Below are 114232 nucleotides of genomic sequence, written 5' to 3'. Positions count from 1 at the left end.
CCTCGAGGGAACCGACCTCGTGGGCGAGGCCGTGCGCGATGGCCGGATTGATCGTCAGCTTGGCCATGTAACGCAGCACACGCGCGTTGTCGTCGTCCGCGCCGTCGCCGTCCATCGGACCCAGCTCGGCCTTCATCTTCCCGGCCATCGCAAACGTGCGGCGTACGGTCTCACCCGCGCGCCCCATGCCCTGCGCATCCGAGGAAGTGATGCCGATCGCGCCCAGGTCGTGCAGCACGTCCTCGGCACCCATCGTCCCGGCCCGGATCCGGTCACGGGCCATGTGCGCATCACCCGGCAGATCCGTCTTCAGATCATGGACGGAGACGATCATCCCGTAGTGCTCGGCCACCGCATCCCGCCCAAAGGGCAGCGTGGGGTTGGTGGAGGAGCCGATGACGTTCGGGACGCCCGCCATCTTCAACACGTTCGGCACATGCCCACCACCACACCCCTCGATGTGGAAGGCGTGAATCGTCCGCCCTTCCAGGACCTTGAGGGTGTCCTCGACGGAGAGACACTCATTCAACCCGTCGCTGTGCAGGGCGACTTGAACGTCATGCTCCTCGGCCACCCGCAACGCCGTGTCCAACGCCCGCGTGTGCGCGCCCATGTCCTCGTGCACCTTGAAACCCGACGCACCGCCCTCCGCGAGCGCCTCGATCAGCGGCGCATCGTGCGAGGACGAACCCCGGCCCAGGAAACCGATGTTGACCGGCCACGCATCGAAGGCGTTGAACGCGTGCCGCAGCGCCCAGGGCGAGTTGACGCCCACCCCCCACACCGGCCCGAACTCCTGACCAATGATCGTCGTCACCCCGGAGGCAAGCGAGGCCTCCATGATCCGCGGCGACAACAGATGGACATGCGTGTCCACGGCACCGGCGGTGGCGATCAGCCCCTCACCGGACACGATCGACGTACCCGTACCCACCACGACATCGACCCCATCGAGCGTGTCCGGATTGCCGGCCCGCCCGATGGCATGGATCCGGCCCTCCCGGATCCCGATGGACACCTTGCGGATGCCCTGCACCGCATCGATGACGACGACATTGCTGATCACGACGTCGCAAGTCTCGCGAACCGCCGCACCCTTCAGGTGCAGCCCGTCACGGGCGGTCTTGCCAAAGCCCGCCAGGAACTCATCGCCGTACTGCTGCGCGTCAGACTCCACACGCACGATCAGACCCGAGTCACCAAGCCGGACCCGGTCGCCCGCGCGGGGCCCATGGGTGGAGGCGTACGCGTACGGATCGATGTTCTGTCCGGTCATCGGTCAGCTCCCAGGTAGCCGCAGGCCCTGGCCCTGCGCAGGGCCTCTTCCTTCGCGCCGGGCGCGTCGAGCGCGCCGTCCACCAGACCGGCGAAGCCGATCGCGACACGGTCGCCGCCGATCGGCACAAGCCCCACCTCGACGCTCTCCCCGGGCCCGAAACGCACGGAAGACCCGGCGGGCACCGCAAGGCGCATGCCGTACGCGACCGAGCGGTCGAAGTCGAGCCGGGGGTTCGCCTCGAAGAGGTGGAAGTGCGAGGTGACGGAGACGGGCACGGTGGCGGTGTTGTGCACGGTCAGCGTCACGTCGGGGGCGAGATCCGCGTGCTCGGGCCCGGGCAGCAGCGCGCCCGGCGCCTCGCTGCCGAGGCCCGCCCCGATCGGCCGGGACACGACGGCGAGCCGGGAGCCGTCGTCGAAGACGGCCTCCACATGCACCTCGGTGACCACGTCCGCCACGCCCGGCAGCACGTCGTCGGGCCCGAGGACCGCCCGCGCGTGTTCGATGGCCTCGGCGAGCCTGGCCCCGTCGCGGGCCGCCTCGCACACCGTGTCCGCGATCAGCGCGGTCGCCTCGGGGACGTTGAGCTTGAGGCCGCGCGCCTTGCGGGCCCTGGCGAGCTCGGCGGCCCCGAAGAGCAGCAGCCGGTCGCGTTCCGTGGGGGTAAGTCGCACGACACCACACCTCCGTCTTTAGAGCATCACTCTAACCATGAGATTCATTCCACGGAAACATTGACGGGCGAGCTTGACTCAGGTCACATAGAGCGGCACTCAAACAGTCGAACGGCGACCCTGTGTGCGCAGGCCGCCACCCTCGAGCGTCAGGGGCACCCTCATGCCGATAGAACAGCGCGGAGTAGACACCATCCCGGACGGGGAACGCACCAGCGGTCCCCGTGATCTCATCTCGATCCTGCTCGGCTCCAACCTCTGTCTCGGGGTGATCGTCTTCGGCTGGCTGCCGGTGTCGTTCGGCCTGGGCTGGTGGGCGTCGGTCACCTCGGTGGTGACGGGCACGGTGATCGGCACGGTCCTGACCGCGCCCCTCGCCCTCGTCTCGCTGCGTACGGGGACGAACCTCTCCACATCCTCCGGAGCCCAGTTCGGCGTACGCGGCCGCCTGGTCGGCTCGATCGTCGGCCTGCTCCTGGCCCTCGGCTACACCGCGCTGACCGTCTGGATCGGCGGCGACGTGATGGTGGGCGTGCTGCACCGCCTCATCGGCCTCCCGGCCGGCGGCCTCTCGTACGGGATCGTGTACGCGCTGCTCGGCGCCGCCACGGTGGCGGGCGCGGTCTACGGCTACCGGGTGCTGCTTCGTCTGTCCCGCATCCTCGCCGTGGGCATGACCGCGCTCCTGGTCCTCGGCGCCGTCGCGTACGCCCCCGACTTCACGACCTCGGCCCTGCCGACGGATGGGGTCTCCCCTGCTCATCAAGAGCTTGGGGAAGGCTATCTGCTCGGCTCGTTCTGGCCGACCTGGCTGCTCGCGATGGTGGCGGCGGGGCTTTCGGGCCCGATCGCCTTCATCACGCTCCTCGGCGACTACACCCGCTACATCTCCCCCGAGCGGCACACCTCGCGCTCGGTGCTGCGGGCGACGTGGATCGGTCTGCTCGCCGGGCTCCTGGTGCCGCAGCTCTTCGGTACGTTCACGGCGTACGCGGCGCGCGCGGCCCTCGACTACGCGGGCCCGCTGGTCTCCGCGTCCCCGACCTGGTACCTGATCCCGCTCCTCCTGGCCGCCTCGGCGGGATCGGTCGGCAACGCGGGCCTGATGCTGTACTCGATGGGCCTCGACCTGGACGCGATCCTGCCGAAGGCGTCCCGCGCACGGGCCACGTACACGGTCGCCGTCGTGGCCACGGCGTGCGTCTTCGTGGGCCACTACGCCTGGGAGGCGGCCGATGCGATGACGTCGTTCGTCCTGCTGCTCACCGCCATCGGCACGCCCTGGGCGGTGATCACCCTCATCGGCTTCGCCCGCTGCAAGGGCGCCTACGACGCGGACGCGCTGCAGGTCTTCAACCGCCGCTCCAAGGGCGGCGCCTACTGGTACAGCGCAGGCTGGAACATCCCGGCGACGGTGTCCTGGGTCCTGGGCGCGGTGGTCGGCCTGGCGGCCGTCTCCCTGCCGACGTACGAGGGCCCGCTGCTTTCCCTGACGGGCGGGGTGGACTGCAGCTTCCTGCTGTCGGGCCTTGTGGGCGGCCTGGCGTACCTAGCACTCGAACGCGGGCTGCCGAACGGGCCCCGAAGGGGCGCGGGGAACGGCGCGACAAGCCACGAAGCACCCGCAGACGAACCGCAGGCGGCAACGAAGGCTTGACTGCAAAGGCGGGGCCCGGCGACACATCGCCGGACCCCGCCTTCACGCACCGCTCAGCCCTCAGCCGAGGTCATGCATCCAGCCGTGCTGGTCCTTCGACGTGCCCCGCTGAACATCAAGCAACGCCTCACGCAGCTTCATCGTGACCTCGCCCGGCTGCCCACCGCTCTGCTCCCACTCCCCCGACCGGCACTTGACCGTCCCGACAGGAGTGATCACCGCGGCGGTGCCGCAGGCGAAGACCTCCGTCAGGGTGCCGTCCGAGGAGTCCGCCTGCCACTGGTCGATGGAGACCCGGGCCTCCTCCGACTCGTAGCCGAGGTCACGGGCGACCGTGAGGAGCGAGTCGCGGGTGATGCCGGCGAGCAGGGAGCCGGTCAGCGTGGGGGTGACGATCTTGTTTCCGTACACGAAGTACAGGTTCATGCCGCCGAGCTCTTCGACCCACTTGTGCTCGACCGCGTCGAGGTACGCGACCTGGTCGCACCCCTTCCCCGCCGCCTCGGCCTGCGCCAGCAGCGACGCCGCGTAGTTGCCGCCGGTCTTGGCGTCGCCCACGCCGCCGGGCACGGCGCGCACCCGGTCCTCGGAGAGCCAGATCGAGACGGGCTTGACCCCGCCGGGGAAGTACGCGCCCGCGGGCGACGCGATGACGATGAACATGTACTCGTTGGCGGGCTTCACGCCCAGGCCGACCTCGGTCGCGATCATGAACGGGCGCAGGTAGAGGGACTCCTCGCCGCCGTGCGCGGGCACCCAGCCCTTGTCCTGCTTGACCAGCGCGTCGCACGCCTCGATGAACGTCTCGACGGGCAGCTCCGGCATCGCGAGCCGGCGTGCGGAGGCCTGGAAGCGGCGGGCGTTGGCGTCGGGGCGGAAGGAGGCCACCGAGCCGTCGGGCTGGCGGTAGGCCTTGAGGCCCTCGAAGATCTCCTGGGCGTAGTGCAGGACGTTCGTCGCCGGGTCGAGGGCGAGCGGGCCGTACGGAACGAGCTGGCCGTCGTGCCAGCCGCGGCCCTCCGTCCACTTGATGGTCACCATGTGATCGGTGAAGTGGCGGCCGAACCCGGGGTTGGCCAGGATCGCCTCGCGCTGCGCTGTGGACAGCGGGGCCGAGGAGGGCTTGAGCTCGATGGTCGGCGTCGTCGTCATGAGTGCTTCGTCCTTCACGGTGTGATGGTGACGGACCGCGCTCACGTCTGTACTTCCGGTACTAGGACGTCCGAGCTTCCCTGCATTCCGCGGCCCCACGTTCGATTATCGCTCGCGGGAACCGGTGGAAGGAACAGCGTGATTGCGGCCCAGGGGTCGATGGTGGCACCCGGAGCCGCATACGAGAAGCCGCCGGGTGTCCGATGTGGACCCGGCGGCGTCTCGTCGATGGTGAGTGAGCTGCCGGGTCAGCCGGCTACTCGTACGGCGAGCGCGTCGCCGATCTGGTCCGTCGTGCGGGCCGAGTCGCCGCGCTCGGCCAGGTCGGCGGAGACGGCGGTCTCGATGCGGGCGGCCTCGTCCTCGTACCCGAGGTGGCGCAGGAGCAGCGCGACGGAGAGGACGGTGGCCGAGGGGTCGGCCTTGCCCTGGCCCGCGATGTCGGGGGCCGAGCCGTGCACGGGCTCGAACATCGAGGGGAACTCACGCGCGGGGTTGATGTTCCCGGACGCCGCGACACCGATGCCGCCGGAGACGGCCGCGGCGAGGTCGGTGATGATGTCGCCGAAGAGGTTGTCGGTGACGATCACGTCGAACCGCGAGGGGTCGGTGACGAGGAAGATCGTCGCCGCGTCCACGTGCAGATAGTCGGTGGTGACCTCGGGGAACTCCTTGGCCACCTTGTTGAAGACGTTCGTCCAGAGGTGACCCGCGTACGCGAGGACGTTGTTCTTGTGGACCAGCGTCAGCTTCTTGCGCGGGCGGGCCTGCGCGCGGGTGAAGGCGTCACGGACCACGCGCTCGACACCGAACGCGGTGTTCACGGAGACCTCGGTGGCGACCTCGTGCTCGGTGCCCTGGCGGATGGTGCCGCCGTTGCCCGTGTAGGGGCCCTCGGTTCCTTCGCGTACGACGATGAAGTCGATCTCCGGCTGCCCGGCGAGCGGGGTGGAGACGCCCGGAAGGAGCTTGGACGGCCGCAGATTGACGTGGTGGTCGAAGAGGAAGCGGAGCTTCAGCAGGAAGCCGCGCTCCAGGACGCCGGACGGGACCGAGGGGTCGCCGATCGCGCCGAGGAGGATCGCGTCGTACTGCTTGAGGGCTTCCACGTCGGCGTCGGTGAGGGTCTCACCGGTGGCGTGGTAGCGCTTGGCGCCGAAGTCGAACTCCTTGGTCTCCAGCTTCACATCCTGCGGGAGGACGGCATTGAGGACCTTGAGCCCCTGGGCCACGACTTCCTGGCCGATTCCATCACCGGGGATCACTGCGAGATTGATGCTGCGAGACATGACGGCAGCCTACGCTCCGTCCCAGGGGATGACACTCGCAGTCCGGCATGCGGACACTCCTGGTCACGCCACGGGGGCGCCATGACATGGACACCCTCTCTTCACCTTCAGGTCTGGCGGGAGTTGGAAGTTACTGGGAAGTTCCCTTGCCATGGACACCCCCAATGTCGGCATACCGGAGCAGCTCGCCTCCGAGATGAGCATGCCGGAGCAGCACGAGTACCTGCGCAAGAAGTTCTCCCGCCGCAAGGTCTTGGCGAGCTCTTTCGCCACGGCCGGCACGGTCGGCGGCATCGGCCTGCTCGCGGGCAGCTCGGGCAGCGCGTACGGCGAGGGCGCTTCGGCATCACGGCCGCTCGCCGCGCCGTCCGCGCCCGTCAAGGTCGACGGCAAGCTGGTGGCGCCGTTCGGCAGGCATCTCGCCTTCGGGGCCGACCCGAAGACCCAGATGCGTGTCTCCTGGCAGGTGCCCTTCGCCGTCAAGTCCCCTTATCTGCGGGTCGGGTTGAAGCCCTGGGAGCTGAGCCAGAAGGTCGCGGCGGAGGTGCGCGACCTTCACACCCCGTCCCTGTCGAAGAAGCTGCCCGCGGTCGAGCAGTACTACCTGCACGCGGCGCTCGACGGCCTGAAGCCCGGCACGACGTACTACTACGGCGTCGGGCACGACGGCTTCGACCCGGCATCGCCCGAGCGGATGGCGACGATCGGCGCCTTCCGCACGGCCCCGGCCACGGCGGAGAAGTTCGTCTTCACGGCCTTCGGCGACCAGGGCGTGAGCTATGACGCGCTCGCCAACGACCAGTTGATCCTGGGCCAGAACCCGTCGTTCCATCTGCACGCGGGCGACATCTGCTACGCGGACAGCACCGGCCACGGCAAGGAGTCCGACACGTACGACGCACGCGTGTGGGACACGTTCCTCGCGCAGACGGAGTCCGTGGCGAAGTCCGTCCCGTGGATGGTGACGACCGGCAACCACGACATGGAGGCCTGGTACTCACCGAACGGCTACGGCGGCCAGTCAGCCCGCTGGTCGCTCCCCGAGAACGGCTTCGACGCGAAGAACGCGCCGGGCGTCTACTCCTTCGCGTACGGCAATGTCGGCGTCGTCGCGCTCGACGCGAACGACGTCTCGTACGAGATCCCCGCCAACAAGGGCTACACGGACGGCAAGCAGACGGCCTGGCTGGACAAGCGCCTCGCCGCACTGCGCGCGGACGACTCCATCGACTTCATCGTGGTCTTCTTCCACCACTGCATGTACTCGACGGCGACCCACGCCTCGGACGGAGGGGTGCGCGACGCGTGGCTCGAGCTGTTCACCAAGCACCAGGTGGACCTGGTGATCAACGGCCACAACCACGTCTATGAGCGCACGGACGCGATCAAGGGCGGCGAGGTCGGCAAGCCCGTACCGGTCGGCGCGTCGACCGATCCGACGCGCGACGGCATCGTGTACGTCACCGCGGGCGGCGCGGGCAAGGACCTCTACAGCTTCGGCCTCGGGGTGAAGGACAGCTACGAGGGGAACGTCGACGACCGCGATTCGATCCTGTCGTTCCACTGGACGAAGCTGCGCCTCCCGGACCCGGACACGGTGGAGTGGTCACGGGTGCGGTACACCGGCTTCTCGTTCCTCGCGGTGGAGGTGACGGCCGGGGCGAGCCCGAAGCTGACGGTCTCCGCGCTCGCCGAGAGCGGGGAGCGCGTGGACCACTTCGAGGTGGTGCGCGGTAAGTAGCGGTTACGGGTGGCGCGACAGGTCAGTGACCCGTCGCGCCGCCGTTGTCCCTGCGGTCGAGGGCTCGCTGCAGGGCGGCGGCGGCGTTCCTGCGCTCGGACTCGTTCGTGCGGGAGGCGTGGCGGACTCGGCGTGCGGTCGTCTCGGCCATGGGAGATCCACTCCTTGAGGGAAGAGCAGGGTGATTTCGAGACGCCGGAAAGGGGCGGGGAGCGGTGGAGCGGCAGGGGTTGCCTGCATGGGGCTCCGGCTCACGACCGCCATTCGCTTGATCGAGCGAGACGTTCGGCTTCTACAAAGCTAAGTGAGGACGGAGCATCTGTCTCCACAATTACTCGGACTTCCTACTATCTGAGACGGGCCTCATGCGCGCACCGCTCTGAGCTCGCGGATCAGGGCGCGTACGGCGGTGGAAGAGGCCAGCTCAGGGGTGGTGACATAGCCCACGGAGCGGGTCGGGCGCTCCGTTCCGAGATCAGTGATCTCGATGGTGTCCGGTGCTCCGGTCAGGGAGAGCGCGGGCATGATCGCCATGCCGTGACCGTTGCTCACCATCGAGAGCACTGCTCCGTCGTCCTCGGTCAGGACGGTCGCCTTGGGGATCCAGTCCTGTCTGCGCCACCACTCCCGGGTGTAGGAGCCGCAGTTCTCGTGCCAGTCCACCAGCGGCAGCGAGCGCGGGGCAGGGTGGCCCGCCGGGTGCACGAGCGCGTAGGGCTCTTCGAGGAGTACGTCGCCGATGAGCCCCGCGGGCACGGGCGAGCTGCCGCCGATCGTCGCGATGCCCACGTCGGCGCGGCCATCGGCGACCTCGCCCGCAGTGCCCGCGCCCAGCTCGCGCACCACCCGGACCTCCGGCCGGATGCCGGGGTGGCGGGCGGTGAGGCGTTCCAGGGCTGCCGGGAGCAGATGCAGGGCGACGCTGCGGAAGGCGGCGATGCGCAGGGGTCCGTCGACCGTGCCCCGGTCGGCGCCGCGGGCCTCGGCCACCAGGGTGTCGAGCAGCCGCAGGACGCGGCGGGCGTGCGCGGCGGCCGCGGATCCGGCGGCGGTCGGTGTCGCGCCCTTGCGGCCCCGCTCGAAGAGCACCGCTCCGACCTTGCGTTCCGTGCCCCGGATGGAGTGCGAGACCGCGGACTGCGTCAGGCCGAGGGCCTGTGCCGCCGCGGAGAAGCCGCGCCGGTCGTCGACGGCGACGAGGATGCGGAGCTCGTGCGGGGCGAGGTCGGCGGTGGCGGCGGTCTTTCCAGCGGTTTCAGCGGCGTCCATCACGGCTCCCACCTGCTTCTATGAGGGCCCCTCATGGATCGGGCCGTTCCATGAGCGCAACCCTCTGCCCGGCCCCCGCATTCCTCCGTACGGTCACCGCCATGACCGACACCGCGCTCACCGTGCACCAGACCGCCCGCCCCCACGGCTTCCCCACCCCCGGCCACTTCGCCTTCGTCGAGTCCGCGCCGCCCGTGCCGGGCCCCGGCACCGCCCTGGTGGAGAACCTCTACTGGTCCGTCGACCCCTACCACCGCGAAATGATGGACGGCGACTTCGAGTTGAACGCCCCGCTGGAGGGCCGTGCCCTGGGCTGGGTCGTGGAGTCCCGCGACCCCGCGCTCCCCGAAGGGGAGATCGTCTTCCACCGGCAGGGCTGGCGCACCCACTCCGTCGTCACCCCCGAAGAGGCCCGCCGCGTCCCCCGCTTCGACGGCGTACCCCTCTCGGCGCACCTGAGCATCCTGGGCGGCACGGGCCTGACCGCGTACGTCGGGCTCACCCGCATCGCCCAACTCCGGGAGGGGCAGGACCTGTTCGTCTCGGCGGCGGCCGGCGGCGTGGGCACGGCCACCGGGCGGCTCGCCCGGCTGATGGGTGCGGGGAGGCTCGTCGGCAGCGCGGGGACGGCGGCGAAGGCGGCGTACCTCACCGAACACGTCGGCTACGACGAGGTCTTCGACTATCACGCGGGCCCGGCGGCCGAGCTGCTCGCGAAGGCGGCGCCCGACGGCATCGACCTCTATATGGACAACGTGGGCGGCGAGCACCTGGAGGCCGCGATCTCCTCGCTGCGCGAGTACGGGCGGATCGTACGGATCGGCACGATCGCGCAGTACAACGCGACGGGCGCGCCGTACGCGCTGCGCAATCTCCCCGACATCGTGGAGAAGAGCCTGCGCATGGAGGGGTTCCTGGTGCGCAACCACCGCGATGTGCAGGAGGAATTGAACGCGTTCGTGGTGCCGCATCTGCAGAGCGGGCGCATCGGGCTCGACGAGACCGTGGTCGAGGGCTTCGGCGGGATCGTGGACGCGTTCCTGGGGATGCTGCGGGGCGAGAACCTGGGCAAGATCATCGTCCGGGCGGTCGGCGCGGAGCTGTGACATCGCGGGGCCTGCACGGCAGCGGTCGGCGGACGGCGGACAGGACGGGCCAGGTCACTGGATCCGCAGCGGCTCGTGCGTGCCGTCCAGGACCGCGGCGACCACCTCGTCGAGGCCCAGGGCAGTGCCGCGCTCGAACGCCGCTTCGTAGCCCTGGTCTCCGAGGCCTTCGCGGGCCAGGGCGACGGCCGTGTCGTGCGGTGCGTTGAAGTACGCGGAGCCGAAGAGCGGCAGGCCAACGCGCTGCCAGATCCGCCGTGCCCCGCCCTGGAGGACGGCGGCCTGCTCGCAGTGGCCCGCGGAGGCCCGGAGCAGCGCGATGACCTCGATGGGCAGGACGATTCCGACGAGGTCGCGGAACTCGTAGTTGATCAGCAGGCACTCCCTGGCGAGGCGCGCCGCCTCGTCCGTGCGGCCGCCGGCCCAGGCGGCGAAGGCGAGCACATAGAGGGCGTACGCCTTGGCCCAGCGCTCGCCGTGTGCCTCGCAGGTGGCGCGGGCCTCCGCGCAGAGGCCGACGGCCGCTTCCAGATCTCCCTGGAAGGCGAGCGCCATGGCCAGTTCGATGCGCGCCATCATCACGTTGCTGTTGAGCTCGCCGAGTTCCGCGTAGCCGGTCACCGACGCCTTGAAGTACCGCTCGGCCACGGCGTGTTCGTCCCGGATCAGCGCGGCGCAGCCGAGGCGGTGCGTGGAGTACGCGTACGCCGTGTCGTCGTCGCTGCGCAGCGCGCCGGACCGGCAGTCGTCGAGCATGGCGGCCGCGGCCCGCGTGTCGCCCTGGAGGATGGCCACATAGCCGCCCACCCAGAGCGCCTTGAGCCGTGCGCGGCTGAGGTCGGGGGCCGCGGCGAGCGCGCGGTCGAGCCAGTAGCGGCCGTCGCCGAGGAGCCCGCAGCCGACCCAGTAGAACCAGAGCGTCCCGGCGAGGCGCGCCCCCGCCTGCCCGTGGCCCGGCGTCGACAGGGCGAAGTCGAGGGCGGCGAAGAGCTGGGTGTGCTCGCGCCGCGTCGCGTGGAAGACGGCGGCCTGGCCGGGCCCGAACCAGTCCGCCTCGCCCCGCTCGGCGAACTCCTGGCACCAGGCGAGGTGGCGGCCGCGCCCCGACAGCTCCTCGCCGAGCCGCCGCAGCCACTCGGCGCCGTACGCGCGCACGGTGTCGAGCTGCCGGAAGCGCTCGCCCTGGGGCCCCTGCTCCCGCACCAGCAGGGACTTGTCGACGAGACCGGCGAGCAGCCTGCCGATCCCGGCCCGCTCAAGGGCGTCGTCGGCGCACACCGCCTCGGCCGCCTCCTGGGTGAAGCTGCCCGCGAAGACGGAGAGGCGGGCCCACAGCAACCTCTCCGCGGGCGGGCAGAGTTCGTGGCTCCAGCCGATCGTCGTACGCAGTGTGCTGTGCCGGGTGGTGCGGCCCGGCGCGTCGGCGCACAGCTGGAAGCGGTCGTCGAGGCGGCCGAGGAGATCGCCGAGCCGTTCGTCGCCGAGGCGCCCGGCGGCGAGTTCGATGGCCAGGGGGATGCCGTCGAGGCGGGCGCAGATCCGCTCCGCCGTGGGCCTGTTGCGGGCGGTGAGCGCGAAGTCGGGGCGTACGGCGCGGGCGCGCTGCTCGAAGAGCCGCGCCGCGTCGGCCGCGACGGACATCGGCTCCACGGCGAAGACCTGCTCGCCCAGGATGCCGATGGGCTGCCTGCTGGTGGCGAGGATGTGCAGGCCGGGGGCCGCCTGCAGCAGCAGCGCGGCGAGTTCCGCGCAGGCATCGACGAGGTGTTCGCAGGTGTCGAGGACGAGCAGCAGACGCTTGTCGGCGAGGTGCTCGGCGAGGACGTCGCGCTGCGGCTTGGCCGTGTGGTCGGTGACGCGCAGCGCCGTGGCGACCGCGTGCACGAGGAGGGCGCCGTCCTGGAGGCCGGAGAGCTCGACGAACCAGACTCCGTCGGCGAAACGGTCCGCCACGTCGACGGCGGCGCGCAGTGCGGTGCGGGTCTTGCCGATGCCGCCGAGGCCGGTCACGGTCACCGTGCGGGAGTGGGTGCAGAGCTGGCGGAGCAGGGTGAGTTCGCGGCGGCGGCCGACGAAGGGGGTGTGCTCCGTAGGCAGATTGCCGGCCACGGTCGCCTCTTCTCTTGCTTTTCTTGCTTTTCTTGCTTTTCTTTGTCAGATCCGGAGCGACCGCGAAGTTTCTGAATGCGGTTGTTCGGAAGGGGATCGAATGTCTCCGAAATCGACCAGGAGGAGAGCGGCGTCGTCTATCTGCCGGCCCTTGGTGTGCCGCGTCAGATCGGCGGAGAGCGCGTCGAGGAATGCGCCGGGATCCTCGTCGTATAGAGCCACGGCCCGTTCTTCGAGCGGATAGAAGTCGCCCGCGTCGTCCCGCGCCTCGGTGACGCCGTCGGTGTAGAGCAGCAGCCGGTCACCCGCGACGAGCGGCACCGAACTGGACCGGCACCACTCGTCCTGCAGCCCGAAGAGGCCGAGCGGCGGCGAAGGCGGCAGGGCGTCCACGAACGTGGCGCGGCGGGCGCGGATCAGCAGGGGCGGCGGATGGCCGCAGCAGACAAGGTCCACGCTGCCGTCGCCGTCGGACGTGCCGAGCAGCAGGGCGGTGACGAAGTCCTCGCTGCTCTCCCGGTGCGCGAGGGCCGCGTCCATGCGCTGGGCGACCATGGGCAACCGGGCCTCGCACTGGGCGAGTTCACGGAAGGCGCCGAGGGCGTCCATGGCGGTGCCGACCGCCGGCATGCCCTTGCCCATGACGTCGCCCATGATCAGCCGTACGCCGAAGGGGGTGCTGACGACGTCGTAGATGTCCCCGCCGACCTGGGCCCCGGGCTGCGCGGCCACGTAGCGGACCTCGGTGCGCAGTCCGCCGACGCGGCTGGGGAGCGGCCGGAGCATCCCTTCTTGGAGGGTGCGCGCCACCACCCGCAGTGCGGTGATGGCGCGCGCCTGGCGGCACAGGACCACGGCCGCCGCAGCGGCAAGGAGAGTCAACGGTGCGAGACAGAGGGTGCCGAAAGGGCCGTCGGCGAGCCGCCACGCGATACCGGTGAAGGTGACCGCGGCGCCCGCGCACACCCATAGGCACCGAACATTTTCCCGAGGAATCTTCATGGCTGTGCCAGCTCTGTTCACCGGAGGCGTCTCCGGGATTTTAGGCCACTGCGCGGCGCGACAGAGGAGCCTTCGGCATATTCGAATGGCCCAGCATCACATGACCCTGAATTACACGCCCCCGCATCACATGCCGAGGCCGCCATCGACCGGAAGTCCCGCGCCGGTGATGAAACGGGCGGCGTCGGAGGCGAGGAAGACCACGGCGTCGGCGATGTCGGCGACCTCGCCGAGCCGCCCCAGCGGGGTCAGTCCGACGACGTGGCCGACGGCGGCCTCCGCGCTCGGCCAGAGCCCCATGGTCTCCATGTCCTGGGCGAGCTTCACCCCCATCTCCGTCGGTACGAGGCCGGGGTAGACGCAGTTGACCCGTACGCCGTAGCCGAGCTTGCCGGACTCCAGGGCGGCCACCCGGGTCAGCCGGTCGACCGCGGACTTCGTCGCGGAGTATCCGGCGATGCCGGGGAAGGGGATCGTGGCGGCCACCGACGAGACGTTGACGACCGCGCCGCCCCGGCCGGACGGGCCGCCGGGCCGCATCGCGCGGAAGGCGTGCTTGGTGCCGAGCGCGACGCCGAGGACGTTCACGTCGAGCATCCTGCGGACGTCCTGCGGGTCGAGGTCGACGACCAGGCCGGAGATCTCGATGCCGGCGTTGTTGACGACGATGTCCAGGCCGCCGAGCTCGTCCACGGCGTGGGCGACGGCCGACTCCCAGCTCGCGTCGTCGGTCACGTCGAGGGGTACGAACGCCGCGTTGCCGCCCGCCTTCTGCAGGATCTCGGCGGTGGCCAGGCCCGCGTCCTCCTGGATGTCGGCGACGACGACGGCCGCACCGGCGCGGGCCAGCGCCTCGGCCATCGCCGCGCCCAGCCCCTGCGCGCCCCCGCTCACCAGGGCCTTGCGCCCCTCCAAGTCGTATACGTTCACGGGAATCTCCTCCTGCGGGGCGGCTGCTGCGGCGGCGCCACGCACGTCCGCCCTGGGGCGGTTGCCTGACGCGCGGCACACGTTAGAAGGCCGCACCGTCCACCGGAGCCGCCCACCGCGACAACTCTCCGAAGGGAACGGGGAGTTGGTAAGATAGGCTCCTTTGCCGGTCGGCTCATTCCGGCGACAGAAGTCCCCGTCACTCACCCGGCGGAGGCCGCGGCGTCAGAGAATGTCGCCGTCGCGCCAGTCGAAGAGCAGCTCGTACGAGGGGTCCAGGTCGGCGCCCCAGAGCAACGGCGGTTCCTCGTCCGGCAGTTGAACGACACCACCCGGGCCGATGACCCCGACCGCACCCTTCCACTCCACCCAGCCGCGGGCCAGATAGAGCCGCGCGCCCTCGTCCGACGAGGAGAGCGCCCCGAGCGCGTACGCACCGTCGATGACCCGCTCCAGGGCGCCCATGACCTGCCCGCCGAGCCCCTGCCGCTGCATGGCGGGCCGGACGGCGACCGCCTCCACATAACCGACCCGCAGGGAACGGCCGTTGTGCAGAATCCGGCGCTGCACCACAGAACCGTGCGCGAGCAGTGCGCCCGCCTCGTCATGCACGAGGGCGTGGACGCCGCCGAGTCCGTGATCCCAGTCCTGATCACTGAAGTCGCCGTCGAAGGCCTCGTCGAGCAGGGCACGGGCGGCGCGCAGCTCGACCGCCGTCAGATCGCTGGTGTGGGCTGTACGCAGAGTGGTCACCTCACCACCGTACTCAGCCCGGATATGAGTACGCACACCGATTTCCCGGCGCCCGCCCGGCGGCAGAGTCGGTCCCATGAACGGCCTTTACGCTCTCAAGCCCTGGTACGCGGACCGGCTCTCCGGCGTGCGTGCCGCGCTCGTCCGCCGCGAGGTGTCGCCCGACACGCTCACGGCGGCGGGCGTGGTGTGCGCGGCGGGCGCCGCGGCCGCGCTCGCCTGGCTGCCCTTCGGCGTCTCGGCGCCGCTGGTCGCGGCACTGCTCGCGGCACGCCTGGCGTTCGCGAACCTGGACGGCGCACTGGCCCGCGACACGGGCCGCACGACGCGCAGGGGCGCGCTCCTGAACGAACTGGGCGACCGCGCGGCCGACTTGACCGTCCTGGCAGGCTTTCTGCCGCTTGCCCCGCTGTGGCTGGTGGCAACGGCGGGCCTGGCGGCGACGCTGCCGTCCTGGGTGTCCCTGGCGGGCGCAACAGCGGGCGCACCCCGCCTCAACGGCGGCCCGGTGGGCAAGACGGAACGCTGCGCACTGGTCGTGGTGGCGGCGGCGTCGGGCTGGGTCGTACCGGTACTCACGGTGATCGCAGCGGGCTCGGCACTCACGGCGGGGCTTCGACTGGCCCGGCTGTGGCGGGAGTTGGGGACTGCGCCGGAGATGGGGGGTGCGCGATGAGTGCCGCGTTCATCGCCGGCGAGGCCGCCGGGGGTTCGCGCGGTGCGGACGGATTCACCGTCGCGCCGCTGCCCTGGCGGGCGCCGGCCACGCAGGCGCGCAAGCCGATGACCGGCACGACCCAGGTCGGCTTCACCGCAGGCGAGGCCGGCCGGCGCGTCCTGCCCGTCGCCACCGAATCGCGGAGTGCGGACGGATTCACCGTCGCGCCGCTGCCCTCGCGGGCGCCGGCCACGCAGGCGCGTACGCCGATGACCTGCACGACCTACATCGGCTTCACCGCCGGTGAGCCCGCCCGACGCACCCTGCCCGCCGCCGTCGCAGCGCGCGGCGGCGCACGCTCGATGCTGCCGTCGCGAGCATGGGCCCGGCTGTCGCAGGAGTTGGGCGCCTCGTCTGAGATCGGAGGCGAGCGATGAGCGCCGCGTTCATCGCCGGCGAAGCTGCCGGGCGGGCGATGCCCGTTGTCGCCGGGGTGCTTGGTGCGGGTGGGGTCGCTGTTGCGGCCTTGCCCTCGCGGGTGCGGATGCGGGGTGAGTTGCGTAAGCGGTGGCGGACGTGGGCCGTGGCCGCGCCGCTGTTTCTCGGGGCGTTCTTCGTGGGGCGGGCGGGTGCGTTCGCGCTCGCTGCCGGGCTCGGGGTCATCGCCGTCGGGGAGTACGCGCGGATGGCGGGGCTGCCTCGGGGTGAGCGGCTGGTGCTCGGGGCGGCCGCCGTGGCGGTGCCGGGGGTCGCCTGGGCCGCGCCCGGCGCCCTTGACCTGCGGACGGCAGGGGTACTGCTCATCGCCGCCGCGGGGGTGGCCCTCTTCTCCGGAGACGCCTCGCAGGGCTTCACGCGCGCGTGCCGGACGGTTTTCGGGCTGTTGTGGATTCCGGTGTCGCTGAGCGGGCTCGTGCTGCTCGGCGATACGGCCGTGGCCGTGGGGGTCGCTGTGGCGTTCGGCGATGTGGGCGCTTGGTGTGGCGGTACGGCGCTCGGCCGCCGGGGGGTCCTGGCCCGCCCGCTCTCCCCCCTCTCCCCCAACAAGACCTGGGCGGGCGTCGCCGGTGCCGCCGCGGCGACGGCCGCCGCGCTGGCCGCGGTCGGCGCGTTCTCCGCGGTGCTGTGGGCCGCCGTGCTCGTCGGCTGCGTACTCGGGGATCTCCTGGAGTCGATGGTCAAGCGCGAGGCGGGCGTGAAGGACGCGGGGAGCTGGCTGCCGGGGTTCGGGGGCCTGCTCGACCGGATCGACTCGTTGCTGGTGGCCCTGTTGCTGACGATGGTGGTGACGCTATGAGGACCGTGAGCCGCAAGTGGGCACATTCAGCCCGTCCGGCGCTTGAGGACGAACGCGGCGGAGCCGGTGACCGACCGAGCCACGTGCCCGCCGCACCCAGGCCCGCGGCCAGACTCCGCCGGGCGCTCTGGTGGACCCTGCTCACCCTCACCGGAGGTGTCGAGCGGAAGGGTCACCTCCCGCCCGGCGGCTGCGTCGTCGTGGCGAACCACTCCTCCCACGCGGACACCGCCGCCCTGCTCGCTGCGCTGGACGCCCGCCACGCCCCGGCGATCGGCGCGGCCGCCGACTACTGGTTCGCCTCCCCCTGGCGCAGGCGCATCTGCAGCCGGCTTGCCGCGGGCTTCCCCGTACGCCGCACGGGAGGCGGCATGGACGACCTCCTCGCCAGGGCGGACGACCTCCGCGCGGGCCGGGCCGTGGTCCTCTTCCCGGAGGGAACCCGCGCGCGGGCGGGCGAGCTCGGCGCCTTCCACCGAGGCGCCGTGGTCCTCGCGGAGCACGCGCGCGTGCCGGTCGTGCCGGTCGCCATCGCGGGCACGGACCGTCTGCTGCCCAAGCACGGCAGGCTCCGCCCGGCCCTCGTACGGGTCGCCGTCGGTGATCCGCTGCCCGCGTCGGCCACCCCCGAGGAGGCCCGCGACGCGGTGGCGGCACTGCATCGCCGTACGACCGGAGAACCGCTCAGGGACTCCGCCGCGCGCAAGCGGACCGCGGCGGTCGTGGCCTCCCGATGGGGGCTGCCGCTCGCCTTCGCCTGGGCCTTCGCCGAGGCGCTGAGCTGGCCGCTGATGCCGGAGCTGTTCCTCGCGATCGCCTGCGTGGCCATGCCTCGCCGCGCCCTGAAGCTGTCGCTCACGGCCCTCGCCGGCAGCCTGGCGGGCGGCCTCCTCGCCCTCCAACTGGCCGCGTCCGGCGCACAGTTGCCGCAGCCGCTCACGACGGACCGGATGCGCGCCGAGGTGCGCGCCGAACTCGCCGTCGAGTCCGCCGCGGCCGTCCGGCACCAGCCCTGGAACGGCATCCCCTTCAAGGTGTACGCACATGAGGCGGGCCGCGCCGAGGTCGCCCCGTCCGACTGGCTCACCCACTCGGCCCTCTCGCGCGGCTCCCGCACCCTCACCGTGGGCCTGGCCTTCGGAGCCTTCGGCTTCCTCGTGCACCGGCTTCGGCGGTTCTACGGCCTGTACCTTGCGCTGCTCGGCACCGGATTCACGATCGGACTCTCCCTCATCGTGACGGGATGGAGCTGAACAGGCCGCTCTCCTACCCCAGTTGGTCTGCACCATGGCGCGGGCTACGGCCCACGCCGCAGAATCGGACCATGTCTGAGACCGAGCAGCAGCAAGCATGGACCCCCATCCACGGCGAGCCCTACCGCTCCGTGCCGTACCGCCCGGAGCGCATGCCGGAGGCCGAATCCCTCGCGCACGCCGCCGAGTTGCGGGCGCGGATGCGGGAGCGACGCACGGTGCGGCAGTTCGCGCCGGACCCCGTTCCCGCGCAGGTGGTGCGGGACGCCATCGCGTGCGCGGCGACGGCGCCGTCCGGCGCGCACCAGCAGCCGTGGACGTTCGCCCTCGTCCAGGACCCGGACATCCGCCGCCGCATCCGCGAGGCCGCCGAGCACGAGGAGCAGATCTCGTACGACGGACGGCTCGGCGACGAGTGGCTCGCCGCCCTGCGCCCGCTGGGCACGGACGAGGTGAAACCGCACCTCACGGACGCGCCCGCGCTGATCGTCGTCTTCCAGCAGCGCTACTGGCTCGGCGAGGACGGCACCAAGCACAAGCACTACTACGTCGACGAGTCGGTCGGCATCGCGGTCGGCATGCTGCTCTCCGCCCTGCACCTGTCGGGCCTGGCCGCGCTGATCCACACGCCGAGCCCGATGCGGTTCCTCTCGCAGGTGCTCGGCCGCCCGGAGAACGAGAAGGCGTTCGCGGTGATCCCCGTGGGCTATCCGGCGGAGGACTGCAGGGTCCCCGATCTCGTACGGAAATCCCTTGACCAGGTCCTAGTGGAGGTCTGAGCCAACCGAAGGCGCTAGGCCAACTGGCGTTCCAGGAACGGGTAGTCGGTGTACCCCTCGGCCCCGTTGGTGTAGAGGTGCGCCTCGTCGATCTCCTGGAGCGCCGCGCCCGCCGCGAACCGCTCCGGCAGGTCGGGGTTGGAGATGAACGCGCGCCCGTACGAGACGAGGTCGACGACCCCGGACGCGAGGACCGCCTCGCCCGCCTCCCGCGTGGTCGGGTCGCCGTTCTCGCCGACGTTGCCGATGAGCGTGCCGTGCCAGTGGGGGCGCAGGTCGGTGAGGGCCGGGTAGCGGTCGTTGTCGGTGAGGTGGAGGTAGGCGAGGCCGATGCCGTCGATCTCGTCGAGCAGCGCGCGGTAGACGGGGCCGGGGTCGGCCTCCGCCATGCCGAACTGCGGGTTGCCCGGGGAGAGCCGAAGCCCGAGCCGCTCGGCGCCGACCGCATCCGCGACGGCACGCACAACCTCGACGGCGAAACGGATGCGGTTGGCGACCGAGCCCCGGCCGTACGCGTCGTCCCGCAGATTGGTGTTGTCCGCGAGGAACTGGTGGATCAAGTAGCTGTTGGCGCCGTGCAGTTCGACCCCGTCGAAGCCCGCGGCGATGGCGTTGCGGGCGGCGTCCACGAAGTCCTGGACCGCCGTGCGGATGTCGTCGACGCTCATCTCGCGCGGGGCGACGTAGTCGGGCTTGCTTCCGTCGGGGCCGTGCGCATGGCCGGGCGGTATCACGGCCGACGGCGCGAGCGGCAGGTCCCCATCAATGCGGGCCAGCGGGTGGCCGTTGCGACCGCCGTGCATCAGCTGGGCGTAGATCCGGCCACCGGCGGCGTGCACGGCGTCGGTGACCCGCCGCCAGCCCTCGACGTGCGCGGCGGTCTGCAGCCCCGGATAGCGCCAGCCGCTCTGCCCCCGACTGCTGGGCCAGATGCCCTCGGTGACGATGAGGCCCGCGCTCGCGCGCTGGGCGTAGTGCTCGGCGACGACCGGCAGCGGAGTGCCGTCATCCGCGGCGCGGGCGCGGGTCATGGGGGCCATGACGATGCGGTTGGGGAGGTGGCCGATGCGGCCTGCGGAATAGGGGGCGAGAAGCGAGGTGTTCGTCATGCCGGAACGGTAAAAGCTGACACCGGTGTGAGATTCAAGCGGAGATTCGAGCGTGGAGGTTCTTCGGGCGTGGAGGTTCAGACGGCATGAGGATCGGCGAACTGGCGCAGCGTACCGCCGTGAGCGAACGGTCCCTGCGCTACTACGAGAAGCAGGGCCTGCTGTACGCGGACCGCACGCCGGGCGGCCACCGCGACTATCCCGAAGCGGCGGTCGACCGCGTGGTGCACATCCAGGAACTGTTCGCGGCGGGCCTGTGCAGCGCGAAGATCGTCCAGCTCCTGCCGTGCATGCGGGACAAGGACGGCGGCCCGTCGGAGACGGCGACGCCGTGGCTGGTCGACGAGCTGACCGAGGAGCGGGCCAGGATCGACCGCCAGGTGGCGGATCTGCTGCGGGCGCGGGAGGTACTGGACGAGGTGATCACGGCGGCGGCCGGGAGCCCGCGGGCGGGGTGACGCGCTGCGCGCCGTTCCACTGGTACGCGAGCCCCGTAGCACTCGGTTCACCATCCCGAGCAGTGGAAATCAGATACTCTGATTCCATGAGGACGATGACTGCGACAGAGGTCTCCCGGAACTTCGCATCCGTACTCGACAGCGCGGAACACGGCGAGACCATCGTGATCACCAGAGGCGGTCGCCGGCTGGCCATACTCGCTCCGGCGCCTGCCGGTAACGGCGCGGCGCTCAAGGATTTCCTGGCCGCCCATCCGGTCGACGACAGCTTCGCGGAGGACGTACTGGCCGCTCGCGAGATCACCACTGACGAGCTGGGGGCGACGTGGCCCGACGCCTGATCCTGGATACCGGCCTGCTCATCCGCTCCGAACGTGACGGCGGCGCTCTGGCCGGTCTCCTCAACGGGGACGACGACATCACCATCGCCGCCATCACCCTCGCCGAGTTGCAACTCGGCGTCGAGCTCGCCGACGACGCCCGGCGCACACGGCGGCAGGAGTTCGTCGACGGTGTACGCGCCCTGATCCCGATCGAGGACTACACAGCCGATGTGGCACGAGTGCACGCCCGCTTGCTCGCGCACGTACGGCGGGAGGGCAAACCCCGAGGGGCACACGACCTGATCATCGCGGCCACTGCGGCGACCACCGCAAGGGAACTCCTCACCACGGACGGCAAGGCTGCATTCGACGACTTGCCCGGTGTCCGGTCGACGACCCACTGATGCCGTGCCCGGGAGGCCCCGACCGGGCACGGCGCCCGCAAAGTGAATGAAGCCCCGCCGGCAACGGCACCCCGGCACGACATCTGCTGCCCGCCGGACACTTCGCTCTGGAGACGCACGCCGCGCAGATCGGCGCGCTGATCGACGACTTCCTCGCCCGGCGCCTCGCCGCCCCGATACGGTCGGGATCATGAACTTAGCCCCCTCCCGCATGACCCTCTCCCGCAGGACGCTCATCGGCGCCGCGGCCCTGACTCCCGTCTTCCTCTCCGTGCCCGGCACCGCGGGTGCGAGCGCCTTCCCCGACGTACGCAGGCAGCTGCGCGAGCTCGAGAAGGACTACCCCGGCCGCATCGGCGTGCACGCCCTGGACACCGGCAGCGGCGCGTCCATCGGCTACCGCGAGCACGAACGCTTCGCGATCGCCTCGACGTTCAAGGTGCTCGCCGCCGCGGAGATCCTGCGCAGGGCGCGGGACAAGGAGCCTGGTCTGCTCGACGCACTCGTCGAGTACACGCGTGAGGACCTCGTCACGGCATCGCCGAGGACCGAGCTGCACCTCGAAACCGGCATGACCGTACGGGAATTGTGCGACGCGACCATCACCTACAGCGACAACGCCGCCGCCAATCTGCTGATGCGGCGGATGGGCGGCCCGGCCGGCATCACCGCGTTCGCGCGGTCCCTCGGCGACTCCCGCACCCGGCTCGACCGGTGGGAGCCCGAGCTCAACACCAACATCCCCGGCGACCCGCGGGACACCACGACCCCCGCGTCGATGTCCGCGAACCTCGACAAGCTCGTCCTCGGCGACGCCCTCGACCCGCTCGACCGCGGACAGCTGACCCGCTGGCTCCTGGAGAACACCACGGGCGACAAGCGGATCCGGGCCGGCCTTCCGAAGGGCTGGCGGGTCGGCGACAAGACCGGTACGCCCGCCTACGGCGGGGTCAATGACGTCGCCGTGACCTGGCCGCCGGACCGGGCGCCCCTGGTCATCTCCGTGTACACGACCCGCCTCGACCCGGAAACGCCCGGCGAGGACCGGATCGCCGAGGACATCACCCGCATCGTGGTCGACGCCCTCGCCTGACCGCGGCGGAGACAACACCGCCTCCGATCGGGGTGGGGCCCAGATCGGAGGCGGGGTTCAGGGGACGGGCGGCGAAGCCCGAGGGGGGCGTCAGCCCATGTGCGGGTACGAGTAGTCCGTCGGCGGGACCAGCGTCTCCTTGATGGCGCGGGTCAGCGTCCAGCGCTGCAGGTTCTGCGGGGCGCCCGCCTTGTCGTTGGTGCCAGAAGCGCGGCCGCCGCCGAAGGGCTGCTGGCCGACGACGGCGCCGGTCGACTTGTCGTTGATGTAGAAGTTGCCCGCGGCGTAGCGGAGCTTCTCCATCGTGTACGCGGCCGCGGCGCGGTCGTTGGAGATGACCGCGCCCGTCAGGGCGTAGTCCGATGCCGACTCCATCTGGGTCAGCATCTCCTCGTACTTGTCGTCCTCGTAGACGTGGATCGCCAGGAACGGGCCGAAGTACTCGGTCGTGAAGACCTCGTTGGCCGGGTCCGAGCACTCGACGACGGTCGGGCGGACGAAGTAGCCCACCGAGTCGTCGTACGTGCCGCCCGCGACGATCGTGCAGGTCGGGTCGGCCGCCGCGCGGTCGATGGCCGCCTTGTTCTTGGCGAACGCGCGCTCGTCGATGACCGCTCCGATGAAGTTGGAGAGGTCCGTGACGTCGCCCATCTTGATGCCGTCGACCTCGGCAGCGAACTCCTCCTTGAAACCGGAGTTCCAGATCGAGGCCGGGACGTAGGCACGCGACGACGCGCTGCACTTCTGGCCCTGGAACTCGAAGGAGCCACGGGTCAGGGCCGTCTTCAGGACGGCGCGGTCGGCGCTCGGGTGCGCGACCACGAAGTCCTTGCCGCCGGTCTCGCCGACCAGACGCGGGTACGTGCGGTAGTTCGCGATGTTCTCGCCGACCGTCTTCCACAGGTGCTGGAAGGTCTTCGTCGAGCCGGTGAAGTGGATGCCCGCCAGGTCGCGGTGGTTAAGGGCCACCTCGGAGACGGCGATGCCGTCGCCGGTCACCAGGTTGATGACGCCCTTGGGCAGGCCCGCCTCCTCCAGGAGCTGCATGAGCAGCACGGCGGCGTGCGTCTGCGTCGGGGACGGCTTCCAGACGACCACGTTGCCCATGAGGGCCGGGGCGGTCGGCAGGTTGCCGGCGATCGCGGTGAAGTTGAACGGCGTGATCGCGTAGACGAAGCCCTCGAGCGGGCGGTGGTCCAGACGGTTCCAGACGCCGGTCGAGTTCGCCACGGGCTGCTCGGCGAGCAGGTCACGGGCGTACTTGACGTTGAAGCGCCAGAAGTCGACGAGCTCACAGGGAGTGTCGATCTCGGCCTGCTGGGCGGTCTTCGACTGGCCGAGCATGGTGGACGCGGCGAGCGTCTCGCGCCACGTCGTGGAGAGCAGCTCGGCGGCGCGCAGGATGATCGCGGCGCGGTCGTCGAAGGACATCGCGCGCCAGGCCGGGGCGGCGGCGAGGGCGGCGTCGATCGCGTCCTGGGCGTCCTGCTGGCTGGCGCCGCGGCCGTTGCCGATGACGGCCTGGTGGTTGTGCGGCTGCACGACCTGGAAGGGCTCACCGCCACCGAGGCGCTTGACGCCGCCGATGGTCATCGGCAGCTCGATGGGGTTCTCGGAGAGCTCCTTGAGCTTGGTCTCGAGGCGGGCACGCTCCGGGGAACCGGGGGCGTAGCCGTGCACCGGCTCGTTGACCGGCGCGGGGACCTGGGTCACAGAGTCCATGAGTTCCGTATCTCCTTAAGGGGGGTCGGGGGAAAGGGAGCTCAGCCCTTGGTGAGGATGGAGCGGGCGAAGAAGAGCAGGTTGGCCGGCTTCTCCGCGAGGCGGCGCATGAAATATCCGTACCAGTCGGTGCCGTAGGCGGTGTAGACGCGCATCCGGTGGCCCTCGGCCGCGAGCCGCAGGTGCTCGTCGCTGCGGATGCCGTACAGCATCTGGAACTCGTACTCATCCAGTTTGCGCCCGGCACGGCGCGCGAGCTCCTGTGCGATGGAGATCAGGCGCGGGTCGTGGGAGCCGATCATCGGATACCCGTCGCCCTCCATCAGGATCTGCATGATGCGGACGTACGCCTTGTCGATCTCCGCCTTGTCCTGGTACGCGACCTCGGCGGGCTCCTTGTAGGCGCCCTTCACGATGCGTACGCGGCTGCCCGCGGCGGCCAGGCGGCGGGCGTCGTCCTCGGTGCGGAAGAGGTAGGACTGGATGACGCAGCCGGTCTGCGGGAAGTCCTTCCGCAGCTCCTCGTGGATGGCGAACATCGAATCGAGGGTGGTGTGGTCCTCGGCGTCCAGGGTGACCGTGGTGCCGATCGCGGCGGCGGCCTCGACGACGGGACGGACATTCGCGAGGGCCAGCTCGTGGCCGCCCTCAAGCGCCTGGCCGAACATGGACAGCTTGATCGACATCTCGGCCTTGGTCCCGAGGCCCAGGTCCTTGAGGCGCTCGACGAGCTCCAGGTAGGCGTCGCGGGCGGCGGAGGCCTGCTCGGGCGTGGTGATGTCCTCGCCGACGACGTCGAGGGTGACCTCGAGGCCCTTGTCGACGGCGTCCGTGATGATCGGCACGACCTGGTCCACCGTCTCGCCGGCGATGAAGCGGTCGACGACCTGCTTGGTGCCGGGGGCCGCCGATACGAAACGGCGCATCTTGTCGCTGCGTGACGCGGCGAGGATCACGGGACCCAGCACGGGCACCTCCACGGGGAGTAGAACGGGGCCGTACCCGGATATGCGGAACGAACCGGTACGGCACGGAGAACCACCGTGAAACTTAAGGATCCCTCCGATCCTGGGCCATCGACACCTGTCACGCATCCGTGCCCTGGATCTCAGACATCTGTCTGAAGGCAAGGGCGAACTGCGTCAGAATGGACAGCGTGAAAGGCGACTACCAGGAACTGGTCGACGAGATCTCGGCCCTGCTCGGCGCCCCGGCGACGCTGGAGAACCGCGACTTCGAGCTGATTGCCTTCGGCGCGCACGACAGCGGGGGCGACAGCGATTTCGACGCGGCGGCCCTCGACCCGGTCCGCACCCGGTCGATCCTCACGCGCCGCTCCACGGCCGGGGTCCGCGCCTGGTTCGAGGGCTTCGGCATCACCCGCGCGACGGCCCCGGTGCGTATCCCGCCCGCCGCGGACGCGGGCGTCTACCGCGGCCGGATCTGCCTTCCCGTACGCCATCGGGGATTCGTCCTGGGGTACGTGTGGCTGCTCGACGACGAGCCGGGGCCCACGGAGGCCCAGCTGGGCGCGGCCATGGAGGTGGCCGCCCGGATCGGCGCGCTGCTCGCCGACGAGGCGCAGGCCGGCGCGGATCTGACCCGCGAGTTCCGTGCGGTCCTGACCGCCGAGCGGGGCTGGCAGCGCGACATGGCGGTGGCGGACCTGCGCACGGCCCTCGGCCCGCGCGGCGAGGGCCTGCACGCGGTGGTGTGCGTCGCCCCCTGGCCTTCCGCCAACCCCGACGACGCCCCTTCGGTCGGTACGGTGCAGGGGGCGACCGCCCTGTGCACGGTGCCGTGGGGCACGGCGGGCCAGAGCCTCGCGGTCCTGGTCCGGCTGCGCTCGGCCGATGTGCTGACTCCGGCGGAGTCGGCGGCCACGCGGCTCCTGGAGTCGGCGGGGGCCGCGAGCACGGCGGGCCCCGCCGCGGCCGGCATCGCGAACCCCCGGCATGGCCTCGACGAGCTCGGCGCCGCCTGGTGGGAGGCGTCGTCGGCGGCCCGCGCGGCCAGTGCCGAACCGCGCTTCGCCCCGGTGGCCCAGTGGTCGGACATGGGCCCCTACCGCCTGCTCACCGCCCTGCCCGCGGAGGCCGCACACGACCCGGTGGCCCGCGATCTACTCTCCCCCGCACACCGCGAACTGGCCCGCACGGCCGAGGTGTTCCTGGACTGTGCGGGCCAAGCGGGGCGCACCGCGGCGGAGTTGGGCATCCACCGGCAGACGCTCTACTACCGCCTGTCGCGCGTGGAGCAGCTCACGGGCCTCGACCTGGACGACGGCGAGGACCGGCTGCTCCTTCACATGGTCCTGAAGTCGTCACGACTGTGAGGGCGCTCGGCAGGTCAGGTCCTTGACCGGGAGTCGGCCCGTGGTCAGGTAGACCGTGGCGCTGTTGTCCGCGCAGGAGTTGGTGCCGTTGACGATGTGCCCCTCTCCGCCGGCGACGGTGACCATCCGGGATCCGCGCAGGGCCCGGTGCATGGCCTGGCCGCCGGCCAGGGGCGTCGCCGGGTCCCACTCGTTCTGCAGGATGAGTGCACGGACCTTGTTGGTCACTGTTGTCCTGGGTTCACTGCCCGGCTTCCAGAAGGCACACGGCTTGATGTTGGACTCGAAGTCGCCGGACAGCGGATATCGATCCTTGTCACGGATCGCGTCGCGGCGGTACTGCTCGGGGTCGCGCGGCCACGACGTGCGGGTGTCGGCGCAGAGGACGGCCCAGGCGCTGGCGGTTTCATTGTCCGGGGGGACGTCGCGGGCGGACGCCTGCCGGAGGGAGCCCGGGACCTGCTCGGACGCGCCGGACGGATCCGGTTTCCTGCCCTCGGCCGCCTTCTTGCTCTCGGCCGCCTTCTTGCCCTCGGCCGCCTTCTTCAGCTCGGCGACCCATGTGGCGGCCTTCTGGACACGGGAGAACGTGGCGCGCTGAGCGCGGATGGTGTCACCGGTGAGGAGCGTCCCGCCGTGGTCGATGGGTGTGCGGTCGACCTGGGCGACGAGGTCCCAGAACGTCTTCCGGACCTCGGCCGGGGTATGGCCCAGTTCGTACGTCGTGTGCCGCCGGGCAGTCCACTCGCTCCATCGCGTGAAGGCGGGCTCGGCCCTCTCCCCCATCGCCTGGAACATGCCCCGCCCGTACCGCGCGGGGTCGACCGCACTGTCCAGGACGAACCGGTCGGTTCGCCGGGGGAACATCCGCGCGTAGACGGCGCCGAGGTAGGTGCCGTAGGAGAACCCCATGTAGGAGATCTTCTTCTCCCCAAGCACGGCACGGATGACGTCCATGTCGCGAGCGGTGTTGCGGGTGGTGAGGTGGCGCAGCCTGTCACCTTCCTTGGCCTGGCACTTGGCGGCGACCGTGCGGGCCCACTGCACATCCTTCGCGAACGTCTCGGTCTTGTACGGGCGCTCCATGTCCTGTTCGTCGCCGGTCAGACCGCAGCTGACGGGCGAGCTCTGCCCGACGCCCCTCGGGTCGAACCCGACGAGGTCGTACCGCCTCTTCACTTCCTCGGGGAAGTCCGCTGCCCCGCTGACGGGCAAATCCAGGCCAGGACCGCCGGGGCCGCCGGGGTTGAGCAGCAGAACGCCGCGACGTTCCTTTGCGCTGCTTGCCTTGATCCGGGATATCGCGATGTCCGTCTTCTTGCCTCCGGAATTGCCGTAGTTCAGCGGCACCTTGAGTGTCGCGCACTGATAGGTGGCGGGGTTCTTCGCATCGCAGCGCTGCCACCGCGGCGTCTGTTGCGTGTACTGCCGCAGAGGGTCCTTGGCCACGGATGCCTCAGATCCAGAAGGGGCGGGGGCCGTTGCAGGTGTAAGTGCCAAAAGGAAAGTCGCCACGGTGCCGACGGCGATGAGAGAGGCAATTCGCGTGTTTCGCACAGTGATGCTCGTCCTTATTCCGTACGTGTTCATCAGACGTCCTCCGCTCAACTGCTCAGGGCACGATCCTGACTTCGGGGTCGCGGATGCACATCGCGGGAAGGCGGGAGAAATTGCTCCCTCGATCGGGGGAGGTCACCGGTGAGCCGCCCGGTCATACTGGGGCGATCATGATCAGGGGAATTCGGCCGCTGCTGAGCGGCTCCACGTATTCGGGCATGCTGTTCGCCTATTGCGGCGCGTTGGCGAGCCTTCCGCTGCTGCCTTTCGCCCTGCTGCCGACACTGGCGTGGCCATCCGCTCCCTATGGAGTGCAGGCCGTCCTGGTCCTCCTGATCTGGGCGGCACTGATCGGCTTGGCCGGTCTGGCCCGCACCACGCGGCGGGCGCTGATCGCGTTCGCCCGCCGACTGCTGAGGGTGCCGTTGCCGGACCCTGCCGCCGAGCCGTCCGGCGCCGACCGTTGGCGGACTCCCCTCTGGCTGCTGCTGCACGTGGCGCTGGGGTGGACGGGTGCGCTGACGAGCGGCGTGCTGATCCTCATGGGGATCGCCCTCCCCGGAAACTGGCTCGATGCCGAAGCCGGGCTGAGCCTGTTCGGCCGGTCGCTGCGGTCCGACGGCGGCTGGCGGAGCTGGGCGGTGGCACTCTGCTGCCTGCTGCTCGCGGCGGTCGTGTGCGTGGTGGTGACGGGCGTGCTGCGGTGGCTGGCGCCCAGGCTCCTGGGTCCTTCGTCGGCCGAGCGGCTCGCGCTGATGGCCGAGCGGGAGCAGCGCCTCGCCGAACGCAACAAGCTGGCCCACGAGTTGCACGACTCGATCGGGCACACGCTGACCGCGACCACGATCCAGGCGGCGGTCGCGGGCGAGGTCCTTTCCGCCGACCCGGGGGCGGCGCGGGCCGCGCTGCGCAGCATCGAGGAGTCGGCCAGGGCCGCGCTTGAGGACCTGGATTACGTACTGGGCGTACTGCGCGAGGAGACGGCGGAGACGGCACCGACGCGGACCCTGGCCGATCTGCCCGAGCTGCTCGACCGGTTGCGGCACGCGGGCGCGGTCCTCGAGGTGGATCTTTCGGGCGAGTTGGCGCAGGTGCAGGGGACGCTCTCCCGGGCCTCGTACCGGATCCTGCAGGAAGGTCTGACGAACGCGTTGCGGCACGGGACGGGCGGTCCGATCGGGGTCCGGGTGGCGGCCCTGCCGGACCGCCTCGAGCTCGGTGTGGTCAATGGGGCGGGCGCGGGCATGCGTACGAGCGCGGGTGTCTTCCGGACGTCCGGGCACGGCCTGCCCGGCCTCGCCGAGCGCGTGCGGCTGCTGCACGGTGAGATCGAGGTCGGCCCGGACGGGCCGCGGCACTGGCGCCTTGCGGTCCGGCTGCCGGTACGAGTGTCGGCATGACCGGCTCCGACGCGAGCCCGGCCGTCACCGCAACCCCGGCCAGTGCCCCCGTCACCCTCTTGATCGCGGACGACGACGAGGTGACCCGCAGCGGTCTGCGCACCCTGCTCGCGGCGCAGCCGGGGATCACAGTGGTCGGGGAGGCCGCCGACGGCGTCGAGGCCGTCGAACAGGCGCGGCGGCTGCGCCCCGACGTGGTCCTGATGGATGTACGGATGCCGCGTCGCAACGGCATCGAGGCCACCCGGCACCTCCTCGCCGAGCCGGCCGAACCGGCCGAACCGGCCGAACCGCCGAAGGTCGTGGTCATCACCACCTTCGAGAACGACGGTTACGTCACCGCCGCACTCAGCGCGGGGGCCAGCGGGTTCGTGCTCAAGCGGCTTCCGGTCCGGCAGATCGCCGAGGCGGTACGCGTGGTGGCGGCGGGCGAGGCGATCCTCTTCCCCGCGGCCCTGCGCCGGATGGTCGCCGCCCGCCCGCTGGGCTCCGCCGAGGCGTTGCCGAAGGCGGCGCTGACGGAGCGCGAGGAGGAGGTGCTGCGGCTGATGGCCACCGGCCTGTCCAACCCGGAGATCGCGCAGTCGCTCATGGTGAGCCTGGAGACGGTGAAGACGCACGTCGGGAACGTGCTGACCAAGCTCGGTGCGCAGAACCGGACCCACGCGGTGGTGATCGCGTACGAATCAGGCCTGGTGGTGCCGGGGTTCACCGGCTGACGCGTCACCGAAGCCCGGCGAGGATCTCGGCGAACTCCCGTGGCCTGCTGAAGTATCCGACGTGGGACGCGGCCAGCGAGCGGACGTCGAACGGATTGTCCGGGGTGACCTGGTCGGCCTCCTCGATCATGCGGTCCTGTACGTGCAGGGGGATGCTGCGGTCCTCGGTGAGCCGCAGATAGGTGTGCGGTACGCGCCCCCAGCGGTCCGCGCGTATGACGCTGTCCGGACCGAGCACGTCGTAGCTCTCGTCCGGGTCCATCCCGTCGAGCAGCGCGCGGTACTGGGCGTCGGTGCCGTCGGCCATGACGGCGGCCTTGAGCTCCGCGAAGAGGGCCGGATCGCCGTGCGCCGCACGCCAGTTGAACCGGGCGAAGCCCTGCGCGGCGATGTCGCCGACGGCGATCTTCGCCACCGCCGCGTCCAGGAGATTGCCGTCGTGCTCGGCCGGGTGGAGCTCCTCGTCCGGCGTGGTGAATCCGGTCGGGCAGGCGGCCGAGATGTAGACGATGCGGTGCAGCAGCTCGGGCACGGCGTTGCCGACGGCGCTGAGCGTGATGCCCCCGAAGCTGTTGGCGACGAGCACCACAGGGCCGTGCGCGGCGAGCCGGGAGACGATGCCGACGACATGCCGGACGTTGTCGTCGAGCGAGATGCCCTTCATCGGCGAGGGCGCGACTGCGAGCGCCTTGAGGTCCTGCGGCGAACGGTGGTACTCGGCGGGGCGGTCGGCCGAACTGCCGTGCCCGGGAAGGTCGATGGCGTACGAGCGGTGGCCGAGCAGCGCGAGCTCGTTCTGGAGCGGGCCCCAGGCCTGGGCGTTGCTGGAGCCGCCGGGGATGAAGGCAAACGTGGGCTGCGGAGTCATGGTGTGGTCCTAGTGGTCATCAGGGAGGCACAAACGCGGACGACGTCGCTGACCGTCGCAGGAGGCCTGCGTCGGTCAGCGCGCGGAGCGAGTGCGCGAGAGCTGCACCTTGATGACAAAACCCATGCGGACAGGTTAGCGCGGCGTGATCATGTCCGGGCAGCGTCTGCCTCTCACGTGGCCGACATCCGCTCCATGACCCGCCGCAGCCCCTCGGTCAGCTGCTCGGCGTCGGTCGCCGACGCCTCGTCGAAGAGCCACTGCATCATCAGGCCGTTGAGCAGCGTCGTATAGAAGCGCCCCTCGGTGTCCACGACGTCATCGGAAAGATCGGCCTCCTCGATCCCGGTGAACATCGCGGCGAGCCCGCGCCGCCCCTCCACCTGAGCCTTGGCCAGCAGATCGCGAATGCCCGCGAGCCGCTCCCCCTGCGTGATGACCTCCAGGCTGAGCATCCAGATCGCCCGTGACTCGGGGATCGAGCGGATGACGTTCGCCCATGTTTCGCGGAACCCGTCGAGGCCGCCGCTCTCCGCGGCCCGCGCCGCGCCGACCGCACCTTCGAAGCCCTCCCCCATCGGCTCGACGAGCGCGACGTACGCCTCGACGAGGAGCGCGTCCTTCGAGCCGTAGTGGTAGCCGATGGACGCCAGATTCGTCCCGGACTCCTTCACGATGTCGCGCGCCGTCGTCCGCGCGAACCCCTTGTCGAGCAGGCAGCGCTTGGCGCCTTCGAGCAGATCTTCACGGTGTCCCATGCGGGCAGCCTACCGCCGATCCATACGGACGTCCCAGACCAACGTTTTATACGCTCGTACTAGACAATCGTTTAAGACGTCCGTACAGTCCTGCCCATGACGAACTCGACGCACGAACAAGCGCCTTCACGGATACCGGAGCGCGCAGGCCGCAAGGAGTGGACCGCGCTCGCCGTCCTGATGCTGCCGCTGCTCCTGGTCTCGATGGACGTCTCGGTCCTGTACTTCGCGGTCCCGGCGATCAGCGCGGACCTCGATCCGAGCGGCACCCAGCAGCTGTGGATCTTCGACATCTACGCGTTCGTGCTCGCCGGCCTGCTGATGACGATGGGCTCGCTCGGCGACCGCATCGGCCGCCGCAAGCTGCTGCTGTTCGGCGCCGCGGCCTTCGGCGCGGCCTCGCTGACCGCCGCCTACGCGAACAGCGCCGAGCTCCTGATCGCGGCCCGCGCGGTCCTCGGCATCGGCGGCGCGACCCTGATGCCGTCCACGATGGCGCTCGTCCGCACGATGTTCCGCGACGCCGGGCAGCGCGCGAAGGCCATCGGCATCTGGTCCGGAGTGATGGTCGCCGGTATCGCGCTCGGCTCGGTGATGAGCGGGATCCTCGTCGAGCACTTCTGGTGGGGCTCGATCTTCCTGGTCAACCTGCCCGCGATGGCCCTGCTCCTGCTCCTCGCGCCGGTCCTCATCCCGGAGTCCAGGGACCCGAACCCGGGCCGCTTCGACCTGCTGAGCGTCCCGCTGTCCCTGGCCGCCGTGCTGCCGGTCGTCTACGGCCTCAAGGAGATCGCCGCCGAGGGACTCCAGACCGCGTACGTCGTCTCGCTCGCCGTGGGGCTCGGCTTCGCCGCCCTGTTCGTCCACCGCCAGCGCACCACGGCGTCCCCGCTGATCTCCCCCGCGCTGTTCCGGGGCCGCGGCTTCGCTCCGGCGGTCCTCCTGAACCTCATCTCCTCGCTGGCGATGATGGGTTCGGCCTACTTCACCACGCAGTATCTGCAGTCCGTCCTCGGCAAGAGCGCCATGGAGGCCGCGCTGTGGGCGCTGCTGCCCTCGGTCCTCATCGGCTTCGCGGCACCGGTGGCCACGGCGCTCGTGCAGCGCGGGATGAACCGAGCGCACGTCGTCGCCACGGGCTTCGTCGTCTCGGCGAGCGGCTACGGCCTGCTGACCCTGACCGGCACCGACGCGCTGTGGACCGTCCTCGCGGCGGCCGCGCTCCTCGCCTGCGGCGCGGTGGTCATCGGCTCACAGCTCACCGACCTGGCCCTGAGCTCGGTCCCCACGGAGAAGGCGGGCTCGGCGTCCTCCCTCCTGGAGACCGGGCAGGAGTTCGGCGGCGCGCTCGGCATGGCGCTGCTCGGCTCGATCGGCAACGCGGTCTACCGCGCAGACATCCCGGCCGGCGCTCCGGCCGAGGCCCAAGAGACGCTGGGCGGCGCACTGGCCGTGGCACGGGAACTGCCGGGCGAGACGGCTTCCGGCCTGATCACGGCGGCACGGGAGGCATTCACGAGCGGCATGCACGTCGCCGCGCTCGCGGGGGCGGCGATTCTCCTGGCGGCAGCGGTACTTGCGGCGCTGACGCTGCGCCGGGTGACCGCGCCGGAGCCGGAGCCCGAGCCGGAGAAGGTGCTGGTCTGAGACCGCAAGACAAACGCCGGACGGGCTGGAACCCCTTGGGGATTCCAGCCCGTCGAGGGGGTCCCCCCTGCTCTTTAAGAGCTTGGGGGAGTTTGAGGACGAACTCGGCGAAGCCGGTGATGACGGCGGCGCCCGAGGCTCCGGAGCCCTAGTCCGTCAGGTTCACGGACCGCGCCGAAGTGGCACCGATCTCAGCGCTCAGCTCGTTCAGGACGGGCTGCGGCACGGTGTCGTCCACCGTGAGGACGGCCAGCGCCTCCCCACCCACGTCAGCACGAGCGACCTGCATGCCCGCGATGTTGATCCCCGCCTCGCCGATGACACGGCCGACCGTGCCGACGACACCGGGACGGTCCGCGTACCGCAGCACGACCATGTGCTCGGCGAGCGCCAGGTCCACGTCGTACTCGCCGATGCCGACGATCTTCTGCAGGTGCTTGGGCCCGGCCAGCGTGCCGGAGACCGAGATCTCCTCGCCGCCGGTCAGCGTGCCGCGGACCGTGACCACGTTGCGGTGGTCCGGCGACTCGGAGCTCGTGGTGAGGCGGACCTCGACGCCGCGCTCCTGGGCGAAGAGCGGCGCGTTGACGTACGACACGGTCTCGTCGACGACGTCCTCGAACACGCCCTTCAGCGCGGACAGTTCGAGCACCTTCACGTCGTGCTGGGTGATCTCGCCGTACACCTCGACGTCGAGCCGCGCGGCGACCTCGCTCGCGAGGGCGGTGAAGATCCGGCCGAGCTTCTCGGCGAGCGGCAGACCGGGACGCACGTCCTCGGCGATGACACCGCCCTGGACGTTCACGGCGTCCGGGACCAGCTCGCCCGCGAGGGCGAGGCGCACCGACCTGGCGACGGCGATACCGGCCTTCTCCTGCGCCTCGTCCGTCGAGGCACCGAGGTGCGGCGTGCAGACGACCTGGTCGAACTGGAACAGCGGGGAGTCCGTGCAGGGCTCCTTCGCGTACACGTCCAGACCGGCGCCGGCGACGCGGCCCTCCTTCAGCGCCGAGTACAGCGCCTCCTCGTCGACGATCCCGCCGCGCGCGGCGTTCACGATGCGGACGGCGGGCTTCACCTTGTGCAGGGCCTCGTCGCCGATCAGACCGACCGTCTCGGGGGTCTTGGGCAGGTGCACGGTGATGAAGTCGGAGACCTCGAGCAGCTCGTCGAGGGTGAGGACCTTGACGCCCATCTGCGCGGCGCGCGCGGGCTGCACATACGGGTCGTACGCGACGACCTTCATGCCGAAGGCGCTCATGCGCTGGGCGACGAGAGCACCGATGCGGCCGAGGCCCACGACACCGAGGGTCTTCTCTGCGAGCTCGACACCCGTGTACTTCGAGCGCTTCCACTCGCCGGCCTTGAGCGCCTGGCTGCCCTGGGGGATGTTGCGCGCGGTGGCGATGAGCAGGCCACAGGCGAGCTCGGCCGCGGTGACGATGTTCGAGGTGGGCGCGTTCACCACCATGACGCCGGCCTTGGTGGCGGCCGACACGTCCACGTTGTCCAGGCCCACGCCCGCGCGGGCGACGACCTTCAGCTTCTTGGCGGCGGCGATGGCCTCGGCGTCGACCTTGGTCGCGGAGCGGACCAGGATCGCGTCGACATCGGCGATCGCGGGCAGCAGCTCGGCGCGGTCCGCGCCGTTGCACTGACGGATCTCGAAGTCCGGGCCCAAGGCGTCGACAGTGGCGGGCGACAGCTCTTCAGCGATGAGTACGACCGGTTTGGTGTTGGCAGCAGTGCTCACGTGAGTCCTCACAAGTCCAATGCGGACGGCCGTCCCGACGGCCGCAGGCGGTGGAGGGTGCTAGCCGCGTGGAAGACGCACGACGCTGTGGGCCTGACGCGAATGTTGAAAGAAGTGTAGTGGCGCTACGGAGGACTTCTTACGCCTCCGCGGAAGGATCACTCGTCCGTGGCTGGACACAGTGGACAACACAGCGGACAAGGGCCGGGGCGATCGCCCCGGCCCTTGCCTACGACTTACGCGTCGTCGTCGTTGACCCAGCTCATGAGCTTGCGGAGCTCCTTGCCGGTGGTCTCCAGGAGGTGGTTCTCGTCCTGGGTCTTGTACTCGTTGTACTTCTTCAGACCACCGTGGTACTCGTCCATCCAGTTCTTGGCGAACGTGCCGTCCTGGATCTCCGCGAGGACCTTCTTCATCTCGGCCTTGGTGGCGTCCGTGATGATCCGCGGGCCGGTGATGTAGTCGCCCCACTCGGCGGTCTCGGAGACCGACCAGCGCATCTTCTCCAGGCCGCCCTCGTACATGAGGTCGACGATGAGCTTCAGCTCGTGGAGGCACTCGAAGTACGCGATCTCCGGCTGGTAGCCGGCCTCGGTCAGCGTCTCGAAGCCCGCCTTGACCAGGGCGGCGGTGCCGCCGCAGAGCACGGCCTGCTCACCGAACAGGTCGGTCTCGGTCTCCTCGGTGAAGGTCGTCTTGATGACGCCCGCACGCGTGCCGCCGATGCCCTTGGCGTACGAGAGGGCCAGCGCGAAGCCGCTGCCGGTCGCGTCCTGCTCGACGGCCGCGATGCACGGAACGCCGCGGCCTTCCTCGTACTGACGACGGACCAGGTGGCCCGGACCCTTCGGGGCGACCATGCAGACGTCGACGCCCTCGGGGGCCTTGATGAAGCCGAAGCGGATGTTCAGGCCGTGGCCGAAGAACAGCGCGTCGCCGGCCTTGAGGTTGTCCTTGATGGACTCCTCGTAGACCTGGGCCTGGATCGGGTCCGGGACCAGGATCATGATGACGTCGGCCTCGGCGGCGGCCTCGGCGGGCGTCACCACGCGCAGGCCCTGCTCCTCGGCCTTGGCCTTGGACTTGGAGCCCTCGTGCAGACCGACACGGACGTCGACACCCGAGTCACGGAGCGACAGCGCGTGGGCGTGGCCCTGGCTGCCGTATCCGATGACCGCGACCTTGCGGCCCTGGATGATGGACAGGTCGGCGTCGTCGTCGTAGAACAGCTCGGCCACTGGGATTCTCCTATGTGTGCTGGTGTTGCGACCCACCGTACGGCGGGTGGGGGGAGGAAAGTTTTCAGGTCTCGCTATGCGGGCGGGCCCGTTGACTGGTTCAGTCGGGTTCAGGCCGACCGGTCGAGCGCCCGCAGGCTGCGGTCCGTGATGGAGCGGGAGCCGCGGCCGATCGCGATGGTGCCGGACTGGACGAGCTCCTTGATGCCGAAGGGCTCCAGCATCTTGAGCATCGCCTCCAGCTTGTCGCTGGATCCTGTGGCCTCGATGGTGACCGCCTCGGGCGAGACGTCCACGGTCTTGGCGCGGAAAAGCTGGACGATCTCGACGATCTGCGAGCGCGTCTCGTTGTCGGCGCGGACCTTGGCGAGCACCAGCTCGCGCTGGACGGCCGAGCCCGGCTCGAGTTCGACGATCTTCAGGACGTTGACGAGCTTGTTGAGCTGCTTGGTGACCTGTTCGAGCGGCAGGTCCTCGACATTCACCACGATGGTGATGCGGGAGATGTCGGGGTGCTCGGTGACGCCCACGGCCAGGGAGTCGATGTTGAAGCCGCGGCGGGAGAACAGGGCGGTGATCCGGGCGAGGACACCGGGCTTGTTCTCGACCAGGACGGAGAGCGTGTGCTTGGTGGACATGACTCTGGGTCTCTCTTTCGCTCTCGGTCTCAGTCGTCTTCGTTGTCGCCGAAGTCGGGGCGGACCCCGCGGGCGGCCATGACCTCGTCGTTCGAGGTGCCGGCGGCGACCATCGGCCAGACCTGGGCGTCCTCGTGGACGATGAAGTCGACCACGACGGGGCGGTCGTTGATGGCGTTGGCCTCCGCGATGACCTTGTCCAGGTCTTCCGGACGCTCACAGCGCAGGGCCACACAGCCCATGGCCTCCGACAGCTTCACGAAGTCCGGGACGCGGGTGCCCTTGTTGGGGCCGATGTCCTCGGGGCCGCTGTGCAGCACGGTGTTGGAGTAGCGCTGGTTGTAGAACAGCGTCTGCCACTGGCGGACCATCCCCAGGGCGCCGTTGTTGATGATGGCGACCTTGATCGGGATGTTGTTCAGGGCGCAGGTGGTGAGCTCCTGGTTGGTCATCTGGAAGCAGCCGTCGCCGTCGATCGCCCAGACCGTGCGGTCGGGCTGACCGGCCTTGGCGCCCATCGCGGCCGGGACCGCGTAGCCCATCGTTCCGGCGCCGCCGGAGTTGAGCCAGGTGGCGGGCTGCTCGTAGTCGATGAAGTGGGCGGCCCACATCTGGTGCTGGCCCACGCCCGCCGCGAAGATCGTCCCCTCGGGGGCGAGCTTGCCGACGCGCTCGATGACCTGCTGCGGGGAGAGCGAACCGTCATCGGGCTGGTCGTAGCCCAGGGGGTAGGTCTCGCGCCAGCGGCTGAGGTCCTTCCACCAGGCGGTGTAGTCGCCCTTCTGGCCCGCGGTGTGCTCGGCCTGGACGGCCTGGATCAGATCGGCGATGACCTCGCGGGCATCCCCGACGATCGGCACGTCCGCGGCGCGGTTCTTGCCGATCTCGGCCGGGTCGATGTCGGCGTGGACGATCTTCGCGTACGGCGCGAAGCTGTCCAGCTTGCCGGTGACACGGTCGTCGAAACGGGCTCCGAGGGCGACGATCAGGTCGGCCTTCTGCAGCGCGGTGACGGCGGTGACCGCACCATGCATGCCCGGCATTCCCACGTGCAGCGGGTGGCTGTCGGGGAATGCGCCGAGCGCCATCAGGGTGGTGGTGACGGGCGCTCCGGTGAGCTCTGCCAGGACCTTCAGCTCGGCGGTGGCGTGTGCCTTGATGACGCCGCCGCCGACGTACAGGACCGGGCGCTTGGCCGCGGTGATCAGCTTCGCGGCCTCGCGGATCTGCTTGGCGTGCGGCTTGGTCACCGGGCGGTAGCCGGGCAGGTCCTGCTGCGGCGGCCAGGAGAAGGTCGTCTGCGCCTGCAGCGCGTCCTTCGCGATGTCCACCAGGACCGGGCCCGGACGCCCCGTCGAGGCGATGTGGAAGGCCTCGGCGATGGTGCGCGGGATGTCCTCGGCCTTGGTGACCAGGAAGTTGTGCTTGGTGATCGGCATCGTGATGCCGACGATGTCCGCCTCCTGGAAGGCGTCCGTGCCGATCGCCTTGGAGGCGACCTGGCCGGTGATCGCGACCATGGGCACGGAGTCCATGTGGGCGTCGGCGATCGGGGTGACGAGGTTGGTGGCACCGGGGCCGCTCGTCGCCATGCACACCCCGACCTTGCCGGTGGCCTGCGCGTAACCGGTGGCCGCGTGGCCGGCGCCCTGCTCGTGGCGGACCAGGACGTGACGGACGCGGGTGGAGTCCATCATCGGGTCGTACGCGGGAAGGATGGCGCCGCCGGGGATGCCGAATACCGTGTCGGCCCCGACCTCCTCGAGAGAACGAATGAGGGACTGCGCACCCGTGACGTGCTCGACGGGGGCGGACTGCTGTCCTCCGGAACGGGGCCGCGGCTGCGGATGGTGGGCCCCGGTGGCCTGCTCGGTCATCGGCATTCTCTTCTCGAAGCTGAGGGTTTTTGCGGGGTGTTTGCGGTGGTTTGGCGGGTGCCAGTGCAACAAAAAACCCCTCGTGCCGTGAGGCAGGCGAGGGGAGCGCGTCGGGAGCGGTAGCAGGGATTCCGGTGTTCGGACCGGTGAGTCCCAGCTTCAGCCGACGCGCTTTCCAAGTACGAGAATTCGGGTGCGCATGGCACTGACCCTCTCCCCGGCACGCTGCGCCTGTCAAGTAGGTGGGACGGGGGTCTCATTATGTGAGCGGGCGTAGGACTCGGCACCTCCTCCGAAGACGCCCGAAGGGCCGCCCGCGAGGACCGGCTCGACCGGCCCGTGCGGCACCGGATACCGCCCGAGGGACAGCGCGCGGCGCAGCCGATACTCGTCGAGGGGGCCCGAGAACGCCATGCCCTGTCCATGTGTGCAGCCCATCGCGCGCAGGGCGGTGACCTGCTCCGGCAGATCGACGCCGTCGGCCACGGAGAGCAGACCCAGGTCGCTCGCGATGCGGAGCAGTCCGGATGTGATCTTGTGCAGCCGCGCGGACTCGACGACACCCTCGATGAGACTGCGGTCCAGTTTCAGTACGTCCACGGGGAGCCTGCGCAGTGCCGTGATCGCGGCATAGCCGTTGCCGAAGCCGTCCAGGGCGATGCGTACGCCGAGCCTGCGCAGCGTGGTCAGCCGCCGCTCCAGCTCGTCGAGCGGCACCCGGGGGTCGCTGTCGGCGAGCTCGATGATCAGCGCCCCGGAGGGCAGGCCGTGCCGGGTCAGGAGCGCCTCGATGGAGCCGAGCGGCATCGAGCGGTCGAGCAGACGGCGCGCGCTCATCCGGACGGCGATGGGCGTCGCGTGGCCCGTGTGGCCCCGCTCGGCGGCCTGCTCGACGGCCTCCTCGAGCATCCAGCGGCCCAGCTCGGCGGTGCGGGCGCCCTCCTGGGAGTCCGAGGTGTCGGCCACGCGCAGGAACTCGGCGGGCGTGAAGAGGATGCCCTGCGCCGAGCGCCAGCGGGCCTGGGCGGCGACGCAGGTGATGCGCCCGTCGTCCAGGGACACCACGGGCTGGTGGAGCAGCGCGAACTCACCGTCATGCAGGGCTGTGCGCAGCCGCGTGGCGAGCTCCGCCTTGCGTACGACATCGGCCTGCATCTGCGGTGCGTACAGCTCGACGCGGCCCTTGCCGGCGGCCTTGGCGCGGTACATCGCGAGGTCGGCGTTGCGCAGCAACTCGCCCGCTCCGATGCCTGGTTCGGCGAAGGCGACGCCGATGGACGCCGCCACCCGCACGTCGTTTCCGTCGATGGCGTAGGGCTGGGAGAGGGTGATTCTGAGGCGGTCGGCGAGTTCGTAGATGTGCTGCTCGCGTGCGGCCTGGTCGCGCGTGCCGTCGCCGACGATCAGCGCGGCGAATTCGTCGCCGCCGAGCCGGGCCGCGCAGTCGCCCGACCTGACGGCCTCATGAAGGCGGCGGGCCGCCTGGATGAGCAGTTCGTCGCCTGCCTGGTGGCCGATGGTGTCGTTGACCGCCTTGAAGCCGTCCAGGTCGATGAAGAGCACGGCCGTACCGCGGTCGGTCACTCTGCGGCCGGTCAGCGCCTGGCCCACGCGCCGGGTGAACAGGGCACGGTTGGGCAGGTCGGTCAGCGGATCGTGCTCGGCGTTGTGCTGCAACTGCGCCTGGAGGCGCACCCGTTCGGTGACGTCCCGGCTGTTGAAGATGAGCCCGCCCTGGTGGCGGTTGACCGTGGACTCCACGTTCAGCCAGTCGCCGTCGCCGGACTTGAAGCGGCACTCGATGCGGGTCGTGGGCTCTTCGAGGGGGTTCGCGGCGAGGAATCTGCGGACCTCGTGGACCACACGGCCCAGGTCCTCGGGGTGCATGAGCGAGGCGAGTTCGGAGCCGACGAGCTCATCGGCCTCCCGGCCGTAGACCCCCGCGGCGGCCGGGCTGACGTAGCGGAGTATGCCGTTCGGAGCGGCGATCATGATGACGTCGCTCGAACCCTGCACCAGGGAGCGGAAGTGGTTCTCCTTCTGGGCCAGTTCCTGGGTGAGGGTGATGTTGTCGAGGAGCATGATGCCCTGGCGGACGACGAGGGCGAGGACGACCGTGCCCGCGGTGAAGAGCACCACCTCGTCGACGCTGCGGCCGCTGAGCACGTTGTAGAGAATCCCCAACGTGCAGACGGCGGCTGCCAGATACGGCGTGAGCGCGGCCAGCGATCCGGCGATGGGACGCGTGACGGCGGCCCGCGGCGCCTTCGGGGCGCTGTCGCACTCCACGCGCGCGTGGTGCCCGTCGTCCCCGTGCCGGTTCCGGGGCGTCGCCCAGGGTGCGTACGCCAGGAGCAGTGATCCCGCGAACCAGCCGGCGTCGAGCATCTGCCCCGAGCGGTAACTGGCGTGCAGCAGCGGCGAGGTGAACATCGCGTCGCACATGACGGTCAGCGCGAGGGCGCCGATCGCCGTGTTCACCGCCGTGCGGTTGGTGGACGATCGCCTGAAGTGCAGCGCGAGAACCATGCTGACCAGCGCGATGTCGAGCAGCGGATAGGCGAGCGAGAGGGCGGCGTGCGCGACGCTCTGACCCTCGAACTCTGCGGTGTGCGCGAGCGCCAGGCTCCAGGAGAGCGTGAGCAGTGAGCCGCCGATGAGCCAGGAGTCGAGCGCGAGGCAGCCCCAACCGGCCTTGGTCACCGGGCGCTTGGCCAGCACGAGCAGGCCGATGATGGCGGGCGGCGCGAAGCAGAGGAAGAAGAGATCCGCGAGGCCCGGACTCGGCACGGGCTCCTCGAGGACGACCTCGTACCAGCCCCACACGGCGTTGCCCAGGGCCGCCATCGCGGAGGAGAGCGCGAACAGCAGCCACGCGGGTCGAAAGCGGCTGCGCCGGGTGCGGGAGTAGCGGAAGCAGGAGACCGCGGCGGTCGCGGCGGCGACGCTCAGTCCGAAGTCGCCCATGATCAGGGCGACTCGGCTCGAACCCCAGCCGATCGCGGCCCCCGTCGCGTACCCGCCGCAGACCACGAGCAGCACGATCTGCGAGACCAGGCCCGAGCCGGGACCGGGTACGGGGCGGCGGGTCAGCGGCGCTCCGGGCGGCAGCGGCGCCGTCGCCACGCCTGCGGCGGCCTCCAGGAGGGTGGCGGGGGACGGGCGGGTGCTCACCGGGCCGCCCTGGTCCGCGCCGCCTCCGCCGTGTCCGTCCCCCTGCCGTGGGTGCGGGACCGCGGGTCGTGGTGTGTGTGGCGGCAGCGCGTCCGCATGCGAGCCGGTGCGCGTGAGAGTCGCCGCCGGCGGCCTCGCCGCGTCGGATCGTTCGCCCATTGACCGTGCATCGCCCGTCGCCCCCCTCACAGTCTGATGTCTCGTCCCCGGCGCCGAACGGTCCACGGCGCATCCCCTGTCGGGACGATACACCAGTCTCGTCACTCAGGGACATAGTCTCTCTACGCTCAGTGACTGTCACCGGCTATGTGAACACGGGGCGCACGCACATGGGTGCGGAGCGTGCTCGAAGGGTTCGTCAACGCCCTTTACTGGGTTGTCAGTACGACGTTGTCGAGAGGTTCCCCGGACACGTACCGGGTCAGCTGCGCGGCGAGCAGGCGCTTGGCGCGGGGCTCGAAGGCGGAGGTCGATCCGCCCACGTGCGGGCTGATGAGCACTCCAGGAGCGTGCCACAGGGGATGGCCCGCGGGCAGCGGTTCCGGGTCGGTCACGTCGAGGGCGGCGGTGATGCGGCCGCTCTCCAGTTCGGCGAGGAGCGCCTTGGTGTCGACGACGGGGCCGCGGGCGACGTTCACCAGGAGTGCGCCGTCCTTCATGTGGGCCAGAAAGTCGGCGTTCACCAGGCCACGGGAGGTGTCGGTGAGGGGCGTGGAGACAACGACGACGTCGGCTTCGGGCAGCAGCGACGGCAGGTCGGCGAGCGGGTGCACGGGGCCGCGCTCCGTGGCACGGGCGGAGCGCGCGACGCGCGCCACCCGCGCGCACTCGAAGGGGGCGAGCCGGTCCTCGATGGCGGAACCGATCGATCCGTATCCCACGATCAGCACGGACTTGTCGGCAAGCGCCGGATAGAACCCGGAGCGCCACTCCTCCTGCCGCTGCCCCTCCACGAATCCGGGGATGCCCCGAAGGGAGGCGAGGGTCAGGGCGAGCGCGAGCTCCGCCGTGCTGGCCTCATGGACACCCTTGGCATTGCACAACCGCACGCCGGGCGCGAGGAACTTGAGCCCGGGCTCCACGTGGTCGATGCCCGCGGTGAGCGTCTGCACGGCACGCAGGGACGTCATCGCGGGCAGCGGGCGCACGGCGATCTCGGTGGCCTTCATGTAAGGCACCACGTAGAAGACGCAGTCGGCCGGATCCGCGGGAAACTCCGGGCCGCCGTCCCAGAAGCGGTAGTTGAGCCCGGAGTCGGACGCGCCCGGCAGTCCCGCGATCTCGTCGGCGGGGTAGGGGAGCCATACATCTGTCGTCATGGTCAGGAGGCTAATGCGCACAGGCCGGACGCCGCGTCCAGGGCCGCAGAGGTTACGTTGGTGGCCGCTAGGACAGAGGTGGGGGGCACGGCCAGGTGGACCGCAGGACGATCGGCGCCGCAGCGCTCGAGGTGGGCGCGATCGGACTCGGCTGCATGCCGATGAGCTGGGCCTACACGGGCTCGCGGCAGCGGGGCGAGGAGTCGCTGCGCACCGTGCACGCGGCACTCGACCAGGGCTCGACGCTGCTGGACACGGCGGACATGTACGGGCCGTTCACCAATGAGCACCTGGTGGGGCGTGCGCTCAAGGGGCGCCGTGCCGAGGCCTTCGTCTCGACCAAGTGCGGGCTCCTGGTGGGCGAGCAGCACATCGTCGCCAACGGCCGCCCCGGCTATGTGAAGCGGGCCTGCGACGCTTCCTTGCGGCGGCTGCAGACCGAGACCATCGACCTGTACCAGCTGCACCGCGCCGACCCCGAGGTGCCCATCGAGGAGACGTGGGGCGCGATGGCGGAGCTCGTCGCGGCGGGCAAGGTGCGGGCCCTCGGGCTGTGTGCGCTGGGCGCCCGGGCATCGCGGCGCGAGGGCCGCGGGCTGCACGAGGGAACGATCCGCCAGCTCGAACGGATCCAGCAGGTCTTCCCCGTCGGCGCGGTGGAGGCCGAGCTCTCGGTGTGGTCGCAGGAGGCGCTGCAGACCCTGCTGCCGTGGTGCGGTGCGCGAGGGATCGGCTTCCTGGCGGCGATGCCGCTGGGGAACGGCTTCCTCACCGGGACGCTGACGCCGGGGCAGGGCTTCGAGCCGGACGATCTGCGGGCCCGGCATCCCCGTTTCACCGCGGAGATGATGGCGGCCAATCAGCCGCTGGTGGTGGGCCTGCGCCGGGTGGCCGAGCGGCACGGGGCGACGCCGGCGCAGGTGGCGCTGGCGTGGGTGCTCGCGCAGGGGCCGCACGTGGTGCCGATTCCGGGGGCCAAGCGGGAGCGCTGGGCGGTGCAGAACGCGGGGGCGGCAGCGGTGCGGCTGACCGCGGCGGACCTGGCGGAGATCGCGGCGCTGCCCGCGGCGCTCGGGTCGTGGGACTGAGGTCGGCGTCTGGTCCGGTGCGGGCGGGCGTCGGGGCGGGCGTCCGCTGATCCGGCGGGCCGGGCGTCCGCGATCTCGTGCGGGCGAGGTGGGAACCTGCGAGGGCCGAGCGGTGTATGAACAGTAGAAGCGCCGCGTCGAAGGGAACCTGATCGTGCAACGACCTGCTGTGACCGCCGTATTGGCCGCTGCCGCCCTTGTGTTCGCGGCGGGATGCTCGTCCGGCGGTGATGCGCCTGGCGAAGGCAAGAGCGCCGAGTCGAGCCCCGCGAAGTCGAGCGGGACCCCGACCGGGAAGCCGCGCGCCGACGCCCCTCCGGAGAAGGGAGCGGCGAAAGTCACCAAGACGCTCACGGAGAACCTGAAGTCGCCGTGGGGCCTGGCGGCCCTCCCCGGCGGAGACCTCCTGGTGTCCTCGCGCGACGAGGGGACGATCACCCGCATCGACGGGAAGACGGGCAAGAAGACCGAGCTTGGCGAGGTGCCCGGCGTCGCCCCCGGCGGCGAGGGCGGCCTGATGGGCCTCGCACTCTCTCCTTCGTACGCGTCGGACCACATGGTGTACGCGTACTTCACCACGGAGTCCGACAACCGCATCGCCCGCATGCTGTACGACGAGAAGAAGCCGTCCGGGGAGCAGCTCGGCGCTCCCGACACGGTCTTCAAGGGCATCCCCAAGGGCATGATCCACAACGGCGGCAGGATCGCCTTCGGCCCGGACAAGATGCTCTACGCGGGCACGGGCGAGACCGGCGACACCGATCTGGCCCAGGACAAGAAGTCGCTGGGCGGCAAGATCCTCCGCCTGACGCCGGACGGCGACCCGGCCCCCGGCAATCCCTTCGACGACTCCCCGGTGTACTCGTACGGCCACCGCAATGTGCAGGGTCTGGCCTGGGACGAGGAGAAGCGGCTCTGGGCCGCGGAGTTCGGCCAGAACACCTGGGACGAGCTGAACGAGATCAAGGCCGGTGACAACTACGGCTGGCCCAAGGTCGAGGGCAAGGCGGACGGCGACGAAGGCGACGGCTTCCACGACCCGGTGGCCCAGTGGAAGACCTCCGAGGCCTCCCCGAGCGGCATCGCCTACGCCGAGGGCTCGATCTGGATGGCGGGCCTGCGCGGCGAGCGGCTCTGGCGGATCCCGGTGCTCGGCGTGGAGGGGACGGTGGAGCCCCAGTCCTTCCTGAAGGGTGAGCACGGCCGGCTGCGCACGGTGCTCGCGGCGGGCGGCGACAAGCTGTGGCTGCTCACCAACGAGACGGACTCACGGGGGACGCCGGAGAAGGGGGACGACAAGATCCTGGAGGTGGAGGTGAAGTAGCTCAGCTGCCCGGTTCGCCGGAGGGCGCCGTCTCCTCAGGGCCGGGGGTCTCGCCAGGGCCCGGCGTCCCGTCAGGGCCGGCAGTCTCGTCCGCACGCGGCGAGGGCACGGGTGGGCGTACGACCACCTTGCCCGACGTCAGGTCTATCGGCCCTCGCCCCGGGTCGCCGTCGTTGAGGTCGACGCGGGTCATCTCCAGGCGCTTCTGCTCGTCGTCGGTGTGCTTGCGCCCTGGTGCGAACAGTGCCTCGATCGCGTTGAACACTGCGCCTCCCTGGAGCCGAGATCCTGCAGTCAAGCGTAAGCGAGGCCGCCGGAAACCGGCCGGGGCGGGAGAAGGGGCAGGTCAGCTAGCCGGCGGCCCGCTCGTCAGCCGGTGGGAAGAGGCGCAGGCGGTGGGCCAGGGCCGCTGCCTCGCCGCGGCCCGCGACGCCCAGCTTGGCGAGAATGTTGGAGACGTGGACGCTCGCGGTCTTCGGGGAGATGAAGAGCTCCTCGGCGATCTGGCGGTTGCTGCGGCCCGCGGCGACGCGGCGCAGGACGTCGCGCTCGCGGCTGGTCAGGCCGAGGGCCTCGGCGGGGTCGACAGGGGTGAGGGGGGTGCGTGTGCTCGCCGCGGCGCTGTCGGGGCTCAGGGGCAGGCGGGCGCGCTGGGCGAGCCCGGTGACGGCCTCGGCGAGGGGGTGGGCGGCCAGGCGTTCGGCGACCTCGCGGGCCTGTCGCAGCAGCCCGGCGGCGCGCTCGCGGTCGGCGTCTGCGCCGGTGGCTCCCGCGCCCCTGGCGGAGGAGGTGGCGAGGAGGGACTCGGCGAGGCGGTGACGGGCACGGGCGAGGTCGTAGGGGCGGTCGAGGGGTTCGAGAGCGGTGACCGTGGCGGACCAGTCGGCGGGGGTGTCGCGGTCCTCGGCGCGCAGGAGTTCGGCCCGTACCCACTGCTCGTAGGCGGCCCAGACGGGCATGGGTGCGGGGAGGTTTCTGGCGGCCAGGCGGATGCGTTCGATGGCCTCGGCGCGGCCGGGCTCGGCGGCGGGCAGGCCTCGGGTGTCGGCCTCGGCGGTGGTGGCGGCGAGCAGCAGTGGCCAGGCGTAGCGCTGGGTGCCGGGCGGGAAGCCGGTGGCGATGGCCTGTTCCAGCTCCGTACGGGCGGCGGTGATGCCCGAGGCGGGGTCGGGGTCGACCGCCGCGATGCCGACGGCGACGGTGGACATGGGCAGGGAGTACTGCGGCATGCGGTCGTGGGTGCCGTAGTGGCCCCGGGCGGTGGCCAGTTGGGCGATGGCTTCGGGCCGATCGCCGCGGGCCAGGGCCATGACGGCGTGCTGGAGGGCGGCGCCGCCCCGCGGCTTCACGCTGAGCGCGCCGCGGCGGGCCGCATCGGCGGCGTCCACGGCTTCGCCCCAACGGCCCAGTGAGACAAGGGATTCCGCCTTGTTGACCTGGACCCAGCTCTCGGTGTCGGTGAGTCCGTACTTCCGGCAGAGGGCGATGCCCTGGTCGCCGATCTCCAGGGACTCCAGGGAGCGGCCCGCGCCTTCGAGGACGGACGGCATGTTGACATGGATGTGCGGGACCCGGGAGACGAGGGCCGGGGGCTCCATGCAGCGCCGCCTTACCGCGTACATCTCGGCGAACCCCTCCTCGACGTCGCCCGCGTCGACCAGGAGGCCGCCGAGGATGAGCCGGGCGTTGAGTTCGATCTCCTCGGCCTTGACCATCCGGGCGTATTCCACGGCTCGTTGGGCCGCCGCCAGGGTCTCCTCGCCGGGGTCGTGGAGCATGCCCCAGGAGGCGACGTTGGTGAGCACCTCGGCGTGCACCTCCGACGGGGGCAGGCCGCGCACCAGCTCCTGGGCGGTGGCGATCTCCGCCCAGCCGTCGCCGCGGCCGAGGGTGGAGGTGAGCCGGGAGCGCTGGATCCAGAACCAGGCGGAGCGCAGGGGGTCGGACTCCCCCTCCAGGAGCCGCAGCGCCCGCTTGGTGATCTTCAGGGCGCGTTCGCGCTCACCGCACAGACGGCCGGCGACGGCGGCCTCCGCCATGAGGTCGAGATAGCGCAGCGGGGTGGTGGCGGGATCGCAGCCGCAGGCCGGGTAGACCTCGGCGTAGTCGAGGGGGCGCAGTTCGAGGCGTACGTCTTCGGGGGCGTCGTCCCACAGCTCCATCGCCCGTTCGAGGAGGCGCAGTTGCTCGGAGTACGCATAGCGGCGGCGGGCCTCGACGGAGGCGCGAAGCACGGCGGGGAGCGCCTTCGCCGCGTCGTGCGCGTGGTACCAGTAGCTGGCGAGGCGGGTGGCGCGCTGGTCGGCGGCGACGAGCGAGGGGTCGGCTTCGAGGGCGGTGGCGAAGCGGCGGCTGATCCGGGAGCGCTCGCCGGGCAGCAGATCGTCGCCGACGGCCTCGCGGACCAGGGAGTGCCGGAAGCGGTAGCCGTCGCCGTCCGGCGAAGGCAGCAGGATGTTGGCGCCGACGGCGGCCCGCAGCGCCTCGATCAGGTCGTCCTCGGCGAGCTCCGCGACCGCCGCGAGCAGCGGGTACTCGACGGTCGAGCCGCCCTCGGCGACGATCCTCGCCACCCGCTGGGTGTCCTCGGGCAGTTCCTCGACGCGTACGAGAAGGAGATCGCGCAGGGAGTCGGTGAGGCTCGCGCAGCTGCTGCCGTGCGAGGCGACGGCGAGTTCCTCGACGAAGAAGGCGTTGCCGTCCGAGCGGTCGAAGATGTCGTCCACCAGGGACTGTTCGGGCTCGGCGCTGAGGATCCCCGCCATCTGGCGGGCGACCTCCTTCTTGCTGAAGCGGGCCAGCTCGATACGGCGCACGGTGCGAAGGCGGTCGAGTTCGGCGAGCAGCGGGCGCAGCGGATGGCGGCGGTGTATGTCGTCGGCGCGGTAGGTCGCGACGACGACGAGGCTGCCGCTGCGCAGTGTGCGGAAGAGGTAGGCGAGGAGGTGGCGGGTCGAGGCGTCGGCCCAGTGCAGGTCTTCCAGGAGGAGGACGACCGGGCGGTCGGCTGCCAGGCGCTCCAGGAGGCGGGCGGTCAACTCGAAGAGCCGGGCCATGCCCTCCTCGTCGTGCTGGGCGTCGGTGCCGCGGCGGCGCTGCGGGGCCTCCCCCAGCTCCGGGAGCAGTCGGGCCAGCTCGCCCTCCTGGTCGGCGGCCGCGGCGTCGAACTCTTCGGGGAGCTCGCGGCGCAGGGAGCGCAGGGCGCTGGAGAAGGGGGCGAACGGCAGTCCGTCCGCGCCGATCTCGACGCAGCCGCCGATCGCGACGACGGCGCCCTGCGCGCATGCCGCCGCGGTGAACTCCTCGATGAGGCGCGTCTTGCCGACGCCCGCCTCGCCGCCGAGCAGCAACGCCTGCGGCTCGCCCGTGCCGGGGGTGCTCCCCTTGGCACGGGCGAGTGCGTCGTTCAGAACGCCCAGTTCGTCGGAGCGGCCGACGAACACGGGGCTTACGGACCTGGTCTCCACAGGCGTGAGCATCGCACAGGAGGCGGCCGACCTGGCAGGGGATATCCCTCTGCCCTGGGCAGATGCCCCCGTGCTCATCACGCGGCCCGCGTGAATCGGGCCCGCCGCAGGCCCGTACTCACCCGCCCCTCGCTTTCGTGGCGTACCGAGCGGCGCTCGGCGCGGTCCGCCTTGGCCTCGCGGGCCACGCGGAGGAGGCGGCGGCGGTCGGCCTCACGGGTGAGGTCCGCGGCGCGCAGCTGGTGCATCTCGTACTCGAACATGTCGACTCCCTGACTGACTTCCGGTAACCGGCTTCGCTCTCTGCGATGCCCTTACTTTCGTCTGCCAGGCAGGGTCGGCACATCGGGAGAGTGCCGCATCTTGAGGGGGTGGGGGGCCTTAGGAGGTGGGAGGGGGCCTTAGGGCTCCCCACCCCCTAAGGCCCCCCACTACCGTCAACTCGCCGACGGCAGCCCGTAGATCAGGTCCGAGTACTTGGCTATGGCCAGCAGCAGGCCGATGACGCCGAGGGTGACTCCCGCCCAGGCCACCGACTTGATCCACGGTGCCTGCTCCTGGTCGGGCGCGCCGAACGCGGGCCTGACCAGGACGACGAACCCGACGACCAGCGCGGCGAGCGCGAAGGCTCCGGCGATCAGCGCCGTGACCTGCCAGGAGTCGCCGTACAGGGCCTGGATCTGGTCGGCGACGCTCGCCGACTGCTTGGTCTCGAGCTGCCCCACGATGTTCGAGCGGGCCGCGGCGACCGTGCCGAGCCAGCCGCCGGACAGGCCGATCACACCGAGAGCGGCGGAGACGACGGCCGCGGCACCCGTGAAGACGCCACTGGATTTGGCCGGAGCGGCCTCGTCGGCCTCGTCGGCCATGTCGAGCTCATCGGCGTCATCGGCGTCGTCGACGACCTCACCGGCCTCCTCGGACGCGGTGCTCTTCTCCACCTTGACGGCGTCCACGGCCTCGTCGGCCTCCGGCTTTGCGGCCGCCTCGGCCGCGGTCTCGTCCTCTGTCTTAGTTCCCATGCCCCGCACCGTACGGACGGAGTCTGAGAGGTTTCTTAACGAGCCTCGCGCGCCTCGCGCCACTCCGGCGCGAGCACCGACCACACCTCCATGTCGTGCCGCACCCCCTGCCAGGGGAAGCACTCCCGCAGCACGCCGTCCTTCGTCATGCCGAGGCGCTTGGCGAGCGCGATGCTGGGGGCGTTCGCGGAGGACGCCATCCACTCCACGCGGTGCATGCCGCGCTCGTAGACCGCCCAGTCGATGAGGACCCGCGCCGCCCTGGAGACCAGGCCACGCCCCGTCGCCGAGGGTTCCAGCCAGACCCCGACCTCGCAGGACTCCGTGGCGGTGTCGAAGATCCGGAAGAGGACCCCGCCGACGAGCGTGCCGTCCAGCCAGATCCCGTAGAGGCGGCCGGTGTCGGCGGCCTGCTTGTCGGCGTACGACTGGAGCCGCTCCCGGGCCGATTCGAGGTCCGTCACCAGCGCTGTCAGGGGCACCCACGGCCCCGCGTAGTCACGCGCCCGCTCGATGTGGGTGAGGAACTCCTGTGCCTGCCACGGCTCGATGGGCCGCAGTTCAGCGCCCTCGCCCAGCGATATCCCGAACATCCTGCTCCTTCGGCCGACCCTGACCCGGTGCGGATTCGCCTGCGGACTCGTCGTGCGAGTCCCGCTGTCCCGGGATGGCCGCGATCTTTCCATGCACATCGGCCGGAATCGAACGACATTCCGGAGGCTCGATGCTGATGCGCGGCAGCCACCGGTCGAGGCTGCGCGGCAGCCACCAGTTGGCGCCGCCCAGCATGTGCATGAGCGCCGGCACCAGCAGCGTACGGAGCACGAACGCGTCGAGCGCGACCGCGGCGGCGAGGCCGATGCCGAACATCGCTATGACCCGGTCGCCGCTCAGGACGAAGGCCAGGAAGACCGAAATCATGATCACGGCCGCCGAGTTGATCACCCGGCTCGTCTCGGCGAGGCCGACCCGGACGGCCCGCCGGTTGTCGCCGGTCTCCAGCCACTCCTCGTACATCCGGCTGACCAGGAAGACCTGGTAGTCCATGGAGAGCCCGAAGAGGACGGACACCATGATCACGGGCAGGAAGGGTTCGATGGGGCCCGCCGAGCCGAGGCCGAGCAGCTCGCTCCCCCAGCCCCACTGGAAGATCGCGACGACGATCCCGAAGGCGGAGGCCACGGCGGCCACATTCATCGCGGCGGCCTTCAGCGGGATGCCGATCGAGCGGAAGGCGAGCAGGAGCAGGATGCAGCCGAGGCCGATCACCACCCCCACGAAGAGCGGCAGCTTGCCGACGATGATCTCCGCGAAGTCGTCGTAGCTCGCGGTGACGCCGCCGACGTGCACATCGAGCGAGGTGCCCGTCTCGGCCCTCGGCAGCACGTCGTCACGGAGCCGGTCGACCAGGTCGCTGGTCCGCTCGGACTGCGGGGACGAATCCGGTACGACGGTGAGGAAGGCGGCCGTGCCGTCCGCGTCGTACGTGACGGGGCTGACGGATGCGACGCCCTTGGTCCCCTCGAGAGTGGAGCCGAGGTTGTCGACGGCGAGCCGGTCGCCCGCCGTCTGCACGTCGGTGACCAGGGTCAGCGGGCCGTTCACGCCGGGCCCGAAGCCGTCGGCGAGCAGGTCGTAGGCCTGCCGTGTGGTGGCCGTCGCCGGGTTGTTCCCCTGGTCGGATGTGCCCAGGTGCAGGGAGAGCGTGGGCAGCGCGAGCACCGCCATGACGGCGATGGCGACGACACCGAGCAGCTTGGGGTGCCGCTCCACGAAGGCGGACCAGCGGGCGGCGAACCCGGTCGGCAGCTCCGGTGCGGGGCCGTGCTCGGCGAGGCGGCGCCGCTCGCGGCGGCTGAGCGCGCGCGGCCCTATCCACGCGAGGAGGGCCGGAAGCAGGGTCACCGATGCGGCGACGGTGAGGAGCACGGTCAGCGAGGCGGCGATCGCGACGCCGTTGAGGAAGCTGAGCCGCAGGATGAGCATGCCGAGGAGCGCGATGCACACGGTGGCGCCCGCGAAGACGACCGCGCGCCCGGTGGTGGCGACCGCGCGTTCGGCGGCGACGGCCACCGGCAGGCCTTGTTTGAGGCCCTTGCGGTGTCTGGTCACGATGAACAGCGCGTAGTCGATGCCGACGCCGAGCCCGATCAGGGTGCCCAGCATCGGTGCGAAGTCCGCGACGGTCATGAAGTGCCCGAGCAGCACTATGCCCGCGTACGCCGTGCCCACCGAGACCAGGGCGGTGGCGATGGGCAGGATCGACGCGGCGAGCGAGCCGAAGGCGAGGAAGAGCACGACGGCGGCCACGGCGACGCCGACGATCTCGGCGGTCTGGGCGCTCTTGGACTCGGTGAGGCCGACGGCGGTGCCGCCGAGCTCCACGTCGAGGCCGTCCGTCTCGGCGGCCTTCGCGGTGTCGACGAGGGCCTGTGCGTCCGCCTTGTCGATGGCGTCGGCCTGCTCGTGGAAGGTGACGGTCGCGTACGCGATGTGCCCGTCGGAGCTGATCTGGGCGGCGCCCTGCCCGGTGTACGGGCTGATCACGGACGCCACGGCGGGCATCTCGGAGATCTTGTCGAGGGCGCCGGTCATCGACTGCTCGACGGCGGCCGCGCGCACCGATGTGCCCGCGTCGGTCTTCCAGACGACGGTGTCGCTGTCGCCGCCGAGGCCGTCGAAACCCTGGTTCAGGAGCTCGGTCGCACGGCCCGACTCGGTGCCGGGCACCTCGTAATTGTTCGAGTACGCGGATCCGGCGACGGCCGCGGCGGTCGCGGTGCCGCCGAGGGCCACGAGCCACAGCAGTACTGCGAGGAGACGGTGCTTGACGCACCACCGTGCGAGTGCTGCCACTGACTGGCTCCCTGGGATGATTCGTGGATCTTTACCGGGAACAGCCGTGAATAAAACGAACAGCCAGCAAAGAACGCATGAGCGGTGACATAAACACCGCAGTCACCTTGACAGCCCGGGGAGATCTTTTGTCCCTTTCGTGGCGATGCTCACAGGGGTATGCGGAGCGCACGGGAGCCCCGTTGGAGCTCCCCTGCGCCCTCACGCCCCGCTGTCAGCCGGACACGCTCGCGCGCCCGTTCTCGATGTGCCCCATGAGCCGCCGCCGGAAGGCGGGCTCGCCCGCGGCCGTGATCTCGACGTCGTACCAGCCGTGCTCGTCACCGGTCGGCCAGGCGACGGTGCGGCTGCTGCCCGCCTTTACCCGGACGGTCCGCGTCCGCGACCTGACGTCCGCCTCGTCGACGTATCCGAGCGGCTTCACCGTGAAGACGAGCTCCTGGCGGCCCCGATTGGCCAGGGTGAGGTGGATCTCGCGGCGGGTGATCGCGGAGGCGAGCTGCGCGCCGCCGTCCTTGCCGCCCGCGAACTCGCGCCGGAAACCGTTCGGCCCGGTGACCGTGAAGGCGTACGCGTCCTTGGCCACCGGCACGGTCCAGGAGCCCTCGCGTACGACGTCCTGGTGGAGCGGGGTCTTGAACTCGTCGGCGTAGGGATAGAGCGCGAAGTGCGCGCTGGAGCTGCCGCCGTTGCGAAGCCGCACCGTGAGAGCACCGCTCTCGCCCGGCTTCGCGTCCGCGTCGGGCTGGTACGGCAGCGGGCGGGCGCGCCGGCTGCCCGGCTCCTGGACCGGCATGGACTGCTTCAGAGGCGGCAGCGGGGCCCAGCGGCCGCTGAACTCCGGGATGGCGCCGGGCTGCTCGACGTCGGGCTGCCGGTGGCCGCGCCTGAAGTCGAAGGCGCCGGTGAGATCGCCGGTGACCTTGCGGCGCCAGGCGCTGATGTTGGGCTCCTTCACACCGGTCCACTTCTCCAGGAAGCGCACCACGGAGGTGTGGTCGAAGACCTCGGAGCAGACATAGCCGCCGACGGTCCACGGCGAGACGACGAGCATCGGCACGCGCACGCCAAGCCCGGTCGGGCGGCCCTCCCAGCGCTCTTCCTTCTCCTCTGCCGAGTCGCCGCCGGGGACGGGCGGCGGGACGTGGTCGAAGAAGCCGTCGTTCTCGTCGTAGTTGATGAAGACGGCGGTGCGGCGCCACACCTCGGGGTGCGAGGCGAGCGCGTCGAGGACCTTGTAGACGATGGTCGCGCTGTGGATAGGCGAGGAGACACTGGGGTGCTCGGAGTCCAGCGCGGACAGCACCAGATAGCTGACCTTCGGGAGCTTGCCGTCCGCGACGTCCTTGGCGAACGTCTCGGCGAGCTTCCCCGTCGGCACGCGCCGCAGGCCGCGCTCGAACAGCGACTTCTCCGCCTTGGTGAGGGTGGCGACGCCCTCCTCCAGGGTGGCGAGCAGCTTCGCGCGCTCGACGTCGTCCTTGGCGTCGCGGACCTTGGCGTAGAAGGCCTCCATGAAGGTGAGGCCGGTCTTGGCGAGGACCTTCTTGGCGATCGCCTTGAAGGTGGTGAAGAACTCGATCTGGTTGTCGGTGAAGTTCTCCCACTCCGTGTACGTCTGCCAGCTCACGCCCGCCTTCTCCAGGCGCTCGGCGTACGTCCCCCAGTCGTAGCCGGGGTGCGTGCCCTCGTCGTACGCGTCGTTCTCGACGGCCCGCTTGCCGTTCGCCTCATATCCCGTCTTGCCGCTCCACAGGTGGTTGCGGTTGGGGCTCGTGGAGGTGTGGATGGAGGAGTGGTAGGCGTCGCAGACGGTGAAGGTGTCGGCGAGTTCGTAGTGCAGCGGGATGTCCTCGCGCGTGTAGTACGCCATGCAGGCCGCCGTCTTGGCGGTGATCCAGCCGTCCATCCAGCCGTCGTGCCAGGCCTTGGCGCCGCCGCCCCAGGAGTGGTCGAGGGCGCCGATGTACTGCAGGTCCTTCTTCTGCGCCGCGGCGGCCTCACGGACCGGGAAGGGCAGGATGGTGCGCAGCACGCCGGGCTGCTCGAACACGCTCTTGCCGCCGGGCAGTTGGACGGCGTTGCGGTCACCGAAGCCGCGTACGCCGCGCAGGGCCCCGAAGTAGTGGTCGAAGGACCGGTTCTCCTGCATCAGGATGACGACGTGCTCGATCGAGTCGAGACCGCCGCCGCCCTTGGGCCGGTCCTGCGCCAATGCCTGCTGCAACGACGGGGGCAGGAAGGATCCGACGGCGGCGGCACCGAGCGCGCCACCGCCGACCGCCATCAGCCGCCTGCGCGATATCTCCGGGGACACGTACGACCTCCAGTCGACGGCCAATGGTTCTCCGCTGATCCATTGGCTTGCTCGGCTGGGACGGTAGTGAGGAACGGTTTCGCTGTGAAGGCCTGGGGACGAAGTCGACGTGAACGTCCAAGAGTTACCCCTGAGGGCTCCGCCCCCAGACCCCCGCTCCTCAAACGCCGGAGAGGCTGGATGGTTTCAGCCCGTCGAGGGGGTCCCCCCTGCTCTTTAAGAGCTTGGGGGAGTTTGAGGACGAACGCGGCGAAGCCGGTGATCAACGGTACGCACGGGCTGCCGGGACACAGCAGGGGCGGCGCACCACCCGGTGCGCCGCCCCTGCCTGTTCGTACCCGGAGGGCTCAGCCCTCCACGCCCAGCTTCTCCAGGATCAGCTCCTTGACGCGTGCCGCGTCCGCCTGACCCCGAGTCGCCTTCATGACGGCACCGACCAGCGCGCCGACCGCCTGGACCTTGCCGCCGCGGATCTTGTCCGCGATCGCCGCGTTGCCTGCGATGGCCTCGTCGACGGCAGTCGTCAGCGCGCCCTCGTCCGAGACGACCTTCAGGCCGCGCTTCTCGACGACCTCGTCCGGCGTGCCCTCGCCGCCGAGGACGCCCTCGAAGACCTGGCGGGCCAGCTTGTCGTTCAGGTCGCCCTTGGCGACGAGCTCGGCGACCCGGGCGACCTGCGCCGGGGTGACGGGCAGTTCGTCCAGGGACTTGCCCGACTCGTTGGCGTTGCGGGCCAGTTCGCCCATCCACCACTTGCGCGCCGCGGCCGCGTCGGCGCCCGCCTCGATGGTGGCGACGATCGGGTCGACCGCGCCCGCGTTGAGGATCGACTGCATGTCGTGCTCGCTGACGCCCCACTCCTCGCGGAGACGGTTGCGGCGTACGCGCGGCATCTCCGGGAGTCCGGCCCGCAGTTCCTCGACCCACTCACGGGCCGGGGCGACGGGGACGAGGTCGGGCTCCGGGAAGTACCGGTAGTCCTCCGCGTTGTCCTTGATGCGGCCGGACGTCGTGGAGCCGTCTTCCTCGTGGAAGTGACGGGTCTCCTGGACGATCGTGCCGCCGCCGTTCAGGACGGCCGCGTGGCGCTGGATCTCGAAGCGCGCCGCACGCTCCACGGAACGGAGCGAGTTGACGTTCTTCGTCTCCGAGCGCGTACCGAACTCCTCGCGCCCGTGCGGCCGCAGCGACAGGTTCACGTCGCAGCGCATCTGGCCCTTGTCCATCCGGGCCTCGGACACGTCGAGCGCCTTGATGACCTCGCGCAGCTCGGCGACGTACGCCTTGGCGACCTCGGGGGCCCGCTCGCCCGCGCCCTCGATGGGCTTGGTGACGATCTCGATGAGCGGGATGCCGGCGCGGTTGTAGTCCAGGAGGGAGTGCGATGCGCCGTGGATACGGCCCGTCGCGCCGCCCACGTGCGTGGACTTGCCGGTGTCCTCCTCCATGTGGGCGCGCTCGATCTCCACGCGGAAGATCTCGCCGTCCTCCAGCTGGACGTCCAGATAGCCGTTGAAGGCGATCGGCTCGTCGTACTGAGAGGTCTGGAAGTTCTTCGGCATGTCCGGATAGAAGTAGTTCTTCCGGGCGAAGCGGCACCACTCGGCGATCTCGCAGTTCAGCGCGAGGCCGATCTTGATGGCGGACTCGACGCCGATCTCGTTGACCACCGGCAGGGCGCCGGGCAGGCCGAGACAGGTCGGGCAGGTCTGGCTGTTGGCGTCCTGCTTGAGCTCGGTGGAGCAGCCGCAGAACATCTTCGTCTTGGTGCCGAGCTCGACATGGACCTCCAGGCCCATGACGGGGTCGTACGTCGCGAGGGCTTCCTCGTACGCCACCAGGTCAGTCGTGACAGTCACGGTGAAACTTTCCCTCTCAGCCCAGCAGGACGTCGTCGTCGCCCAGGCGCTTGAGCTCCCGGTAGAGGATCGCCAGGCCGGTAGCGATGGCGGCGGCGGACACGGCGGCGTCGATCAGACGCAGGGTGTCGTTGTCGTTGCGTGCCATCTTCGCCTGCTTCGCGACACTGATCGCGCCGAAGGCGGTGCTGGCCAGCGAGACATAGACGCCGGTCTTGGACTTCTTGAAGTTCTTGGCCTTCTTTGCCATGGCACTCACAGCGACGGAGCCTCCTCAAGCAGCGGGTGGCCCCACTTTTCCACGAAGGCGGCCTCTACGGCAGCGCCCACCTTGTACAGGCGGTCGTCCTTCATGGCGGGGGCGATGATCTGCAGCCCGACGGGCAGGCCGTCCTCCGGCGCGAGGCCGCAGGGCAGCGACATGGCGGCGTTGCCCGCCATGTTCGACGGGATGGTGCACACGTCCGCGAGGTACATCGCCATCGGGTCGTCGGCGCGCTCGCCGATCGGGAAGGCGGTGGTCGGCGTCGCGGGCGAGACGATCACGTCGACCTGCTCGAAGGCCTTCTCGAAGTCCTTCGTGATCAGGGTGCGGACCTTCTGGGCGCTGCCGTAGTACGCGTCGTAGTAGCCGGAGCTCAGTGCGTACGTGCCCAGGATGATGCGGCGCTTGACCTCGTCGCCGAAGCCGGCCTCGCGGGTCAGCGCGGTGACGTCCTCGGCGGACTTCGTGCCGTCGTCGCCGACCCGCAGGCCGTAACGCATGGCGTCGAAGCGGGCCAGGTTGGACGAGCACTCGCTCGGCGCGATCAGGTAGTACGCGGAGAGCGCCAGGTCGAAGGACGGGCAGTCCAGTTCGACGATCTCGGCGCCGAGCTCCTTGAGCAGGGCGACCGACTCCTGGAAGCGCTGGACGACACCGGCCTGGTAGCCCTCGCCCGCGAACTGCTTCACGACACCGACGCGCATGCCCTGTACGGAGCCGTTGCGCGCCGCCTCGACGACCGGCGGGACCGGGGCGTCGATGGACGTCGAGTCGAGCACGTCGTGCCCGGCGATGGCCTCGTGAAGCAGCGCGGCGTCCAGGACCGTGCGGGCGCAGGGGCCGCCCTGGTCGAGGGAGGACGAGAAGGCGACCATGCCGTAGCGGGACACGCCACCGTAGGTGGGCTTGACGCCGACCGTGCCGGTGACGGCCGCGGGCTGGCGGATGGAGCCGCCGGTGTCCGTGCCGATGGCGAGGGGGGCCTCGTAGGAGGCGAGGGCGGCGGAGGAGCCGCCGCCGGAGCCGCCGGGGATGCGGGTGAGGTCCCACGGGTTGCCGGTGGGGCCGTACGCGCTGTTCTCGGTGGAGGACCCCATGGCGAACTCGTCCATGTTGGTCTTGCCGAGGATGACGACGTCGGCTTCCTTCAGCTTGCGCGTGAGGGTCGCGTCGTACGGCGGGATCCAGCCCTCGAGGATCTTGGAACCGGCCGTGGTCGGTACGCCCTCGGTGGTGAAGATGTCCTTGAGCGCGAGCGGTACGCCGGCCAGCGGGCCGAGCTTCTCGCCGTTGGCGCGCTTGGCGTCGACGGCGCGGGCCTGCGCGAGGGCGCCGTCGCGGTCGACGTGCAGGAAGGCGTGCACCTTCTCGTCGACGGCCTCGATGCGGGCGAGGTGGGCCTCGGTGACCTCGACCGCGGTGAGCTCGCCGGCGGCGATCTTCGACGCGATCTCGGCGGCCGTGAGCTTGATGATGTTGCTGTCCGTCATGGTGGTTAGTCCTCCCCCAGGATCTGCGGCACCTTGAAACGCTGCTGCTCCTGGGCCGGGGCGCCCGAGAGCGCCTGCTCGGGGGTGAGCGACGGACGGACCTCGTCCGCGCGCATGACGTTCGTCAGCGGCAGCGGGTGCGAGGTCGGCGGTACGTCTTGGTCGGCGACCTCGGAGACGCGGGCGACCGCGCCGATGATGTCGTCGAGCTGTCCGGCGAAGTGGTCGAGCTCCTCGGCCTTCAGCTCCAGACGTGCAAGGCGGGCGAGGTGGGCGACCTCCTCGCGCGTGATGCCAGGCATGCGGCGATCCTCAGGGGTGAGTGTGCGGTTTGTGGCCCAATCCTATGGGGCCACACCCCATGCCCGTGAAACGGATTCCCTGCGGGAGGCTTGGGCCGTCCTCTTCGCCCCCGGCGGTGGGGTGGTCTCCGCCGCTCCGCGGCGGGTTTCCCGCCCGCCCGATTGCCCGGCGAACTCGACGCACCTGCGCTCGCGCGTACGGATTGCCCCGCAGGGCACCTCGCCATGTCCGCGCCGCCTGCGCAGATCACCCCGGAGATTGCCCCGCACGCTACTTCGCGATGTCCGCGCCCGCCTCCGCCGCCGCCTGTTCCTCCGCCGCGATGTCCACGGGGCGGCGCCAGCCGCGGGGTCCGCGCGCCTGCAGCCATGCCGTCGTCTCGCCGGCCGGCATCGCCGCGGCCACCAGCCAGCCCTGTACGGCGTCGCAGCCCAGGTCCCGCAGGCGCTCCCATGTCTCGTCGTCCTCGACGCCCTCGGCGACCACGAGGAGGCCGAGGGAGTGGGCGAGGTCGACGGTGCAGCGGACGATCTCCGCGTCCTCATTGTCCACGGCCAGGCGGGCCACGAACGAGCGGTCGATCTTGAGCTCGCTCACGGGCAGCCGCCGCAGGTGCACCAGGGACGAGTACCCCGTACCGAAGTCGTCGAGGGACATCTTCACGCCGTGGCCGGTAAGGCCTGCCAGGGTGTCCGCGGCCCGCTGCGGGTCCTCGAGGAGTACGTGCTCCGTTATCTCCAGCTGCAGCGCCCCCGCGGGGACCCCGTGCCGGGCCAGGCGCGCGGCGACCGCGCCGGCGAAACCGGGGGTGTGGACGTCGCGCGGCGAGACATTGACCGCGACCGGGACCTTCAGGCCCATCGCCTGCCACTTCGCGACCTGCCCGAGCGCCGTCTCCAGGACGTACTCCGTCAGGTGCGGCATGAGCCCCGACGACTCGGCGATGGCGATGAACTCGTCCGGCGGCACCTTCCCGCGCTCCGGGTGCACCCACCGCACCAGCGCCTCGAGCCCCGCGACCTTGCCGTCGAAGCGGACCTTGGGCTGGTAGTGCAGCTCGACGTCACCGGCGTCCAGGGCGCGCCGCAGGTCGCCCAACAGGCCCAGGCGGTCAGGGGTGTTGGAGTCCCGCTTGGACTCGTACACCTCAACGCCCGTGCGGTCGCGCTTGGCCTGGTACATCGCGACGTCCGCGCGGCGAAGCAGACCCTCCGCGTCGAGCGCGTGGTCGGGGAAGACGGCGAGGCCCGCGCTGGCCTCAAGGACCAGGGTCAGGCCGTCCAGGTCGAGGGGTGAGCCGAGCGCCGCGACCAGGTTGCGGGCCACGCGGGTGGCCGATGTCGTGGAGTCGGCGACCGGGAGCAGTACGGCGAACTCGTCACCGCCGAGCCGTGCGGCCTCCGCGCCGCGCGGCAGGGCGAGCCGGAGCCGGTCGGCGATCTGCAACAGCAGCCGGTCGCCCGCGAGATGACCGAGGGTGTCGTTCACCGAACGGAAGCGGTCCATGTCGATCAGCATCAGGGCGGACCGCGCCCCGATCCGCTCGGCATCGTCCAGAGCCGTCCAGGTGCGCTCCAACAGCCACTGCCGGTTGGGCAGTCCGGTGAGCGGGTCGCGCAGCTGCTCCTCGGCCCTGGCGCGGGCGATCCACAGCGTCGAGTCGAGCGCGACCAGGGGGATCGCGAAGAGCGGCAGGAGAAGCGGCGTCGATGCGGCGACCACGCAGATCAGCGGGGCGATGCCGAGCAGCGCGACACCGACGAGGCCCTGGCGGACCAGGGCGGTGCGGGTGACCGTCGGCAGCGCGCCGGTGCTCGGCGCGTGGACGTACCACAACAGGACACGGGTGACGGCGAGATAGGCGACGGCGGCCAGCGCGACCTTGGGCGCCGAGTACACGTCCCAGGTCTCGGGCAGCCAGGGCGACTCCGCCGTCGGCACCGTGCCGAACGCGGCCATGGCGAGGGCGCCCGCGCCGATGCCGAGGATGTCGACCGCGCCGTGCAGGATGCCCTGGCGCCAGCGATGGCGGCGCGCGACACCGACCAGGACGACGACGGTGAGGCTGACCATCCCGGCGGGCAGCCAGCCGTAGAGCAGCAGGACGGCGACGGTGAGCGCGCCGCCCGAGCCGGTGCCGCCCCACCAGCGGTCACGGCCGAGCGCGACGAGGTGGCCGACGATGAGGCCCGTCAGAACGGCGAGGGACCAGCCGACGGTGCCGGAAGGGAACAGCGCGTGGTGCCCGGTGAACGCGTGGAAGAAGCCGGCGCCGAGCACCACGGCGGCCGTCGTCACGACGGCGACCGGAAGCACCGGCCAGTGCTCGCCCGAAGTGCGGTCCGTGCCCTGCCCGTCGGCGCTCCGCCACGACTGCGGGCGCCAGCCGCCGTGGCCGGCCTCTCCCGCGTCCTGGCCCGCCGTGTCCCGGGTGCTCTCGCCCGCGTTGGCCCGGCCGGCGGAGCCGACCTCCTGGGTGGTGCAACCGGCGACCGTGCTCCACGCCCGTTCACGTCGCTCGACCGTGGTGTCCGGCGCGGCGGCGCGGCTGCTCTCCGCCTCGCGCGGCGTCCGGCGTCTGCTCAACCACGCACCCGGCCCGCGCCGCAGGCGCGCGCGCAGCCGGGAGTCCGGGGCGGCGCTCTCGGTCGGTTCCATTCCCGTCCCTCTCACAGCCGGCGGTGCACGCGCCACGTGGACTTGGTCCAGCGGTCAGCCGCGTCTGAATGCCACGGCAGGCGCACACCTCAACAGTAGGCCGCAGAAGGCGTCCACGGGCAGCGGTCCACAACGGTTGCCCGAATGCGACCCGGCCACCCGTATGCCTCTGGTATGCGCTGAACGGGTGGCCTTCAACCGCTACTCCTCGGTCGGAAGCGCGACTTCCTTCGCCGCGTCCGGTCCCTGTTCCAGCAGGACGGCGAAGCCTTCCTCGTTGAGAACCGGAACCTTCAGCTGCATGGCCTTGTCGTACTTGGATCCCGGGTTGTCGCCCACGACGACGAATGCCGTCTTCTTCGAAACGGAACCGGTCACCTTCGCACCCAGGGTCTGCAGCGCATCTTTTGCGCCATCCCGCGTGTGGTTCTCGAGCGTTCCGGTGACGACAACGGTGAGACCTTCCAGCGGGCGCGGTCCTTCGTCTTCTCCCCCGCCCTCTTCCTCCATACGGACCCCGGCCGCCCGCCACTTGCGCAGGATCTCCCGGTGCCACTCCTCCTCGAACCACTGCTTGAGGGAGGCCGCGATGGTCGGCCCGACCCCCTCGACGGCGGCAAGCTCCTCCTCCGTGGCCTGCTCGATCCGGTCGATCGACCGGAACTCGCGGGCCAGTGCCTCCGCCGCGACCGGTCCGACGTGGCGGATCGAGAGGCCCGTGATGATGCGGGCCAGCGGGCGCTCCTTGGCCGCCGCGATGTTCTCCAGCATCGACACGGCGTTCTTCTTCGCCTCGCCCTGCTGGTTGGCGAAGACCGTGGCGACCTTCTCCTCGCCGGTCTTCGGGTCGCGCTTGGGCAGGCCGCTGTCCTGGTCGAGTACGTACGCCTTGATGGGCAGGAGCTGCTCGATGGTGAGGTCGAAGAGGTCGCCCTCGTCCAGGATCGGCGGCTCGGACGGCTCAAGGGGCTTGGTGAGGGCGGCCGCCGCCACGTATCCGAAGTTCTCGATGTCCAGGCACTTGCGTCCCGCCAGGTAGAACAGGCGCTCGCGCAACTGGGCAGGGCAGGACCGGGCGTTGGGGCAGCGGAGGTCGATGTCGCCCTCCTTCATGGGCCGCAGCGGCGTCCCGCACTCGGGGCACTCGGCGGGCATCACGAACTCCCGCTCCGTGCCGTCGCGCAGGTCGACGACCGGGCCGAGGATCTCCGGGATGACGTCGCCCGCCTTGCGCAGGACGACCGTGTCCCCGATGAAGACGCCCTTCTTCTTCACCACGTCCTGGTTGTGCAACGTCGCGAACTCGACCTCGGATCCGGCGACGGTGACCGGCTCCACCTGGGCGTACGGAGTGACGCGGCCGGTGCGGCCGACGCCCACGCGGATGTTGACCAGCTTGGTGTTGACCTCCTCCGGCGCGTACTTCCAGGCGATCGCCCAGCGCGGGGCGCGCGAGGTCGAGCCGAGGCGGCCCTGGAGCGGGATCTCGTCCAGCTTCACGACGACGCCGTCGATCTCGTGCGCCACGGAGTGACGGTTCTCGCCGAAGTACGCGATGAACTCCCGTACGCCGTCGAGGCCTTGGACCACCTTGTTGTGCTGGGCGGTGGGCAGGCCCCAGCCGTGGAGGAGTTCGTAGGCGTGGCTGAGGCAGTCGATGTCGAAGCCCTCGCGGGCGCCGATGCCGTGCACCACCATGTGCAGCGGCCTGGTGGCGGTGACTCTGGGGTCCTTCTGGCGCAGCGAACCGGCCGCCGCGTTGCGCGGGTTGGCGAACGGCTTGTCGCCGGCCTCCACAAGGCGGGCGTTGAGCTCCTCGAACTTCTCCATGGGGAAGAAGACCTCGCCGCGGATCTCGACGAGGGCGGGGATGTCGTCGCCCTTGAGGCGGTCGGGGATGTCCGCGATCGTGCGGACGTTCGGCGTGATGTCCTCGCCGACCCGGCCGTCGCCGCGCGTCGCCGCGCGCGTGAGCTTCCCGTCCTCGTACGTGAGGTTCACGGCGAGGCCGTCGATCTTCAGCTCGCACAGGAAGTGGTGGTCGCTCGTGCCGACGTCCTTGGCGACGCGCTCGGCCCAGGCGGCGAGCTCCTCGTCGTCGAAGGCGTTGTCCAGGGAGAGCATGCGCTCGCGGTGCTCCACCGACGTGAAGTCGGTCTCGTACGCCCCGGAGACCTTCTGGGTGGGCGAATCGGGCGTACGGAGCTCCGCGTACTGCTCCTCCAGGGCCTCGAGCGAGCGAAGGAGCTTGTCGAACTCGGCGTCGCTGACGACCGGTTGGTCGTTCACGTAGTACCGGAAGCGGTGCTCCTCGATCTGTTCGGCCAGCTGGGCGTGCTGATCCCGTGCCTCGGCGGGCACAGAGCCTTGCTGTTCGACAGCCACCGTTTCGTCCTCCCGTTACGTCATACCCAATTACTCAGGGTTGTCCGCGAGTGATCTCGCCGCCCGGACACAATGGGCGAGTACCGCGCGTGCGTACGCGGGAGAAGCCCCCGCGAGGCCGCACGACGGAGTGACCACGACCGACTCCGCGAGAGAACCCGGATTCAGCCCCAGCCTGCGCCACAGCGTCCTGACACCCATGACGCTACCGGCCGGGTCTGACAATCGGCCGTCCACGCCCGGCACGACACCGGCGAAGAGCTTCGTGCCCGCCTCGACGGCCTCCCCGATCGCCTCGTCGTCACGCTCGGTGAGGAGTGAGAAGTCGAACGAGATGGCGTCGGCGCCGGCCCGCCGCAGGAGCGCGAACGGCACGTCGGGCGCGCAGGAATGCACGACGGCGGGACCGTCCTGGACGCCGAGGACGTCCCGCAAGGTGCTTTCGACGACCTGCCGGTCCACGGCGCGGTGGGTGCGGTACTCGCTTGCGGTCTTGATCTGCCCGCGCAGCACGGCGATGAGCGAGGGTTCGTCGAGCTGGAGCGCCACCTGGGCGCCCGGGATGCGACGGCGCACGTCCGCGAGGTGGGCGCGCAGTCCCTCCCCGAGCGATCCGGCCAGGTCGCGGCAGGCGCCGGTGTCGGAGAGCGCGGCCTGGCCGTTCTTCAGCTCCAGGGCGGCGGCAAGCGTCCACGGCCCCACGGCCTGCACCTTGACCGGCCCCTCGTACCCCTGGGTGAACTCCTCGAGCGCGTCGAGGTCCTCGCCGAGCCACGCCCTGGCCCGCCGGGTGTCGCGGCCAGGACGGTCGCCGATGCGCCAGCCGCTGGGCTCCACGCGCGCGTAGAGGTCGACGAGCAGCCCGGCGGTCCGCCCGATCATGTCGGCGCCGGGCCCCCGCGCGGGCAGTTCCGCCAGGTAGGGGAACGTCTCGATGCTGCCGGTGACGGTCTTCGCGGCCTCGCGTGCGTCGCCGCCGGGCATGGACCCGACGCCGGTGGCCGGGCCGAAGCTGAACTCGCTCACCGTCCCGGCCGCACCGTCAGGTCGTTGATCTCCGCGTCACGCGGCAGGTCGAGTGCCGTCAGGATCGTGGTGGCCACCGACTCCGGGTCGACGAAACGGGAGGGGTCGTACTCCTTGCCCTCCTGCTGGTGGACCTTGGCCTGCATGGGGCTCGCCGTGCGGCCCGGGTAGACGGAGGTGACGCGGACGCCGTTGCCGTGCTCCTCGGCGCGCAGGGCGTCGGCGAGGGCCTTGAGGCCGTGCTTGGAGGCGGCGTACGCGGACCAGTCGGCGTGCGCGTTCAGGCCTGCGCCCGAGTTCACGAAGACCACGTGTCCCTGGGCCAGTCGGAGCTGCGGCAGGAAGTGGCGGGTCAGCTCGGCGGGGGCGATGAGGTTCACGTTGAGCTGGTGGCGCCAGGACTTGGGGGTGAGATCGCCGACCCGGCCCAGGTCGACCACGCCCGCGATGTGCAGCAGGGAGTCCACCCGGTCGGGCAGGGCCTGGTGGCCGAACGCCCAGGAGAGCCTGTCCGGGTCGGAGAGGTCGCCCACGAGCGTGGCCGCTCCGGGGAACTGCGCCGCGAGGTCCTTGGCGCGGCCGGCGTCCCGTGCGTGCAGGACGAGGGCGTCGCCGCGTGCGTGGAGGCGGCGCGCGACGGCCGCGCCGATGCCGGAGCCCGCCCCGGTGATCACATGTGTAGCCATGGGCCCATGGTCCCACCCCGGCGGACACGGCTCAGCGCGTGCCCACAGACTCCTCGAGGTAGGCGAGGGCGCCCACCGGCTCCTCGGCGAAGAAGACCAGATCGGTCAGCGGCACCGGCAGGAATCCCTCGTCCTCCATCCGCCGGAACTGCTCCTTCAACCCGTCGTAGAAACCGGCCGAGTTGAGCAGGACCACCGGCTTGTCGGTCCTGCCGTGCTTCTTCAGTTCAAGGATCTCGGTGGCCTCGTCGAGCGTGCCGGTGCCGCCGACCATGACCACGACCGCGTCGGCCTTCCCCAGGAGCAGCGCCTTGCGTTCGGCGAGGTCCTTGGCGATCACCATTTCGTCGGCGTTCGTACGGGCCTTGGCCGCGAGGAAGTCGACCGATACGCCGACGAGGCGGCCGCCGGCCTCCTGCACGCCGTCGGCGACGACCTTCATCAGGCCGCTCTCGGAGCCGCCCCACACCAGCGTGTGGCCGCCCTTGCCGAGGAGTTCGGCGAAGTCGCGGGCGGGTCGGGTGTAGCGCTCGGGAAGGTCGGCCGCGGAGAGGAAGACACAGATGTTCATGGCTTCACGGTACGGTCCGAACCCCGGCCCCGAGAAGGAGACCACTGTGACCGCAGGACACGAGATCACCGTCGAACAGGGCACGGAGCACGTACGCGTGGTGCGCGATGGCCAGGTCGTCGCGGAGAGCCGGCGCCCCCTGCTGCTGCGCGAGACGGGCTACCCGGTGCGCTACTACCTCCCTCCGGAGGACGTCCGCACGGATCTGCTGACGCCTTCGGAGACCACCACCTACTGCCCCTTCAAGGGAACGGCCTCCTACTGGTCGCTCCCCGACGCGAAGGACACGGTCTGGGCCTACCCGGAGCCGAAGGAAGCGGTGGCCCAGATCAAGGACCACCTCTGCTTCTACGAGGTGACGACCGACTAGGCCACCGCGGCGGCCCGCTCCGTGGCCGCGATCGTCGCCGACCCCACCACGCGCGTGCCGTCGTAGAGCACGACCGCCTGGCCAGGGGCCACGCCGCGTACGGGCTCGTCGAAGGAGACGTGCAGGGTGCCGTCGACGAGCTCGGCGGTCACCTCCGTCTCGCCGCCGTGGGCCCGCAGCTGCGCGGTGTACGTGCCGGGGCCGGAGGGGGCCACGCCGCACCAGCGGGGCTTGATGGCCGTCAGGGCCGTCACGTCGAGCGCGTCGACCGGGCCGACCGTCACCGTGTTGTTCACGGGCGAGATGTCCAGGACGTAGCGGGGCTTGCCGTCGGGGGCGGGGGTGCCGATGCGCAGTCCCTTGCGCTGGCCGATCGTGTAGCCGTACGCGCCCTCGTGGGTGCCCAGCTTGTTCCCCTCGGCGTCCACGATGTCGCCCTCCGCCTTGCCCAGGCGGTCCGCGAGGAAGCCCTGGGTGTCACCGTCCGCGATGAAGCAGATGTCGTGGCTGTCGGGCTTCTTGGCGACGGCCAGGCCGCGCTCCTCGGCCTCCGCGCGGATCTCCTCCTTGGTGGTGACCGTGTCACCGAGGGGGAACATCGCGTGGGCGAGCTGGCGGTCGTCCAGGACCCCGAGGACGTAGCTCTGGTCCTTGGCCATGTCGGAGGCCCGGTGCAGTTCGCGGGTGCCGTCCTCGTGCGTGATCACCTTCGCGTAGTGGCCCGTGACGACCGCGTCGAAGCCGAGCGCGAGCGCCTTGTCCAGGAGCGCGGCGAACTTGATCTTCTCGTTGCAGCGCAGGCACGGGTTGGGGGTGCGCCCCGCCTCGTACTCGGCGATGAAGTCGTCGACCACGTCCTCGCGGAACCGCTCGGCAAGGTCCCATACGTAGAACGGGATGCCGATGACGTCGGCGGCGCGGCGGGCGTCGCGCGAGTCCTCGATGGTGCAGCAGCCTCGCGCGCCCGTGCGGAACGACTGCGGGTTCGCCGAGAGCGCCAGGTGCACTCCGGTCACGTCGTGCCCTGCTTCGGCGGCCCGGGCGGCGGCGACGGCGGAGTCCACGCCGCCGGACATGGCGGCGAGAACGCGAAGGGGGCGGGGGCGCTGCGGGGTCTGGGTCTCAGTCATAGCTCTAACAGGGTACGGGGCCGCGGGAACCAGGCGCCCATGAGTAAGCGTTCACGATCACATGGGGGAAGAAAAGGACACGACGGCGGAGCGGAAGCCGGGGCGCCGGGGCGTCAACCGGCGGACGTTGCTGATCGGCGGCGCGGTGGCGGCCGCCGGCACGGCCGCGCTCGCCGCGGACGACCTCGGCCGGCTGTGGTGGCGGCTGCCCGGCGTGGTCAAGAAGCGCAAGGAGGGCGAGGTCGACGCCAAGGGCGCGCAGTGGGTCGCCGCGTCCGACTACAACTGGCGGCGCGCGGACCGACCCGACGACTACGAGATCGACATGGTCGTCATCCACGTCGTCCAGGGCGGGTACGCGACGGCGCTGCGGGTGTTCAAGGACCCGGCCCACGGCGCGGCCGCGCACTACGTGGTGCGCAAGGACGGGCATGTCGCCCAGATGATCCGCGAGCTGGACGTCGCGTTCCACGCGGGGAACAGGAGCTACAACGAACGGAGCATCGGCATCGAGCACGAGGGCTTCGTCGACAAGAAGTCCTCGTTCACGGATGCCATGTACGCGTCTTCGGCACGGCTCACGGCGGGGATCTGCAAGCGGTACGACATCCCCGTGGACCGGGAGCACATCGTCGGCCATGTGGAGGTGCCGGGCACGGACCACACCGATCCCGGTCCGCACTGGGACTGGGACCGGTACATACGGCTCGTGCGGCACGCCCGCACCGCCCTCGCCTGACTTCTGACCGCCATCACCGAAGGTGTACGGGCAGCGACTCCACGCCGTAGACGATCGACAGCTTGCGGAACGCGAGGTCGTCGGGGGCGACCGCAAGGCGCATCTCGGGGAAGCGCCGCACCAGGGCCGGGTAGGCGGCGCGCAGCTCCATGCGGGCCAGTTCGGCGCCGATGCAGCGGTGGATGCCGTACCCGAAGGCGAGATGCCCCGAAGCCTTGCGGTCCGGGTCGAAGCCGCCTCCGTCCGCGGTGTACTTGGCGTCGCGGTTGCCGCCGCTGAGGGAGCACAGGACGAGGTCGCCCTTGGGGATGCGCACCCCGGCTATCTCGATGTCCTCGCGGGCGAACCGCGGGAAGGCCACCTGCACGACGGTCAGATAGCGCAGCGCCTCCTCCACGAAGGGCGACGCCGCCGCGTCGTCGTCGCGCAGTCGTGCGGCGGCGTCGGGGTGCTGGAGCAGGAGCAGCGAGCCGAGGGCCAGCATGCTCGCGGTGGTCTCGAAGCCGCCGGTCAGGATGCCGTCGGCGAGGCCCGCGAGCTCCTCGTCGTCGACCGTGTCGCCGTGCTCCTTGACGATCATGCCGAGGAGCCCGTCGCCCGGGTTCTCGCGCTGCTTCTTGACGACGTCCCTGAAGTAGGACAGCGAGGCGGATATGGCGCCGAACGGCGCGGTCGCCCCGGCGAAGAGGTCGAAGCGCTCCATGGCCAGCTGCTGGAAGTCGTGGCGGTCCTCATAGGGCACGCCGAGCAGCTCGCAGATCGTGAGCGAGGGGATCGGCAGCGCGAAGGCCTCCACGAGGTCGACGGGCCCTTCGGACGCGGCCATCGCGTCGAGCCGCTCCTCGACGATGGCGTCGATCCGGGGCGTCAGACGCCGCAGCCTGCGCATCGTGAACTCGGGCGTGAGGATGCGCCGCAGATGCGTGTGGACCGGGGGGTCGCTGAAGCCGAGGCCGCCGGGGTTCTGCTCCTCGGAGACGCCCGCGTTGCCCGCGAGGTTCGTGAAGTCGTTGCTGAACCCGTCGGTCTCGCCGAGCACGGCCTTGACCTCGTCGTAGCCCGTGACGACCCAGGCGTCCATGCCGAACGGCAGCGGCACCTGGTAGATCGGCTGCTCCGCCTGCTTGGCGGTGAGACCGGCCACCGGGTCGAGTCCCTCGCGGCGCATCGGCGCGAGCAGCGGCTCGGGCAGCCGCGCGATCGTCGAGGAACTGATCCCGTTCCGCTGGATCCGGGAGAGGTAGATGCGCCCGAGCCGCGCGGTGATGCGAGAGCGGAGGTTCGCCTTCAATGTGAACTCCAGGAGGGGGGGTCTTCGTGCAGCCCCGAACGCGCGGAGCGGACTCGCGAGCGGCAAGCATAGATCGGTGGAATGGCTGCGGCGTATCGCGCTCCGACGGTCGGCCACTTCCATATCTACCCAGAACGCCATCAACTCGGGCCGGATTCCCGGGTGGTTCCAAGGATGTGACCTATCCGGCTCCCGCTCGGTCCGGATCGGGCCGGATCGACGCGGAACCACACGGTTCAGCTCAATTCGGCTGGATACAGCCCCGTTCGGCCGGAGCGGATAAGACCGATCGAGACGGATCGGAGGCGGATCGAATCGGCCTAGCTCAGCCCCGCCGTCCGCGCCCGCTCCACCGCCGGGCCGATCGCCCGCGCCACCGCGTCGACGTCGGCCTTCGTGGAGGTGTGCCCCAGGGAGAAGCGGAGCGTGCCGCGGGCCAGGTCCGGGTCGGTGCCGGTGGCGAGCAGGACGTGGCTGGGCTGGGCCACGCCCGCCGTGCACGCCGAGCCGGTGGAGCACTCGATGCCCTGGGCGTCGAGCAGCAGTAGCAGGGAGTCGCCCTCGCAACCGGCGAAGGTGAAGTGCGCGTTGGCGGGCAGCCGGTCGACGGGGTCGCCCCCGAGGATCGCCTCAGGAACCGCCCCACGCACCGCGGCGACCAGTTCGTCGCGCAGGGCGCCGATCTCGCGGGCGAACCACTCGCGCTGGGCGGCGGCGTGCTGTCCCGCCACGGCGAACGCGGCGATCGCGGGCACGTCCAGCGTCCCGGAGCGCACATGGCGCTCCTGCCCGCCGCCGTGCAGGACGGGAACGGGGCTGTACTCGCGGCCGAGGAGCAGCGCGCCGATGCCGTACGGACCGCCGATCTTGTGGCCGGACACGGTCATCGCGGCGAGCCCGGACGCGCCGAAGTCGACGGGCACCTGCCCGAAGGCCTGCACCGCGTCCGCATGCAACGGAATGTCGAACTCCGCTGCCACGTCGGCCAGTTCGCGGACCGGCTGGATCGTGCCGATCTCGTTGTTGGCCCACATGACGGTGGCGAGCGCGACATCGGCGGGGTCCCGCTCGATCGCCTCGCGCAGGGCTTCGGGGTGCACGCGCCCGTACCGGTCGACGGGGAGGTACTCGACGGTGGCGCCCTCGTGTTCGCCGAGCCAGTGCACGGCGTCCAGGACGGCGTGGTGCTCGACGGGGCTCGCGAGCACACGGGTGCGCGCGGGTTCGGCGTCGCGCCGGGCCCAGTAGAGGCCCTTCACGGCGAGGTTGTCCGCCTCGGTGCCGCCCGCGGTGAAGACGGTCTCGCTGGGGCGCGCGCCGAGCGACTCGGCGAGCGTCTCGCGGGCCTCCTCGACGGTGCGTCGCGCCCGGCGCCCAGCGGCATGCAATGAGGAGGCGTTGCCGGTGACGGCGAGCTGGGCGGTCATCGCCGCGATCGCCTCCGGAAGCATCGGAGTGGTCGCTGCGTGGTCGAGGTAGGCCATGGTGCGCACGATTCTACGAGCCATGGCACCGCCCGCGTCCAAGCGGTGTCAGCCGGCGAGACCCCACGACACGGTGTTGTCCATGGACATGAGCGCGGCGAGGACGACGAGATCGGCCACGCCGAGCCCGAGGCCGAGCACGGCACGCCCCTTCCGGCTGGTGCCGCGCAGCAGCGCGAGGCCGGCGAGGACGATGGCGACGGGCCCGAGGAAGAGATTCAGGACGAGGAGCCCGAGCAGGCCGAGCACGAACGAGGCGACGGCCATCCCGTCGGCCTCGCGCCGGGCTGCCGGAGCAGTAAGGGTGCTGGTGAGTTCCATGGTGCGACTCCTTGTGGGTGTCGTACGGATCAGTGGTGGCCCGGCTGTGTGCGGTGCTGCCCGCGGCGCTCACGGATCGCGAAGATCAGGAGCCAGACGCCGATGACGGCCGCGGCGACGAGGGTGACGGGCAGCGGCGCGTGCGCCACGGAGCCCATGGCGACGCCGAGCAGCAGGAGGGCGGCGACGAGGAAAAGCATGGGATGCCTCTCGTGTGAGGTGTTCGGTGAACGTTTGTGGTTACAACTGTTCACTGACTGAGGAGTCTACTACCGCACCGGCTTTCCAATCTCAGAGAACAGTTGTTAACTGCATGGCATGAGTCACACTCTCGGCATCCGGCAGGCCCAGAAGCAGAAGACCCGGCAGGCCCTCCTCGACGCGGCGCTCCAGCTGCTCGAGGAGCAGAGCCTGAGCAGCCTGGGCCTGCGCGAGGTCACCCGTGCCGTGGGAGTGGCGCCCACCGCCTTCTACCGGCACTTCCGCGACATGGACGACCTGGGCGTGGCCCTGGTCGAGGAGGCGCTCGGCAGTCTGCACACGACCCTCTCCTCGCTGCTCTCCGCGACCGGTGACGGCGAGGAACGCATCGCGGCCGCGGTCGAGTTGATCGTCACCTATGTGCGCACCCACCCCGCCCACGTCCGCTTCATCTCCCGCGAGCTGCACGGCGGCGTACAGGCAGTGCGGTCCGCCATCGGCGATCAACTCGCCCTGTTCGCACAGGAGGTGAAGGACCAGTTCGCCCAGGAGCCGGAGGCGGCGGGCTGGGACGAGGACGACCTCCTGATGCTGGCCGGTACGTACGTCGACCACATGGTGATGACCGCGTCCGCACTCCTGGAAGCGGCACCCGACGCCCAGGAGCGGGTCGCGGACCGGGCCCGCCGCCAGTTGCGCCTGGTGTCCCTCGGACGCCACCACTGGCTGGACGACTAGCCTTACGCCCATGACGACCGACCGTGACTGGACGCTCGACCACACCTTCGCAGGACCGACCGGCGCCGTCCGCTGGACCGCCGTCGGCCCCGAGGACGCGCCACCGGTCGTCCTGGTCCACGGCACCCCCTTCTCGTCGTACGTCTGGCGCGGCGTCGCCCGCGCGCTCTCCCGCGAACACCGCGTGTACGCCTGGGACTTGCCGGGCTACGGCACCTCGGAGATGGCCGCGGGGCAGGACGTGTCCCTGGCCGCGCAGGCCCGCGTCCTGACCGAACTCCTGGCCCACTGGGGCCTGCGGCGGCCCGCCGTCGTGGCGCATGACTTCGGGGGCTGCGTGGCCCTGCGCGCGCACCTCCTGCACGGCGCCCGCTACGACCGCCTCGCCGTCGTCGACCCGGTGGCGCTCGCCCCCTGGGGCTCCCCCACCTACCGCCTGCTCGGCGCGCACGCCGACGTCTTCGCGCAGCTGCCGCCCGCCCTGCACGAGGCGCTGGTGCGGGAGTACGTCGCATCGGCGAGCCACCGCGGGCTGCACCCGGCGGTGCTCGACCGGCTCGTCGAGCCCTGGTGCACCGACGAGGGCAGGCCCGCCTTCTACCGGCAGATCGAGCAGAACGACCAGCGGTTCACCGACGAGATCCAGGGACGGTACGGGGAGTTGGCGCTGCCCGTCCTCATCTGCTGGGGCACCGACGACACTTGGATCCCCGTCGAGCGCGGCCATGAACTGGCCAAGCTGATCCCCGGCGCCGAGCTGCGCCTGATCGAGGGTGCGGGACATCTCGTACAGGAGGACGCGCCCGCCGAACTCACCGGCGAGCTGAGCCGTTTCCTGCGTCCGGAACGTCTCGGTACAGCTCCGTGACGGCCGCGGCGGCCCGTGCCAGCTCGGCGCGGGCCTCGGGCGGCGCGAGGACTTCCACTCCGGCGGCGAAGGGAAGCAGGGTCCGGACCTCGCCCAGGACTCCGTACCCGAGACGGACGGTGATCCACTCGCTCTCGCCGTCGTCCTCGGGGTGTGCGGCGATCCGATGGCCGTTGAGGCGCAGGAACAGCGCGAAGCGGTCCCGTGCCACCCGCGCCGTCACCTCGACGCCGACCGGACGGTCCTCGACCTGACGCTTCAACACCCCCCAGATGTCGGCCAGTTCGACGCCGGGACGGCGCTTGACGGGCGCGTCCGTGCGGGTCGCCGACTGCACACGGTCGGCGCGGAACAGCTGCGGGGCGCCGCGCCGGTCCGCGACCAGGTACCAGACGCCCGCCTTCGACACGAGGCCATAGGGGTCCACGGTGTAGGTGCTCGGCTCCGCGTCGCCGCCGTGCCGGTAGCGAAGGCGCAGCCGCCGGTCGGCGAAGACGGCGTCCTGCAGCACGTCCAGGTCGGCCACGGCCGGACCGGACCCGCGGGCCCCCGGCATCCAGCGCGCCGAGTCGACAAGAATCCGACGGCTCGTCAACTCGGCGGCGGGACGGTGCGGTTCGGGCATCGCGGCCATGACCTTGCGCAGCGCCGAGCCGAGCGCCGCGTCGAGTCCGAGCGCGGCGTGCGCGCCCTGCGCGGCGAGGATGAACAGGGCCCGCGACTCGTCCTGCGTCAGCCCCGTGACGTCCGTACGGAAGCCGGGAAGCAGCGCGATGCCGCCATGCCGGCCGCGCTCGGCGTACACCGGGACGCCGGACGAGGACAGCGCCTCGATGTCGCGGTAGATGGTGCGTACGGAGACTTCGAGGCGGTCGGCCAGTTCATGCGCGGGGACCTGGCCGCGGGTCTGGAGCAGCAGCAGGATCGAGAGGAGCCGGTCGGATTTCACGTCGTCAAGGATGACGGAAAAGCTGACGGCAGGTGTCAGGTTATGCGGCGAGAGTCTCCTTCGTCAGCGGCGGCCGTGCGATGGGCGCGCCCGTCGCACGCGCAGAGACCGAACCGACGGACGAAAGAAGTCAGCCATGAACGCCTCTCCCGACCCCCGCCCCGTCTTCGCCCGCGCCACCGAACAGATCGCGACGCTCATCGCCACCGTGCGCCCCGAGCAGCTCGACGCCGCCACGCCCTGCGACGAATACGACGTACGCAGGCTTCTCTCGCACATCGTCGGCGGGACCCGGCGCATCCAGGTCGTCGGCGAGGGCGGCGACGGTCTCGCGGTCACGCCGTTCGCCGACGACGTGCAGGACGACGGCTTCGGCGCGGCCTACGAGAAGGTCAGGGCGGCCACGCTGGACGCCTGGGCCGACGACGCGCGCCTCGACGCGCCGGTGCGGGTGCCGTGGGGCGACGCTCCGGGGCGGATCGCGCTCTCCGGATACGTGATGGAGTCCGTGACCCACACCTGGGATCTGTCCGAGGCGCTCGGGCGGCCGCTCGAACTCGACCAGGAACTGGCGCGGTTCGCGCTGGACTTCGCGCACCAGGCGCTGCCCGCCGAGCGACGCGGCGAGGGTGTGCCGTTCGGCACGGTGCAGGAGGCCCCTGAAGGGGCGGACGCCTATGGGGAGTTGGCGGCCTGGCTCGGGCGCGTGCCGCTTGCGAGGACGACCGGCTGATCCTGTCGGGATCCGGACACCGGCCGATCCAGAAGGCATCCAAAAGGCCGGGGAACGCCTTGTCCGCGCATCCCAAATCCTGCTTATGATTCAGGTGTGTTCGATTCCCGGCACATCAGGTCGTTCCATGAAGTGGTGCGCACCGGCTCCTACTCCGCCGCCGCCCGCTCGCTCGGCTATACGCAACCGGCGATCACCCAGCAGATGAAGGCGCTCGAACGGTCCGTCGGCACGGTCCTGTTCACGCGGGTCGGCCGGCGCATGCGGCTGACCGAGGCGGGCGAGGCGCTGTCCCGGCACGCGGGGATCATCCTCGGCAACATCAGCGCCGCCCAGCAGCAGATGAACGCGATCACGGGCCTGCGCACCGGGCGGGTACGCGTCTGCGCCTTCCCCAGCGCCACCGCGACCCTCATCCCGGAGGCGCTCGCCCGGCTCGCGTCCGGCCATCCCGGTGTACGCGTCGAACTCCAGGAGAACGAACCGCCCGAGTCGCTCCAGCGGCTCGTGAACGGCGACTGCGACATCACGCTGGCCTTCCACTACCCCGGCCTGCACGAGGCCGTACCGGCGGATGTGGTGGAAATCCCGCTCATGGAGGACCAGTTGACGGTCCTCATGCCGTCCCGGCACCCGCTCGCGCGGCGCCGTTCGGTGAAGCTCGCCGACCTCGCCGGGGAGCGCTGGATCGCGGGCTGTCTGCGCTGTCGCGCCAACTTCCTGCACGAGTGCGCCGAGCAGGGCTTCGCGCCGGACATCGCGTTCACCACGGACGACAATCTCGTCATCCAGAGCCTGGTCGCCGAGGGGCTCGGCATCGCGATGATGCCGGGCCTGGTCCTCAACTTCCTGCGGCACCGCGATGTGACGGGACGCGCGCTCGATCCGGCGTCACGGCGGCAGGTGTCGGCGTACGCGCTCCGGGAGCATCTGCGGATTCCGGCGACGGCGCTGGTCCTTGACGAACTGAAGGCGGTGGCGGCGAACAGGATGGGGTGCTGAGGGCACGGCAGCGCTCGTAAGTGGCGATCCATAAGCAGGAGTTGGGGTACCGCTTAACAACTGTCGTTGGACGTGATGGATGGGCGGCAGGACGCTGCCCGTATGAGTACCCCCACCACCGCGTACCGAGCCGACCGCACCACCGAACGCCTCGACGCCCTCGTCGCCGACATCCGCGAGGCCGTCGGCCGCGGGTTACCGCCGGACCTGACGGCACACCTGGTCGGCGAGTGTCTCGCCCCGCACATCACCGCCGCCGACCTGCTCACGGACGGGCAGCGCGAGGGCGACCCCGAGCGCTACCGGCAGCATCTGCTGCACGCCGAGCACGACGGCAGTTTCTCCGTGGTCGGCCTCGTCTGGCTGCCGGGGCAGTACACGCCCGTCCACGACCACGTCTCCTGGTGCGTGACCGGCGTCCACGAGGGCGCGGAGCACGAGCGGCGCTACCGCCTGGTCCCGGCGGCCGCGCCGGGCGGCGCGGCGCGGCTCGTCGCCACGGAGGACCTGGTCAACCTGCGGGGCACGGTCTGTGGATTCGCGCCGCCCGGCGACATCCACCGGGTGTGGAACGGCGGTACGGAGACGGCGATCTCCCTCCATGTGTACGGCGCCGACATCTCCCGCCTCGGCACCAGCGTGCGCCGGGTGTACGAGCTGCCGGCCGACCGCTGATGGCACTCCTTGGCCAGCGGCCGCGCGGAGTGGCGCCGGCCGCGGGCCACCCGCTGCCGGGACTCGCCCTGGCGGCCCTCGGTGTCGCGGCGGCCGGGGCGGTGCATGCGCTGCTCCCCGCCGTGCCGATGCTGACGGCGGCGGTGGTGCTCGGCCTCGCGGCGGCGCATGTGCCGGGGGTGCGCGCTGTCGTACGAGGCCGGGGCAAGGCCGGGCTCTCCCTCGCCGGAAAGCGGCTGATGCGGCTCGGCGTCGTCCTGCTGGGCCTGAAGCTGAGCCTGGACGATGTCCTTGGCCTCGGCTGGGCGACGGTGGTGATGGTGCTCGGGGTGGTCGCGGCGACGTTCTTCGGCACGTGGTGGCTCGGCCGCCGGATGGGGCTGCCCGGCGATCAGCCGCTCCTGATCGCCACCGGCTACTCGATCTGCGGCGCGTCGGCGATCGGAGCGGTCAGCGAGGTGTCGGAGAGCGAGGAGCGGGACGCGGCGGTCTCGGTGGCGCTCGTGACGCTCTGCGGGACGCTGGCCATCGCCGTACTCCCGCTGCTTCAGGGGCCGTTGGGGCTCAGCGACGCCGAGTTCGGCCGGTGGGCCGGGGCGAGCGTGCACGATGTGGGGCAGGTGGTGGCCACCGCGCAGACCGCGGGGGCGGGGGCGTTGGGTGACGCGGTCCTCGTGAAGCTGATGCGGGTGGCGGTGCTTGCGCCGCTGGTGGCTGCGGTGGCTCTGTCGGTACGGGCGCGGGCCTCCGCGCCCCGCGCGGCGAAGCGGCCGCCGGTGGTTCCGTTGTTCGTGGCGGGGTTCATCGGGATGGTCGCGGTACGGAGCACCGGCTGGGTCCCCGGTTCCGTACTGGACCTGGCGGGCCACGCCCAGGAACTGCTCCTGGCCGCGGCCCTGTTCGGGCTCGGGGCCGCGGTGGATCTGCCCTCGCTCACCCGGACGGGCGGGCGGGTGGCGGCGCTTGGGTTGTGTGCGTGGGTGGTGGTGGCGGGGGTTTCCTACGTGGGCGTGCTGTGGGTGGGCTAGGGGGTTTCCTTTCCCCAAGCCCACCCCTACCCGAAGGGTGGGCGGGCAAGTGCCGGGCAATCGGGTGGGTGGGCGGGAAAAAACCGCCTCAGCCCAAGCGGACCCGCGCCAGCTGGCGCGACTGGGCGACCAGGCGGTCCTCCGTGTCCCAGACCTCCGCGTCCTCCTCCAGGAAGCCGCCGGCCAGGTTGCGCGTGGTGATGGAGACCCGAAGCGGGCCCGGTGCGGGGCGGCAGCGGATGTGGGCGGTGAGTTCGACCGTCGGGACCCAGCCGGAAAGGCCCAGCTCGAAGGCGGTCGGCGGCAGCGCGTCCACCGCGAGCAGCAGCGAAAGCGGGTCGGCGTCACGGCCGTCCGCGAGGCCGAACCAGGCCCGCATCTCCCCCTTGCCGGACGGCTGCCCGAGGGCCCACCCCAAGGTGGCCGGATCCAGCTTCAGGAAGAGCCGGTCACTGATCGCCGAGCTGCCGGGCACGGGCATGTTGTCCGGCGCGTCCTGCGGACCGAAGCACTGCTCCAGCGGCGGCAGCGCAGGCGGCTTCGCCGAGGTCCTGACGTCGTCCGGCAGTGCGCCCAGATCGCCGTAGGAGGCGAGCACGCGGATCCGCTCCACCTCGCGCCCCTCCTCGTCGTACTGGAAGAGGGAGGCCTGCCCGGTGGACAGCGTCCGCCCGCCGCGCACCACGTCCGTGCGGATCACCGCGGGGCCCGGCTGCGACGCCGTCAGATAGTGCGCGGAGATCGTGAAGGGGTCCGCGTGCGGCAGCGCGTCGCCGAGTGCGCGGCCGATCACCGCGAGGAGATAGCCGCCGTTCACGGCGCTGATGATCGTCCACCCGGCGGAGAGCTCGATGTCATAGACGCCGGGCTCCCGCCGGGTGACCGCGGTGTCGCGGTCGAACTCGCTGTCGCCGATGCTCGCGGGCACCGCTACCGGTATGGATGCTGCCTCTGCCATGCCAGCAACGTACAACATGAAATTACTGAGCGGTAGCTTTTTCTGCCGGGCTCAAGCCGCTCACAGCCGCTCAGGGGTAGCTCGCCAGATTCGCCACATTGTTCTGCGCGTCCGAAGGCCCGCCCGTCCCGTTGATCACGTGATGGATCGTGCCCGTGCCGCCCAGCGACACCGTCACCATGTCGTGGAACCGCACCCCCTCCCGCTGCGGCACCTCGAAGGCATGCTCGGCCGCGACGGACTTGTTGACATTGAAGAAGCAGTAGGAGCCGAGCCCCCACGCCTCGTGCTGCGTGACCGAGTCGGCCACCTTGTACGCGGCGTATCCCTTCGTCCCGCCGTTCATCCAGGCCGCCTGGTCCGGCGGGTCGTACGGCATCTCGTTCTGGTAGAAGTACGTCCGGCCGCCCTCGCCGTTCCAGATCGTCTGATGCTTCTGGTAGTGCTCGACGAACAGGCCGTACATCGTCACGTCGTCGCCGTTCACGACCAGGCCCGTGTCCGCCGTGTTCGTGTTCCAGCCGACGCCGTCGCCGTGGTCGGCCCGCCAGATCCAGGTGTGGTCGCCGATGACGTCCGAGCTGTTGACGACAAGGCTCTTTGTCGCTTTGCCCGCGGCCGCTCCCCCGACCCGGAAGTACACGTCGTGCAGCGAGGTCGGATTGGCGGCATGGTCCGCGTTCGCACCCTCGCCGCCGACCTCCATCAATGTGTCCGAGTTCTCCGTCCCCGCGTCGAAGAGGACGCCCGCCACCTTCACGCCGTCCACGTCGGCGACGGTCATCGCCGTCAGCCCGCCGTCCGGGATGAAGGTGGCGAGCCCGAGACCGAGGACGACCGTGTCGGGCCTGGTCACCTTCAGGGTCTGGTCGAGGTGGTAGACCCCCGGCGTCACCAGGAGGTTCTTGCCGTCCGCGAGTGCGCCGTTGATGTCGGACGCGCTCGCGCCCGGCTTCACGATGTAGAAGTCGTCGATCGGCAGGGACTCGCCCGCCGGGGCGCCGCCGGACCAGCTGGTGCCGCTGCTGTCCTTGCGCACACCGGGCACGAACACCTTGTAGGCGTCGCCCTCGTCGACGTACAGGAAAGGCTTCTCGCGCGAGACGGGGGTCTGATCGACCCTGGTATAGGGCGGGTTGGGGAAGTTCCCGGCGGGCGCGTTCTTCGCTCCGACGAACACCATGTTCCAGTTGGAGCCCTGCCAGCCGCCCCAGTCGGTGTTGCGGGACAGCCACTGCTGCTGCGAGCCGGAGTCGACCCGTCCGTCGACCTTGGTGTCGGCGAGCAGTCCCCCGCTCGACCAGCCGCCGTCGTCGAGCCGCAGATCGCCCTTCAGATGCATGCGCCGATAGGGCGCGGCCTGCGACACTGCCCAGCGGTCCTCCCCGGCCTTCGGGGTCACGGCGAGGTTCTCCGCGCCGCGCCAGAAGTTCTGGGTGGCGTTGCCCTGGAACCAGTCGGCCTCGGCGTGCACCGCGCCGTTGATGTCGGTGTCGTCCGGGGAGAGGCCGAGCCCGGCGATCTGCGTGTAGAAGCCGATGTTCGCGTCGACGTCGTCGTACGAACCGGGCTTGAAGAGCAGCGCGCGCCGCTCGCCGCCGAACTGGTTGGTCTCCTGCTGCTTGAACACCTCGTCGAGGCGGCCCTGGATGGTGTCGTGCGACATCGACGGGTCGAAGATGTCGACGTTCGGGCCGAGGTCGGGGGCGTCGGCGGCCACGGTCGCGGTCGTGCGCTCCGACTTCGCGGGGGCCTGACCGGCGTCGGCGCTCTGGATCGTGATGAGCCCGAGCGTGCCCGCGGCGACTGCGAGCGCGGCGCCCATCGGGAGGGCGCGACCGCGCCTTCTGTGGGTGAGATTCATGGGGCCTTCCAAAAAACGTGGGGGGGAGGGAAGGTTGGTCCAGACTTAATTCAGTGCTTGAGTTAACTCGTGAGGAAGTAACGCGTCAAGGGGTCAGGAGAGGCTGATGGTGTTCAACTGGTGAAGGGGTACGGGCAGTTGGTGACGCGGCAGCACCACGCGCCACTCCTACGACCCGTCCTCCACCTCCACCGCCGTCGAACGCCGGTGCCAGGCCCGCGGCGCACGCCAGTGGTAGCGCATCGCGAGCAGCCGCAGCACGAACGCCGTGACCACGGCGAGGCCGCTGGTGAAGCCGTTCACCATGTCGTAGTTGATGCAGAGCGCGACCATCGCGGAGCCGACGATCGCGGGCACGGCGTACAGATCGCGGTCCCAGCGCACCAGCGACGGCACCTCGTTGGCGATGATGTCGCGCAGTACGCCGCCGCCCACCGCGGTGGCCAGACCCAGGGCCGCCGACGCGGTGAGGCCGAGGCCGTATTCGTACGCCTTGGTGGTGCCGGTGACGCAGAACAGGCCGAGCCCCGCCGCGTCGAAGACGTTCACCGCCACCTGGGTGCGCTCCACCTCGGGGTGCAGGAAGAAGACCAGGGCGGCGGCGAACAGCGGGGTGATGAAGTAGCCGAGGTCGGTGAACGCGGCCGGCGGCACCGCCCCGATGACCAGGTCCCGGAGGATCCCGCCGCCCAGGGCGGTGACCTCGGCGAGCACGGCGATGCCGAAGACGTCGAAGTTCTTGCGTACGGCGAGCAGGGCGCCGGAGATCGCGAAGACGAAGATCCCGACGATGTCGAGCGCGTGCTGGACGGAGGGACTGAACAGATCCTGAATCACGCGACATTCTTACCTGCCCGCCGACACCGGCCCGACGAGGCCCGGCCTACAGGGCCGGCTTACAGGGCGGGCTTGCCCTTCGTGAACAGCCACGTCTCGAAGAGCCCGTCGAGCTGCTTGCCCGAGATCTTCTCGGCGAGCCGGATGAAGTCGGCGGTGTTCGCGTTCCCGTACCGGTTCTGCTGGGTCCAGGCCGGGAGCAGCTTGAAGAACGCCTTGTCACCGATGCGCTCGCGCAGGACCTGGAGCGTCATCGCGCCGCGCTGGTACACGGCGGAGGCGAACATCGTGTCGCGCTGCGGGTCGCCGACGACCGTCTGCCAGAAGGCCGAGTCGCCCGGGCGCGAGTTGTAGCCCGCGAGGAAGGCGTCGCGGGCGGACTGGGTGCCCTTGTGTTCGCTCCACAGCCACTGGGAGTAGGTCGCGAAGCCCTCGTTGAGCCAGATGTCGTCCCACTTCTCGGGCGTCACGGAGTCGCCGAACCACTGGTGGGCGACCTCGTGGGCGATGGTCGACTCGCTGCGGATCGCGGAGTAGACCGGCTTGGTCTGGGTCTCGAGGGAGAAGCCCGCCTGCGGCATGTCGTCGACGATCGCGCCGGTCTCCTCGAAGGGGTACGGGCCGAAGATCTTCGACCAGTAGTCGGTGACCGCGGCCGTGACGCCGTAGACGTCCACGTTGTTGCTGTTCTCGAGGACGGGGTCGATGGCGACGTAGATCGGAGTCCCCGCCGGGGTCTTGCCCTGCTTCACGTCGAACTTCCCGATCGTGGCGGTGGCCAGGTAGGTCGCCATGGGCTTGGACTCGCGCCAGTGGGCGACGGTCTGGCCGCCCTTGTCGTAGGTGTCGACGAGGCGGCCGTTGGAGACCCCGGTCAGGCCCTTGGGAGCCTTGATGCGGATGTCGAAGGCGGCCTTGTCCCCCGGGTGGTCGCTGGACGGGAACCAGGTCGACGCGGCATTGGGCTCGCAGGCGACGAAGACGCCGTCGGTGGTCTTCATCCAGCCGTAGTCGGAGCCGAAGACGATGGGGCCGCTCAGCGGCTCGGGGACGCCGCCGTAGGTGACGGTCACGGTGAACGTCTTGTGCTTGCGCAGGTGGTCGCGCGGGCTGATGCGGATCTCGTCGCCCTCGCGTGTGAAGTGCGCCCGTCTTCCGTTCACCTCGATTCTCGTCACCTCCAGCTTCTGGAGGTCGAGGTCGAAGGAAGAGAGGTTCTGGGTGGCGCGCGCGGTGATCGTGGTGCGGCCGTCGAGGCGGTCGGTGTCGGGGTTGTACGCCACGTCGAGGCCGTAGTGGCGTACGTCGAATCCGCCGTTGCCGAGCTGCGGGAAGTACGGGTCGCCGACGCCGTCCGAGCCGGGGTGCGGCGCGGGTGCGGCGGCGATCAAGCAGAAGGAGGCGGCGGCTGTGGCCAGTGCCCCCAGACGTGCCGAACGGGAGAGTGCCATGAGTCATCCCTTTCGCGCGTGTTCCGATGAAACGGACACGCAGACTCTGCACTCTCCCGTATGGGCGTGTACATGACCTGGTGACTGATTTTTACCAAGTCATCAGGCGCTACTGGTCAGTTGACGCCTGACCCTTGGCTTCCACTTCCGGAGCGCCGTCGTCTTTCGACACGGTCTTGACCTCCGCAGCGGCCTCCACGGCCGTCTCCTCCGCCTTGCTCACCACCGACACCACCTCGATCGCCTCCTTGGCGACCTGCAGCAGCTTGGTGTCCTCGGGCGCCTGGTCCTCGGCGTTCTCCGGGTGGTGGCAGGCCACCTGGTGGCCCGTCTCCAGGGTGATCAGCGGCGGCTCCGTCTTCGCGCAGAGCTCCGTCGCCTTCCAGCACCGCGTGTGGAAGCGGCAGCCGGTGGGCGGGGAGATCGGCGACGGGACGTCACCGCGGAGCAGGATGCGCTCGCTCTTGACCCCGCGCCGCTTGGGGTCGGGCACCGGCACCGCGGAGAGCAGCGCCTTGGTGTACGGGTGCATCGGCTTGGTGTAGAGGTCCTTGCGGTCCGCGAGCTCCACGATCTTGCCGAGGTACATCACCGCGATGCGGTCCGAGACGTGCCGGATGACCGAGAGGTCGTGCGCGATGATCACGTACGTCAGACCGAGCTCGTCCTGCAGGTCGTCCAGGAGGTTGACCACCTGCGCCTGGATGGAGACGTCCAGGGCGGAGACGGGCTCGTCGGCCACGACCAGCTTGGGCCGCAGCGCGAGCGCGCGGGCGATGCCGATGCGCTGGCGCTGACCGCCGGAGAACTCGTGCGGGTAGCGGTTGTAGTGCTCGGGGCTGAGCCCGACCCGCTCCAGCATCTCCTGCACGTGCTTGCGCAGACCGCCCTCGGGCTTGACGCCCTGGAGCTTGAACGGCGCACCGACGATCGTGCCGATGGTGTGCCGCGGGTTCAGCGACGAGTACGGGTCCTGGAAGATCATCTGGACGTCGCGGCGCAGCGGCCGCATCTTGCCGGTGTTCAGGTGCGTGATGTCCACGCCCTCGAACTCCACGCGGCCCGCGGTCGGTTCGAGCAGGCGGGTGATCAGCCGGCCCATCGTCGACTTGCCGCAGCCCGACTCGCCCACGACGCCGAGCGTCTCACCGGGGCGTACGTCGAAGCTGAGACCGTCGACGGCCTGCACCGCCGCCACCTGGCGCTGCAGCAGCCCCTTCTTGATGGGGAAGTGCTTCACCAGGCCTTCGACCTTGAGCAGCGGCTCGGGAGACTCCGGAGAGCTCTTCGACTGCGCCGGGATCGTCATCTCCTGGCCCTTGCCCTTCACCGGATCTTTCGCCAGATCTTTCGCCTGGTCTTTCGCTTCGTCTTTCACAGCTTCGGCGCAATCTCTTCGGTCCAGATGCGGGTGCGCTCCTCCTGCGCCATGTGGCAGGCGGTGAAGTGTCCCGGGGCCACCTCGCGCAGATCGGGGCGCTCGCGGCGGGTGATCTGGTCCTTGGGGATGTCGGCGTACGGGCAGCGCGGGTTGAAGGCGCAGCCCTGGGGCAGGTTGATCAGGCTGGGCGGGGAGCCCTTGACCGGTACGAGACGGTCGGTCTCCTCGCGGTCGATGCGCGGCATCGAGCCCAACAGGCCCCAGGTGTAGGGGTGCTGGGGCTCGTAGAAGACCTTCTCGGCGGTGCCGCGCTCGACGCAGCGGCCGCCGTACATCACGAGCAGCTCGTCCGCCATCTCGGCGACGACGCCCAGGTCGTGCGTGATCATGATGACCGCGGAGCCGAACTCCTTCTGCAGATCCCGGATGAGGTCGAGGATCTGCGCCTGGACGGTGACGTCCAGGGCGGTCGTCGGCTCGTCCGCGATGAGCAGCTCGGGGTTGTTCACCAGGGCCATCGCGATCATCGCGCGCTGGCGCATGCCGCCGGAGAACTCGTGCGGGTAGCTGTCGACCCGCTTGTCCGGCTGGGGGATGCCCACCCGGTCGAGCATCTCGATGGCGCGCTTGCGGGCGGCCTTCTTGTCCACGTTGTGGTGGACCCGGTACGCCTCCATGATCTGCTTGCCGATGGAGTAGTACGGGTGCAGCGCGGACAGCGGGTCCTGGAAGATCATCGCCATGTCGCGGCCACGCAGCTTGCGCACCTCGTTCGGGTCCGCGGTCAGCAGCTCCGTGCCGTTCAGCCAGATCTCACCGGAGAGCTGCGCCCTGCGGCGGCCGTACTGCCCTGCGGTGTGCAGGCCGAGGATGCCGAGCGAGGTGACGGACTTGCCGGATCCCGACTCGCCGACGATGCCGAGGGTCTTGCCCTTCTCCAGCTGGAAGCTGAGCCCGTCGACGGACTTGACCAGGCCGTCGTCGGTCGGGAAGTGCACCTTGAGATCGCGTACTTCGAGGAAGGCGCTGGGAGCGTCCGAAGCGGTGGCGACGGGTTCTCCGACCGCCGCTCCGGTCTTGTGCAGATCGGTCATCCCAGCCTCACTCGCGGGTCGATGACGGCGTACAGAAGGTCGACGACGAGGTTGGCGAGGGCGATCGCGAGCGATGCGCACAAGGTGACGCCGAGGATCACCGGCAGGTCCTTGTTGCTGATGGCCTTGACCGCCTCGAGGCCGAGCCCCGGCAGGTTGAACGTGGACTCGGTGAGGACGGCGCCGCCCATGAGCACACCGAGGTCGAGGCCGAAGACCGTGAGGATCGGCGTCATGGCGGAGCGCAGCGCGTGCCGTCGGATGACGGTGGCCTCGCCGAGCCCCTTGGCGCGCGCGGTGCGGATGTAGTCCTCGCCGAGCACTTCCAGCATGGTGGCGCGGGTCAGTCGCGCGTACATGGCGGCATTGAGGAACGCGAGCACGATCCAGGGCAGGATCAGCGTCTCGAACCAGATGTTGATCGGATCGTCCGTGGTGAGGGTGTCCTCGATCTCCACCCAGCCAAGGGTGTGGACGAAGAGCCCCATCGCGATCATGCCGGTGAAGAAGACCGGCAGCGAGACGCCGCCGAGGGCGGTGATCATCGCGGAACGGTCCCAGACGGTGCCCCGCTTGAGCGCGGAGAGCACGCCGGTGGCGACACCGGCGATCAGCCACAGCACACAGGCACCGGCGGCGAGCGCCGCGGTGACGGGCAGGGCGTCCTTGAGGGTCTCCCAGACCGGGGCCTCGGTACGGAAGGAGTATCCGAAGCAGGGGGCCGGGCAGTGGGTGACGTCGGCCCCGTTGGCGTAGTCACGCCCCATCGGGATGCCCTTGACGAAGTCCCAGAACTGGACGAGCAGAGGATCGTCCAGGCCCAGTTTGATCCGGATGCCCGCGAGCTGCTCGGCACCGGACGACTTGCCGGCGAAGAGGACGGCGATGTCCTGTCCCGCCCACTTGGGCAGCATGAAGAAGACGGTGAAGGTCGCGAGCAGTACGACCAGCACCATGATGACAACGGCGATCAGGCGCCGGATGAGATAAGCAAGCACTGTGCGCGGCCCGGCGGTGGCCAGGACCCCCTTGTGAGGAGTCCCGGCCACCGCCCGGGGCCATCACCTGCCCTTCGGACTGGCGGGATTCGGCGGTGGGACGGACGGCCTTGCGGCGGGACTACTTCTCGTTCACACCGAGCGAGATGTAGTCGTAACGGCCGCTGTAGGCGGCGGAGGAGTAGACGTTGGTCGCCCGCGAACCGCGCCACGAGATGTTCTTCTCGTAGATGAAGGGCATCCAGTAGGCCTTGTCGACGATCTCGTGAGCGAGGTCGGTGTAGATCTGACCGGCCTTCTCGGGGTCGACCTCGGCGATCGCGTCGTCGAAGAACTTGTCGACCTTCGGCTCCTCGATCTGCGACTCGTTGTAGTTGCCGTTCTCAGCGATGAAGCGGCTGTCGAACAGCGGCTGCGCGTAGCCCTGACCGGTCGGGAAGTCCGGACCCCAGCCCGCCATCGTCATGCCGATGCCGCGCTTCTTCACCACCGAGGGAGAACCGGTGATGCTGGAGGAGTCGGCGCCGTCGATCTGGTCGACCTCGGCGTTGATGCCGACCTTCTTCAGCTGCTCCTGGAGCGCCGTGGCGGCGTCCACCTCGCCCGGCTGGTTGGTGCGGGCCGAGATCTTGGTGTCGAAGCCGCTCGGCTTGCCGCACTTCTTGAGCTCGGCCTTGGCCGCGGTGGCGTCCGGCTTGCCCTTGCGCTTCAGGATCCCGTACGGGTCGTAGTCGTCGTTGCCCTTGATGGACTTCGGGAAGACGCTGGTGGCGATCTCACCGGCGGCGATCTCACCGCCACGGGTCTTCTGCAGGCCCGCGAAGTCCGTGGCGTAGAAGACGGCCTTGCGGCAGTTCTCGTTGTCGAACGGCTTGGTCTTGGTCACCAGGGCGACGTAACGGACGAAGTCCGTCTGCATGTTGTCGACGTTGTCCTTGTGATCCTGAATGGCGGTGGTGCGACCCGACTGGGTCATGCCGGTGCCATTCATGTCGATGTCGTAGTCGCCTTCCATCAGGCGCTTGTCGTTCTCTTCGAGGTTCGCCGAGATGGTGACCGTGATCTTGTCCGGCAGCGCGGGACGGACCGGGTCCGAGTCCTTCTTCCAGTTCTTGTTGCGGACCAGCGTGATGCTCTTGCCGGCGCTGTAGTTCTGGAACTTGTACGGGCCGGAGGAGAACGGGCGCTGGGTGTACTTGGCGCCGGTGTCCTCGGACTGCTTCACCGGGGTGCCCGACGGCATCGCGAGCATCTGCTCGAAGTCGCCGTTCTTCTTGGGCAGCTTGAAGATGATGGTGTTGTCGTCCGGCGTCTCGATCGCCTTCAGACCCAGCTTGTCCTTCGACTTGTCCTCGTAGGGGCCCTTGTACTCGCCCTTGGGGTCAAGCGTCGTCTTCAGGTACGCGGGACCACCGGTGATGACCTTGGTCGCCCAGATGCGCTCGATGCCGTACTTGATGTCCTTGGAGGTCAGCTTGGAGCCGTCCTCCCAGGTGAGCCCGGAACGCAGCTTGTACGTGTAGGTCTTGCCGTCGTCGCTGATCTTCGCCGTGGACTCGGCGAGGTCGGGGACGAGCTTGTTGGACGCGGCACCCGGCTTGGTGTCGTACGTGATCAGCGTGCGGGTGTAGTACCGCATGAAGTCCCACGTCATGCCGTAGTACGCGCGCTGCGGGTCGGCCGAGTCGAGGTCCTGCTTGGCGACGAACTTGAGCGTGCCGCCCGCCTTCGTCGACTTGTTGGCGACCTTGCCGATGGCCGCGTCGTAGCCGGCACCCTTGCTGTCTTCGTCGTCGCTGCCGCCGCCGCACGCCGTGGTGGTCACCAGCGCCGCTACGACGAGGGCCGCGCCAGCGGTGAGCCGTCGTTTAGAGGAACCTGTGGGCATTTCTCGCATCCTCCGAGATTCGTGGTCCTTTTGGCGTTTGACTGCCTTGAGAACCATGGGAAGAGCCACCTGACGCTGCGGCAGGGGCAAGCCAGTTGGAGCTGTTTACCGAGTTCCCTTGGGGTCCAGGGCGTCGCGCAGCCCGTCACCGAAGAGGTTGAAGGCGAGCACGGTCACAAAGATCGCCAGGCCGGGGAAGACCATGAACATCGGGTCGTGCTCGTACGTCGCCAGTGCGTCCCGGAGCATGCCGCCCCAGGAGGCGGTGGGCGGACGCACACCCGCGCCGAGGAAGCTCAGCGCCGCTTCGGTGAGGATGTTGGTGGGGATCATGAGCGTCGCGTACACCGTGATCGGTGCGACCAGGTTCGGCAGCAACTCCTTGAAGAGGATGTGCCGTTGACCGCCGCCGAGGCTGCGGGCCGCCTCCACGTACTCGCGTTCGCGCAGCGAGAGGGTCTGGCCTCTCACGATGCGTCCGACGTAGGGCCAGCCGAAGAAGCCGATCACCAGGATCAGTACGGCGATGCGTACGCCGCTGCCGGTGAGCCCGAGCAGGTCGTCGGGGAGGACGGAGACCAGGGAGATCACGAAGAGCAGCTGCGGGAAGGCGAGCAGCACGTCCATGACCCGGCTGATCAGCGCGTCGATCCAGCCGCCGAAGTAGCCGGCGATGATGCCGAAGAACGTCCCGAGCACCACGGCCACCACGGCGGCGAGGAACGCCACCAGGAGGGAGATCCGGGCGCCGTAGACGATCCGGCTGAAGACGTCGCGGCCCTTGTTGGGCTCGACCCCGAAGAGGAAGTCCCAGCTCATGCCGCCGAACGCGCCCTTGGGCAGGTTCGTCAGGTCTTCGAGCTCTTCCTGATGGAACTCGTTGGGCGGGTGGCCCAGCAGGGAGACGATCAGGGGCGCGAAGACGGCGACCAGGACCAGGACGAGCACGGTGATGCCGCCGGCCAGGGCGACCTTGTCCCGCTTCAGGCGGTTCCAGGCGATCTGCTTGAGGGACCGCCCCTCGACCTTCTTCACCCCTGCACCAGCTGCGGGGGCGACGTCCTCGGTCGGGTCCGCGTCCGCAGGTGTGTCATGCAATGGTGCCGTCATCGTGGCAGGGACCCCTCTCAACCGGTGGTGACCGGCCCGCACTTGCCGCTGTAGCGACGTGATCAGTCCGTCGTACACAGGGGCGAACCGCCCCTGGTGCGGGAGTCTTCATCGGGGTCGCGATCTGTTACCAGCCTTGTTGGGGAATGGATGCGCAACCGTGATGCTGATCGGAGTGTTCCGTTATCCGGACTCGGGTGAACGAGGGGCGAACACGGGGCAGTTGGGTCGCAAGGAGCCACAGGGGCCTATAGAGCCCCTCCACCACCAGAACGGGACATCGTGACCGTTCGGGCAGGTGCGGGCGGTTCTCAGTACTGCGCGGGGTAGCCGTAGCCGCCCGCGGGGGCCGGGGCCGCCTGGGCCTCACGGTCGTAGAACGGCCTGGCGTTGGCGCGCAGCCACATGGCGACCGGGTCGTACGCGTCGGACATCGCGACCGTCGACACGGGCAGGCCGTCGGGCACGGCGGCGATCGACTGCTGCATCATCGCGCGCACGGCGTCGACCGAGGGCGGCGACGTGTCGTACACATCGAGACCGATGGCCAGATACGGGGCGCCGAGCGCGGGCTGCACCCAGGCGCGGCGCAGCGCGCGGACCGCCGGGGTGCGGTGCGCGTTCTGCGTGAGCAGGGCGTAGAACTGCGGGATCTCGATGGCCGGCTCGGTGAGCCGCAGCGGGCCCGCCGGCAGCAGGTCCAGGCCCGATGCGATACGGCGCAGATCCAGCCAGGGGATGCCGACGCCGCCGCCGGGCGCGTGCGGGTTGAGCCAGAGGCCGTAGTGGTCGGGGTAGAGGGTGCGGGCGATGTCGACGCCTGCGACCACTTCGTACGAGCGGTTCCAGCCACTGGCGGAGAGCTCCTGGGCGGAGGTCACACACGGCGCGTAGCCGAGGCCCTCGACCTCCATGTTTCCGTACTGGGCGTCGGGGGATCCGGCCTGGCCGTGCCAGAGCAGCATCCACACCTGGTCGGCGGCGAGCGCCCGCAGGAGCGCCTCGTAGGCGTCGTAGCGCCCCGGCGTCACCTGGCGCAGCATGTGCTCGACCTGCCCGGCCGCAGCCGTGCCCGACGCACTCACCCTTAACCGCCCCTTCGCGATGACCCGACGACCCCGATGATCCGAATGATCCGCAAACGGACCCGGCCGGCACGGCCGTAACCCGCCCGGGTCATGAAACCAGCTTAAGCGGCGATCCTGACACCGACTTGACGTACGGCGTGGTCACACCCGCCGGTGCGCATGTCTCTCCACACCTCCGTGCTCGTATCTCTACACACGTCCGTGCTCGTGCTGGTGGCTCTGTCCGAAGAAGGGCCGCACCCTTGCGCGCAGCCAGTCGCCCACCGGGTCCTGGGCCACGTCGAGCAGCACCAGGTTCACCGGCCAGGGCACCGGGGCCAGGCCGAGCGCACGGCCCACGGCCGCCATCGGCAGGTCACGGGCGTCGCCCTCCCAGGAGGACAGTTCGACGCCGATGAACAGGGAGGGGTCATCGCCCTCGATGCTGGCCAGGCAGCGACGGGCGCTCAGCACCACTCCGGTGGCCTCGAACTCGCGGGCCGCGGCGGACAGGAAGTCCACCGGGTCGTGCTGCCAGTCCGGCTCGTAAAGGCGGACGCGGCCGCCGCTCGCGGGACCGTCGAGCGGGGTGCGTCCGGCCCGGCAGAGCTCGGCGACGGCGGGCGGCGGCAGCGGCACGCCGACCGTGCCGTCCGGGTTGACCGCGATGCCGAGCTGCGGGGGCAGTCCGCGCGCGAACTCCACGGCGGGCGCCACGGTGCAGCTCATCCGGCCGCCGGTGACCTGCTGGAACTGCTGCTCGGAGCTGAAGACGGGCACGTACGCCTGGCCCTCGATCTCCAGCGTGGGCAGGTCGAGCGTGCCGCCGGCACCGTCGCCGCCGTTCGGCAGCGGGACCCAGACGTGGCTGCGGCCGAGGACCTCGACGATCCGGGCCCCCGCGGAGGCTGTGCTGGTCTGAGGAGCGCCGCCGGTGCCGAGGGCCGCCGCGAGCACCTCTTCGAGTTCGTTGCCCGGCCATCCTCCGTACGGATGGGCGTGCGCCTGCGCCGGAATGTCCATCTGTCTTACCCCTGCTCGTCCCGCTCTGCCTGCGGCTCGAACCCTAACGCGGCACGCACCGCCCGCGGGTCGATCCCCTCAGTCCGCTCAGCCTCAGTCCCCTCAGTCCCCTCAGTCCCCGAAGCCGATCGCCCGCAGCGTGCCCGCCGCCGTCCGGTCGAGCAGCAGCGCCGAGCCGACGCCGCGCGGCAGATCGCCCCGCTCGGCGGCGCCGACGAGCCTGCCGACCGTTCTGCGGTGGCGCGCGAAGGCGTACCGCGAGACGCCGCGGCCGCGCGCGAGCTGGCCCTCGACGGCGGTCTGCGGCGGCACGTCCAGGAGCAGCAGATGCAGGGTCGTGCCCCGCCGCGCCGCTTCCCTGGCCAGCCAGCGGCGCACCCAGGCCTGGGTGCCGCAGTCGTGCACGACGACCCCCTCGCCGGAGCGCAGGGCCCGGCGCAGGCCCGCGTAGTGCGCGACGCGGACCAGGGGGCGGTAGACCGCGTACGGAAGGAAGCGCGGCATGCGCCCCGCCCAGCGGTCGCGGGTGTCCTGCGAGTCGATGCGCGGGCCCGCGACGGCTCTGCGCATCAGCGTGGACTTTCCGCTGCCCGGCAGCCCGGAGACGACGATCAGGTCGCCGCCGCCGAACGTCAGCCGGTGCGGGCTGTGGCCCATCCGCTGCCTCAGGTCCCGGACGACGGCCGCGGGCAGGGGGCCATAGCTCTCCCTGGTGACGGCGGCTGCCTGCTTGGGCAGGGCCACCCCTGTGTTGGTCGCGTAGACACTGGTCCTGCGCACCGTGATCGGCCTCCCCATAGCGGTCACGTACCTGCTTACCGCAGCGGTCACGTACCTGCTTACCGCAGCTTCCCCGGCAAGTGTAAAGAGAAGGTAATGCGGCACAAGGGCATTACTGGACTGGCACTGCCCTGTGACGGAGCCCCGTGCAATGATGTGCCCGCAAACTCCATACAGGCCGCTTGAATCCGCGCGGGAGAGTTCCCGGTCACCGTCGTACGAGTCGTACGACGCGCCGGGGCGCCGAAGGAGCAAGTCCCTCCCTTGAATCTCTCAGGCCCCGTACCGCGCGGGCGAGGCACATCTGAAAAGCGGGCCGCCACGGCGGCTCCACCCAAGGTGCAAGTCATGACCCCCCATACGTACGGGTCGTGGTGAACCTCTCAGGTTCCGATGACAGATGGGGAGGAACTACCTCGCCCGTCATGCCCTGGGAGTTCTACGTATGAGTACCGCCCCCCGTCTGACAGCCCTCGATGCGGTGCATCGGGCGCTCGGCGCGACCATGACCGACTTCGCGGGCTGGGACATGCCGCTGCGGTACGGCAGCGAGCGCGAAGAGCACATCGCCGTACGCACCAAGGCCGGTCTCTTCGACCTCTCCCACATGGGCGAGATCACCGTCACCGGCCCGGAGGCCGTGGACTTCCTGAACTTCTCGCTGGTCGGCAACATCGGCTCCGTCGGTGTCGGCCGCGCCCGCTACACGATGATCGTCGACGGGGACGGCGGCATCCTCGACGACCTGATCGTGTACCGCCTGGCCGAGGCCGAGTACATGGTCGTCGCCAACGCCTCCAACGCCCAGAACGTCCTGAACGAGCTGAGCAACCGCGTCGAGGAGTTCGACGCCGAGGTCCGCGACGACCGCGACGCGTACGCGCTGCTCGCCGTCCAGGGTCCCGAGTCCCCCGGCATCCTGAAGTCCCTCACGGACGCCGACCTGGACGGCCTGAAGTACTACGCGGGCCTGCCCGGCACGGTCGCGGGCGTGCCCGCGCTGATCGCCCGCACCGGCTACACCGGCGAGGACGGCTTCGAGCTCTTCGTCGCCCCCGGTGACGCGGAGAAGCTGTGGGGCGCGCTGATGGAGGCGGGCACGCCCGTCGGCATGGTCCCGGCCGGCCTCTCCTGCCGCGACACGCTGCGCCTGGAGGCGGGCATGCCGCTGTACGGGCACGAGCTGACCGCCGAGCTGACGCCGTTCGACGCGGGCCTCGGCCGGGTCGTGAAGTTCGAGAAGACCTCGGAGTCGGAGAACTTCGTGGGCCGTGCCGCCCTCGCTGCCGCCGCCGAGCGCGCCGAGACCGCTCCCCCGCGCAAGCTGGTCGGCCTGATCGCTTCGGGCCGCCGCGTCCCGCGCGCGGGCTTCCCCGTGGTCGCCGACGGCAAGGTCATCGGCGAGGTCACCTCCGGCGCCCCGTCCCCGACGCTCGGCAAGCCGATCGCCATCGCGTACGTCGACGCGGCGCACGCGGCCCCCGGCACCGAGGGCGTCGGCGTGGACATCCGCGGCACCCACGAGCCGTACGAGGTCGTGGCGCTGCCGTTCTACAAGCGCCAGAAGTGACCCCCCGCGGGCGTCCGCAGTGACGTCACGCACATCTTTCTCGTTCCGCAGCACCCATCCGCGTACAGGAGAATTCAGGTCATGAGCAACCCCCAGCAGCTGCGTTACAGCAAGGAGCACGAGTGGCTCTCGCCCGCCGAGGACGGTGTGGCCACCGTCGGCATCACCGAGCACGCGGCCAACGCGCTCGGTGACGTCGTCTTCGCCCAGCTCCCTGAGGTCGGCGACACCGTGACCGCGGGCGAGACCTGCGGTGAGCTCGAGTCGACGAAGTCGGTCAGCGACCTGTACTCGCCGGTGACCGGTGAGGTCGTCGAGTCGAACCAGGACGTCGTGGAAGACCCGTCGCTGGTGAACTCCGCGCCCTTCGAGGGCGGCTGGCTGTTCAAGGTGCGCATCGCGGAAGAGCCGAAGGACCTGCTCTCCGCTGACGAGTACAGCGCGTTCTCCGGCAACTAAAGACCCTTAGGGACCACCTGATGTCGCTTCTCAACACCCCTCTCCACGAGCTGGACCCGGACGTCGCCGCCGCCGTCGACGCCGAGCTCCACCGCCAGCAGTCCACCCTGGAAATGATCGCCTCGGAGAACTTCGCTCCGGTCGCCGTCATGGAGGCCCAGGGCACGGTCCTCACCAACAAGTACGCCGAGGGCTACCCCGGCCGTCGCTACTACGGCGGCTGTGAGCACGTCGACGTCACCGAGCAGATCGCGATCGACCGGGTCAAGGACCTGTTCGGCGCCGAGTACGCCAACGTCCAGCCGCACTCCGGCGCCTCCGCCAACCAGGCCGCCCTCTTCGCGATCGCCAAGCCCGGCGACACGATCCTCGGCCTGGACCTGGCGCACGGCGGCCACCTCACCCACGGCATGCGCCTGAACTTCTCCGGCAAGCAGTTCAACGTGGTGGCGTACCACGTCGACGAGGCCGGTCTGGTCGACATGGCCGAGGTCGAGCGTCTGGCCAAGGAGAACCGCCCGAAGGTGATCATCGCGGGCTGGTCCGCCTACCCGCGCCAGCTCGACTTCGCCGAGTTCCGCCGGATCGCCGACGAGGTCGGCGCGTACCTGTGGGTCGACATGGCGCACTTCGCCGGGCTCGTCGCCGCCGGTCTGCACCCGAACCCGGTGCCGTTCGCGGACGTGGTGACCTCCACCACGCACAAGACGCTCGGCGGCCCGCGCGGCGGCATCATCCTGGCCCGCAGCAAGGAGTTCGCGAAGAAGCTGAACTCGGCGGTCTTCCCCGGCTTCCAGGGCGGCCCCCTGGAGCACGTGATCGCCGCCAAGGCCGTCTCCTTCAAGGTCGCGGCCTCCGAGGAGTTCAAGGAGCGCCAGCAGCGCACCCTGGACGGCGCCCGCATCCTGGCCGAGCGCCTGGTGCAGGACGACGTCACGGAGCACGGCGTCTCCGTCCTGTCCGGCGGCACGGACGTGCACCTGGTCCTGGTGGACCTGCGCAACTCCGACCTGGACGGCCAGCAGGCCGAGGACCGTCTCCACGAGGTCGGCATCACGGTCAACCGCAACGCGATCCCGAACGACCCGCGCCCCCCGATGGTCACATCGGGCCTGCGGATCGGTACGCCGGCGCTCGCGACCCGCGGCTTCCAGGAGGACGACTTCCGTGAGGTCGCCGACATCATCGCCGAGACCCTGAAGCCGGGCTTCGACGCGGAGGCCCTGAAGGGCCGCGTGACCGCGCTGGCCGACAAGCACCCGCTGTACCCCGGCTTGAAGTAGTTTCGTACCCTTTGCGTACGCTTTTGTTCGTACGTACGAAACGTCGGGGCACCCCGCACACTGGACAGTGAGGACAGTGTGCGCGGTGCCCCGCACCGCGTGACCGTACTCGTACTTTCTGCACCGCCTTGTTCTTCTGCGTCACCCCGGCAGACAACGGCGTCTACCAACCACCCTTGGAGTTCCCGTGGCCCTCTCGGTCTTCGACCTGTTCTCGATCGGCATCGGCCCGTCGAGCTCCCACACGGTGGGCCCGATGCGCGCGGCCCGCATCTTCGCGAGCCGCCTGAAGAACGAGGGCCTGATGGCCCACACCACCTCGATACGCTCCGAGCTGTTCGGCTCGCTCGGCGCGACCGGCCACGGGCACGGCACCCCCAAGGCGGTGCTCCTCGGCCTGGAGGGCGAGTCCCCCCGCTCGGTGGACGTGGAGACCGCCGACGACCGGGTCGAGCAGATCAAGAGCAGCGGCCGCCTCAACCTGCTCGGCATGCACGAGATCGCCTTCGACTTCGACGAGGACCTGATCCTGCACCGCCGCAAGGCCCTGCCGTACCACGCCAACGGCATGACGATCTTCGCGTACGACCGTGAAGGCACGCTCCTCCTGGAGAAGACGTACTACTCGGTGGGCGGCGGCTTCGTCGTCGACGAGGACGCGGTCGCGGGCGAGAACCCGATCGTGCTGGACGACACGGTGCTGAAGCACCCCTTCCGCACCGGCGACGAGCTGCTGCGGCTCACCCGCGAGACCGGCCTTTCCATCTCCGCGCTGATGCTGGAGAACGAGAAGGCCTGGCGCACCGAGGCGGAGATCCGCTCGGGGCTGCTCGACATCTGGGGCGTCATGCAGTCGTGCGTGTCCCGCGGCATGTCCCGCGAGGGCATCCTGCCGGGCGGCCTGAAGGTCCGCCGCCGCGCGGCCAATTCGGCCCGCAAACTCCGCTCCGAGGGCGACCCGCTGGCCCTCGCCATGGAGTGGATCACGCTCTACGCGATGGCCGTGAACGAGGAGAACGCGGCGGGCGGCCGGGTCGTGACCGCCCCGACGAACGGCGCCGCGGGCATCATCCCGGCGGTCCTGCACTACTACATGAACTTCGTGCCCGGCGCCGACGAGGACGGCGTGGTCCGCTTCATGCTCGCGGCCGGCGCGATCGGCATGCTCTTCAAGGAGAACGCCTCGATCTCCGGCGCCGAGGTCGGCTGCCAGGGCGAGGTCGGCTCCGCCTGCTCGATGGCGGCGGGCGCCCTCGCCGAGGTCCTCGGCGGCTCCCCCGAGCAGGTCGAGAACGCCGCGGAGATCGGCATGGAGCACAACCTCGGCCTGACCTGCGACCCCGTCGGCGGCCTCGTCCAGATCCCCTGCATCGAGCGCAACGGCATGGCGGCGGTGAAGGCCGTGACCGCCGCGAAGATGGCGATGCGCGGCGACGGCAGCCACAAGGTGTCCCTCGACAAGGTCATCAAGACCATGAAGGAGACCGGGGCCGACATGAGCGTCAAGTACAAGGAGACCGCTCGGGGCGGGCTCGCGGTGAACATCATCGAGTGCTGATCGTGTGCCGGCCGACGATGGCCTCGGCGCTTCCCGTCGTGCTCAGGGGCGGTGACGCCTTGGGGCGGTCGACGGTGAAGTACTCGCGGAAGTCCGCGCTCGGCTCGCTCGCCATCAGGCGCAGGGTGCGGTTCCAACTGCCGCCGTCGGGGCCGTCCTTCGCCCACAGGTCGAGCAGCGAACCGCCGACGCGGCCCTGCACCTCGTCGCCGGGGTCCCAGCCGGGGGTGGTGGCGTCGTTCTCCAGGCTGGTCTCGGCGCCGGTCTCGTCGACGTAGCGGTGGTCGCCCAGGACGTACGCGGCTGTCGCGTCGGCGAATCCCTCGGTCCAGGCGCACGTGCCGGAGCTGCGCTTCTCGATGTAGTGCGGGTCGCAGTTCGTCGCATCGGGGAGGTCGCGGCCGTAGAGCTGCCACTGGAACCAGTGGCCCGCCTCGTGGAGCACGAAGTGCTCGGAGTCGGTCATGTCACCTGCCGCGATGACGCGGTTGGTCCCGCCGAGGTCGAAGTAGCCGGCGCCCTCGGCGGCTTCGCGCCGAGTCCAGACGAAGGTCAACTGGTCGCATCTGCCGGTGACTTGACGCCGGGTCCAGCACGCGGACGTGGGGTTGTCGCGCTTCCAGTAGAGGAGGTTGAGGGTGTCCGTGATGTGCCAGGCGTTGCTCATGGCGGCGGGGACCTTCACCGTGCCGAGGCTCTGATCGGCGGACACGTCGCGCCGTGACGGCGAGTCGAAGGCGTACTCCTGCTGCGAGGTACGGCTTCTGACGACCCGCCAGAGATCGGTGCTGCCGGAGCGGAACCTGACGTGGGCCTCGCGCAGGGTGCCGGGCTCCTTGGCGCAGGCGCGGAACCGTCCGCTGCCGCTGTCGGTGATTCCGGTGGCGAGTTTGCGCCCGGGGGCGTCCGAGTGGCCCGAAGTCCTGCCCCACAGTTCCCAGTTGGCGTTGCGGGCCGGTCGGGTGACCAGGGGCTTGGCGGGGCCTGCTTCGGCGTCGCGGTGGTCGTACGCGAGGGTTCCGGTGAGGCAGGTCCGGGCGCGGGCATGTGACTCGGTGGTGCATGCGGTCAGTGTCAGGGGGATCAGGAGGGCCGCTGTCAGGCAGGCTGCCGCGCGTCTGTTGCGGCGTGTCAGCACGTCTTGCCCTTCCGGACCGGTTCGCGGTCGATGAGGTAGTCGTCGACCGCGCGGGTGACGCAGGCGTCGCCGCGGCCGTACGCGGTGTGGCCCACGCCCTCGTACGTCAGGAGCATGCCGCCGGGGAACTGGTCCGCCAGGCTCTCGGCCTCCTCGTACGGCGTCGCCGGGTCACCGGTGGTGCCCACCACCAGGACCGGCGGGACGCCATCGGCACGGACCCGGTGCGGACGCTGGGTGCCTGCGGGCCAGTCCCTGCAGGTGAGTTCGTCGAGCACGCTCGAAGTGCCGTACACTCCCGCGGCCTTCTCGGCGGGGGCCAGGGCGTTCCAGTAGGGGGCGGCATTGCGCGGGTGGGGGGTGTCCAGGCAGCTGACGGCGAGGATGGCGGAGTCGCTGTTGTCGACGGCCCGTGGCCTGGAGCGGGACTCCGTCGCCCCTTCGCCGTCGCCCTCCGCGAGGTCCGCCAGTGGCGTGCCGTCGCCGTCGGCCGCTGCGCTCAGGGCCTCTGAAAGGTCCTTCCAGTCAGCCTCGGGGGTGTACATCGCGGTCGTCACGACGTCGAGGAGGGTTCTGGCGTCGACGTCGTACGCATCGCCGTCGGCCGGAAGAGGTTCGCGCGCCGTCTCCTCGTACAGCCCGTCGATCAGCTCGGATATCTCCTGCGGGGTCGCGCCGGGGCAGCTGTCTCCCGCGAAGTCGGCGCAGTACTCGGCGTAGTCGTCCACGGCCCTGCGGAAGCCGGCGCCCTGGGATATCGCCCGCTGCTGCCAGTCGAGCGAGGGGTCGACGGCGCCGTCCAGGGCCAGGGCGCGGACGCGGCGCGGGAACTGTTCGGCGTACGAGGTGCCGAGGCTCGTCCCGTAGGACCACCCGAGGTAGGTCAGCTTCCGGTCGCCGATCGCCGCCCGCAGCACGTCCATGTCGCGGGCGGCGTCGTCGGTGCCGACGTGGCGGAGGATGCGGCGGCTCTTCTCCCTGCAGGCCTCGGCCTGGGCGTCCGCTCCGGCGATGACGCGGGAGCGGTCGGCGGCGGTGTCGGGGCGAAGGGGCTCCGGGGTGTCCGTATCCGTGCCGGTGTCGTCCGGCTCCGCGCACTTCACGGCAGGTGTGCTGCCGCCGACGCCCCGGGGGTCGAAGGAGACGATGTCGAAGCGGGCCCGCACGGCGGCGCTGAAGGTCTCACCGCCGTCGTCCTTCAGGTCGCTCACGCCGGACGCGCCGGGACCGCCCGGGTTGTAGACGAGCGAGCCGATGCGCTTGTCGGGGTCGGCGGTCGCCGCCTTGGCCACCGGCAGGACGAAGGTCTTGCCGTTGCCGGGACGGTCATAGTCCATGGGCACGGTGAGCCGGGCGCACTGCAGATCGCCGCAGTCCTTCCACTTCAACTGCTGCCCGTAGAACCGCTTGAGCTCGGGCGTCGAACCCTCCGCTGCGGTACAGCCGCCGAGAGAGGCGGCGACAATGAGTACGGCAAGGGTGAGGGCAAGGCGGTTCAACGGGGCACTCCCAAGATCGGTTGCACCTAGCGTGCCTGGCGGATCCTGAGGATTTGATGAGGCGGCGTGGGTCAGGCCAAGGGCAGGCGGAGGACGAACCTCGCTCCGCCGCCCTCAGCGGGACCCGCGGTCAACGCACCCCCATGCGCATGCGCGACCCACGCCGCGATGGACAGCCCCAGGCCGGTGGACCCCCCGCCGCTTCGGAAGCGGTCGAACAGAGTGGCACCCTCCGCCAGCTGCGACGGCAGCCCCGGCCCCGCGTCCTCCACCATCACGGTGCCGTCCGGCGACACGGTCACGACCACCTCGGCAGGCTCCCCCGGCGCATGACCATGGGCCAACGCGTTGCCGAGCAGATTGCCGACGGCCCGGCGTACGAGATCGGCATCGGCCACCACCACCGTCTCCTCGGCACGCAGCGTCACCCGATGCCCCTCGGCAGGGGCGTCCGCGACCACCCCCTCCACCAACTGGTCGAGCCGCAGCGGCTCCCGCACCAGCGTCTCCGTACCCGACATCAGCCGCGCCCGCGTCAGCAGCCCGTCGACGAGCCCGCCCATCCCGTCCGCGAGCCGCAGCGACCGCCGCAGTACGTCCGTGCTGTCCGTCTCGCCCCGCAGCGCGGTCTCCGCGAGCGTGCGCAGCGAGGCGGCCGGTGTCCGCAGATCGTGCGCCGCGTCGGCGAGGAACGCCTCCTGCTGGCGCAGGGCGGCGAGCGCCGGCCGGATCGCCCGCCCGGACAGCAGGTGGCCGACCGCCGCCGAGAGGCAGACGAGGACCGCGCAGGCCCCGGCCACCAGCCAGGTCATCCGGCGGTGGTCGGCCCGCTGGTCGGCGGTCCCGGCCATCGTGACGATGACCCCCTGGGGCCCTTCGCCCTCCGCCGGTTCAGGAGGGTAGAAGGGATCGGCGTACAACCGGACGGGCCGCCCGTCCGTCGTGTGCCGGTCGACGGCCGCCGCGTGCTCGCCGCGCACCACTGCCGCACCCGCCGCCTGCAGGTCAGAGGTGCTGACGGTCAGACAAGGGCGGCGCGGGGCGTGCTCCACCGTCATGGGGGCGCTCTCATCGCCCGGCGGTACCGAGAGCACCGTCAGCGGAGGGCATCCCGTACCCATGGTGTCGGCGAGCTCGCGCGCGTCGAGGCGGCCGTCATCGTCGGTGATCAGGAGGCCGATCGCCCAGCTGGTGTCCTGCCCCATCGACTGGTCGAGCTGCTGACGCCACCGCCGGTCGTCGCTGTGCACGGCGAAGACGGCCAAGCCGATCAGCCCTACCGCGCTGGTCAGCGCGAACAGCGCGGTGATGCGGCGGCGCAGTCGGCGTACGCGTGCGGTGGGCGTGAGGGGTCGGGCGGTACGGGATCTCATGCGTCCTCGGGGGCCAGGCGGTAGCCGACGCCGCGCACGGTGCGGATCAGCGGCGGATCGCCGAGCTTGCGACGGAGCTGGGAGATCAGCACCTCCAGGACGTTGGACTGCGGCTCGGTCATCTCGTCCCAGCAGCTCTCGATGAGTTCGGCGCGGGGCACGGCCTGGTCCGCGCGGGCCGCGAGGACTTCGAGTACGGCGAACTCCCTGCCGGTCAGCGTCAGGAGCAGCCCCGCGCGGCGCACCTGGCGCCGGGCGGTGTCGATCTCCACGTCGGCGACCCGGTGAACGGGCGGGCGCACTGCCCCGGACCTGCGGCACAGACTGCGCACCCGGGCGACGAGCTCCGGCACGGCGAACGGCTTGACCAGGTAGTCGTCGCCGCCGCTCGCGAACCCGTCGACCCGGTCGGCGACGGTGTCTCGGGCGGTGAGGAAGAGCACCGGTACGGGACTGCCCTTGCGGCGCATCGCGTCGACGTACACGGCGGCGTCCCCGGACGGCAGCCTCCGGTCGAAGACCACGCAGTCGTACGCCGTGACGAAGAGCGCCTCGTCGGCCTGCGGAAGATCGGCCGTCTCGTCGACGGCAAGCCCGGCCGCGCGCAGGGCCGCCGCCACCCCGAAGCGCAGGTTGTCGTCGTCCTCGACCAGGAGCACTCGCACGCCGCCCACCCTATCCAGCGGGGCCGGACCCGCTTTACGCAGCGGATTCCGTAGTTCTCCGGATGTCACCTGCCCCACCCGTATGGCAGCTCGCGCACAGACCCGATGTATGCGGAAGACCAAGGTCCGCCGCACAGAACAGTCCCCGGAGTCCTCACCGTTGCCATCTACCTCAGTCGTCGCTGAGGCTCCGGTAGCGAGGGGCTTCGGGGGCCTGGCCAGAACCTGCGGGAATCTCTTCTCAGCAGACGTCTCTACCGACGGTGCGACTCTCCAGCTTCCTGGTGTAATGACCAGTTTCCTCCCGATATATCCCATGTCAAGGGGTCGCCGGGAAAATCGCGGACCCCGAATCGGCCGCCGGGGTGGGCCGGGCGGGCGCTCTTGCGGGTGGCGGGCAGCTCGACCGCGAAGTGACCCCCGGCCATCGGTGCGCCGACCGGGCGGGAGGTCGGCCACTGTCCAAGCCAGACACCCCCGGTAAACACCTCCCAACCTTCCCCGCCCGTCGGCGACTTGGCCGAGGTCGAAGGGTGCGAGGAGCGCGAGGAACCGGCCCCGACGGTGCGGGCCGCGCTGCGGGGGGGGCGTGAGGGGGCCCGCCACTTCCCGTCGGGTCGTTTGTGCCGCTGGCCGCGGTCGGCCGGATTCGTGAGCTTCCCGCGCAACGGCTCCAGCTTGCCCCGTACCCTCGGTGTCCAAGCCAAGCACCTCGCCGATCTGCCGGGTGGAGACCGGGCCGGCGGCCTGCCGCACCGCGGTCAGGATGCGCTTGCTACGGCCAGCGTGTGTAACTCCCTTTCATTTCGAGCGCGTTGTGGCGCACCTGACATGATCGCGTCCTGGAGAAGTAGAAGATCTTCACCCTAAGGTTGCCGTCGACCACGGGCGCCTCGGCGCCCGATTGCACGACTGAAACGGGATCAGAGCATGAGCAAGTTTCGCCATGGAGTGTTCGCGGCCGTAGGCACCGTCGCCCTCGCCCTTCCGCTGATGGGGTCCGCCCCCGCAACGGCCGCGCCGACGGCATCCGCCAAGGCCGAGTCGACGCAGCAGGCCGCCGCCGGACGCGGTGGCGCCACGTACAAGAACTCCAAGACCGGTAAGTGTCTGATGGCCACCAAGAGGGGGAAGATCACCACCGGCAAGTGCTCGAAGAGGAACGACTGGCGCGCCTGGTACAGCACCGGCAGCGGTGAGCTGCGCAACGCCCAGAAGTTCGGCTGGTGCCTGACCGGCTACGCCAACGGCACGGTCAAGCTGAAGGGCTGCAACCAGCCGAGCAAGAACCAGATGTGGGCCTCATACACCACTGACAACATCCAGAACAAGAAGACCAAGAAGTGCCTGGCCAGCACCAAGAGGGGTGCGCTCACGTCGGTCAAGTGCAAGTACGGCACGAGCCGTTACCAGATGTGGGACATGAAGGCCAGGTAATCGGCCAGACTTCCGGTTCCGGCGTCGCTTGTTCGCCCGGAGCCGGAAGCCACCCGGGCGGCGCTGTCTCATGGCGGAGCTTCAGTGCCAATGGAGGCTGAGCCCTTGCAGAACGCGGGGTTCTCAGGTGACCCCTCAGGACGCGAAGAGCAGCGCCTCCGCGCCCACCGGACGGTAACCAGCCGCCTGGAAGGCCCGTACGCTGCGGGCGTTCCCCGGGGCCTGCTGGGCCCACACCACGGACCCGTCCGGTACGAGATGCCGTGCGGCAAGCGCCAGCGCGCGGCCGAGCCCCTGGTGCCGCCCGGCTTCCGCCACCTCGGTCGCCGTCTCCCAACGCCCTGCGACACCCCGGCCGATGACCAGCACTCCACCTCCGTCGGCCGCCCACACCCGTACGTCGTCGCGGCGCTTGCGGGCCCGTGCGACACGCGGGTGGTCCGGGTCGTCGAGTTCGGTCAGGCCGAGCTCCGGTTCGGGGCCGCCCGGCAGGGCCGACGCGACCGTCAGCAGGTCGATCGTGTCCGTCGTGCGTCCCGTCCGGTCCAGGAAGGCGCCGAGGAAGCGCGGGTTGAGGGTCGCCGCGAGCGGGTCGCAGTCGAGTGCCGTGAGCGTGCCGCGCACCCAGCCCGGGTCCTCGTCCGTGAAGACCACCGAGTGCGCCGTGAAGGCGATCACGCCCGCGTCGCGGTGGCTCGGCTGCGGCACGAGCGTGGTGGAGCCGTCCGGCGGCGGAAAGCGGCCGTGGGCCGCCGCGTCGAGGATCGTGCCGAGTGTGGCGGCTTCGCTGCTGGCCATGGGCGTACTCCTTGTGATCGCGGCGCGCGACGGCCGTTACCCTAACCCCACTCAGTAATGCACCAAGAAGGGGTGGATCCGGTGGCGGACATCGAGGAAGCGCGCAAGACGTTCGAGCGGTTCGACGCGGACGGCGACGGCTTCATCACAGCGGCCGAGTGGAAGTCGGCCATGGCGCAGATGGGGGACTTCTACGTCACCGAGACGGTAGCCGAGGCCGTGATCGGCACGAAGGACACCAACGCGGACAAGCGCCTCTCCTTCGACGAGTTCTGGGCGAGCCTGAACAAGTAAGTCGACGGACGGCGAAGGGGCCCGGCGCGCGGAAGCGCACCGGGCCCCTTCCTCATGCCCCTTCCTCATGCTCAGCGGCGTGCCGCCCGCACGCTCCACCGCCCTTCCGTGCGCTCGAGGCGCACGGGATGGTCGAAGCACTTGCCGATCTGGTCGCTCGTCAGTACGTCGTCGACGGCGCCGGAAGCGAACGCGCGCCCGTCCCTCAGCAGCAGGGCGTGCGTCGTACCGGCCGGGAGCTCCTCGAGGTGGTGCGTGACCAGGACCGTGGCGAGTTCGGGGTGGCTCTCGCGCAGGGTGTCCAGGCTGTCGAGGAGGCGTTCGCGGCCCGCGAGGTCGAGGCCGGTGGCGGGTTCGTCGAGCAGGACGAGGCGAGGCTTCGGCATCAGGGAGCGCGCGATCAGCGTCCGGCCGCGCTCGCCCTGGGAGAGCGTCGGCCAGCGCGCGTCCGTGCGGTGCGCGAGGCCGAGCGTGGCGATGAGGCGGTCGGCCCGCTCCTCCTGCTCGGGCGTGGGGCGCCAACGGGGCAGCGGTTCCACGCTGTTGGTGAGCCCGGTCAGGACGACGTCGCGGACCCGCAGGGGCGAGCGGAGCGGATGACGCGGGTTCACATGTCCTACGTACGCCCGCAGTTCGCGCAGATCGACGCTGCCGAGGCGGCGGCCGAGCACCTCGACCGTGCCGTGGGTGGGGTGGGTGACTGCGCCGCAGAGGCCGAGCAGGGTCGACTTGCCCGCGCCGTTGGCGCCGAGCAGCGCCCAGTGCTCGCCGGGGCGGACGGTGAGGGTGACCTCCTCGAGGATGGGGCGCCCGTCGCGGACGACGGTGACGGTGTCGGCGTGCAGCACCGGCCGCGGGGTCATCGGGCGGCCCCTGCCCGGTTCACGGCCGAGAGCACCGCCTGCAGGGACGCGGTCAGGACCGAGGTGTCCAGGCCCGCGCCCCAGCGGGTGACACCGCCGACGCGGCACTCCGCGTACGCGACGGCCTCGTTGTACGCGACGGCTTCGCCGGGCGCGCCGTCCGCCTCGACGGTGTGCTCGGAGAAGTCGAGGATGTCGACGGTGATGCCGGCGGCGCCGTCCGCCTCGACGAACGCGGACAGCGGGCCGTTGCCGACACCCTCGAAGTCCCCTGCCTTGTCGCCGACTTGGAGCGTGCAGACGAAGCGGTGCGCGCCGTCGGGGGCCCGGTCGGTGGTCCACGCGTCGAGCGTCACATCGCCGTCCCGGCCCGGCGCGAGCCGTCGAGGCGCGGGACGCGGAGGAGGCGGCGCGGGTGTCCCAGGCCGAACTCCAGGAAACCCTGCGGCGGTTGCCGGCCCTCGGCTGAGTCAGCCCCCGCCCCCCAACCCCTCGGCCTCCCCCCGCCCCGCACCATCGACCCCGTACAACCGCGCCGACGCGTCCACGTGCGCGAGCCGCCGCATGGCGTTGAACACCGCCTCCCCCAGGACCGTGCCGATCACCACGCTCTCCACCAGGTCCTCGACCGCGACCCGGCGGTTCACATAGCCGAGGTCGGCGCGGGCCACCATCTCGGCGGCGTCGGCGTACTCGTCGAGGAGTTCCGTGAACGCCCCGTGGCCGACCCGGCCCATGGCGGCAAGGGCGCGTGAGAGGTCGTCGGCCGCGGGGTTCGACTCATGGGCGTGCCAGCCGCGCCGCGCGATCAGTTCCCCGACGGCGGTCTGCGCGGCCTGCGCCTCGGCGTCGTCGTCGGCGGCGCCCGCCGTGCCGAGCCGGTCCGCCGCAGCGCCGAGCACCTTGTGCAGCGGGCGCCCCGGATCGTCGATCGCGCCGAGCACCTCCGCGATGGCGGCCACCTTCAGGCCGCCCACATCGAGCAGCGCGCGGATCAGCCGCAGCCTGCGCTCGTGCGCCTCGCCGTAGTGCGCCTGGTTGGGGCTGCTCAACTCGCCCTGCGGCAGCAGCCCTTCACGGACGTAGTACTTGATCGTCGGCACCGGCACGCCGGTCCTGCGGCTCAACTCGCCAATACGCACGGCCCGCCCACTCTCATCGCCGGTCATCGCTTCTCATCGCTTCTCTCCGCCCTTGCCATCCTCGCCACCCATCATAGATAGTGGCGCTATCGGATAGCGGACAGCACCACTATCCATATTTCGTTGAACCACCCTCCCAACAAGGGGACCCCTATGTCTTCATGGCGTTCATGGCACCGACCACTCATGCTGTTCGCCGCGTCGATGGCCTTACTCGCCGTCGTCTCCGCGGTGGGACTCGTCGTCGACGACCGGGTCCTGGTGGGCGCGCCCATCTGGGCCAAGCCGTTGAAGTTCGCGGTCTCGTTCATCGGCTTCGCACCCTCGCTCGCCTGGATGCTGTCGATGCTCGACCGGGGCCGCAGGGTCGGCTGGTGGGCCGGCACGGTGGTCGCCCTGACCAGCGTCATCGAGATGGTGATCATCACCGGGCAGGTGGTGCGCGGGAAGCGCAGCCACTTCAACCACGCGACCTCGTTCGACGAAGCGCTGTTCAACGTGATGTCCGTCAGCGTCGTCATCCTGTGGCTCGCCACCCTCGCCATCGCCGTCGTGCTGCTGCGCGCCCGCATCCCCGACCGCGCCTCCGCCTGGACGATGCGGTGCGGGATCGCCCTCGCGCTGGCCGGCGCCGCCATCGGGTTCGGGATGACCCGGCCTGCGCCCGGACAGGTGCAGGGCAGCTCGCCGGTCGTCGGCGCCCACAGCGTCGGCGTGCCCGACGGCGGTCCCTCGATGCCGCTGACCGGCTGGTCCACCACCGGCGGCGACCTGCGGATCCCGCACTTCTTCGGCATGCACGCGCTGCAGCTGCTCCCGCTGCTGCTCATGGGACTTGTCGCGCTCGCCCCGCGGTTCACCCGCCTCGCGGACGAACGGGTCCGGCTGCGGCTCGTCCTCGTCGCCGCGGCCGCGTACGCCGCCGCCTTCGCCCTGGTCACCTGGCAGGCACTGCGCGGCCAGCCGCTGATCCACCCGGACGGCGCGACGCTGGCGGCGACGGCACTGATCGTCGCCGCCACCGCCGCGGGCGCATACGGGGCGCTGCGTCTCACCCCACCAACAGCCGTGCAGAACCCGGCAGTTGATGAAACCAACAACACCAAGGAGCTCGTGGCATGACCGGTTTCCTCTTCGAGCTTTCCTTCTATCTGGCCGCCCCGGTCTGGCTGCTCCTGATTTTCGCGCCGGGGTGGCGGACGACCGACCGCATCGCCACGTCACCCCTCACCGTCGTCCCGATCCTCGCCGTGTACGCCGCGATGGCCCTGCCCGTCTTCCCCGAACTCTGGGCCGCGGTCAGCAGCCCGGACATCGACGGCTTCCGTGAACTGCTCGTCCACGCCAACGGGGCGGGCGCCATCTGGGCCCAGGTCATCGCCTGGGACCTGCTGATCGGGCAGTGGATGTACCGCGAGGCGCGGCGCATCGGCATCCACCCGCTGGTCATGGGCCCGCTCCTGGTCTTCACGATTCTCCTCTCCCCCTTCGGGCTGCTGCTCTTCCTGCTGCTGCGGGCCGTGCGGGCGAACCGTGATCAGCCGCGGCCGCTGGTGGGTTCCATGCCGCGCTGATCGACGACCGCGCGGTCCAGGACCGCGTCACTGCTGTAGAGAACCTCGGCATTCCCCTGATCTCCCGGCTTGCCGCCCGGCTTGTGGTCCTTGGTCATGTAGCCGCGTGAGCCGAGGTAGGCGAACGACTTCTTGTCGAAGATCCATTCGCTGCGCGTCGCGTACGCCGACTCATCGATGGTGATGCCGATCCCGTGCCGCCCCGCCGCGTCCACCGCGTCGGGCACCTCGGTCACACCGGGGAGCTTCGCGACGGCCTTGTAGAGGGCGGCGGCGTTCTCCGGCGGCATGATCGTCTCAGCGAGCAGGCCGCCGATCTTGTCGAATACGGCCTGCGCCTTCGTCTCCCGCCCATCGCTCACCCGCGTTTCGGCGTACAGCTTCTTCAGGAGGGCGTCGGGGTCGGTGGGCAGCGAGGCGAGCCAGGCGTACGTGGGGCGGTCGGGGCCCGGGGGGATGGCGCCGGTGTCGTCGGAACCGTCCTCCGCGGACGCCTCGATGGGCACGTCCTGACCGGACATCGGCACCCCCTTCCCGCTCTCGCGGATCATGCCGATGTCCGTGACGGGCGCCGGGTTCTGCGACATCCAGACCTCACGCTTGTGCGGGGCGCCGAGCTTCACAGGACCGTTGAACTCACCCTGGTTCGCCCGGACCAGACTGCGGACGTAGACGAATTGGCCGTCCTTCACCGGCTTCGTGTCGGCCTTCAGTGAAGCTGTGGCGATCCGGTCGAGGGTGACGGCCGCACCGTGTTCCGCACCCCGGGCCGCGCCCATGTCGCGTACGCCGTCGGCGTCACCGAAAGGGAGCGTGGCCGCCAGGATCCCGGCCACGGCCAGCGCGGCGGCCGCCGGCATCAGCACCGCCGGACGCAGCAGCCACCGACGGGGCGATACGGAAACGGGAGTGGTGTCACGGTCGATCTGCTGCATCAGAAGGTCCTTGTGGTGAAGGTGACGGCCCGGCGGAAGTTCCCATTCCTCCTCAGCCGACTCCGGCAGAAGACCGGCCAGTTCCTCGACCTCGGCCTCGGCCTCTCCCCGAGAGGGGGTGGCGGCGTTCATCGGAATTCCTCCCGCAGGGGCAGGGCCGCGAACGCGGCCTCACTCTCTACCTCTCCGCGGCCACGGAGCGGTTCCGTCACTTCCTTCACGCCTTGCGCATCCACGCCCTCCGCGTCCAGCGCGTCCTCGCTCAGCCGCCGCAGCCGCGCCCGCGCCCGCGAGAGCCGCGACCGCACCGTGCCCACCGGCACCCCGAGCGCCTCGGCGGCCTGCGCGTAGTCGAACCCCGACCACACGCACAGCACGAGCACCTCACGCTCCGGACGCCGCAGCCGGCGCAGCGCGCCGTGCACCGCCGCGAGCCGCCGCGCGTCGTCGAGCCGGCCCGCCGACTCCTCGGCGAAATCCGCCACTTGGGGCGGCGACGGCTGCCGGGAGAGAAAGGCGAGCCGCCGGCGCAGACCGCGGTTGGCGTTCTGCGCCTTGTGCGTCGCGATGCCGAGCAGCCACGGCTTGAGCGAACCGCGGTCCGGATCGAGCCGCTCCCGGGTGCGCCAGGCCGCGAGGAACGTCTCGGACATGACCTCCTCGGCGGTCGACCAGTCGCCGGTCAGCCGCAGGGCATGGTTGTAGACCGTCCGCGCGTACGCCTCGTACAGCTCACCGAACGCCGCCCGCTCCCCGGCCCGTATCCGTGCATGGATGCCGTCTCCCAGTTCAGTAGGACTCACACCCATGACCTCTCCGCGACCCCGGGAGAGTTCCAGTGCCCCTCGTCACACACACGACGCCGCGTACGCCCTACCCGGCGGCCCGCACCCTCCGGTACTGCCCCGGCGCCACCCCGAACTCCCGCTTGAACGCCCTGGAGAACGCGAACTCCGAGGTATAGCCCGCCCGTTCGGCGATCTGCCGCAGCGGCAGATCCTCCTCGCGCAGCAGCCGGCCCGCCGTCGTCATCCGCCACCACGTCAGATACGCGAGCGGGCTCGCCCCCACGGACGCCGCGAACCGGCGGGCGAACGCCGCGCGGGAGAGCCCCGCCCGCGCCCCGAGCTCCTCCACCGTCCAGGGCCTCGCGGGGTCGTCATGGATCGCGTACAGCGCGGCCGTCACCGACGGGTCCCGCAGCGCGGCGGCCCAGCCCGTCGCATGCCCCGCGGCCTGCTCGCGCAGCCACCACGCCCGCAGGATGTACAGCAGCATCGTGTCGAGCAGCGCGGGAATCACGGCGTCCGACCCCGGCTGCGCGTCGGCCAGTTCGGCACCGAGCAGCTCCACGGCGGACCGCAGCGACGCGTGCTCCCCGACCCTGGCCGGCAGATGCACCACCTCCGGCAGCTCGGCGAGCAGCGGATGGGCGCGCGCCCGGTCCAACTGGTAGGCCCCGCACAGCAGCACGGTGCTCGCCGCCCGGTCGCCCTCCGTCTTCGGCCAGGAGCCGTCCGGGGCGAGGGCGAAATCCTCCAGCGGGACATCCGGCGCGCTCGCCAGACCGTGCCCGCGCCCGTGCGAGAGGAAGACCACGTCACCGGGCCCGAGCGCCACCGGCTCCGCCCCGTCACCGGACGGAAGCAGCCAGGCGGAACCCTGGAGCACCACATGGAACCCGGCACCGTTCGACGGGGCGAACCGGATCCCCCAGGGCGCGTGCCTGTACGTACGGGAGGAATGCGGCCGCCCCGTCCGCATGGCGGCTATCGCGTCGCTGAGTACGTCCATGTCCGTACCGTAGCGCGCGCCGCACCCCGCGAGACGTACGGGTATAAAAGCGAGAGCAGCAGGCATGGTTCGTCTCGCAGAGCCCGCCTAGCGTTTCCCGCATGACAACAACTGCTGCGTCAACCACCGCTCGTACCGTGCTCTTTGACGAGATCGGCGGCCCCGAGGTCATGCGGATCCACGCCGTGGAGATCCCCGCCCCCGGACCGGGCGAAGTCCGCATCCGCGTCGAGGCGTTGGGCCTCAACCGCGCCGAAACCCTGCTCCGCGCGGGCACTTACTACTACCAGCCGACCCTGCCCGCATCCCGCAACGGCTACGAGGCCGCGGGCACCGTCGAGTCCGTCGGCGAGGGAGTGACCGCCTTCGCCCCCGGCGACACCGTCCTCACGGCGGCGAACACCGAACTGAGCGCACACGGCGTGTACGGCGAGCTGGTCCTGCTGCCGCAGAGCGCCGTCGTCCCGCGCCCCGCCGAAGTGGACGCGGTGACCGCGGCCGCCGTCTGGGTCACCTACTCCACCGCGTACGGCGCGCTGCTCCCGACTGCCGGGCTGCTGCCGGGCCAGCACGTCCTGATCACCGGCGCGTCCAGCGGCGTCGGCACCGCGGCCATCCAGGTCGTACGCCGCGCGGGCGCGGTACCGATCGCCACCACCCGCACCGAGGCCAAGCGGCAGCAGCTCCTGGACCTGGGCGCCGAGCACGTCATCGTCAGCGACCGCGAGGACGTGGTCAAGGAGACCAAACGCCTCACCGACGGCCGGGGCGCCGACATCGTGCTCGACGCGATCGGCGGCCCGGGCTTCCAGGCCCTGGGCGAGGCGCTGGTCCGCAACGGCAAGCTCGTCATCTACGGCTGGCTGGACGCCCGCCCCACGACCCTCCCGATGAACTGGCCCCTGTCCGTCCACGGATACGGAAACCCGATGGTCACCGAGACGCAGGAGGGCCGCCACCGCGCGGCCGCCTACATCAACTCGGGCCTCACCGACGGCACGCTCCGCCCGGTGATCGCCGAGGTCTTCGAGGGCCTGGACCGCATCCAGGACGCCCACCGCCTGATGGAGTCCAACACGCACACCGGCAAGATCGTGGTGAAGGTCTGAGAAGGCCGACCCACCCCCGGTCGGAATACCTCACCCGTTCCGGAGGTTGGCTCCGCTAAGAGACCGGCGAACCAACCCCCGGAGGGGCAAGTCATGAAGATCGGCATCATCGGCGCGGGCAACATCGGCGGCAACCTCACCCGTCGCTTCACGGCCGTCGGCCACGACGTCTCCGTCGCGAACTCCCGCGGCCCGCAGACCCTCACCGAGCTCGCTGCCGAGACCGGCGCGACGCCGGTGACGGTCGAGGAGGCCGCACGCGACGCCCAGGTGGTCGTCGTGACGATCCCCCTGAAGGCCGTGCCGAACCTGCCGTCGGGCTTCCTGGACGGCGCGGCCGCCGGCGTCGCCGTCATCGACACCGGCAACTACTACCCGCAGCAGCGCGACGGGAAGATCGCCGAGATCGAGGAGGGCCTCACCGAGAGCCGCTGGACGGAGCGGCAGATCGGCCACCCCGTCATCAAGGCCTTCAACGGCACCTACGCCGACGACATCCTCGACAAGCCCCAGGCCAAGGGCGCCCCGGGCCGCGTCGCGCTCCCGGTGTCCGGCGACGACGAGACCGCCAAGAAGGTCGTACGCGATCTGCTCGACGAGATCGGCTTCGACACCGTCGACACGGGCGGCCAGGACGAGTCGTGGCGCCAGCAGCCCGGCACCCCGGTCTACGGCCTCGCGGCGGACGTGGACGCGGTCACCAAGGCCCTGTCCGAGGCGTCCCCGGAGCGCACGGCGGAGTGGCGCGCCTGAGGCCGTGGACTAGGGCTTCGCCCAGTCCCGCAGCGCCTGCGCGCTCTCGAAATCCGCCACGTTCTTGTCCAGCGGCGTCGACGTGTACTGGTGGATCCGCCACTTCGCCTTGATACGCGGCTTGCCCGCCGTCACGTAGTCGGCGATCCAGAGGCCGTCACCCGCGTACGAGGTGGTGTCGTAGTTCAACCAAAAATCGCGGTTCGTGTAGAGCACGGTCCGATGGGAAGGCCGCAACCGCTTCACCTCCCGGATGAAGCGGTCCTTCTCCGCATTGCTCGCGCGCGTATGATCCCCCGTCCACTCCCAGTCCACCGCCAGCAAGTCCCCTGACTTCTCAGGGGACTTGCTGACGAAGTACTCCGCCTGGGCCGTGATGTTCCCGGGCCACAGGAAGTGGTAGAAGCCGACCACGCAGCCGCCGTCCCGTGCCAGCTTCGTCTGTGCCGTCAGTCTCGGGTTGATGTACGAACGGCCCTCTGTCGCCTTGATGATGACGAAGGAGAGGCCGTCCGTGTCGAACGATGACTGGTACGAGCTGACGTCGATGCCTCGGATCATGCGCGGCCTCCTGTGGGGCAGAGGAACGGGGCGGTGGATCTACCCTCCCCGTTCCCGGTGGCCGCGGTCGTCAACCGTTGAATGACTTGGACTCGGTGGACTCGGTGGACTCAGCGGAAGATCCCCGTGTGCCCCAGCGAGTAGCGACCCGGCTGCGGGTAGACCGCGAGGCCGTGCGGGCCGCCGCCGACGGGGATGCGGGCGGTCTGGACGCCGGTGCGGGTGTCGATGGCGTACACCTCGGAGTCGTAACGGCCGGACAGCCAGAGCGTGTTGCCGTCCGCCGAGACGCCGCCCATGTCGGGGCTGCCGCCCTGGGGGAGCTTCCACTTCTTGGTGAGCTTGTTCTTGGGGAAGTCGAAGACGGAGACGGTGCCCTCGCCGCGGTTGGAGACGTACATCTCGCGTGAGTCACGGCTGACGTACAGACCGTGGCAGCCCTTGCCGGTGCGAAGGAGCTTCGGCTTGTCGAACTTGTCGCCGCTCAGGACCCACATGCCGTGGGCCATCATGTCGGCCACATAGAAGGTCTTGCCGTCGGGTGAGACCTTCACGTCCTGCGGCATGGCGCCCTCGAAGGGCAGCTTCTGCTGGCCGATGACCTTCATCTTCTCCGTGTCGACCTTCAGAAGCTCGCCGGAGAATTCGCAGGAAACGATGAAGTAGCGGCCGTCGGCGGAGAAGTCGGCGTGGTTGACGCCGTAGCAGCTGACCGGTTCGGTCTTGACCTTCTTCATGGTGTGCGGGTCGCGGAAGACGAGTTCGCGGTCCATGGAGGCCATGACGATGG

104 protein-coding genes, 1 pseudogene and 1 riboswitch (2 of these 106 only partly in view) are annotated in these 114232 nt (G+C 70.4%); of the genes and pseudogenes, 36 read left to right on the top strand and 69 right to left on the bottom strand.

All coding sequences use genetic code 11. From position 1 onward, the window contains the following. Both OG453_RS26635 and ureA read right to left on the bottom strand, forming a co-directional pair. A protein-coding gene (locus OG453_RS26635; protein ID WP_266871043.1) for an urease subunit alpha crosses the window boundary here: on the bottom strand, positions 1–1276 show its 5' portion. 422 nt of this gene lie to the left of the window's left edge; only the first 1276 of its 1698 coding nucleotides appear in the window; its start codon is at positions 1274–1276; the stop codon falls past the left edge of the window. Continuing rightward, entirely contained in the window at positions 1273–1953 is a 681-nt protein-coding gene (gene ureA / locus OG453_RS26630) for an urease subunit gamma (protein ID WP_266871042.1), read from the bottom strand. Before ureA ends, OG453_RS26635 begins: the two co-directional genes overlap by 4 nt. Positions 1954–2116: 163 nt before the next feature. On the opposite strand from ureA, the gene OG453_RS26625 reads away from it, so the two are divergent. Further along, a complete protein-coding gene (locus tag OG453_RS26625) occupies positions 2117–3610 on the top strand; it encodes a cytosine permease (protein ID WP_266871041.1) in 1494 nt (497 codons plus the stop codon). 60 nt (positions 3611–3670) lie between these two features. Here OG453_RS26625 and OG453_RS26620 read toward each other — a convergent pair whose 3' ends face one another. Both OG453_RS26620 and OG453_RS26615 read right to left on the bottom strand, forming a co-directional pair. After that, complete coding sequence (locus OG453_RS26620) at positions 3671–4762, bottom strand: branched-chain amino acid aminotransferase (protein ID WP_266873140.1); 1092 nt, start codon at positions 4760–4762, stop codon at positions 3671–3673. Between the two features lie 248 nt (positions 4763–5010). Next, on the bottom strand, positions 5011–6051 hold the full coding sequence (locus tag OG453_RS26615) for a 3-isopropylmalate dehydrogenase (protein WP_266871040.1): 1041 nt from the start codon (positions 6049–6051) through the stop codon (positions 5011–5013). A 151-nt stretch (positions 6052–6202) separates the two neighbouring features. Between OG453_RS26615 and OG453_RS26610 the strand changes: the two genes are divergently transcribed. Continuing rightward, complete coding sequence (locus OG453_RS26610) at positions 6203–7792, top strand: metallophosphoesterase family protein (RefSeq protein WP_266871039.1); 1590 nt, start codon at positions 6203–6205, stop codon at positions 7790–7792. Between the two features lie 22 nt (positions 7793–7814). On the opposite strand, the gene OG453_RS26605 is transcribed toward OG453_RS26610, so the two are convergent. Then, entirely contained in the window at positions 7815–7943 is a 129-nt protein-coding gene (locus tag OG453_RS26605) for a hypothetical protein (RefSeq protein WP_266871038.1), read from the bottom strand. A 212-nt stretch (positions 7944–8155) separates the two neighbouring features. Next, positions 8156–9061, bottom strand: coding sequence for a LysR family transcriptional regulator (locus tag OG453_RS26600; RefSeq protein ID WP_266871037.1), 906 nt, complete (start codon positions 9059–9061; stop codon positions 8156–8158). Between the two features lie 101 nt (positions 9062–9162). On the opposite strand from OG453_RS26600, the gene OG453_RS26595 reads away from it, so the two are divergent. Next, positions 9163–10167: an NADP-dependent oxidoreductase gene (locus OG453_RS26595; RefSeq protein ID WP_266871036.1), complete on the top strand. Its 1005-nt coding sequence runs from the start codon at positions 9163–9165 to the stop codon at positions 10165–10167. A 54-nt stretch (positions 10168–10221) separates the two neighbouring features. Here OG453_RS26595 and OG453_RS26590 read toward each other — a convergent pair whose 3' ends face one another. From OG453_RS26590 to OG453_RS26575, 4 genes are all read right to left on the bottom strand, one after another. Beyond that, complete coding sequence (locus tag OG453_RS26590) at positions 10222–12276, bottom strand: NB-ARC domain-containing protein (protein WP_266871035.1); 2055 nt, start codon at positions 12274–12276, stop codon at positions 10222–10224. Between the two features lie 45 nt (positions 12277–12321). Further along, positions 12322–13242, bottom strand: a complete 921-nt coding sequence (locus OG453_RS26585) for a PP2C family protein-serine/threonine phosphatase (protein WP_266871034.1) — start codon at positions 13240–13242, stop codon at positions 12322–12324. Positions 13243–13404: 162 nt separating this feature from the next. Next, positions 13405–14208 (bottom strand): SDR family NAD(P)-dependent oxidoreductase, encoded by an 804-nt coding sequence (locus OG453_RS26580; RefSeq protein WP_266871033.1) that lies wholly within the window; start codon positions 14206–14208, stop codon positions 13405–13407. A 225-nt stretch (positions 14209–14433) separates the two neighbouring features. Further along, positions 14434–14961 (bottom strand): GNAT family N-acetyltransferase, encoded by a 528-nt coding sequence (locus OG453_RS26575; RefSeq protein ID WP_266871032.1) that lies wholly within the window; start codon positions 14959–14961, stop codon positions 14434–14436. Positions 14962–15037: 76 nt separating this feature from the next. Between OG453_RS26575 and OG453_RS26570 the strand changes: the two genes are divergently transcribed. The 5 genes from OG453_RS26570 to OG453_RS26550 all read left to right on the top strand — a co-directional run bounded on the left by OG453_RS26570 (position 15038) and on the right by OG453_RS26550 (position 18948). Then, positions 15038–15637 (top strand): CDP-alcohol phosphatidyltransferase family protein, encoded by a 600-nt coding sequence (locus OG453_RS26570; protein WP_266871031.1) that lies wholly within the window; start codon positions 15038–15040, stop codon positions 15635–15637. Beyond that, positions 15634–16056, top strand: a complete 423-nt coding sequence (locus OG453_RS26565) for a hypothetical protein (protein ID WP_266871030.1) — start codon at positions 15634–15636, stop codon at positions 16054–16056. Before OG453_RS26570 ends, OG453_RS26565 begins: the two co-directional genes overlap by 4 nt. Beyond that, complete coding sequence (locus OG453_RS26560; RefSeq protein ID WP_266871029.1) at positions 16053–16916, top strand: phosphatidate cytidylyltransferase; 864 nt, start codon at positions 16053–16055, stop codon at positions 16914–16916. Before OG453_RS26565 ends, OG453_RS26560 begins: the two co-directional genes overlap by 4 nt. Then, complete coding sequence (locus tag OG453_RS26555; RefSeq protein WP_266871028.1) at positions 16913–18169, top strand: 1-acyl-sn-glycerol-3-phosphate acyltransferase; 1257 nt, start codon at positions 16913–16915, stop codon at positions 18167–18169. The genes OG453_RS26560 and OG453_RS26555 overlap by 4 nt, the downstream gene beginning before the upstream one ends. Before the next feature lie 71 nt (positions 18170–18240). Beyond that, positions 18241–18948, top strand: a complete 708-nt coding sequence (locus OG453_RS26550) for a nitroreductase family protein (protein WP_266871027.1) — start codon at positions 18241–18243, stop codon at positions 18946–18948. Positions 18949–18962: 14 nt separating this feature from the next. Here the strand turns inward: OG453_RS26550 and OG453_RS26545 are convergent, their stop codons facing one another. Next, positions 18963–20057 (bottom strand): alkene reductase, encoded by a 1095-nt coding sequence (locus tag OG453_RS26545; RefSeq protein ID WP_266871026.1) that lies wholly within the window; start codon positions 20055–20057, stop codon positions 18963–18965. An 86-nt stretch (positions 20058–20143) separates the two neighbouring features. Here OG453_RS26545 and OG453_RS26540 point away from each other — a divergent pair, with 86 nt between their 5' ends. From OG453_RS26540 to bla, 4 genes are all read left to right on the top strand, one after another. Continuing rightward, positions 20144–20515 (top strand): MerR family transcriptional regulator, encoded by a 372-nt coding sequence (locus OG453_RS26540; RefSeq protein WP_266871025.1) that lies wholly within the window; start codon positions 20144–20146, stop codon positions 20513–20515. An 86-nt stretch (positions 20516–20601) separates the two neighbouring features. Further along, entirely contained in the window at positions 20602–20856 is a 255-nt protein-coding gene (locus OG453_RS26535; protein WP_266871023.1) for a type II toxin-antitoxin system Phd/YefM family antitoxin, read from the top strand. Beyond that, a complete protein-coding gene (locus OG453_RS26530) occupies positions 20841–21242 on the top strand; it encodes a PIN domain-containing protein (protein ID WP_266871022.1) in 402 nt (133 codons plus the stop codon). Before OG453_RS26535 ends, OG453_RS26530 begins: the two co-directional genes overlap by 16 nt. A gap of 190 nt (positions 21243–21432) precedes the next feature. Then, positions 21433–22335: a class A beta-lactamase gene (bla, locus tag OG453_RS26525; protein WP_266871021.1), complete on the top strand. Its 903-nt coding sequence runs from the start codon at positions 21433–21435 to the stop codon at positions 22333–22335. A gap of 90 nt (positions 22336–22425) precedes the next feature. Here bla and pruA read toward each other — a convergent pair whose 3' ends face one another. Both pruA and OG453_RS26515 read right to left on the bottom strand, forming a co-directional pair. After that, positions 22426–24057 carry an L-glutamate gamma-semialdehyde dehydrogenase gene (gene pruA, locus OG453_RS26520; RefSeq protein ID WP_266871020.1) on the bottom strand — a complete coding sequence of 544 codons (1632 nt, stop codon included), beginning with the start codon at positions 24055–24057 and terminating at the stop codon, positions 22426–22428. Positions 24058–24098: 41 nt separating this feature from the next. Beyond that, the gene (locus OG453_RS26515) at positions 24099–25025 is read right to left on the bottom strand and encodes a proline dehydrogenase family protein (protein ID WP_266871019.1); all 927 of its coding nucleotides are present in this window, start codon (positions 25023–25025) and stop codon (positions 24099–24101) included. A 179-nt stretch (positions 25026–25204) separates the two neighbouring features. Here OG453_RS26515 and OG453_RS26510 point away from each other — a divergent pair, with 179 nt between their 5' ends. After that, positions 25205–26392: a CdaR family transcriptional regulator gene (locus tag OG453_RS26510; RefSeq protein WP_266871018.1), complete on the top strand. Its 1188-nt coding sequence runs from the start codon at positions 25205–25207 to the stop codon at positions 26390–26392. Here the strand turns inward: OG453_RS26510 and OG453_RS26505 are convergent. After that, positions 26381–27982 (bottom strand): alpha/beta hydrolase, encoded by a 1602-nt coding sequence (locus tag OG453_RS26505; protein WP_266871017.1) that lies wholly within the window; start codon positions 27980–27982, stop codon positions 26381–26383. The genes OG453_RS26510 and OG453_RS26505 overlap by 12 nt on opposite strands. Before the next feature lie 137 nt (positions 27983–28119). On the opposite strand from OG453_RS26505, the gene OG453_RS26500 reads away from it, so the two are divergent. Both OG453_RS26500 and OG453_RS26495 read left to right on the top strand, forming a co-directional pair. Beyond that, the gene (locus OG453_RS26500) at positions 28120–29349 is read left to right on the top strand and encodes a sensor histidine kinase (protein ID WP_266871016.1); all 1230 of its coding nucleotides are present in this window, start codon (positions 28120–28122) and stop codon (positions 29347–29349) included. Further along, positions 29346–30068 carry a response regulator transcription factor gene (locus OG453_RS26495; protein ID WP_266871015.1) on the top strand — a complete coding sequence of 241 codons (723 nt, stop codon included), beginning with the start codon at positions 29346–29348 and terminating at the stop codon, positions 30066–30068. Before OG453_RS26500 ends, OG453_RS26495 begins: the two co-directional genes overlap by 4 nt. Before the next feature lie 4 nt (positions 30069–30072). On the opposite strand, the gene OG453_RS26490 is transcribed toward OG453_RS26495, so the two are convergent. Together OG453_RS26490 and OG453_RS26485 are read right to left on the bottom strand one after the other, a co-directional pair. Then, positions 30073–30936, bottom strand: coding sequence for an alpha/beta fold hydrolase (locus OG453_RS26490; RefSeq protein ID WP_266871014.1), 864 nt, complete (start codon positions 30934–30936; stop codon positions 30073–30075). 173 nt (positions 30937–31109) lie between these two features. After that, on the bottom strand, positions 31110–31694 hold the full coding sequence (locus OG453_RS26485; protein ID WP_266871013.1) for a TetR/AcrR family transcriptional regulator: 585 nt from the start codon (positions 31692–31694) through the stop codon (positions 31110–31112). A gap of 96 nt (positions 31695–31790) precedes the next feature. On the opposite strand from OG453_RS26485, the gene OG453_RS26480 reads away from it, so the two are divergent. Further along, positions 31791–33341 (top strand): MFS transporter, encoded by a 1551-nt coding sequence (locus OG453_RS26480; RefSeq protein WP_266871012.1) that lies wholly within the window; start codon positions 31791–31793, stop codon positions 33339–33341. Between the two features lie 148 nt (positions 33342–33489). On the opposite strand, the gene serA is transcribed toward OG453_RS26480, so the two are convergent. The 6 genes from serA to OG453_RS26450 all read right to left on the bottom strand — a co-directional run bounded on the left by serA (position 33490) and on the right by OG453_RS26450 (position 43340). Further along, the gene (serA, locus tag OG453_RS26475) at positions 33490–35094 is read right to left on the bottom strand and encodes a phosphoglycerate dehydrogenase (RefSeq protein WP_266871010.1); all 1605 of its coding nucleotides are present in this window, start codon (positions 35092–35094) and stop codon (positions 33490–33492) included. A gap of 236 nt (positions 35095–35330) precedes the next feature. Next, the gene (gene ilvC / locus OG453_RS26470; protein ID WP_266871009.1) at positions 35331–36332 is read right to left on the bottom strand and encodes a ketol-acid reductoisomerase; all 1002 of its coding nucleotides are present in this window, start codon (positions 36330–36332) and stop codon (positions 35331–35333) included. Positions 36333–36442: 110 nt separating this feature from the next. Continuing rightward, positions 36443–36970 (bottom strand): acetolactate synthase small subunit, encoded by a 528-nt coding sequence (gene ilvN, locus OG453_RS26465; protein WP_266871008.1) that lies wholly within the window; start codon positions 36968–36970, stop codon positions 36443–36445. Between the two features lie 29 nt (positions 36971–36999). Then, positions 37000–38847 (bottom strand): acetolactate synthase large subunit, encoded by a 1848-nt coding sequence (locus OG453_RS26460; RefSeq protein ID WP_266871007.1) that lies wholly within the window; start codon positions 38845–38847, stop codon positions 37000–37002. A gap of 234 nt (positions 38848–39081) precedes the next feature. Continuing rightward, entirely contained in the window at positions 39082–42021 is a 2940-nt protein-coding gene (locus OG453_RS26455; protein ID WP_266871006.1) for a bifunctional diguanylate cyclase/phosphodiesterase, read from the bottom strand. A 368-nt stretch (positions 42022–42389) separates the two neighbouring features. Continuing rightward, positions 42390–43340: a 2-hydroxyacid dehydrogenase gene (locus tag OG453_RS26450; RefSeq protein ID WP_266871005.1), complete on the bottom strand. Its 951-nt coding sequence runs from the start codon at positions 43338–43340 to the stop codon at positions 42390–42392. 95 nt (positions 43341–43435) lie between these two features. Between OG453_RS26450 and OG453_RS26445 the strand changes: the two genes are divergently transcribed. Further along, positions 43436–44428 carry an aldo/keto reductase gene (locus OG453_RS26445; protein ID WP_266871004.1) on the top strand — a complete coding sequence of 331 codons (993 nt, stop codon included), beginning with the start codon at positions 43436–43438 and terminating at the stop codon, positions 44426–44428. A 148-nt stretch (positions 44429–44576) separates the two neighbouring features. Then, positions 44577–45752 (top strand): sorbosone dehydrogenase family protein, encoded by a 1176-nt coding sequence (locus tag OG453_RS26440; protein WP_266873139.1) that lies wholly within the window; start codon positions 44577–44579, stop codon positions 45750–45752. A gap of 1 nt (position 45753) precedes the next feature. Here OG453_RS26440 and OG453_RS26435 read toward each other — a convergent pair whose 3' ends face one another. The 16 genes from OG453_RS26435 to OG453_RS26360 form a co-directional block, all read right to left on the bottom strand. After that, positions 45754–46017, bottom strand: coding sequence for a DUF6191 domain-containing protein (locus OG453_RS26435; protein ID WP_266871002.1), 264 nt, complete (start codon positions 46015–46017; stop codon positions 45754–45756). Positions 46018–46102: 85 nt separating this feature from the next. Next, on the bottom strand, positions 46103–49231 hold the full coding sequence (locus OG453_RS26430; RefSeq protein WP_266871001.1) for a helix-turn-helix transcriptional regulator: 3129 nt from the start codon (positions 49229–49231) through the stop codon (positions 46103–46105). 65 nt (positions 49232–49296) lie between these two features. Further along, a complete protein-coding gene (locus tag OG453_RS26425; RefSeq protein WP_266871000.1) occupies positions 49297–49482 on the bottom strand; it encodes a hypothetical protein in 186 nt (61 codons plus the stop codon). Positions 49483–49656: 174 nt separating this feature from the next. Then, positions 49657–50241: a hypothetical protein gene (locus OG453_RS26420; protein WP_266870999.1), complete on the bottom strand. Its 585-nt coding sequence runs from the start codon at positions 50239–50241 to the stop codon at positions 49657–49659. Positions 50242–50276: 35 nt separating this feature from the next. Further along, on the bottom strand, positions 50277–50834 hold the full coding sequence (locus OG453_RS26415; protein WP_266870998.1) for a GNAT family N-acetyltransferase: 558 nt from the start codon (positions 50832–50834) through the stop codon (positions 50277–50279). Next, the gene (locus tag OG453_RS26410) at positions 50803–53097 is read right to left on the bottom strand and encodes an MMPL family transporter (protein ID WP_266870997.1); all 2295 of its coding nucleotides are present in this window, start codon (positions 53095–53097) and stop codon (positions 50803–50805) included. The genes OG453_RS26415 and OG453_RS26410 overlap by 32 nt, the downstream gene beginning before the upstream one ends. A 214-nt stretch (positions 53098–53311) precedes the next feature. Continuing rightward, a complete protein-coding gene (locus OG453_RS26405) occupies positions 53312–55414 on the bottom strand; it encodes a phosphocholine-specific phospholipase C (protein ID WP_266870996.1) in 2103 nt (700 codons plus the stop codon). Between the two features lie 347 nt (positions 55415–55761). Further along, positions 55762–57273, bottom strand: a complete 1512-nt coding sequence (gene gatB / locus OG453_RS26400; protein ID WP_266870995.1) for an Asp-tRNA(Asn)/Glu-tRNA(Gln) amidotransferase subunit GatB — start codon at positions 57271–57273, stop codon at positions 55762–55764. A gap of 16 nt (positions 57274–57289) precedes the next feature. Beyond that, positions 57290–57523: a hypothetical protein gene (locus OG453_RS26395; RefSeq protein ID WP_266873138.1), complete on the bottom strand. Its 234-nt coding sequence runs from the start codon at positions 57521–57523 to the stop codon at positions 57290–57292. Positions 57524–57528: 5 nt separating this feature from the next. Continuing rightward, positions 57529–59028, bottom strand: a complete 1500-nt coding sequence (gatA, locus tag OG453_RS26390; protein ID WP_266870993.1) for an Asp-tRNA(Asn)/Glu-tRNA(Gln) amidotransferase subunit GatA — start codon at positions 59026–59028, stop codon at positions 57529–57531. Between the two features lie 5 nt (positions 59029–59033). Beyond that, entirely contained in the window at positions 59034–59330 is a 297-nt protein-coding gene (gatC, locus tag OG453_RS26385; protein WP_010984178.1) for an Asp-tRNA(Asn)/Glu-tRNA(Gln) amidotransferase subunit GatC, read from the bottom strand. A gap of 271 nt (positions 59331–59601) precedes the next feature. Beyond that, positions 59602–61989, bottom strand: coding sequence for a bifunctional diguanylate cyclase/phosphodiesterase (locus OG453_RS26380; RefSeq protein ID WP_266870992.1), 2388 nt, complete (start codon positions 61987–61989; stop codon positions 59602–59604). A 201-nt stretch (positions 61990–62190) separates the two neighbouring features. Then, entirely contained in the window at positions 62191–64374 is a 2184-nt protein-coding gene (gene ligA / locus OG453_RS26375; protein ID WP_266870991.1) for an NAD-dependent DNA ligase LigA, read from the bottom strand. A 30-nt stretch (positions 64375–64404) separates the two neighbouring features. Next, entirely contained in the window at positions 64405–65400 is a 996-nt protein-coding gene (locus OG453_RS26370) for a methionine synthase (RefSeq protein WP_266870990.1), read from the bottom strand. Continuing rightward, a complete protein-coding gene (locus OG453_RS26365) occupies positions 65397–66086 on the bottom strand; it encodes an SDR family oxidoreductase (RefSeq protein WP_266870989.1) in 690 nt (229 codons plus the stop codon). The genes OG453_RS26370 and OG453_RS26365 overlap by 4 nt, the downstream gene beginning before the upstream one ends. Before the next feature lie 31 nt (positions 66087–66117). Continuing rightward, positions 66118–66657, bottom strand: a complete 540-nt coding sequence (locus tag OG453_RS26360) for a TIGR00730 family Rossman fold protein (protein ID WP_266870988.1) — start codon at positions 66655–66657, stop codon at positions 66118–66120. Between the two features lie 46 nt (positions 66658–66703). Here OG453_RS26360 and OG453_RS26355 point away from each other — a divergent pair, with 46 nt between their 5' ends. Beyond that, positions 66704–67027, top strand: coding sequence for a DUF427 domain-containing protein (locus OG453_RS26355; protein ID WP_266870987.1), 324 nt, complete (start codon positions 66704–66706; stop codon positions 67025–67027). Here the strand turns inward: OG453_RS26355 and mnmA are convergent. Continuing rightward, a complete protein-coding gene (gene mnmA / locus OG453_RS26350) occupies positions 67024–68157 on the bottom strand; it encodes a tRNA 2-thiouridine(34) synthase MnmA (RefSeq protein WP_266870986.1) in 1134 nt (377 codons plus the stop codon). The two genes, OG453_RS26355 and mnmA, sit on opposite strands and share 4 nt — an antisense overlap. A 61-nt stretch (positions 68158–68218) precedes the next feature. Here mnmA and OG453_RS26345 point away from each other — a divergent pair, with 61 nt between their 5' ends. After that, positions 68219–68896, top strand: a complete 678-nt coding sequence (locus OG453_RS26345; RefSeq protein WP_266870985.1) for an N-acetylmuramoyl-L-alanine amidase — start codon at positions 68219–68221, stop codon at positions 68894–68896. 13 nt (positions 68897–68909) lie between these two features. Here the strand turns inward: OG453_RS26345 and OG453_RS26340 are convergent, their stop codons facing one another. From OG453_RS26340 to OG453_RS26325, 4 genes are all read right to left on the bottom strand, one after another. Then, complete coding sequence (locus OG453_RS26340; RefSeq protein WP_266873137.1) at positions 68910–70064, bottom strand: cytochrome P450; 1155 nt, start codon at positions 70062–70064, stop codon at positions 68910–68912. A 443-nt stretch (positions 70065–70507) separates the two neighbouring features. Beyond that, on the bottom strand, positions 70508–71671 hold the full coding sequence (locus tag OG453_RS26335) for a cysteine desulfurase family protein (RefSeq protein WP_266873136.1): 1164 nt from the start codon (positions 71669–71671) through the stop codon (positions 70508–70510). 48 nt (positions 71672–71719) lie between these two features. Continuing rightward, positions 71720–71992, bottom strand: a complete 273-nt coding sequence (locus OG453_RS26330; RefSeq protein WP_266870984.1) for a DUF4190 domain-containing protein — start codon at positions 71990–71992, stop codon at positions 71720–71722. A gap of 29 nt (positions 71993–72021) precedes the next feature. Further along, a complete protein-coding gene (locus OG453_RS26325; RefSeq protein ID WP_266870983.1) occupies positions 72022–72192 on the bottom strand; it encodes a hypothetical protein in 171 nt (56 codons plus the stop codon). 118 nt (positions 72193–72310) lie between these two features. Here OG453_RS26325 and OG453_RS26320 point away from each other — a divergent pair, with 118 nt between their 5' ends. Next, complete coding sequence (locus tag OG453_RS26320) at positions 72311–72931, top strand: TetR family transcriptional regulator (RefSeq protein ID WP_266870982.1); 621 nt, start codon at positions 72311–72313, stop codon at positions 72929–72931. A gap of 10 nt (positions 72932–72941) precedes the next feature. After that, entirely contained in the window at positions 72942–73799 is an 858-nt protein-coding gene (locus tag OG453_RS26315; protein ID WP_266870981.1) for an alpha/beta fold hydrolase, read from the top strand. Here OG453_RS26315 and OG453_RS26310 read toward each other — a convergent pair. Next, complete coding sequence (locus OG453_RS26310; protein WP_266870980.1) at positions 73744–74748, bottom strand: YafY family protein; 1005 nt, start codon at positions 74746–74748, stop codon at positions 73744–73746. The genes OG453_RS26315 and OG453_RS26310 overlap by 56 nt on opposite strands. A 136-nt stretch (positions 74749–74884) precedes the next feature. Here OG453_RS26310 and OG453_RS26305 point away from each other — a divergent pair, with 136 nt between their 5' ends. The 4 genes from OG453_RS26305 (at position 74885) to OG453_RS26290 (ending at position 78186) form a co-directional block, all read left to right on the top strand. Continuing rightward, a complete protein-coding gene (locus tag OG453_RS26305) occupies positions 74885–75481 on the top strand; it encodes a TIGR03086 family metal-binding protein (protein ID WP_266870979.1) in 597 nt (198 codons plus the stop codon). A 96-nt stretch (positions 75482–75577) separates the two neighbouring features. Then, a complete protein-coding gene (locus OG453_RS26300; RefSeq protein WP_266870978.1) occupies positions 75578–76483 on the top strand; it encodes a LysR family transcriptional regulator in 906 nt (301 codons plus the stop codon). Positions 76484–76585: 102 nt separating this feature from the next. Then, entirely contained in the window at positions 76586–77158 is a 573-nt protein-coding gene (locus OG453_RS26295) for a cysteine dioxygenase family protein (RefSeq protein WP_266870977.1), read from the top strand. Further along, the gene (locus OG453_RS26290; RefSeq protein ID WP_266870976.1) at positions 77158–78186 is read left to right on the top strand and encodes a YeiH family protein; all 1029 of its coding nucleotides are present in this window, start codon (positions 77158–77160) and stop codon (positions 78184–78186) included. Before OG453_RS26295 ends, OG453_RS26290 begins: the two co-directional genes overlap by 1 nt. An 88-nt stretch (positions 78187–78274) precedes the next feature. Here the strand turns inward: OG453_RS26290 and OG453_RS26285 are convergent, their stop codons facing one another. From OG453_RS26285 to OG453_RS26230, 12 genes are all read right to left on the bottom strand, one after another. Beyond that, positions 78275–79144, bottom strand: coding sequence for a thioesterase family protein (locus OG453_RS26285; RefSeq protein ID WP_266870975.1), 870 nt, complete (start codon positions 79142–79144; stop codon positions 78275–78277). Between the two features lie 70 nt (positions 79145–79214). Further along, positions 79215–81008: a coagulation factor 5/8 type domain-containing protein gene (locus OG453_RS26280; protein ID WP_266870974.1), complete on the bottom strand. Its 1794-nt coding sequence runs from the start codon at positions 81006–81008 to the stop codon at positions 79215–79217. Between the two features lie 168 nt (positions 81009–81176). Next, complete coding sequence (locus OG453_RS26275; protein ID WP_266870973.1) at positions 81177–81845, bottom strand: trimeric intracellular cation channel family protein; 669 nt, start codon at positions 81843–81845, stop codon at positions 81177–81179. Positions 81846–81904: 59 nt separating this feature from the next. Next, positions 81905–83296 (bottom strand): M1 family metallopeptidase, encoded by a 1392-nt coding sequence (locus tag OG453_RS26270; RefSeq protein WP_266870972.1) that lies wholly within the window; start codon positions 83294–83296, stop codon positions 81905–81907. 109 nt (positions 83297–83405) lie between these two features. Continuing rightward, positions 83406–84605, bottom strand: coding sequence for an ABC transporter ATP-binding protein (locus OG453_RS26265; protein WP_266873135.1), 1200 nt, complete (start codon positions 84603–84605; stop codon positions 83406–83408). A gap of 65 nt (positions 84606–84670) precedes the next feature. Next, complete coding sequence (locus OG453_RS26260; RefSeq protein ID WP_266870971.1) at positions 84671–85771, bottom strand: ABC transporter ATP-binding protein; 1101 nt, start codon at positions 85769–85771, stop codon at positions 84671–84673. Next, the gene (locus OG453_RS26255; protein ID WP_266873134.1) at positions 85768–86769 is read right to left on the bottom strand and encodes an ABC transporter permease; all 1002 of its coding nucleotides are present in this window, start codon (positions 86767–86769) and stop codon (positions 85768–85770) included. Before OG453_RS26255 ends, OG453_RS26260 begins: the two co-directional genes overlap by 4 nt. A 121-nt stretch (positions 86770–86890) precedes the next feature. Further along, the gene (locus tag OG453_RS26250; RefSeq protein WP_266870970.1) at positions 86891–88657 is read right to left on the bottom strand and encodes an ABC transporter substrate-binding protein; all 1767 of its coding nucleotides are present in this window, start codon (positions 88655–88657) and stop codon (positions 86891–86893) included. A gap of 105 nt (positions 88658–88762) precedes the next feature. After that, positions 88763–89767 carry an ABC transporter permease gene (locus OG453_RS26245; protein ID WP_266870969.1) on the bottom strand — a complete coding sequence of 335 codons (1005 nt, stop codon included), beginning with the start codon at positions 89765–89767 and terminating at the stop codon, positions 88763–88765. Between the two features lie 311 nt (positions 89768–90078). Then, a complete protein-coding gene (locus tag OG453_RS26240) occupies positions 90079–90852 on the bottom strand; it encodes an enhanced serine sensitivity protein SseB C-terminal domain-containing protein (protein ID WP_266870967.1) in 774 nt (257 codons plus the stop codon). Positions 90853–91044: 192 nt separating this feature from the next. Then, the gene (locus OG453_RS26235; RefSeq protein ID WP_266870966.1) at positions 91045–91857 is read right to left on the bottom strand and encodes an enhanced serine sensitivity protein SseB; all 813 of its coding nucleotides are present in this window, start codon (positions 91855–91857) and stop codon (positions 91045–91047) included. Positions 91858–91968: 111 nt separating this feature from the next. Further along, on the bottom strand, positions 91969–92655 hold the full coding sequence (locus OG453_RS26230) for an AAA family ATPase (RefSeq protein WP_266870965.1): 687 nt from the start codon (positions 92653–92655) through the stop codon (positions 91969–91971). Between the two features lie 165 nt (positions 92656–92820). Next, a riboswitch (glycine riboswitch) is annotated at positions 92821–92935 on the top strand. Positions 92936–93082: 147 nt separating this feature from the next. Between OG453_RS26230 and gcvT the strand changes: the two genes are divergently transcribed. The 4 genes from gcvT to OG453_RS26210 all read left to right on the top strand — a co-directional run bounded on the left by gcvT (position 93083) and on the right by OG453_RS26210 (position 97507). Further along, a complete protein-coding gene (gcvT, locus tag OG453_RS26225; RefSeq protein ID WP_266870964.1) occupies positions 93083–94207 on the top strand; it encodes a glycine cleavage system aminomethyltransferase GcvT in 1125 nt (374 codons plus the stop codon). Positions 94208–94288: 81 nt separating this feature from the next. Next, positions 94289–94666: a glycine cleavage system protein GcvH gene (gene gcvH, locus OG453_RS26220; protein ID WP_266870963.1), complete on the top strand. Its 378-nt coding sequence runs from the start codon at positions 94289–94291 to the stop codon at positions 94664–94666. A gap of 20 nt (positions 94667–94686) precedes the next feature. Next, a complete protein-coding gene (gene glyA / locus OG453_RS26215) occupies positions 94687–95949 on the top strand; it encodes a serine hydroxymethyltransferase (protein ID WP_266870962.1) in 1263 nt (420 codons plus the stop codon). A gap of 187 nt (positions 95950–96136) precedes the next feature. Further along, a complete protein-coding gene (locus OG453_RS26210; RefSeq protein WP_266870960.1) occupies positions 96137–97507 on the top strand; it encodes an L-serine ammonia-lyase in 1371 nt (456 codons plus the stop codon). Here OG453_RS26210 and OG453_RS26205 read toward each other — a convergent pair. The 4 genes from OG453_RS26205 to OG453_RS26190 all read right to left on the bottom strand — a co-directional run bounded on the left by OG453_RS26205 (position 97494) and on the right by OG453_RS26190 (position 102176). Next, entirely contained in the window at positions 97494–98645 is a 1152-nt protein-coding gene (locus OG453_RS26205; protein WP_266870959.1) for a metalloprotease, read from the bottom strand. The genes OG453_RS26210 and OG453_RS26205 overlap by 14 nt on opposite strands. After that, the gene (locus tag OG453_RS26200; protein WP_266870958.1) at positions 98639–100144 is read right to left on the bottom strand and encodes an alpha/beta hydrolase; all 1506 of its coding nucleotides are present in this window, start codon (positions 100142–100144) and stop codon (positions 98639–98641) included. The genes OG453_RS26205 and OG453_RS26200 overlap by 7 nt, the downstream gene beginning before the upstream one ends. Positions 100145–100215: 71 nt before the next feature. Beyond that, positions 100216–101517, bottom strand: coding sequence for a sensor histidine kinase KdpD (locus tag OG453_RS26195; protein WP_266870957.1), 1302 nt, complete (start codon positions 101515–101517; stop codon positions 100216–100218). Then, a complete protein-coding gene (locus OG453_RS26190) occupies positions 101514–102176 on the bottom strand; it encodes a response regulator transcription factor (protein ID WP_266873133.1) in 663 nt (220 codons plus the stop codon). Before OG453_RS26190 ends, OG453_RS26195 begins: the two co-directional genes overlap by 4 nt. Before the next feature lie 936 nt (positions 102177–103112). Here OG453_RS26190 and OG453_RS26185 point away from each other — a divergent pair. Then, entirely contained in the window at positions 103113–103619 is a 507-nt protein-coding gene (locus OG453_RS26185; protein WP_266870956.1) for a ricin-type beta-trefoil lectin domain protein, read from the top strand. 135 nt (positions 103620–103754) lie between these two features. Here OG453_RS26185 and OG453_RS26180 read toward each other — a convergent pair whose 3' ends face one another. Next, positions 103755–104417 carry a GNAT family N-acetyltransferase gene (locus OG453_RS26180; protein WP_266870955.1) on the bottom strand — a complete coding sequence of 221 codons (663 nt, stop codon included), beginning with the start codon at positions 104415–104417 and terminating at the stop codon, positions 103755–103757. 81 nt (positions 104418–104498) lie between these two features. Here OG453_RS26180 and OG453_RS26175 point away from each other — a divergent pair, with 81 nt between their 5' ends. Further along, positions 104499–104711 carry an EF-hand domain-containing protein gene (locus OG453_RS26175; RefSeq protein WP_266870954.1) on the top strand — a complete coding sequence of 71 codons (213 nt, stop codon included), beginning with the start codon at positions 104499–104501 and terminating at the stop codon, positions 104709–104711. A gap of 71 nt (positions 104712–104782) precedes the next feature. On the opposite strand, the gene OG453_RS26170 is transcribed toward OG453_RS26175, so the two are convergent. The 3 genes from OG453_RS26170 to OG453_RS26160 all read right to left on the bottom strand — a co-directional run bounded on the left by OG453_RS26170 (position 104783) and on the right by OG453_RS26160 (position 106743). Next, positions 104783–105574, bottom strand: a complete 792-nt coding sequence (locus OG453_RS26170; RefSeq protein ID WP_266870953.1) for an ABC transporter ATP-binding protein — start codon at positions 105572–105574, stop codon at positions 104783–104785. After that, positions 105571–105930: an alpha-isopropylmalate synthase regulatory domain-containing protein gene (locus OG453_RS26165; protein ID WP_266870951.1), complete on the bottom strand. Its 360-nt coding sequence runs from the start codon at positions 105928–105930 to the stop codon at positions 105571–105573. The genes OG453_RS26170 and OG453_RS26165 overlap by 4 nt, the downstream gene beginning before the upstream one ends. A gap of 114 nt (positions 105931–106044) precedes the next feature. After that, entirely contained in the window at positions 106045–106743 is a 699-nt protein-coding gene (locus tag OG453_RS26160; RefSeq protein ID WP_266870950.1) for a MerR family transcriptional regulator, read from the bottom strand. Between the two features lie 126 nt (positions 106744–106869). On the opposite strand from OG453_RS26160, the gene OG453_RS26155 reads away from it, so the two are divergent. Together OG453_RS26155 and OG453_RS26150 are read left to right on the top strand one after the other, a co-directional pair. Then, complete coding sequence (locus OG453_RS26155; protein ID WP_266870949.1) at positions 106870–107838, top strand: hypothetical protein; 969 nt, start codon at positions 106870–106872, stop codon at positions 107836–107838. Next, positions 107835–108290, top strand: coding sequence for an ABA4-like family protein (locus OG453_RS26150; RefSeq protein ID WP_266870948.1), 456 nt, complete (start codon positions 107835–107837; stop codon positions 108288–108290). Before OG453_RS26155 ends, OG453_RS26150 begins: the two co-directional genes overlap by 4 nt. Here OG453_RS26150 and OG453_RS26145 read toward each other — a convergent pair. From OG453_RS26145 to OG453_RS26135, 3 genes are all read right to left on the bottom strand, one after another. Continuing rightward, positions 108254–109357 carry a CU044_5270 family protein gene (locus OG453_RS26145; RefSeq protein ID WP_266870947.1) on the bottom strand — a complete coding sequence of 368 codons (1104 nt, stop codon included), beginning with the start codon at positions 109355–109357 and terminating at the stop codon, positions 108254–108256. The genes OG453_RS26150 and OG453_RS26145 overlap by 37 nt on opposite strands. Beyond that, entirely contained in the window at positions 109354–110034 is a 681-nt protein-coding gene (locus OG453_RS26140) for an RNA polymerase sigma factor (RefSeq protein ID WP_266870946.1), read from the bottom strand. The genes OG453_RS26145 and OG453_RS26140 overlap by 4 nt, the downstream gene beginning before the upstream one ends. Positions 110035–110098: 64 nt before the next feature. Further along, positions 110099–111019, bottom strand: coding sequence for an AraC family transcriptional regulator (locus OG453_RS26135; protein WP_266870944.1), 921 nt, complete (start codon positions 111017–111019; stop codon positions 110099–110101). Positions 111020–111120: 101 nt separating this feature from the next. Here OG453_RS26135 and OG453_RS26130 point away from each other — a divergent pair, with 101 nt between their 5' ends. Beyond that, positions 111121–112128, top strand: coding sequence for a zinc-dependent alcohol dehydrogenase family protein (locus OG453_RS26130; RefSeq protein WP_266870943.1), 1008 nt, complete (start codon positions 111121–111123; stop codon positions 112126–112128). An 87-nt stretch (positions 112129–112215) separates the two neighbouring features. Beyond that, positions 112216–112881: pseudogene (locus OG453_RS26125) on the top strand (NADPH-dependent F420 reductase); the annotation flags it as partial. 9 nt (positions 112882–112890) lie between these two features. Here the strand turns inward: OG453_RS26125 and OG453_RS26120 are convergent. Both OG453_RS26120 and OG453_RS26115 read right to left on the bottom strand, forming a co-directional pair. Further along, a complete protein-coding gene (locus tag OG453_RS26120; protein ID WP_266870941.1) occupies positions 112891–113442 on the bottom strand; it encodes a glycoside hydrolase family 25 protein in 552 nt (183 codons plus the stop codon). Positions 113443–113552: 110 nt separating this feature from the next. Further along, positions 113553–114232, bottom strand: the 3' portion of a protein-coding gene (locus OG453_RS26115) for a YncE family protein (protein WP_266870940.1). Its footprint extends 505 nt past the window's final position; 680 of the gene's 1185 nt are visible here — the last part of the coding sequence; the start codon falls outside the window, past its right edge; the stop codon is at positions 113553–113555.

The sequence above is a fragment of the Streptomyces sp. NBC_01381 genome (assembly GCF_026340305.1).
Taxonomy (GTDB): domain Bacteria; phylum Actinomycetota; class Actinomycetes; order Streptomycetales; family Streptomycetaceae; genus Streptomyces.
Note: the sequence above shows the minus strand (reverse complement) of the source record. Positions and strands in the feature narration are given on the sequence as shown.

Coding starts and splice junctions, on each gene's coding strand:
- OG453_RS26565 (WP_266871030.1), top strand. CDS start 15,634: ATGAGTGCCGCGTTCATCGCCGGCGAGGCCGCCGGGGGTTCGCGCGGT.
- OG453_RS26420 (WP_266870999.1), bottom strand. CDS start 50,241: ATGGGAACTAAGACAGAGGACGAGACCGCGGCCGAGGCGGCCGCAAAG.
- OG453_RS26140 (WP_266870946.1), bottom strand. CDS start 110,034: ATGGGTGTGAGTCCTACTGAACTGGGAGACGGCATCCATGCACGGATA.
- OG453_RS26245 (WP_266870969.1), bottom strand. CDS start 89,767: ATGACGGCACCATTGCATGACACACCTGCGGACGCGGACCCGACCGAG.
- OG453_RS26500 (WP_266871016.1), top strand. CDS start 28,120: ATGATCAGGGGAATTCGGCCGCTGCTGAGCGGCTCCACGTATTCGGGC.
- OG453_RS26360 (WP_266870988.1), bottom strand. CDS start 66,657: ATGAACATCTGTGTCTTCCTCTCCGCGGCCGACCTTCCCGAGCGCTAC.
- OG453_RS26510 (WP_266871018.1), top strand. CDS start 25,205: ATGGACAGCGTGAAAGGCGACTACCAGGAACTGGTCGACGAGATCTCG.
- bla (WP_266871021.1), top strand. CDS start 21,433: ATGAACTTAGCCCCCTCCCGCATGACCCTCTCCCGCAGGACGCTCATC.
- OG453_RS26120 (WP_266870941.1), bottom strand. CDS start 113,442: ATGATCCGAGGCATCGACGTCAGCTCGTACCAGTCATCGTTCGACACG.
- OG453_RS26560 (WP_266871029.1), top strand. CDS start 16,053: ATGAGCGCCGCGTTCATCGCCGGCGAAGCTGCCGGGCGGGCGATGCCC.
- OG453_RS26555 (WP_266871028.1), top strand. CDS start 16,913: ATGAGGACCGTGAGCCGCAAGTGGGCACATTCAGCCCGTCCGGCGCTT.
- OG453_RS26570 (WP_266871031.1), top strand. CDS start 15,038: ATGAACGGCCTTTACGCTCTCAAGCCCTGGTACGCGGACCGGCTCTCC.
- OG453_RS26230 (WP_266870965.1), bottom strand. CDS start 92,655: ATGGGGAGGCCGATCACGGTGCGCAGGACCAGTGTCTACGCGACCAAC.
- OG453_RS26180 (WP_266870955.1), bottom strand. CDS start 104,417: ATGGCCAGCAGCGAAGCCGCCACACTCGGCACGATCCTCGACGCGGCG.
- OG453_RS26325 (WP_266870983.1), bottom strand. CDS start 72,192: ATGCTTTTCCTCGTCGCCGCCCTCCTGCTGCTCGGCGTCGCCATGGGC.
- OG453_RS26320 (WP_266870982.1), top strand. CDS start 72,311: ATGAGTCACACTCTCGGCATCCGGCAGGCCCAGAAGCAGAAGACCCGG.
- OG453_RS26150 (WP_266870948.1), top strand. CDS start 107,835: ATGACCGGTTTCCTCTTCGAGCTTTCCTTCTATCTGGCCGCCCCGGTC.
- OG453_RS26620 (WP_266873140.1), bottom strand. CDS start 4,762: ATGACGACGACGCCGACCATCGAGCTCAAGCCCTCCTCGGCCCCGCTG.
- OG453_RS26155 (WP_266870949.1), top strand. CDS start 106,870: ATGTCTTCATGGCGTTCATGGCACCGACCACTCATGCTGTTCGCCGCG.
- gcvH (WP_266870963.1), top strand. CDS start 94,289: ATGAGCAACCCCCAGCAGCTGCGTTACAGCAAGGAGCACGAGTGGCTC.
- OG453_RS26450 (WP_266871005.1), bottom strand. CDS start 43,340: ATGACGACAGATGTATGGCTCCCCTACCCCGCCGACGAGATCGCGGGA.
- OG453_RS26595 (WP_266871036.1), top strand. CDS start 9,163: ATGACCGACACCGCGCTCACCGTGCACCAGACCGCCCGCCCCCACGGC.
- ilvN (WP_266871008.1), bottom strand. CDS start 36,970: ATGTCCACCAAGCACACGCTCTCCGTCCTGGTCGAGAACAAGCCCGGT.
- OG453_RS26315 (WP_266870981.1), top strand. CDS start 72,942: ATGACGACCGACCGTGACTGGACGCTCGACCACACCTTCGCAGGACCG.
- OG453_RS26135 (WP_266870944.1), bottom strand. CDS start 111,019: ATGGACGTACTCAGCGACGCGATAGCCGCCATGCGGACGGGGCGGCCG.
- OG453_RS26335 (WP_266873136.1), bottom strand. CDS start 71,671: ATGGCCTACCTCGACCACGCAGCGACCACTCCGATGCTTCCGGAGGCG.
- OG453_RS26605 (WP_266871038.1), bottom strand. CDS start 7,943: ATGGCCGAGACGACCGCACGCCGAGTCCGCCACGCCTCCCGCACGAAC.
- OG453_RS26285 (WP_266870975.1), bottom strand. CDS start 79,144: ATGGCAGAGGCAGCATCCATACCGGTAGCGGTGCCCGCGAGCATCGGC.
- OG453_RS26480 (WP_266871012.1), top strand. CDS start 31,791: ATGACGAACTCGACGCACGAACAAGCGCCTTCACGGATACCGGAGCGC.
- OG453_RS26545 (WP_266871026.1), bottom strand. CDS start 20,057: ATGACGAACACCTCGCTTCTCGCCCCCTATTCCGCAGGCCGCATCGGC.
- OG453_RS26365 (WP_266870989.1), bottom strand. CDS start 66,086: ATGGCTACACATGTGATCACCGGGGCGGGCTCCGGCATCGGCGCGGCC.
- OG453_RS26460 (WP_266871007.1), bottom strand. CDS start 38,847: ATGACCGAGCAGGCCACCGGGGCCCACCATCCGCAGCCGCGGCCCCGT.
- OG453_RS26345 (WP_266870985.1), top strand. CDS start 68,219: ATGGGGGAAGAAAAGGACACGACGGCGGAGCGGAAGCCGGGGCGCCGG.
- OG453_RS26415 (WP_266870998.1), bottom strand. CDS start 50,834: ATGTTCGGGATATCGCTGGGCGAGGGCGCTGAACTGCGGCCCATCGAG.
- OG453_RS26340 (WP_266873137.1), bottom strand. CDS start 70,064: ATGCGCCGCGAGGGACTCGACCCGGTGGCCGGTCTCACCGCCAAGCAG.
- glyA (WP_266870962.1), top strand. CDS start 94,687: ATGTCGCTTCTCAACACCCCTCTCCACGAGCTGGACCCGGACGTCGCC.
- OG453_RS26625 (WP_266871041.1), top strand. CDS start 2,117: ATGCCGATAGAACAGCGCGGAGTAGACACCATCCCGGACGGGGAACGC.
- OG453_RS26550 (WP_266871027.1), top strand. CDS start 18,241: ATGTCTGAGACCGAGCAGCAGCAAGCATGGACCCCCATCCACGGCGAG.
- OG453_RS26290 (WP_266870976.1), top strand. CDS start 77,158: ATGGCACTCCTTGGCCAGCGGCCGCGCGGAGTGGCGCCGGCCGCGGGC.
- OG453_RS26600 (WP_266871037.1), bottom strand. CDS start 9,061: ATGGACGCCGCTGAAACCGCTGGAAAGACCGCCGCCACCGCCGACCTC.
- OG453_RS26295 (WP_266870977.1), top strand. CDS start 76,586: ATGAGTACCCCCACCACCGCGTACCGAGCCGACCGCACCACCGAACGC.
- OG453_RS26170 (WP_266870953.1), bottom strand. CDS start 105,574: ATGACCCCGCGGCCGGTGCTGCACGCCGACACCGTCACCGTCGTCCGC.
- OG453_RS26610 (WP_266871039.1), top strand. CDS start 6,203: ATGGACACCCCCAATGTCGGCATACCGGAGCAGCTCGCCTCCGAGATG.
- gcvT (WP_266870964.1), top strand. CDS start 93,083: ATGAGTACCGCCCCCCGTCTGACAGCCCTCGATGCGGTGCATCGGGCG.
- OG453_RS26430 (WP_266871001.1), bottom strand. CDS start 49,231: ATGCTCACGCCTGTGGAGACCAGGTCCGTAAGCCCCGTGTTCGTCGGC.
- OG453_RS26495 (WP_266871015.1), top strand. CDS start 29,346: ATGACCGGCTCCGACGCGAGCCCGGCCGTCACCGCAACCCCGGCCAGT.
- OG453_RS26485 (WP_266871013.1), bottom strand. CDS start 31,694: ATGGGACACCGTGAAGATCTGCTCGAAGGCGCCAAGCGCTGCCTGCTC.
- OG453_RS26540 (WP_266871025.1), top strand. CDS start 20,144: ATGAGGATCGGCGAACTGGCGCAGCGTACCGCCGTGAGCGAACGGTCC.
- OG453_RS26185 (WP_266870956.1), top strand. CDS start 103,113: ATGAGCAAGTTTCGCCATGGAGTGTTCGCGGCCGTAGGCACCGTCGCC.
- OG453_RS26615 (WP_266871040.1), bottom strand. CDS start 6,051: ATGTCTCGCAGCATCAATCTCGCAGTGATCCCCGGTGATGGAATCGGC.
- OG453_RS26130 (WP_266870943.1), top strand. CDS start 111,121: ATGACAACAACTGCTGCGTCAACCACCGCTCGTACCGTGCTCTTTGAC.
- OG453_RS26195 (WP_266870957.1), bottom strand. CDS start 101,517: ATGAGATCCCGTACCGCCCGACCCCTCACGCCCACCGCACGCGTACGC.
- OG453_RS26380 (WP_266870992.1), bottom strand. CDS start 61,989: ATGGAACCGACCGAGAGCGCCGCCCCGGACTCCCGGCTGCGCGCGCGC.
- OG453_RS26305 (WP_266870979.1), top strand. CDS start 74,885: ATGAACGCCTCTCCCGACCCCCGCCCCGTCTTCGCCCGCGCCACCGAA.
- OG453_RS26250 (WP_266870970.1), bottom strand. CDS start 88,657: ATGCCCACAGGTTCCTCTAAACGACGGCTCACCGCTGGCGCGGCCCTC.
- OG453_RS26280 (WP_266870974.1), bottom strand. CDS start 81,008: ATGAATCTCACCCACAGAAGGCGCGGTCGCGCCCTCCCGATGGGCGCC.
- OG453_RS26395 (WP_266873138.1), bottom strand. CDS start 57,523: ATGGCAAAGAAGGCCAAGAACTTCAAGAAGTCCAAGACCGGCGTCTAT.
- OG453_RS26265 (WP_266873135.1), bottom strand. CDS start 84,605: ATGACGATCCCGGCGCAGTCGAAGAGCTCTCCGGAGTCTCCCGAGCCG.
- OG453_RS26535 (WP_266871023.1), top strand. CDS start 20,602: ATGAGGACGATGACTGCGACAGAGGTCTCCCGGAACTTCGCATCCGTA.
- mnmA (WP_266870986.1), bottom strand. CDS start 68,157: ATGACTGAGACCCAGACCCCGCAGCGCCCCCGCCCCCTTCGCGTTCTC.
- OG453_RS26235 (WP_266870966.1), bottom strand. CDS start 91,857: ATGGACATTCCGGCGCAGGCGCACGCCCATCCGTACGGAGGATGGCCG.
- OG453_RS26260 (WP_266870971.1), bottom strand. CDS start 85,771: ATGACCGATCTGCACAAGACCGGAGCGGCGGTCGGAGAACCCGTCGCC.
- OG453_RS26145 (WP_266870947.1), bottom strand. CDS start 109,357: ATGAACGCCGCCACCCCCTCTCGGGGAGAGGCCGAGGCCGAGGTCGAG.
- OG453_RS26425 (WP_266871000.1), bottom strand. CDS start 49,482: ATGTTCGAGTACGAGATGCACCAGCTGCGCGCCGCGGACCTCACCCGT.
- gatA (WP_266870993.1), bottom strand. CDS start 59,028: ATGACGGACAGCAACATCATCAAGCTCACGGCCGCCGAGATCGCGTCG.
- OG453_RS26270 (WP_266870972.1), bottom strand. CDS start 83,296: ATGGCACTCTCCCGTTCGGCACGTCTGGGGGCACTGGCCACAGCCGCC.
- gatC (WP_010984178.1), bottom strand. CDS start 59,330: ATGCCTGGCATCACGCGCGAGGAGGTCGCCCACCTCGCCCGCCTTGCA.
- OG453_RS26330 (WP_266870984.1), bottom strand. CDS start 71,992: ATGGAACTCACCAGCACCCTTACTGCTCCGGCAGCCCGGCGCGAGGCC.
- OG453_RS26505 (WP_266871017.1), bottom strand. CDS start 27,982: ATGAACACGTACGGAATAAGGACGAGCATCACTGTGCGAAACACGCGA.
- OG453_RS26490 (WP_266871014.1), bottom strand. CDS start 30,936: ATGACTCCGCAGCCCACGTTTGCCTTCATCCCCGGCGGCTCCAGCAAC.
- OG453_RS26160 (WP_266870950.1), bottom strand. CDS start 106,743: ATGACCGGCGATGAGAGTGGGCGGGCCGTGCGTATTGGCGAGTTGAGC.
- pruA (WP_266871020.1), bottom strand. CDS start 24,057: ATGGACTCTGTGACCCAGGTCCCCGCGCCGGTCAACGAGCCGGTGCAC.